At 71.5% G+C, this 115,343-nt stretch carries 92 protein-coding genes, 1 pseudogene and 1 riboswitch (1 of these 94 only partly in view); of the genes and pseudogenes, 47 read left to right on the top strand and 46 right to left on the bottom strand.

All coding sequences use genetic code 11. From position 1 onward, the window contains the following. On the bottom strand, positions 1 to 1,380 hold the 5' portion of the coding sequence (locus tag H180DRAFT_RS11105) for an ATP-binding protein (protein WP_107097621.1). Its footprint begins 54 nt before the window's first position; only the first 1,380 of its 1,434 coding nucleotides appear in the window; its start codon is at positions 1,378 to 1,380; the stop codon falls past the left edge of the window. Positions 1,381 to 1,519: 139 nt separating this feature from the next. Between H180DRAFT_RS11105 and H180DRAFT_RS11100 the strand changes: the two genes are divergently transcribed. Further along, entirely contained in the window at positions 1,520 to 3,130 is a 1,611-nt protein-coding gene (locus H180DRAFT_RS11100; RefSeq protein ID WP_074466736.1) for a PspC domain-containing protein, read from the top strand. Next, on the top strand, positions 3,127 to 3,585 hold the full coding sequence (locus H180DRAFT_RS29790; RefSeq protein WP_074466735.1) for a hypothetical protein: 459 nt from the start codon (positions 3,127 to 3,129) through the stop codon (positions 3,583 to 3,585). Before H180DRAFT_RS11100 ends, H180DRAFT_RS29790 begins: the two co-directional genes overlap by 4 nt. A gap of 79 nt (positions 3,586 to 3,664) precedes the next feature. Here H180DRAFT_RS29790 and H180DRAFT_RS11090 read toward each other — a convergent pair whose 3' ends face one another. Next, positions 3,665 to 4,201, bottom strand: coding sequence for a DoxX family protein (locus H180DRAFT_RS11090; RefSeq protein WP_055485848.1), 537 nt, complete (start codon positions 4,199 to 4,201; stop codon positions 3,665 to 3,667). 312 nt (positions 4,202 to 4,513) lie between these two features. After that, positions 4,514 to 5,854 (bottom strand): hypothetical protein, encoded by a 1,341-nt coding sequence (locus H180DRAFT_RS11085; protein ID WP_074466734.1) that lies wholly within the window; start codon positions 5,852 to 5,854, stop codon positions 4,514 to 4,516. Positions 5,855 to 6,097: 243 nt separating this feature from the next. Here H180DRAFT_RS11085 and H180DRAFT_RS11080 point away from each other — a divergent pair, with 243 nt between their 5' ends. Beyond that, the gene (locus H180DRAFT_RS11080) at positions 6,098 to 7,297 is read left to right on the top strand and encodes a cytochrome P450 family protein (RefSeq protein WP_055485847.1); all 1,200 of its coding nucleotides are present in this window, start codon (positions 6,098 to 6,100) and stop codon (positions 7,295 to 7,297) included. 75 nt (positions 7,298 to 7,372) lie between these two features. Then, positions 7,373 to 7,726 (top strand): hypothetical protein, encoded by a 354-nt coding sequence (locus H180DRAFT_RS11075; RefSeq protein WP_055485846.1) that lies wholly within the window; start codon positions 7,373 to 7,375, stop codon positions 7,724 to 7,726. Between the two features lie 140 nt (positions 7,727 to 7,866). Here the strand turns inward: H180DRAFT_RS11075 and H180DRAFT_RS11070 are convergent, their stop codons facing one another. Then, the gene (locus H180DRAFT_RS11070) at positions 7,867 to 8,964 is read right to left on the bottom strand and encodes a C40 family peptidase (protein WP_055485845.1); all 1,098 of its coding nucleotides are present in this window, start codon (positions 8,962 to 8,964) and stop codon (positions 7,867 to 7,869) included. Positions 8,965 to 8,971: 7 nt separating this feature from the next. Next, positions 8,972 to 9,183, bottom strand: a riboswitch (cyclic di-AMP (ydaO/yuaA leader). Between the two features lie 166 nt (positions 9,184 to 9,349). Between H180DRAFT_RS11070 and pcrA the strand changes: the two genes are divergently transcribed. Continuing rightward, positions 9,350 to 11,929 carry a DNA helicase PcrA gene (pcrA, locus tag H180DRAFT_RS11065; protein WP_055485844.1) on the top strand — a complete coding sequence of 860 codons (2,580 nt, stop codon included), beginning with the start codon at positions 9,350 to 9,352 and terminating at the stop codon, positions 11,927 to 11,929. Positions 11,930 to 12,198: 269 nt separating this feature from the next. On the opposite strand, the gene H180DRAFT_RS11060 is transcribed toward pcrA, so the two are convergent. Further along, positions 12,199 to 13,881: a M23 family metallopeptidase gene (locus tag H180DRAFT_RS11060; protein ID WP_254665974.1), complete on the bottom strand. Its 1,683-nt coding sequence runs from the start codon at positions 13,879 to 13,881 to the stop codon at positions 12,199 to 12,201. Positions 13,882 to 14,910: 1,029 nt separating this feature from the next. On the opposite strand from H180DRAFT_RS11060, the gene H180DRAFT_RS11055 reads away from it, so the two are divergent. Further along, on the top strand, positions 14,911 to 15,321 hold the full coding sequence (locus tag H180DRAFT_RS11055) for a coenzyme B12-dependent isobutyryl CoA mutase small subunit (protein WP_055485842.1): 411 nt from the start codon (positions 14,911 to 14,913) through the stop codon (positions 15,319 to 15,321). Positions 15,322 to 15,553: 232 nt separating this feature from the next. Here H180DRAFT_RS11055 and H180DRAFT_RS11050 read toward each other — a convergent pair whose 3' ends face one another. Both H180DRAFT_RS11050 and H180DRAFT_RS11045 read right to left on the bottom strand, forming a co-directional pair. Continuing rightward, on the bottom strand, positions 15,554 to 17,332 hold the full coding sequence (locus H180DRAFT_RS11050; protein WP_254665973.1) for a DUF5691 domain-containing protein: 1,779 nt from the start codon (positions 17,330 to 17,332) through the stop codon (positions 15,554 to 15,556). Positions 17,333 to 17,406: 74 nt separating this feature from the next. Next, on the bottom strand, positions 17,407 to 18,972 hold the full coding sequence (locus tag H180DRAFT_RS11045) for an SWIM zinc finger family protein (protein WP_055485976.1): 1,566 nt from the start codon (positions 18,970 to 18,972) through the stop codon (positions 17,407 to 17,409). A 149-nt stretch (positions 18,973 to 19,121) separates the two neighbouring features. Here H180DRAFT_RS11045 and H180DRAFT_RS11040 point away from each other — a divergent pair, with 149 nt between their 5' ends. The 8 genes from H180DRAFT_RS11040 to sucD all read left to right on the top strand — a co-directional run bounded on the left by H180DRAFT_RS11040 (position 19,122) and on the right by sucD (position 29,756). Continuing rightward, a complete protein-coding gene (locus H180DRAFT_RS11040) occupies positions 19,122 to 20,234 on the top strand; it encodes an ATP-binding protein (protein WP_055485841.1) in 1,113 nt (370 codons plus the stop codon). Further along, on the top strand, positions 20,231 to 22,822 hold the full coding sequence (locus H180DRAFT_RS11035; RefSeq protein WP_055485840.1) for a DUF5682 family protein: 2,592 nt from the start codon (positions 20,231 to 20,233) through the stop codon (positions 22,820 to 22,822). The genes H180DRAFT_RS11040 and H180DRAFT_RS11035 overlap by 4 nt, the downstream gene beginning before the upstream one ends. Further along, entirely contained in the window at positions 22,819 to 24,156 is a 1,338-nt protein-coding gene (locus tag H180DRAFT_RS11030; protein WP_079100014.1) for a VWA domain-containing protein, read from the top strand. The genes H180DRAFT_RS11035 and H180DRAFT_RS11030 overlap by 4 nt, the downstream gene beginning before the upstream one ends. 331 nt (positions 24,157 to 24,487) lie before the next feature. Beyond that, complete coding sequence (locus tag H180DRAFT_RS11025; protein WP_139151378.1) at positions 24,488 to 25,378, top strand: hypothetical protein; 891 nt, start codon at positions 24,488 to 24,490, stop codon at positions 25,376 to 25,378. 175 nt (positions 25,379 to 25,553) lie between these two features. Next, positions 25,554 to 26,657, top strand: coding sequence for a hypothetical protein (locus tag H180DRAFT_RS29500; protein WP_055485838.1), 1,104 nt, complete (start codon positions 25,554 to 25,556; stop codon positions 26,655 to 26,657). A gap of 116 nt (positions 26,658 to 26,773) precedes the next feature. After that, positions 26,774 to 27,256 (top strand): hypothetical protein, encoded by a 483-nt coding sequence (locus tag H180DRAFT_RS11015; protein ID WP_139151377.1) that lies wholly within the window; start codon positions 26,774 to 26,776, stop codon positions 27,254 to 27,256. A 404-nt stretch (positions 27,257 to 27,660) separates the two neighbouring features. Next, the gene (sucC, locus tag H180DRAFT_RS11010) at positions 27,661 to 28,833 is read left to right on the top strand and encodes an ADP-forming succinate--CoA ligase subunit beta (RefSeq protein ID WP_055485836.1); all 1,173 of its coding nucleotides are present in this window, start codon (positions 27,661 to 27,663) and stop codon (positions 28,831 to 28,833) included. Positions 28,834 to 28,871: 38 nt separating this feature from the next. After that, the gene (gene sucD / locus H180DRAFT_RS11005; protein WP_055485835.1) at positions 28,872 to 29,756 is read left to right on the top strand and encodes a succinate--CoA ligase subunit alpha; all 885 of its coding nucleotides are present in this window, start codon (positions 28,872 to 28,874) and stop codon (positions 29,754 to 29,756) included. A 149-nt stretch (positions 29,757 to 29,905) separates the two neighbouring features. Here the strand turns inward: sucD and H180DRAFT_RS11000 are convergent, their stop codons facing one another. After that, the gene (locus H180DRAFT_RS11000) at positions 29,906 to 31,189 is read right to left on the bottom strand and encodes a sigma factor-like helix-turn-helix DNA-binding protein (RefSeq protein WP_055485834.1); all 1,284 of its coding nucleotides are present in this window, start codon (positions 31,187 to 31,189) and stop codon (positions 29,906 to 29,908) included. A 146-nt stretch (positions 31,190 to 31,335) separates the two neighbouring features. Here H180DRAFT_RS11000 and H180DRAFT_RS10995 point away from each other — a divergent pair, with 146 nt between their 5' ends. Further along, positions 31,336 to 32,832: a cell division protein PerM gene (locus H180DRAFT_RS10995; RefSeq protein ID WP_139151376.1), complete on the top strand. Its 1,497-nt coding sequence runs from the start codon at positions 31,336 to 31,338 to the stop codon at positions 32,830 to 32,832. Positions 32,833 to 33,110: 278 nt separating this feature from the next. On the opposite strand, the gene H180DRAFT_RS10990 is transcribed toward H180DRAFT_RS10995, so the two are convergent. After that, positions 33,111 to 34,055: a hypothetical protein gene (locus H180DRAFT_RS10990; protein ID WP_055485832.1), complete on the bottom strand. Its 945-nt coding sequence runs from the start codon at positions 34,053 to 34,055 to the stop codon at positions 33,111 to 33,113. A gap of 407 nt (positions 34,056 to 34,462) precedes the next feature. On the opposite strand from H180DRAFT_RS10990, the gene purN reads away from it, so the two are divergent. Together purN and purH are read left to right on the top strand one after the other, a co-directional pair. Continuing rightward, positions 34,463 to 35,164, top strand: a complete 702-nt coding sequence (gene purN / locus H180DRAFT_RS10985) for a phosphoribosylglycinamide formyltransferase (RefSeq protein ID WP_055485974.1) — start codon at positions 34,463 to 34,465, stop codon at positions 35,162 to 35,164. A gap of 4 nt (positions 35,165 to 35,168) precedes the next feature. After that, a complete protein-coding gene (gene purH, locus H180DRAFT_RS10980) occupies positions 35,169 to 36,809 on the top strand; it encodes a bifunctional phosphoribosylaminoimidazolecarboxamide formyltransferase/IMP cyclohydrolase (protein WP_055485973.1) in 1,641 nt (546 codons plus the stop codon). Positions 36,810 to 37,029: 220 nt separating this feature from the next. Here the strand turns inward: purH and H180DRAFT_RS30385 are convergent, their stop codons facing one another. From H180DRAFT_RS30385 to H180DRAFT_RS10965, 3 genes are all read right to left on the bottom strand, one after another. Further along, complete coding sequence (locus tag H180DRAFT_RS30385) at positions 37,030 to 37,638, bottom strand: hypothetical protein (protein WP_055485831.1); 609 nt, start codon at positions 37,636 to 37,638, stop codon at positions 37,030 to 37,032. 205 nt (positions 37,639 to 37,843) lie between these two features. Further along, positions 37,844 to 38,635: a hypothetical protein gene (locus H180DRAFT_RS30380; RefSeq protein WP_254665972.1), complete on the bottom strand. Its 792-nt coding sequence runs from the start codon at positions 38,633 to 38,635 to the stop codon at positions 37,844 to 37,846. 168 nt (positions 38,636 to 38,803) lie between these two features. After that, a complete protein-coding gene (locus H180DRAFT_RS10965; RefSeq protein WP_055485829.1) occupies positions 38,804 to 39,628 on the bottom strand; it encodes an RDD family protein in 825 nt (274 codons plus the stop codon). Positions 39,629 to 39,967: 339 nt separating this feature from the next. On the opposite strand from H180DRAFT_RS10965, the gene H180DRAFT_RS10960 reads away from it, so the two are divergent. Together H180DRAFT_RS10960 and H180DRAFT_RS10955 are read left to right on the top strand one after the other, a co-directional pair. Next, complete coding sequence (locus H180DRAFT_RS10960) at positions 39,968 to 40,825, top strand: bifunctional methylenetetrahydrofolate dehydrogenase/methenyltetrahydrofolate cyclohydrolase (RefSeq protein WP_055485828.1); 858 nt, start codon at positions 39,968 to 39,970, stop codon at positions 40,823 to 40,825. A gap of 5 nt (positions 40,826 to 40,830) precedes the next feature. Then, positions 40,831 to 41,238, top strand: a complete 408-nt coding sequence (locus H180DRAFT_RS10955) for a DUF3017 domain-containing protein (RefSeq protein WP_055485827.1) — start codon at positions 40,831 to 40,833, stop codon at positions 41,236 to 41,238. A 50-nt stretch (positions 41,239 to 41,288) separates the two neighbouring features. Here H180DRAFT_RS10955 and H180DRAFT_RS10950 read toward each other — a convergent pair whose 3' ends face one another. Both H180DRAFT_RS10950 and H180DRAFT_RS10945 read right to left on the bottom strand, forming a co-directional pair. Further along, positions 41,289 to 41,735 (bottom strand): hypothetical protein, encoded by a 447-nt coding sequence (locus H180DRAFT_RS10950; RefSeq protein ID WP_055485826.1) that lies wholly within the window; start codon positions 41,733 to 41,735, stop codon positions 41,289 to 41,291. Continuing rightward, positions 41,732 to 42,346, bottom strand: coding sequence for a DUF1772 domain-containing protein (locus H180DRAFT_RS10945; RefSeq protein ID WP_199822481.1), 615 nt, complete (start codon positions 42,344 to 42,346; stop codon positions 41,732 to 41,734). Before H180DRAFT_RS10945 ends, H180DRAFT_RS10950 begins: the two co-directional genes overlap by 4 nt. A 195-nt stretch (positions 42,347 to 42,541) precedes the next feature. Here H180DRAFT_RS10945 and H180DRAFT_RS10940 point away from each other — a divergent pair, with 195 nt between their 5' ends. From H180DRAFT_RS10940 to H180DRAFT_RS10885, 12 genes are all read left to right on the top strand, one after another. Continuing rightward, complete coding sequence (locus H180DRAFT_RS10940) at positions 42,542 to 43,723, top strand: sensor histidine kinase (RefSeq protein ID WP_055485825.1); 1,182 nt, start codon at positions 42,542 to 42,544, stop codon at positions 43,721 to 43,723. Continuing rightward, complete coding sequence (locus H180DRAFT_RS10935) at positions 43,720 to 44,382, top strand: response regulator (RefSeq protein ID WP_055485824.1); 663 nt, start codon at positions 43,720 to 43,722, stop codon at positions 44,380 to 44,382. The genes H180DRAFT_RS10940 and H180DRAFT_RS10935 overlap by 4 nt, the downstream gene beginning before the upstream one ends. Before the next feature lie 418 nt (positions 44,383 to 44,800). Further along, the gene (locus H180DRAFT_RS10930) at positions 44,801 to 46,360 is read left to right on the top strand and encodes a DUF2690 domain-containing protein (protein ID WP_254665971.1); all 1,560 of its coding nucleotides are present in this window, start codon (positions 44,801 to 44,803) and stop codon (positions 46,358 to 46,360) included. 539 nt (positions 46,361 to 46,899) lie between these two features. Then, on the top strand, positions 46,900 to 47,889 hold the full coding sequence (locus H180DRAFT_RS10925; protein ID WP_055485822.1) for a malate dehydrogenase: 990 nt from the start codon (positions 46,900 to 46,902) through the stop codon (positions 47,887 to 47,889). A 545-nt stretch (positions 47,890 to 48,434) separates the two neighbouring features. Then, on the top strand, positions 48,435 to 50,237 hold the full coding sequence (locus tag H180DRAFT_RS10920) for a hypothetical protein (protein ID WP_139151375.1): 1,803 nt from the start codon (positions 48,435 to 48,437) through the stop codon (positions 50,235 to 50,237). Then, positions 50,237 to 50,674 (top strand): hypothetical protein, encoded by a 438-nt coding sequence (locus tag H180DRAFT_RS10915; protein WP_055485820.1) that lies wholly within the window; start codon positions 50,237 to 50,239, stop codon positions 50,672 to 50,674. The genes H180DRAFT_RS10920 and H180DRAFT_RS10915 overlap by 1 nt, the downstream gene beginning before the upstream one ends. A gap of 22 nt (positions 50,675 to 50,696) precedes the next feature. Continuing rightward, positions 50,697 to 51,506, top strand: a complete 810-nt coding sequence (locus H180DRAFT_RS29070; RefSeq protein WP_055485819.1) for a hypothetical protein — start codon at positions 50,697 to 50,699, stop codon at positions 51,504 to 51,506. Positions 51,507 to 51,911: 405 nt separating this feature from the next. Beyond that, on the top strand, positions 51,912 to 53,414 hold the full coding sequence (locus tag H180DRAFT_RS10905; RefSeq protein ID WP_055485818.1) for an aldehyde dehydrogenase family protein: 1,503 nt from the start codon (positions 51,912 to 51,914) through the stop codon (positions 53,412 to 53,414). 73 nt (positions 53,415 to 53,487) lie between these two features. Further along, a complete protein-coding gene (locus tag H180DRAFT_RS10900) occupies positions 53,488 to 55,059 on the top strand; it encodes a GMC family oxidoreductase (RefSeq protein WP_055485817.1) in 1,572 nt (523 codons plus the stop codon). Beyond that, positions 55,059 to 56,180 (top strand): quaternary amine ABC transporter ATP-binding protein, encoded by a 1,122-nt coding sequence (locus tag H180DRAFT_RS10895; protein WP_055485816.1) that lies wholly within the window; start codon positions 55,059 to 55,061, stop codon positions 56,178 to 56,180. Before H180DRAFT_RS10900 ends, H180DRAFT_RS10895 begins: the two co-directional genes overlap by 1 nt. Positions 56,181 to 56,250: 70 nt before the next feature. Then, positions 56,251 to 58,296, top strand: coding sequence for an ABC transporter permease (locus H180DRAFT_RS10890; RefSeq protein WP_055485815.1), 2,046 nt, complete (start codon positions 56,251 to 56,253; stop codon positions 58,294 to 58,296). A gap of 72 nt (positions 58,297 to 58,368) precedes the next feature. Continuing rightward, on the top strand, positions 58,369 to 59,331 hold the full coding sequence (locus H180DRAFT_RS10885) for an ABC transporter substrate-binding protein (protein ID WP_055485814.1): 963 nt from the start codon (positions 58,369 to 58,371) through the stop codon (positions 59,329 to 59,331). A gap of 175 nt (positions 59,332 to 59,506) precedes the next feature. Here the strand turns inward: H180DRAFT_RS10885 and H180DRAFT_RS10880 are convergent, their stop codons facing one another. From H180DRAFT_RS10880 to H180DRAFT_RS10805, 16 genes are all read right to left on the bottom strand, one after another. Further along, entirely contained in the window at positions 59,507 to 60,214 is a 708-nt protein-coding gene (locus H180DRAFT_RS10880) for an isocitrate lyase/PEP mutase family protein (RefSeq protein WP_055485972.1), read from the bottom strand. 68 nt (positions 60,215 to 60,282) lie between these two features. Then, entirely contained in the window at positions 60,283 to 60,801 is a 519-nt protein-coding gene (locus H180DRAFT_RS10875) for a carboxymuconolactone decarboxylase family protein (RefSeq protein WP_055485813.1), read from the bottom strand. A gap of 151 nt (positions 60,802 to 60,952) precedes the next feature. After that, the gene (locus tag H180DRAFT_RS10870) at positions 60,953 to 62,383 is read right to left on the bottom strand and encodes a metallophosphoesterase (RefSeq protein WP_055485812.1); all 1,431 of its coding nucleotides are present in this window, start codon (positions 62,381 to 62,383) and stop codon (positions 60,953 to 60,955) included. A gap of 14 nt (positions 62,384 to 62,397) precedes the next feature. Next, positions 62,398 to 62,694, bottom strand: a complete 297-nt coding sequence (locus H180DRAFT_RS10865) for an SCO4848 family membrane protein (RefSeq protein ID WP_055485811.1) — start codon at positions 62,692 to 62,694, stop codon at positions 62,398 to 62,400. Between the two features lie 256 nt (positions 62,695 to 62,950). Then, a complete protein-coding gene (locus H180DRAFT_RS10860) occupies positions 62,951 to 63,694 on the bottom strand; it encodes a hypothetical protein (protein ID WP_055485810.1) in 744 nt (247 codons plus the stop codon). A gap of 24 nt (positions 63,695 to 63,718) precedes the next feature. Next, positions 63,719 to 64,261 carry a hypothetical protein gene (locus tag H180DRAFT_RS10855; protein WP_254665970.1) on the bottom strand — a complete coding sequence of 181 codons (543 nt, stop codon included), beginning with the start codon at positions 64,259 to 64,261 and terminating at the stop codon, positions 63,719 to 63,721. Next, positions 64,258 to 65,553, bottom strand: coding sequence for an MCE family protein (locus tag H180DRAFT_RS10850; protein ID WP_055485808.1), 1,296 nt, complete (start codon positions 65,551 to 65,553; stop codon positions 64,258 to 64,260). The genes H180DRAFT_RS10855 and H180DRAFT_RS10850 overlap by 4 nt, the downstream gene beginning before the upstream one ends. Continuing rightward, positions 65,550 to 66,788 carry an MCE family protein gene (locus H180DRAFT_RS10845; RefSeq protein WP_254665969.1) on the bottom strand — a complete coding sequence of 413 codons (1,239 nt, stop codon included), beginning with the start codon at positions 66,786 to 66,788 and terminating at the stop codon, positions 65,550 to 65,552. Before H180DRAFT_RS10845 ends, H180DRAFT_RS10850 begins: the two co-directional genes overlap by 4 nt. 92 nt (positions 66,789 to 66,880) lie before the next feature. Next, complete coding sequence (locus H180DRAFT_RS10840; RefSeq protein ID WP_079100007.1) at positions 66,881 to 68,044, bottom strand: MCE family protein; 1,164 nt, start codon at positions 68,042 to 68,044, stop codon at positions 66,881 to 66,883. Then, a complete protein-coding gene (locus H180DRAFT_RS10835; RefSeq protein ID WP_055485806.1) occupies positions 68,041 to 69,039 on the bottom strand; it encodes an MCE family protein in 999 nt (332 codons plus the stop codon). The genes H180DRAFT_RS10840 and H180DRAFT_RS10835 overlap by 4 nt, the downstream gene beginning before the upstream one ends. Further along, positions 69,036 to 70,064 (bottom strand): MCE family protein, encoded by a 1,029-nt coding sequence (locus tag H180DRAFT_RS10830; protein WP_055485805.1) that lies wholly within the window; start codon positions 70,062 to 70,064, stop codon positions 69,036 to 69,038. Before H180DRAFT_RS10830 ends, H180DRAFT_RS10835 begins: the two co-directional genes overlap by 4 nt. Then, the gene (locus tag H180DRAFT_RS10825) at positions 70,061 to 71,365 is read right to left on the bottom strand and encodes an MCE family protein (RefSeq protein ID WP_055485804.1); all 1,305 of its coding nucleotides are present in this window, start codon (positions 71,363 to 71,365) and stop codon (positions 70,061 to 70,063) included. The genes H180DRAFT_RS10830 and H180DRAFT_RS10825 overlap by 4 nt, the downstream gene beginning before the upstream one ends. 18 nt (positions 71,366 to 71,383) lie before the next feature. Continuing rightward, positions 71,384 to 72,214, bottom strand: a complete 831-nt coding sequence (locus tag H180DRAFT_RS10820; RefSeq protein ID WP_055485803.1) for an MlaE family ABC transporter permease — start codon at positions 72,212 to 72,214, stop codon at positions 71,384 to 71,386. 3 nt (positions 72,215 to 72,217) lie between these two features. Further along, complete coding sequence (locus H180DRAFT_RS10815; protein WP_055485802.1) at positions 72,218 to 72,988, bottom strand: MlaE family ABC transporter permease; 771 nt, start codon at positions 72,986 to 72,988, stop codon at positions 72,218 to 72,220. Then, positions 72,985 to 74,169, bottom strand: a complete 1,185-nt coding sequence (locus H180DRAFT_RS10810) for an ABC transporter ATP-binding protein (RefSeq protein ID WP_079100006.1) — start codon at positions 74,167 to 74,169, stop codon at positions 72,985 to 72,987. Before H180DRAFT_RS10810 ends, H180DRAFT_RS10815 begins: the two co-directional genes overlap by 4 nt. A 171-nt stretch (positions 74,170 to 74,340) precedes the next feature. Next, a complete protein-coding gene (locus H180DRAFT_RS10805) occupies positions 74,341 to 75,486 on the bottom strand; it encodes an RNA polymerase sigma factor (protein ID WP_254665968.1) in 1,146 nt (381 codons plus the stop codon). A 426-nt stretch (positions 75,487 to 75,912) separates the two neighbouring features. Here H180DRAFT_RS10805 and H180DRAFT_RS10800 point away from each other — a divergent pair, with 426 nt between their 5' ends. Beyond that, positions 75,913 to 77,424, top strand: coding sequence for a D-alanyl-D-alanine carboxypeptidase family protein (locus H180DRAFT_RS10800; RefSeq protein WP_254665967.1), 1,512 nt, complete (start codon positions 75,913 to 75,915; stop codon positions 77,422 to 77,424). Between the two features lie 121 nt (positions 77,425 to 77,545). Here the strand turns inward: H180DRAFT_RS10800 and H180DRAFT_RS10795 are convergent. The 3 genes and pseudogenes from H180DRAFT_RS10795 to trpS all read right to left on the bottom strand — a co-directional run. Continuing rightward, a pseudogene (locus H180DRAFT_RS10795) lies at positions 77,546 to 78,373 on the bottom strand (YihY/virulence factor BrkB family protein); the annotation flags it as partial. 129 nt (positions 78,374 to 78,502) lie between these two features. Then, positions 78,503 to 79,123, bottom strand: a complete 621-nt coding sequence (locus H180DRAFT_RS10790; protein WP_055485801.1) for a 2'-5' RNA ligase family protein — start codon at positions 79,121 to 79,123, stop codon at positions 78,503 to 78,505. Positions 79,124 to 79,238: 115 nt separating this feature from the next. Then, on the bottom strand, positions 79,239 to 80,252 hold the full coding sequence (gene trpS / locus H180DRAFT_RS10785) for a tryptophan--tRNA ligase (RefSeq protein ID WP_055485800.1): 1,014 nt from the start codon (positions 80,250 to 80,252) through the stop codon (positions 79,239 to 79,241). A 331-nt stretch (positions 80,253 to 80,583) separates the two neighbouring features. On the opposite strand from trpS, the gene rocD reads away from it, so the two are divergent. Further along, positions 80,584 to 81,786 carry an ornithine--oxo-acid transaminase gene (gene rocD, locus H180DRAFT_RS10780; protein ID WP_055485799.1) on the top strand — a complete coding sequence of 401 codons (1,203 nt, stop codon included), beginning with the start codon at positions 80,584 to 80,586 and terminating at the stop codon, positions 81,784 to 81,786. 162 nt (positions 81,787 to 81,948) lie between these two features. Here the strand turns inward: rocD and H180DRAFT_RS30375 are convergent, their stop codons facing one another. Together H180DRAFT_RS30375 and H180DRAFT_RS10775 are read right to left on the bottom strand one after the other, a co-directional pair. Further along, complete coding sequence (locus H180DRAFT_RS30375; RefSeq protein WP_254665966.1) at positions 81,949 to 82,179, bottom strand: alpha/beta hydrolase family protein; 231 nt, start codon at positions 82,177 to 82,179, stop codon at positions 81,949 to 81,951. Continuing rightward, the gene (locus tag H180DRAFT_RS10775) at positions 82,077 to 83,243 is read right to left on the bottom strand and encodes an acyl-CoA thioesterase/BAAT N-terminal domain-containing protein (protein WP_254665965.1); all 1,167 of its coding nucleotides are present in this window, start codon (positions 83,241 to 83,243) and stop codon (positions 82,077 to 82,079) included. Before H180DRAFT_RS10775 ends, H180DRAFT_RS30375 begins: the two co-directional genes overlap by 103 nt. A 92-nt stretch (positions 83,244 to 83,335) precedes the next feature. Between H180DRAFT_RS10775 and H180DRAFT_RS10770 the strand changes: the two genes are divergently transcribed. Then, positions 83,336 to 84,253, top strand: coding sequence for a transglutaminase-like domain-containing protein (locus tag H180DRAFT_RS10770; protein WP_055485798.1), 918 nt, complete (start codon positions 83,336 to 83,338; stop codon positions 84,251 to 84,253). Positions 84,254 to 84,335: 82 nt separating this feature from the next. Here H180DRAFT_RS10770 and H180DRAFT_RS10765 read toward each other — a convergent pair whose 3' ends face one another. The 6 genes from H180DRAFT_RS10765 to H180DRAFT_RS10740 all read right to left on the bottom strand — a co-directional run bounded on the left by H180DRAFT_RS10765 (position 84,336) and on the right by H180DRAFT_RS10740 (position 90,007). Further along, complete coding sequence (locus H180DRAFT_RS10765; RefSeq protein WP_055485797.1) at positions 84,336 to 85,325, bottom strand: trypsin-like serine peptidase; 990 nt, start codon at positions 85,323 to 85,325, stop codon at positions 84,336 to 84,338. Positions 85,326 to 85,553: 228 nt separating this feature from the next. Then, complete coding sequence (locus H180DRAFT_RS10760) at positions 85,554 to 86,345, bottom strand: succinate dehydrogenase iron-sulfur subunit (RefSeq protein WP_055485796.1); 792 nt, start codon at positions 86,343 to 86,345, stop codon at positions 85,554 to 85,556. Then, positions 86,345 to 88,099: a succinate dehydrogenase flavoprotein subunit gene (gene sdhA / locus H180DRAFT_RS10755; protein ID WP_055485795.1), complete on the bottom strand. Its 1,755-nt coding sequence runs from the start codon at positions 88,097 to 88,099 to the stop codon at positions 86,345 to 86,347. Before sdhA ends, H180DRAFT_RS10760 begins: the two co-directional genes overlap by 1 nt. A 26-nt stretch (positions 88,100 to 88,125) precedes the next feature. Further along, a complete protein-coding gene (locus tag H180DRAFT_RS10750; RefSeq protein WP_055485794.1) occupies positions 88,126 to 88,608 on the bottom strand; it encodes a succinate dehydrogenase hydrophobic membrane anchor subunit in 483 nt (160 codons plus the stop codon). A gap of 6 nt (positions 88,609 to 88,614) precedes the next feature. Continuing rightward, the gene (gene sdhC, locus H180DRAFT_RS10745; protein WP_074466731.1) at positions 88,615 to 88,995 is read right to left on the bottom strand and encodes a succinate dehydrogenase, cytochrome b556 subunit; all 381 of its coding nucleotides are present in this window, start codon (positions 88,993 to 88,995) and stop codon (positions 88,615 to 88,617) included. A gap of 322 nt (positions 88,996 to 89,317) precedes the next feature. Continuing rightward, complete coding sequence (locus tag H180DRAFT_RS10740) at positions 89,318 to 90,007, bottom strand: 2-oxo-4-hydroxy-4-carboxy-5-ureidoimidazoline decarboxylase (RefSeq protein WP_302622439.1); 690 nt, start codon at positions 90,005 to 90,007, stop codon at positions 89,318 to 89,320. Positions 90,008 to 90,335: 328 nt separating this feature from the next. On the opposite strand from H180DRAFT_RS10740, the gene H180DRAFT_RS10735 reads away from it, so the two are divergent. The 3 genes from H180DRAFT_RS10735 to H180DRAFT_RS10725 all read left to right on the top strand — a co-directional run bounded on the left by H180DRAFT_RS10735 (position 90,336) and on the right by H180DRAFT_RS10725 (position 94,287). Next, on the top strand, positions 90,336 to 91,940 hold the full coding sequence (locus tag H180DRAFT_RS10735; protein ID WP_055485792.1) for a beta-N-acetylhexosaminidase: 1,605 nt from the start codon (positions 90,336 to 90,338) through the stop codon (positions 91,938 to 91,940). Between the two features lie 329 nt (positions 91,941 to 92,269). After that, positions 92,270 to 92,923: an RNA polymerase sigma factor gene (locus tag H180DRAFT_RS10730; protein ID WP_055485791.1), complete on the top strand. Its 654-nt coding sequence runs from the start codon at positions 92,270 to 92,272 to the stop codon at positions 92,921 to 92,923. Then, a complete protein-coding gene (locus tag H180DRAFT_RS10725) occupies positions 92,923 to 94,287 on the top strand; it encodes a hypothetical protein (RefSeq protein ID WP_055485790.1) in 1,365 nt (454 codons plus the stop codon). Before H180DRAFT_RS10730 ends, H180DRAFT_RS10725 begins: the two co-directional genes overlap by 1 nt. A 511-nt stretch (positions 94,288 to 94,798) precedes the next feature. On the opposite strand, the gene H180DRAFT_RS10720 is transcribed toward H180DRAFT_RS10725, so the two are convergent. Beyond that, complete coding sequence (locus H180DRAFT_RS10720) at positions 94,799 to 95,641, bottom strand: L,D-transpeptidase family protein (protein WP_074466748.1); 843 nt, start codon at positions 95,639 to 95,641, stop codon at positions 94,799 to 94,801. Positions 95,642 to 95,998: 357 nt separating this feature from the next. Between H180DRAFT_RS10720 and H180DRAFT_RS10715 the strand changes: the two genes are divergently transcribed. Beyond that, on the top strand, positions 95,999 to 97,597 hold the full coding sequence (locus H180DRAFT_RS10715; RefSeq protein ID WP_055485789.1) for an acyl-CoA mutase large subunit family protein: 1,599 nt from the start codon (positions 95,999 to 96,001) through the stop codon (positions 97,595 to 97,597). Positions 97,598 to 98,351: 754 nt separating this feature from the next. Here the strand turns inward: H180DRAFT_RS10715 and H180DRAFT_RS10710 are convergent. Further along, positions 98,352 to 98,846: an HAD family hydrolase gene (locus tag H180DRAFT_RS10710; protein ID WP_254665964.1), complete on the bottom strand. Its 495-nt coding sequence runs from the start codon at positions 98,844 to 98,846 to the stop codon at positions 98,352 to 98,354. 301 nt (positions 98,847 to 99,147) lie between these two features. Between H180DRAFT_RS10710 and H180DRAFT_RS10705 the strand changes: the two genes are divergently transcribed. Both H180DRAFT_RS10705 and H180DRAFT_RS10700 read left to right on the top strand, forming a co-directional pair. Next, positions 99,148 to 100,587 carry an amidase gene (locus H180DRAFT_RS10705; RefSeq protein WP_055485968.1) on the top strand — a complete coding sequence of 480 codons (1,440 nt, stop codon included), beginning with the start codon at positions 99,148 to 99,150 and terminating at the stop codon, positions 100,585 to 100,587. A gap of 218 nt (positions 100,588 to 100,805) precedes the next feature. Further along, positions 100,806 to 102,827 carry an elongation factor G gene (locus tag H180DRAFT_RS10700; RefSeq protein ID WP_055485788.1) on the top strand — a complete coding sequence of 674 codons (2,022 nt, stop codon included), beginning with the start codon at positions 100,806 to 100,808 and terminating at the stop codon, positions 102,825 to 102,827. Positions 102,828 to 102,877: 50 nt separating this feature from the next. Here H180DRAFT_RS10700 and H180DRAFT_RS10695 read toward each other — a convergent pair whose 3' ends face one another. Continuing rightward, positions 102,878 to 103,594: a FadR/GntR family transcriptional regulator gene (locus tag H180DRAFT_RS10695; protein WP_055485787.1), complete on the bottom strand. Its 717-nt coding sequence runs from the start codon at positions 103,592 to 103,594 to the stop codon at positions 102,878 to 102,880. Between the two features lie 369 nt (positions 103,595 to 103,963). Between H180DRAFT_RS10695 and H180DRAFT_RS10690 the strand changes: the two genes are divergently transcribed. Both H180DRAFT_RS10690 and H180DRAFT_RS10685 read left to right on the top strand, forming a co-directional pair. Beyond that, on the top strand, positions 103,964 to 104,476 hold the full coding sequence (locus H180DRAFT_RS10690) for a gluconokinase (RefSeq protein ID WP_055485967.1): 513 nt from the start codon (positions 103,964 to 103,966) through the stop codon (positions 104,474 to 104,476). A gap of 155 nt (positions 104,477 to 104,631) precedes the next feature. Continuing rightward, a complete protein-coding gene (locus H180DRAFT_RS10685; protein ID WP_055485786.1) occupies positions 104,632 to 106,035 on the top strand; it encodes a GntP family permease in 1,404 nt (467 codons plus the stop codon). A 101-nt stretch (positions 106,036 to 106,136) separates the two neighbouring features. Here the strand turns inward: H180DRAFT_RS10685 and H180DRAFT_RS10680 are convergent, their stop codons facing one another. Further along, on the bottom strand, positions 106,137 to 107,537 hold the full coding sequence (locus tag H180DRAFT_RS10680) for a polysialyltransferase family glycosyltransferase (RefSeq protein WP_055485966.1): 1,401 nt from the start codon (positions 107,535 to 107,537) through the stop codon (positions 106,137 to 106,139). 32 nt (positions 107,538 to 107,569) lie between these two features. Then, a complete protein-coding gene (locus H180DRAFT_RS10675; protein ID WP_055485965.1) occupies positions 107,570 to 108,556 on the bottom strand; it encodes a glycosyltransferase family 2 protein in 987 nt (328 codons plus the stop codon). 255 nt (positions 108,557 to 108,811) lie between these two features. On the opposite strand from H180DRAFT_RS10675, the gene H180DRAFT_RS10670 reads away from it, so the two are divergent. From H180DRAFT_RS10670 to H180DRAFT_RS10650, 5 genes are all read left to right on the top strand, one after another. Then, complete coding sequence (locus tag H180DRAFT_RS10670; protein ID WP_055485785.1) at positions 108,812 to 110,176, top strand: DUF6716 putative glycosyltransferase; 1,365 nt, start codon at positions 108,812 to 108,814, stop codon at positions 110,174 to 110,176. Between the two features lie 79 nt (positions 110,177 to 110,255). Then, on the top strand, positions 110,256 to 111,563 hold the full coding sequence (locus tag H180DRAFT_RS10665; RefSeq protein WP_055485784.1) for an acylneuraminate cytidylyltransferase: 1,308 nt from the start codon (positions 110,256 to 110,258) through the stop codon (positions 111,561 to 111,563). A gap of 37 nt (positions 111,564 to 111,600) precedes the next feature. Next, the gene (locus H180DRAFT_RS10660; protein ID WP_055485783.1) at positions 111,601 to 112,557 is read left to right on the top strand and encodes an N-acetylneuraminate synthase family protein; all 957 of its coding nucleotides are present in this window, start codon (positions 111,601 to 111,603) and stop codon (positions 112,555 to 112,557) included. 12 nt (positions 112,558 to 112,569) lie between these two features. Then, a complete protein-coding gene (locus H180DRAFT_RS10655; protein ID WP_074466730.1) occupies positions 112,570 to 113,904 on the top strand; it encodes a hypothetical protein in 1,335 nt (444 codons plus the stop codon). A 116-nt stretch (positions 113,905 to 114,020) separates the two neighbouring features. Next, a complete protein-coding gene (locus H180DRAFT_RS10650) occupies positions 114,021 to 115,304 on the top strand; it encodes an amidohydrolase (protein ID WP_055485782.1) in 1,284 nt (427 codons plus the stop codon). Positions 115,305 to 115,343 lie beyond the last annotated feature (39 nt).

The raw sequence follows: 115,343 nt of genomic DNA, 5'->3' as shown, positions 1-115,343 counted from the left end.
CGCCGACCGCAGCCGGGCCGTGCCTCCGTGGCGGCGCATGCGGCCGATGATGGACTCGCGCACGCCCATCCTGTCCTCCGGTACCGCGTCCTGGTCGAAGCCGGGGCCACGGTCGCGCACGGAGATGAACACCGTGCGCCCCTCCACCTCCGTGAACACCTGGACCGCCCCTCTGTCGCCACCGTACTTGGCGGCGTTCACCATCGCCTCCCGCGCTGCCTGGATCTGTGCGTCGAGCCCTTCGTCGAGGGGGCAGTCGCCGACGCAGACGACCTCGATCGGCACTCCGTGACGGTCCTCGACCTCGGCCGCCGTCTCCTTGACGGATTCGGAGAGGGTCTGCGCCTTCTCGTCCTCCTTGCCCCTGCCGTGCGGCTTGTACAGCCAGTTGCGCAGCTCGCGCTCCTGGGCCCGGGCGAGGCGGGCCACTTCGCGGGAGTCGTCGGCGCTGCGCTGGATCAGGGTGAGGGTGTGCAGCACCGAGTCGTGGACGTGCGCGGCGACTTCGGCCCGCTCCTGCGCGCGGATGCGCATCAGCCGCTCCTCGGAGAGGTCCTGCATCATCCGCACCAGATACGGGCCCGCGAGCAGCGCGACACCGACGAGGACGGCGAGGGCGGCCTGCAGGACCGGGCCGAGATGGCTGGCCGACCCCTGCACGACGACGATTCCGCTCACCCCCACCGCCACCAGCACCACTCCGGCAGCACTGCGCGCGAGGGGGACCAGACCGCGGCGGCGGCTGACCTCGGCCCAGTGCGCGCGGCGTGCGTCGTCGGCCTGGCGCCAGACCAGGACCACGCCGAGGCCTATCAGCAGCACCGGCCACACATAGGTGTTGATCCGTCCGAACTGCAGGTTGTCGGCGATGACGGCCGCGCCGACGAGAAGCGCCAGAACGGCGAAGATCTGGCCCTTGTCGGGCTTGCGCACCCGCAGCCGCGACCAGCCCCCGTCGCTCTCCCGGCCCCCGGCCTCGGGGCCCGCGGCGGACTCCGCGCCGGCGGCGGGCGGGCCGGCCGGTCTGCGGCCGGTGCCCACTCCGCCCGTGCCGAGCGGTACGACGAACCAGAAGGCCGCGTAGAGCAGCACGCCCAGCCCCTGGGTGACGCTGAGGGCGATGAAGACGATGCGGACCCAGGACACCGGCAGCCCCAAGTGTCCTGCCAGGCCCCGGGCGACGCCGCCGAGCATGCGGCCCTCGGCGCTGCGGTAGAGCTTGCGCAGCGGGGGCGGCGAGGCGTCGTCGGCGGTCGGCGGCCCTCCCCCTGGCTGCGCCGGGGGTACCCCCGTGGCCGCGCGGGCGGCGCCGGGGCCGGAAGCGGTCGACGAGGCGGGGGTCATGCACCGATCGTCACACGCGTGTGCGGTGCGGGGCATCAGGGTCGTCCCTGATCCTCCACCCGTACGTGCACCCTCACGCGGGCACGGGGAGGCGGGGTGTGCGGCGCCGGAATCAGGGTCGTGTGGGGGACGGGCCCGGATGTACCCGGTGGGAGGGAGGGGACACCATGGGCGCATGACGGAGGACGACGAGCACGTGCCGCCGCGGCATCAGCCGGCGGACGGGCCGGTGCCCCGCGACGCGGGCGGTGACGGCGACGCGGGCGGCGACGGCGCCCGGCGCGATGAACGTGGCGGGGCCCGCGGTGACCGCGCAGAGGTGCGCGGCGGCCACGGCGCTGCTCCCGGCGGCTTCGGTGCAGGCCCCACGGGTGGCGCCGCCGGCGGGGGGCCGGGCGACGGCCACGACGGCACCGGTCCCGGGGACGCGAGGCTCACGCGGAGCCGCCGTCCCAAGGTCGCCGCCGGTGTGTGCTCGGGCCTCGGCCGCTACTTCGACCTGGACCCGGTCATCTTCCGTGTGCCGCTCGTCGTCCTCTCCGTCATCGGGGGGCTCGGCCTCGTCTTCTACGGCGTCGCATGGCTGCTGATCCCGGAGGAGGGCGAGCAGCAGAACGAGGCACGGTGGCTGCTGTCCGGCCGCGTCGAGGGAACGACGCTCTCGGCGATCCTCGTGGCCCTCGTCGGCTGCGGGCTCTTCCTGGCGTCGCTGGGCAACCGCAGCGCACCCTTCTCCGTGCTCCTCGCGGCGGCGGTCGCCGGTGCCGCGTTCTGGTCGCGCCACCGGCGGGAGGCCGAGGCGGCGGAGGCCGTCGGCGCCCCTGTCGATCCGGCGACGGCGCACGCGGTCGCCGACGCGCCGCCGGAGGCGCAGGCTCCGCCCGTGCCGGGGACGCCGTCGTGGTGGCGTGAGCCGCTGACGAAGGACGGCCCCGGCACGTCTTATGACACCGGGTATCTGTGGGGGCCCGACGAGGCGGAGACGCACCCGGGGCACGGGCACCCTCCGCGCCGGGGTCCCTGGATGCCTCCCGGGGCGGGCGTCCGTCCGGGCCGCGGCCGGGACGGCGGATTCGGCGGGCTGCTCGCGACGCTGGCGGCGGTCGCGGCGGTCGCCGGGACCGCCGCCGCCTGGGACCCTCGGTCGCTCGGCACGGGTCTCACGGTCGGGCTGGCCTGCGCTCTCGCGGTGTACGGAATCGGCCTCGCGGTCAGCGCGTTCGCGGGCCGGGTCGGCTTCGGGACGGTGTTCCTGACGGTCGTCACGGCCGTGATGCTGGCCGGCGTCTCCCTGATCCCGAAGAGCATCGGCACGGACTGGCGCGAAGTCACCTGGGCACCGGCCTCCGCCACGGACGTCGCGGGTGTCTACGAACTCGACGGCGGCGCCGCTGAACTCGACCTGGGCGGCGTACGGTTCACCGGTGACCGCGAGACCGTGCGCACGCGGGTACGGATCGGTGCCGGATCGATGAAGGTGGTCGTGCCGAGCGGAACCAGCGTCGAACTCGACGCGAAGGTCGGCGCGGGCGAGATCCGGCTGCCCTCGCGGACCGAGCGCAAGGGGGAGCACTTCGTGGTGGAGAGCATCGGCGGCCTCCACCGGCACGAGCGGCTGACCCTGGCGCCTTCCGGCCGCGGCGAGGCGAAGGGCACGCTGAGGCTGTCGGCGGACGTGACGGTCGGACAGCTGGAGATCGTGCGTCTGCTCCCCTCCGGTGAACGGACCGACGACCTGCCTGCCGGCAGCGTGCCCGGGGACGAGCTGAGCGAGGCCCGCCGATGAACCGGCACCGTTTCGAACCTGCCCGGCTGCTGCTGGGTCTGCTGCTGATCGGCGCCGCGTCGGTCTACGTTCTGGACGCGCTGGGTGAGTGGCGGGTGCCGGTGTGGGCGCTGCTGCTGCTGGTGCCCGTGGCGCTGGTGGCGGCGGCGCTGACGGCGGCGGCGGCCTACGCCGTGCGGCGGCTGCTGCGGAGGCGGAGGGCCCGGGCGCCGGACGTGCCCGGGCGGATGCCGGTGGACGAACTGCTCGGCGGATACGAGCGGCCGGGGACCGGCGGTGCGCGGGGAGACGAGGGGCGCCCTGACGAGGGGATGCCTGACGAGGAGCTCCCGGCCGAGGGGCTCCCTGACGAAGGGCTGCGTGGCGGAGGGCGAGGCGTCCGGGGACAGGGTGAGGACCGGCGGTACGGGGACGAGCGGCCCGGCCGCGGCGGCGGGGGAGGCGGAGCGGAATGAACGGCGGGGGCGGGGCTCCCGGGGCTGCGCCCCGGGAGCCCCGCCCCCGCCTCGTCCACACCGTCCGGGTGCCCGTGCGTCAGCCGAAGATGTGCCTGCCCTTGCGTCGCCGCCGGCGGGAGAAGGCCATGTCGAGCGACCACACGGAAGCCCCCGCGAAGATCAGCGGTACCCAGGCCATCATGTACGGCAGGTCGTTGCCGTAGTAGTACGGGTCGCTTCCCCAGCTGACCGTCAGCCACAGGCTGAGCGATATGAGCATGCCGCCGAAGGCGGCCAGGCGCGTCAGCAGGCCCACCAACGCGCCCAGCCCGACGGCGATTTCACCCGCGGCGATGGCGATGCCGAAGGCCTTGGGGTCGTTCTGCGCGAGGTTGACCAGGGCGGGGATCGCCGCGACGTTCTCCACGGAGTCCAGGACCTGGACCAGCGAGTCGCCGCCCTTGCCGGAGAGGAACTCCTTGTTGAGGACGAGCTTGTCCAGTCCCGCGTAGATGAAGGTGGCTCCGAGGAAGAGGCGGAGCGGGAGCAGCGCGTACTTGGACGCTCTTGCCCGCAGGCTGCCAGGGGAGCCGCTGACAGGCGCATCAGTCCTGGTTTGATCAGCCAGAGACATGACAGTCCACCTTCCGTAGTCGCCGCCTGTGCCGCATGGGTGTTCGGCTCGGGCTGAAGTCGGGTCGCTACGGTACGCGGCTGTGGCCCGCGTTACACCCTCTCTGGACGATCTCAGTGAGCATCCGTCGCCGGGCACTTGGCGGATGGGGGTTGCATTCGCGGCAGAACGGGCCAACCGGATGCGGCGGCGCGCCGAAGACCCGCCGGCCATAGCCGTTCCCGCCCCGGTCGCGTCACCGGTCGTCGCCGGTTCCGCGCTTCCGGATGCCCCTCGCGGGCGCCGCACCCTCCCGGTGCCGCCCCGCTCCGGTCAGTCGGCGACGTCGATGGGGTAGCGGTTGGTCTCCACGCCCGCGGCGGTGACGACCTGGATCTCGACCCGGCCCGGCTCGACCTCGACGGGCACCGGCACGGTGAGCGTCGCGTCCGCCGGGTTGGAGAAACCGTTGCCGGAGGGGATCAGCGGGACCGGCACGTGCACCGCACCGACACGGACCACCATCCGCGACAGCCGGTCCGGCTCCCCGGCGCCCGGCGGCACGAAGCCCGCGCCGCGGATCTCGATGTCGTCGCCCGTGCGGATGGGCGCGTGCAGGTCGCCGACCTCGCGGGCCCGCACGACGGACAGCACCACAGGACGGCCGCCCTCGGCGTACTTGCCCGTGAGGTACGTCGCCGCCGAGACCACGACCAGCAGAGCCAGACTCCAGGGCAGGTCGGGCAGTTGGTCGGGCTGCCGCGCGAGGCGGACGGCGGCGAACACCACGGCGACGCCGCTGATCAGGACGTACTGCACGTCGCAGAAGGACCCCCGGCCGGCGTCGTCGGTGAGGAGGTCGGCGGCTCGGGGCCGGTCGGCGCGCACCTTCTGGAGCCGCTGGTGCTGCACGCGAACCGAAACGGTCCTGCGCACGAAGACCGCGACGGCGCAGCTCAGGGCGAGAACGGTCAACAGCCCCGCTCCCCGGGAGAGTTCGAGCCCCTCGATGAGGACGCTCCGCTCCGCCCGGCCGGAGCGGCCCGCAAGTTCGAGAGCGAGGACGAGGATGTCGTACACGGCGAGGAGCACCCATGCCGCCGCCACGGCGCGGGAGGTGGAGAGCCTGTTGTCCTCGCCGATGAGCGGGGCCAGCGCCCCGCCGCGCTCCCTGTGCAGGTAAGCGGCGAGCGAGACGACCCCGGCGGCGATCACCGCGGCGACGAGGGACGCGGTGCGGTCGGCCGTCCAGCCCACGGCGAGAGCGGAGAGCAACTGCCCGAGCAGCAGCACGCCGACGGCCGCCCACGTGCCGATGACGGTGTGCCGCCACATCGACTGCAGCCGCACCGCGCCTTCGTCGCGGGCGCGCTCGGCGACCCTTCGGGCGGCCCGGGTCAACTCGTCGGAGACCCACTGGCGGGAGGCTCCGGGGGAGTGCGCGAGAGCGGCGGGAAGGCCCTTCCCGGCGGCGAGTTCGTCGCGGCGACGGCGGAAGTCCTCGCGTGCGTGCCGGTGACCCTCGCGGACGCCGTGCGGGCAGTCGCCGCAGGTGCAGGAGGTGGAGTGAGCCCCCGAAGGCGTCTGTGCGGGAGCGGTCTTCTGAAGCGGGACGGCCTCTTCGCGTGCGCCGCTGCCGCCGCCCGTGCCGTCTCGTGCCGTGTCCACGGCCACTGCGCAACCCCGCCTCTCAAACACCGTTCGTGAAAGGCGCATTGTGCCCTACGGACGGGGGGCTTCCGTCGGCAGGGCGCGCTTCGTCACCCGGCTGTGTGAGCCGGCGAGCCGGAGGGTGGACGGCCGGCGTCCTCGCTCGGCTCGCACGAAGCAACCTGTGGATAACTGTCCGAAATTCCCGCTCTCGGTGGGCGGTTGTGGCGGTTAGCGTGCCTTTCGACTCGTCGACAGGGGGACACATTGGCGGCCGACGGCATCGTCGAACTGACCCGGCTCAGCCCGGACTTCGTACGCAATCCCTACCCCGTCTACGCGGCACTCCGCGCGGAGGCACCCGTGCACCACGTACGCGTGCCCGACGGGAGAGAACTGTGGCTCGTGGTCGGACACGAAATGTGCCGCACGGCCTTCACCGACCCCCGGCTCAGCCGGGACTGGCAGAACCACGGGGGCATAGGGCAGATCCTCAACCCCGGCCTGCCGGCGATCGGCCACATGCTGACGACGGACCCGCCGGACCACACCCGGCTGCGGCGCCTGGTGGCGGGGTCGTTCACGCCGCGCCGGATCGCCGCGCTCGGACCCCGCGTCCAGCAGATCACCGACGAGCTGCTCGACGCGATGCTGGGGAAGGAGGAGCGGCGTGCGGACCTGATCGCCTCCTTTGCCTTCCCGCTGCCGATGACGGTCATCTGCGAACTGCTCGGCGTACCCGAACTCGACCGTCAGACCTTCCGTGGCTGGTCCAACGCGATAGTCGGGCCCACCAGCGCGGAGGAGGAGGCCCGCGCGTACCGGGAGATGCCCGCCTATCTCACCGGGCTGATCGAGGCGAAGCGCGAGAACCCCGTCGACGACCTGCTCAGCGCAATGATCCAGGAGGTCGACGACGGCGGCGATCGGCTGACCGGCGACGAACTCATCGGCATGTGCGTGCTGTTGCTCGTCGCAGGCCACGAGACCACCGTCAATCTCATCGGCAACGGCATGCGTGCCCTCTTCGCGCACCCGGACCAACTCGCCCGGCTCCGTGCGGACTTCGGGCTGCTGGAGGGCGCCGTCGAGGAGATGCTCCGCTACGACGGCCCCGTCGAGACGTGCACGCAGCGACTCGCCCTGGAAGACGTCGAGATGGGCGGAGTGACCATTCCCGCGGGCTCGACGGTCGTGATCGCCATGGCCGACGCGGACCGCGACCCGGACCGCTTCGAGGACCCGGACCGCTTCGACATCCTCCGCGACGCCCGCGGCCACATCGCCTTCGGCCACGGCCTGCACTACTGCCTGGGGGCTCCGCTGGCCCGCCTGGAGGGCCGCATCGCGATCCGTACCCTGCTGGAGCGCTGCCCGGACATCGAGCCGGACGCGGAGGAGTCCTCTCTGCCGTGGCTGACGGGGATGCTGATGCGCGGGGTGAAGGAGCTGCCCGTGCGCTGGTGAGGCGGCACCGGGCTCCCGCAGGCGGGAAGGCCCCGCGCCCGTCTGCCGGCGGCCCCGTCGCTAGGCTCCCTGGCCATGGACGTACTCATACATGTCTTCGTCGGCCTCCACATCATCGGCATCGCGGCCCTGCTGGGCGGCTTCTTCTTCCAGATGAAGGCGATGCGTGCGGACGAGGCCCGCTTCGTGCCCGGCATGCTGCACGGCGCGTTCACGATGCTGCTGACCGGGATGGTCCTGGTGGGTCTCAACCAGGCGGGCGGCGACCCCGTGAACAATGTCAAGATCGGCGTCAAGCTCGCCCTGCTCGTGGTGATCCTCGGCCTGGTCTATGTGAAGAGGGACGAGGAGAAGGTCCCCTCGTCCCTCTTCGGCACGGTCGGCGCGCTGACGGTGGCGAACATCTTCATCGCCGTCCTGTGGACGTGACGGACGCGGTGAAGGGCCTGGGATCGCCGTCATCGGCGGAGGGTTGAGCCGCCGCACCTACCCGCCCTGCCCCGGTCACACCGGGGGGCCGACCGGGCCGCGGCAGCGCGACCCGGTCGCCCGGGCGGGGTGGCCCGCCGTCAGCCGGGGCGCACCGCCGAGTGGAAGGGCATGTTGCCGGTCGACTCGTACCGCACGTTCGTGCCCGGCTTCGGCGCGTGGATCATCTGCCCGTCGCCGACGTAGATGCCGACGTGGCTGATGTCGTCGTAGAAGAAGATCAGATCGCCCGCCTTCATCTCCGACTTGGCGACCTTCGTGCCGACCTTGACCTGGTCCCACGTCGTGCGGGGCAGGGAGATCCCGGCCGCCTTCCAGGCTCCCTGGGTGAGGCCGGAGCAGTCGAAGGAGCTGGGGCCCGTCGCGCCCCACACGTACGGCTTGCCCAACTGCGCCTTGGCGTAGGCGAGAACCTTCCCGGCCTGCGTGGCCTGCGAGCCGTCCGACTGTGAGCCGCCGCCCTGCTCCGCCTCGCGGCGGGCCTCCTCGGCACGCTCGGCGGCCCTGCGCGCGGCCTCCTGCTTCTGCCTCTCGATCTTCGCCAGGCGTGCCTTCTCCTCGGCCGTCAGCTTCGACAGCAGCTTCCGCGCCTCGGAGAGCTTGTCCTGCACTTCCTGCTTGTTCTTCTTCAGAGCCTTCTGGGACGCGGTGAGCGAGCCCAGTTCCTCGGTGGCCGCCTCCCGCTTGTCCTTCGCCGCCTGCTGCTGCTTCTCGAAGTCGGCGACGGCCTCCTTCTGACGGCCGCTCATCCGGTCCAGTACGTGTGTCTGCTGGAAGAACTGCTGCGGGTCCTCGGTGAGCAGGAGGGTCGCGGTCTGCGACATGCCGCCCGAACGGTACTGGGCCGTCGCGTAGTTGCCGAGTGTGCGGCGGGCGTCGTTGAGCTTCGCCGTGCTCTCGGCCGCCTCGTCGAGGGATCTGTCCGCCTTCTTGCGCTGGGCCTCAGTCTTCTCCTTGGCCGCGTTGTACCTCTGGGTCGAGACCTCGGCCTTCTGGTACAGCTCGTCGACCTTCTTCTTGACCTCCGAGACCGACGGCTTGCCGTCGTCCGGCGCGGCCTGCGCGCTCTGGGAGAGAAGGGAGACGGAGGCGAGTGCGGCGGTGGTGACGCCGAGGACTCCTCGCTTCGTCGGGGCGGACTTCAGTATCCGGCTGCGCGGTTTGCGATGGGACGCCAAGACCGGCAACTCCTTCCGTGAACCGCCTACCGGGTTAGCTGACGGGTTCGGGCTCTCGGAAGGCTGCCCTACGGGTCGTGCGCGGCGCTTGCGCGGTGCGACTTCCCGATTCACCCCGGGTGCGCACGCCTGAGCGCGCATGCGCGGTGGGTCCCCGGCTCCGTGGGCAGTGCTCGTGGATGCCCCTCGGATGTCCGTCGGATTCGGCGGAGGCGGCCCGTGCCGACGCTTTCGCCGGCGATTGGTGCGGACCGCCTGGCACGGCACCGTAGCGAGATGTGGGGCGTATGTGAAGGCCGTCAGGTGATACGTCCGATATCTGTTCGTTATCCCGCGCGGGAGGCGGCGGTGCGGTGTCGGCGCGGCAATCTAGACTTCTACGACGATGAGCAGCCTCTTCGACGACAGCTTTCTGGCAGACCTCGCACCCGTGCGCGCGCAGGACGGTGCCTCACCCGGGCAGGGCGGACAGGCCGGGACCGACGGCCTCTCGGACGGTGCGGGAGACGGCTCCGGGTCAGATCCGGGCGGCCCTCGCGGAGATGGCGCCGGAGGCCCGTCCTCGTACCACAGGGGCGGTTCGCCGAGGACCGTCGTCGACCCCGAGGCGCTGCTGACGGAGATGAACGAGGCGCAGCGTGCGGCTGTCGTGCACTCCGGGTCGCCGTTGCTGATCGTCGCGGGCGCCGGCTCGGGCAAGACGCGTGTGCTCACGCACCGCATCGCCCATCTCCTGTCCGCACGGCATGTTCACCCCGGGCAGATCCTCGCCATCACCTTCACCAACAAGGCCGCCGGCGAGATGAGGGAGCGCGTCGAGGAACTGATCGGCCCCCGCGCCCAGTCGATGTGGGTGTCCACCTTCCACAGCGCCTGCGTGCGCATCCTGCGCCGCGAGAGCAAGAAGCTCGGCTTCACGTCGTCCTTCTCCATCTACGACGCGGCCGACTCCAAGCGGCTGATGGCGCTGGTGTGCCGGGACCTCGACCTGGACCCGAAGCGGTATCCGCCGAAGGCGTTCAGCGCGAAGATCTCCAACCTCAAGAACGAGCTGATCGACGACGAGGACTTCGCCGCGCAGGCCTCGGACCACTACGAGAAGACCCTCGCCGAGGCGTACACGATGTACCAGGCGCGGCTGCGCGAGGCCAACGCGCTGGACTTCGACGACATCATCATGACGACCGTCCACCTGCTCCAGGCGTTTCCCGACGTCGCCGAGCACTACCGGCGCCGCTTCCGTCACGTCCTCGTCGACGAGTACCAGGACACCAACCACGCCCAGTACATGCTGGTGCGGGAGCTCGTCGGCACCGGCGAGGCCGCCGAGCAGCAACCGCGGGCCGCCCGGGACGAGGGCGAGAGCGGGGCCGAGGGCGGCGAGGAGGACAGGCCGGCGCCGCCGATGGCCGAGCTGTGCGTGGTGGGGGACGCCGACCAGTCCATCTACGCCTTCCGTGGCGCCACGATCCGCAACATCCTCCAGTTCGAGGAGGACTATCCGGACGCCACGACGATCCTCCTGGAGCAGAACTACCGTTCCACGCAGACGATCCTCAGCGCCGCCAACGCCGTCATCGAACGGAACGAGAACCGCCGTCCGAAGAACCTGTGGACGGAGTCCGGCGCCGGTGCCCGTATCACCGGCTACGTCTCCGACACCGAACACGACGAGGCCCAGTTCGTCGCCGACGAGATCGACCGGCTCACCGACGCGGGAGAGGCCAGGGCCGGCGACGTGGCGGTCTTCTACCGCACGAACGCACAGTCGCGTGTCTTCGAAGAGGTCTTCATCCGCGTCGGGCTGCCGTACAAGGTCGTCGGGGGCGTCCGCTTCTACGAGCGCCGCGAGGTGCGCGACGTGCTCGCCTACCTGCGGGTGCTGGCCAACCCGGAGGACACGGTGCCGCTGCGCCGCATCCTCAACGTGCCCAAGCGCGGCATCGGCGACCGCGCCGAGGCCATGATCGAAGCGCTGGCCCTCCGGGAGAAGATCACTTTCCCGCAGGCGCTCGCCCGGGTCGACGAGGCGTACGGGATGGCCGCCCGCTCGGCCAATGCCGTGCGCCGCTTCAACGTACTGATGGAGGAGCTGCGCACCGTCGTGGAGTCCGGGGCGGGGCCCGCGACCGTGCTGGAGGCGGTGCTGGAGCAGACCGGCTATCTCGCCGAGCTCCAGTCCTCCACCGACCCGCAGGACGAGACGCGCATCGAGAACCTTCAGGAACTGGCCGCCGTGGCCCTGGAGTTCGAGCAGGAGCGCGGCGAGGAGGAGCCGGGCACGCTCGCCGACTTCCTGGAGCAGGTCGCCCTCGTCGCGGACTCCGACCAGATCCCCGACGAGGAAGCGGGGGAGGAGAGCGGCGTCATCACGCTGATGACGCTGCACACGGCCAAGGGACTGGAGTTCCCCGTGGTCTTCCTCACGGGCATGGAGGACGGAGTCTTCCCGCACATGCGGGCCCTCGGTCAGACGAAGGAGCTCGAGGAGGAGCGGCGGCTGGCGTACGTGGGCATCACGCGTGCGCGCAAGCGGCTCTATCTGACGCGGTCGGTACTGCGAAGCGTGTGGGGACAGCCCTCGTACAACCCGCCGTCGCGCTTCCTGGAGGAGATCCCGGACCACTACGTGGACTGGAAGCGCACGGGAGCCGCGGCCGGGGGCGGTGCGAGCGGCGGTGGCGGCATCGGCTCGGGGCTGGGCGCGGGGGCGTCCCCGGCCGCCCGTGCGGGCATCGCCGGTACGGAGCGGCGCGGCGGGCCCAGCGGGTTCGCGACGCGGCGTACCTCCGACCGTCCCGTTGTCGCGCTGTCGGTCGGCGACAGGGTCACGCACGACACATTCGGACTCGGCAGGGTCGTCGCGGTGAAGGGCAGCGGCGACAAAGCGGAAGCGACGGTCGACTTCGGCGGCGAGAAACCGAAGCGGCTGCTGCTGCGTTACGCGCCGGTGCAGAAGCTGTAGGCGGCAAGGCGGCAAGGCGGCAAGGCGGCAAGGCGGCAAGGCGGCAAGGCGGCAAGGCGGCAAGGCGGCCCGCGGGGGCGGGGGCGGGGGCGGGGGCGCGCACATGGACGGGCGCGCCCGTCCAGCAGCCGTGCCGCGCGGGCGCGATGGCTCGCGCCGGGTGCGACAGGAGAGGCCGGGAGCCGCACGGGGGCTGCCGGCGGCAGGCGTCAGGGGCCGGGAGACCCGCGCCGGGCCCACCGGAGCTTCAGTCCCACCGCGGCTCGGCCCTACTGGGGGTTCAAGCCCTTGCCACGCAGCCAGGGGAGCGGGTCGATCGCGTCGCCGCCGCCCGGGTGGACCTCGAAGTGCAGGTGCGGGCCTGTGGAGTTGCCCGATGTGCCCGAGTAGCCGATGGTGTCCCCGGCCTTGACCTGGCCGCTGCGGATCTTGGTGCTGCTGAGGTGGCAGTACCAGGTCTCGGTGCCGTCGGGAGCCGTCACCACGGCCATGTTGCCGAAGGACACGTCGTACTTGGTGGTGACCGTGCCGTCGGTCGCCGCCATCACAGGGGTGCCCTCGCTGACCGGGAAGTCGATCCCGGTGTGCACGGACATCCAGTTGAGCCCGGCCTGCCCGTAGGTGGCGCTCAGGCCGTGTTCCTTGACGGGAAGCGCGAACTTCGGACGCAGCGCCTCCTTGCGGGCGGCCTCCCTCGCCTTCCGCTTGCGCTCCGCTTCCTGGCGGGCCTGGAGGTCCCTGCGCTCCTGGGCACGGCTGGCCCGGTCGGCGAAGTCGTCGGCGTCGGCCGAGAGTCCGGCGAGCTGGGTGTCGAGCTTCTTGTTGACCGGTTTGACGGGAACGTCGGCGGAGGCCTGTGTCGTCGTGTCGTCCTGCTGGGCGTTGCCCGCCACGGAAGCCGCGGCGGCACCGGCCACACCCATCACCGCGACGGACGGGACGGCGACGGTGAGGAGTGCGGATCGTCTGGGCCTGGGGGAGCGCCGGCGGCCCGGCAGGTTCGCGACCCTCAGGTCCTGCTCCGGGCGGACGTGCGGAGCTGCGGCGTCCTCCCGGCTCTCCGCGGCGTGGCCGTGCAGGTCGTCGTGCTGCCCGCCGGGCTCACCGACGTGGGCGAGGGCGTCCGTGTCGTAGGCGGAATCCGTGCCGTAGGCGTCGTATCCGTCGTAGGCGTCGTAATTCTGGTAGGCGCCGTCGAAGGCGGGGAACGCCGTGGTGGCGTCGGCCTCGGCGCCGTGCGTGAACGCCGCGTCCTCGTACGAGGGTTGCTGCTGGTCCTGGGTGCCGTAGCTCCCGGTGGCACCCGGCTCGTACGCCTCGTAGGACTCCTGGGCGTCGAAGGAGTCGTACGCCTCGAAGGAGCCGGTGGCTGCACCCTCGGGGCTCCCGGCGGGCGTCTGGTCGTAACCGTAGGCGTCCCAGCCGCTGTTGTTGTCGGCGGAACTCCACTCGCCGCCGGGCTCCCACTGGCCTTCCCACTGCGAGGCGTCCCACTGGCCGCTGCTCCAGCCGGAGTCGAAGTCGGCCTGGCCGGTGCCGGGTTGGGCGTGGACCTCGGCGGTGTGCTGGAACCCCGCGTTCGTCCAGGCCTCGTTCGGGTCGTAGCCCCCGGTGTCGTAGCTCCCCGTGTTGTACGTGCCGGTGTCGTAGCTCCCGGTGTCGTACGCGCCGTGGCCGGAGTACGCGTCGTAGGTGCCCGGCATCCATGCGCCGTCATTGCCCGTGCCGGGGCCGGCCATTGAACCGTAGAGAGGGTCGTCGTCGGAGGAGAACCCGTGGTTGCCGAAGCTGCCGGAGGGGTAGTCCTCGTACGAGGACGGCTGGCCGTGGCCCTGCTGCGCGTAGGAGCCGAAAGCAGCCTGCTCGTACTGTCCGGCGCCGGAGGCCGCGTACGAGAAGCCGTGAGAGGTGTCTGCCGGGAACGAGTTTCCCGACGGGTGACTGTCGTTCACCACCAACTTCTCTTTCGCCTCGACAGCAGGGGCGGAGCAGTGCGGTGACTGTACCCGGCGGTACGTGAGGACGACAATCTTCAACAGGTTTTGCAGCCCGGAGAAACGGGCATTCGGTGGCCTTTCGGCGTTCTACGCACGGGTATTTGGCCTTGCGTTCGATGAATGTTCGACCAACTTGGCCGCCGGCGGGATGCCGGAACACCTCCCGGGCCGAGGCTCCGGCTGCACGCTTCAGCCTCCCAACTCCGGTGCGAAGCAAGGGAAAACGACGGTATCTCCGCACAGGCGGAGGCGGTGGGACGCAACAGGCCCGCAGGTGGGTGGCGTTGGAGCGGAAGGACCTCGCGTGCGCCCCGCTCCGGGGAGTCCGAAGCCTCCTGCGCGCGGCGGTGGTCTCCGTGAACAGCCCTGCACAGCCGCCTAGTTCGGGCCGGTGTCACCCGGCCGGTGGGGGCGGCGAGCCGCGACTGCCGAGCGGGCGGAGGGGGTCAGGTTTGCCGCTGCGTCGGTGCGCGTGCCGAGGCCGGTGACCGGTGTTCGTGAAGGCCGCCGCATGGAGTGGGGAGACATGGTGGAGAAGTGCCCGGGAGGTGGTGAGGAAGGGGCATACCGGTGCAGGTGTGTCCCGGCCGCCGGCGCACGGCTCGTGTCCCGGCCGCCGGCGCACGGCTCGTGTGGCAGGGGATGTGCGGGCCGGCGGGCGCGAGGATGTCCGGGTGCTCGGTGCTCGGTGCTCGGGGATTGGGTGCTCCTGCGTCGGGGCGTCAGGGCAGGAGGGCGCCAGGGCTTCCCTGTGCACGGTGCGGAAGTGAGGGGTGGGCGCCGGCGTTGCCGGCCGTCGTGTGATTTCCCCCTCGCTTGCCGGCCGGAAGTGCCGGGGCGCGGCATGCTGGGGATAACGTTCGTTCACTCGGGGAGTCGCGGACGCCTCCGCGAACGACGAAGCGCCGTCGTTGAACCAACCCCCGAGGTGGTGGCACCTCCCACGCCGTCGGGCGCAGGGGGACCGTCGAGATGGAGGCAGTGATGAGTGTGCCGGGTCCGATCCGCGTGGTGGTCGCCAAGCCGGGGCTCGACGGCCATGACCGCGGAGCGAAGGTCATCGCCCGGGCGCTGCGCGACGCGGGCATGGAGGTCATCTACACCGGGCTGCACCAGACGCCGGAACAGATCGTGGACACCGCGATCCAGGAGGACGCGGAGGCGATCGGTCTGTCGATCCTGTCCGGGGCACACAACACCCTCTTCGCGAAGGTGCTGGAGCTGCTGCGTGAGCGGGACGCGGAGGACATCAAGGTCTTCGGCGGCGGCATCATCCCCGAGGACGACATCCCTCCGTTGAAGGAGAGCGGTGTCGCGGAGATCTTCACCCCCGGAGCGACGACCAACGAGGTCGTCGAATGGATCCGCGCGAACGTCGGAAGCCTCGCCGCTTGACCGCTTGACCGCTTGACCGCTTGACCGCTTGACCGCTTGACCGTTGAGCCGCGTGCCGTGACCCGTGCCCCGCGAGCCGCGAGCCGTGCCCCGCGAGCCGCGTGCCGCGGGGGTCGGGGCCGGCGGTCGGCCGCCGGCCTGTGGCCGCCCAGCTGCTGACCACCGGCCGCCGGCCTTCCCGTCCGGTCACCGCCGCCCGTCGGTCTCCGCGAGGGGCGATCACCAAGAGAAATCACCCGTGCTCCAGTTCGTGACGCTTCCCCTCGCCCTGTTCCGCGTCGTCGGTCTCCTTTTCGCCGACTCCCGCCAGCTCGGCGTGCATGCTCGCGCGCAGACGCAGCGTGGCAACGAGCCGCTGGAAGGCCTCCGCCCAATAGGCGCCCGCGCCCGGTGATCCGCCTTCCGGCTCGTCCGGCACCGCGGCCAGGGGCTCCAGTCGTCTCGCGTCCGCGGGCGAGAGGCAGCGTTCGGCGAGCCCCAGGACGCCGCTGAAACTCCAGGGATAGCTGCCGGCGTCCCGCGCGATCTCCAGGGCGTCCACCACCGCCCGTCCCAGTGGCTCTGCCCACGGCACGGCACACACCCCGAGTACGCGGAACGCCTCCGACAGCCCGTGCGCCTCGATGAATCCCGCCGCCCACACGGCGCGCTCCGTGGCGGGAAGCACCGCGAGGAGCTTCGCCGGGTCTCCCGCACCCTCGGCGGGCGAAGACGTCGGCGACCCGATCAGCGCCCGGGACCACTCGGCGTCGCGCTGGCGCACCGCGGCGCGGCACCAGGCCGCGTGCAGATCCTGCTTCCACTCGTCGGCCACCGGCAGAGCGACGATCTCCCGCGCGCCGCGCCCGCCGAACTGCGCGGTCCACGCGGACAGCGGTGCCGCCTCCACCAACTGCCCCAGCCACCAGGACCGTTCGCCCCGGCCCGAAGGGGGCTTGGGCACAACGCCGTCACGCTGCATGTCCGCGTCGCACTCGTGCGGAGCCTCGACGGCTATCCGCGGTTCCGTGGCGAGAGGGTCCTGCGTGACGTACGTACGGGCCCGCACCGCCATGCGGGCCGCGAGCGCGGAACCGGGCAGGGTGCCGAGCAGTTCGGCCGCGGTGGCGCGCACCGTGCGGGAGCGGTCGCTGAGGGCCTGCTCGAGAAAGGACTCGTCGGAGGGGCAGAGCCCTTCGCGGAGCGAATCGAGGAACATCAGCCGGTCCTCGGCGCGCTCGGTCCGCCAGGTGGCGGCGAGCAGGGCGAGCCCCGCCTCGGGATCGCTGCGGCGGAGCGAGGCCAGCACAGCGACCCGTTCCGCGAACAGCCCCTCCTCCCACAGCTGCCGGGCCGCGTCCTTGTCCGGCCTCCCACGGGCCGACGCGGACTGCGCCGTGGCGCCGGGGGAGGCGCGGTGCTGCGGCACGCTGTTGCGCAGCGCGAACTTCCACTCCGGATTGAGGCGTGCCAGCCACAGCGCCCGCGGGCCGGCGAACGCCAGCGTCTCCGCCCGGAGATCGGTGCGGGCCCGGGCGGCGTCCAGCAAGGCGGGCAGCTGGGCGTCAGGGGCGCGGTACCCGTGCTCGTTGGCGGCGGACAGCCACTGCGGAAGCAGTTCCGTCAGATCGGGCGAGGAGCCCCGCCGTCCGCCTCCGGGCCCGGCCGGCCCCGGACGGCCGGCGAGCAGCATCGTCAGACGGTCGGCGGCCGCGGCCGGCAGCGCCGGCCGCGAGTCCTCGGGAGCCGGCTCGGGGCGGGCGCGGGCCGGCGCGGGGAGCAGCCCCGCACGGTGCCGGACCGTCGCCACCGCGGCCGCGTCGAGCAGTGCAGCCGGACTCCCGCCCGGCGGTGTGCGTCGCTCGCTGCCGAGCAGCGCCGCCGTGACGAGCTCGCCCCAGGCCTCGTCCGGCCCTGATGGCTCTCCCGACCCTTCCGGTTCTCCCGGCCCTTCGGGCCCTCCCGGCTCTCCCGGCTCTCCCGGCGCGGTTCGGTCGTCCGGAGCGCCGTTCGTCAGCGGTACGGGGTTCATCGCCGCCTCCCTCTGCGCGGGCGCGGACGGTGCGGCGCTGTGGCGGGCCCACGGGGCAGCCCTCACGGCTGCGTTCACAGCTGCACCGCCTCTCCCTCGCTCCAGGCCGTGTACGGGGCGAAACCCCTGTGGCCGCATTCGCCGAAGACGGTGAGGGGGCGCCCGCCCGAGACCGCCGTGAGCCTCCACAGGGTCCCGGGCGAGGTGCCGGGAGCCATCGGGAGCGCGAACCGGCCGTCGGCATCCGCGAGTTGGCGGACGCCGCCGCTCCGCCCGTCGGCCCCGCCCCAGTCGTCGAACGTCGGGACCACGCTGCTCAGCACCGCCGGCCAGGCGTCCAGCCACGGGTCGTCGCACAAAGCCTCTCCGTACGAGGCCAGCGCATCGGTCACCGTGCCCCCTTCCGGCACGGCACCGGCTTCCGGCGCCGCGTGTCTCTCGCCCAGCGCGGCACGCAGCGGGCGGGCACCCGGGTAGTAGGCCAGCTCGGCGTCCATCACCGAGCCGACGGGCAGGGCCTGTCCGGGCGCACGGTCCCCCGGCGTGTACGACAGCAGCAGCGCGGGACGCCCCGATTCCAGGCCGCGCAGCCATATACGCCTCGCCGTCAGCCGTCCCTCCTCCGTGTCCCGCTGAGCCAGCACCAGCCACCGGTCCCTGACCTTGCCGCCGGACGTCCCGCCGGAGCCGGGAGCGGCGTCGTCCGCCAGTACATCGGCGGAGCCGACGGTGAGGCCGACCCTCGTGCGTACCGTCGCGGCGAGAGCCTCCGGAACGTCGTCCAGAGCCAGGACGGCCCGGTTCAGCAGATGGAGGAGGGCACACTCCGACAGCAGCCGGGACGGCCAGCCTCCGTATGCCCCCTCGGTCTCCGGCGACGTGTGACCGGAGACGGGGAGGGCGCCCAACTCCCGTATCCGGGCGGCCAGTCCGGGAGCCTGGGCGTCGACCATGCGGGACGCCGTCTCCTCCCACTGCGCGTAGCCGCCCTGCTCCGCACCGGCCAGGCCGCCCCGCAGCATGTCGGCGAGGCGTTCCTCGAGTTCCGTGGCGCCCGCTGCGACGCGGCGCAATCGGCGCTCGGAGCGGCGCCGGGCGGCCTCCGGGTCGGCCCGGCGGCCGCCGGCGCTCCCCGCGCCGCCGCTCCCCGGGCCACCGGCGGCGGGCCCCGAGGCGGCTCGCCCCGCCTCATCCACCGCGGCTCTGCGAGTGGCCCTTTCACGTCGGCCGCCGAGCCACTCGCCGGCCCACTCCGGCGGCTCCTCCGAGGTCTGGATCAGGTCACCGGCCCAGAGCAGCAGCAGCCCGAGCGCGTGTTTGCACGGGAACTTGCGGCTGGGGCAACTGCAGCTGTATGCGGGCCCGTTAAGCGTTCCGGCGGCCCCGCCGGTACCGCCCCCGCCCGTACCGCCCGTACCGTCACGAGCGCCGTCGCCGCCGTCGCCCTCGCCGAGGTCCACCACCGTCCGGTACGGCCTGCTCCCGCTGCCCTTGCACAGGCCCCATACGGCACCGGCTCCCGAACCCGCCTCCGCCCACGGGCCCGGCGAGGAGAGCTTGCTCCCAGCCCTGCGTGACGCGTCGTCGGGAGCGAGCGCCAGCACCTCTTCCGCGCTCCGGCGGACCCCCTGTCCAGTCATGGTCCCGACCGTACGGCCGGCCACTGACAATCCGTCGCCGCGGCGGTTCCGGCCGGAAGTTCCCGCAGGTCGGGACGGGTTGGGGAGGTGACTGTCAGTGGCGGGGTGCACGCTGAAGGCACATCGACCGCCGTGTGTGGAGGGGACTCGTGACCGATTCCTGTGCCGTGGACGCCGCGCAGCAGCAGACGCTGCGGCCGCACGCCGAGGACGCCTTCGCCGACGAGCTGAAGGCGCTCGCCGCAGCGGACGACAGGCCGCGTCCCGAGCGCTGGCGCCTCTCCCCGTGGGCGGTCTCCACATACCTCCTCGGCGGTGAACTGCCCGGGGGGACGGTGATCACGCCGAAGTACGTGGGCCCCCGCCGCCTCGTCGAGGTCGCCGTCAGCACGCTGGCGACGGACCGGGCCCTGCTTCTCCTCGGTGTGCCCGGCACCGCCAAGACGTGGGTCTCGGAACATCTCTCGGCCGCCGTCAGCGGTGACTCGACGCTGCTTGTGCAGGGCACGGCGGGCACCGCCGAGGAGGCCGTGCGCTACGGGTGGAACTACGCCCGGCTGCTCGCCCACGGACCGAGCCGTGACGCCCTGGTCCCCAGCCCGGTGATGCGGGCGATGGCCGAGGGCAGGACGGCGCGGGTGGAGGAGCTGACCCGGATCCCGGCCGATGTGCAGGACAGTCTGATCACCGTGCTCTCGGAGAAGACCCTGCCGATTCCGGAGCTGGGCGAGGAGGTCCAGGCGGTGCGCGGCTTCAACCTCATCGCTACGGCGAACGACCGCGACCGGGGGGTGAACGAACTCTCCAGCGCCCTGCGCAGGCGGTTCAACACAGTGGTCCTTCCGCTGCCCGGTACGGCGGAGGAGGAGGCCGACATCGTCGCGCGCCGCGTCGACCAGCTCGGCCGTTCCCTCGACCTTCCTGCCGCGGCCGACGGCACGGCGGAGATACGGCGTGTGGTGACCGTCTTCCGGGAGCTGCGCGACGGCATGACGGCCGACGGGCGCACGAAGATCAAGTCCCCGTCCGGGACCTTGTCCACCGCGGAGGCCATCTCCGTCGTCACCGGCGGCATGGCGCTCGCGGCCCACTTCGGCGACGGGGTGCTCAGGGCGGGCGACGTGGCCGCCGGTGTGCTGGGCGCCGTGGTGCGCGACCCGGCCTCGGACCGTGTCGTGTGGCAGGAGTACCTGGAGGCGGTCGTACGGGAGCGCGACGGCTGGAAGGACTTCTACCGCGCCTGCCGGGAGGTCTCCCCGTGACCGCAGCGTCCGCCGGCCCCGGCGGGTCCGCGCCAGGACCGGGTGGCGTGCCGCTGCTGCTGGGCATACGGCACCACGGGCCGGGTTCGGCACGAGCGGTGCGGGCCGCACTGGAGGCACGGCGGCCCCGGGTGCTGCTCGTGGAGGGGCCGCCGGAGGCGGACGGTCTCGTCGCGCTCGCCGGGCACGAGGCGATGCGTCCGCCGGTGGCGCTCCTCGCCCACGCCCTGGACGAGCCGGGCCGGGCGGCGTTCTGGCCGCTTGCCGCGTTCTCCCCGGAATGGGTCGCGATCAGCTGGGCGCTGGGGCACGGGGTGCCGGTGCGCTTCATCGACCTTCCCGCCACGCACGCGCTCGCCCTCACCGACGACGTGGCCGGGCCGGGACGGGACGACGTCGGGGAGGCCGGCCCGGGGGACCCGGGGCCGGGGAACGCCGGGCCCGGGTCCGGGATGGGCAACGGCGAAGCGGTGCGCGTCGATCCGCTGGCGGCTCTCGCCGGGGCCGCGGGCTACGACGACGCCGAGCGGTGGTGGGAGGACGTGATCGAGCACCGCGGGGCCCGGCCCGGGGCCGACCCGTACGCGCCGTTCGCGGTGCTCGGTGAGGCCATGGCCGCCCTGCGCGAGCAGCGAGGTGCCGAAGCGGTCCACGCGTCGGCGGAACCGGGGGCCGGCCAGCGTCGCGACCAGGTGCGTGAGGCCCATATGCGGCTGCGACTGCGCGACGCGGTCCGGGAGTTCGGGCCGGGCGACGTCGCCGTCGTCTGCGGAGCGTGGCACGTTCCGGCCCTGGCGGCGAAGGTGAAGGCCGCCGACGACAGGCAGGCACTCAGGGGCCTGCCGAAGGTGAAGTCGGAGATCACCTGGGTGCCCTGGACGCACCGGCGGCTCGCACGCGACAGCGGCTACGGCGCCGGCATCACCTCTCCCGGCTGGTACGAGCACCTCTTCGCCTCGCCCGACCGGGTCGTCGAGCGGTGGATGACCAAGGTGGCCCGGCTGCTGCGCGCCGAGGACCGGGTCGTCTCCTCGGCACACGTCATCGAGGCCGTCAGGCTGGCCGATTCGCTCGCCGCCGTGCGCGGCAGGCCGCTTCCGGGGCTCACCGAGACCCTCGACGCGGTGCGGGCCGTGATGTGCGAGGGCTCCGACGTGCCGCTCGCCCTCGTACGGGACAGGCTCGTCGTCGGAGAGGTACTGGGGGAGGTGCCGGAGGGTGCGCCCGCCGTGCCGCTCCAGCGGGACCTGACCAGGCAGCAGCGCACGCTGCGCCTCAAACCGGAAGCGTCCGCACGGGAGTTGGACCTCGACCTGCGCAAGGAGACGGACTCGGCGCGGAGCAGGCTTCTGCACCGGCTGCGCCTGCTGGACATCGACTGGGCCGTGCCCGTGCGCTCCCGTACCGGCAGCACCGGCACATTCCGCGAGAGCTGGCGGCTTTGCTGGGAGCCGGAGTTGTCGGTGCGCACGGCGGAAGCGGGAGTGTGGGGCACGACCGTGGAGAGCGCGGCGAGCGCCAGGACCGTCTCCCTCGCCACCGAGGCCACTGCCCTGGCCGACGTCACCGCCCTTGCCGAGAGCTGTCTGCCTGCGGATCTGCCGGATGCGCTGAGGGTCGTCATGCGGGCGCTCGCCGACCGGGCCGCGCTGGACGCCGATGTCGGCAGGCTCGCGGAGGCTCTGCCCGCGCTGGTGCGTTCCCTCAGGTACGGCAATGTGCGGCGCACCGACTCGGCGGCGCTGACGGAGGTCACCCTCGGGCTGGCGGAGCGTGTGTGCGTAGGGATTCCGCCCGCCTGCGCGGGCCTGGACGCGGACGGCGCTGCCCGGATGCGCGACCACATCGACGCCGTCCACCGGTCCGTGGCGCTTCTGGTGCAGGCGTGCGCCGAGCCTTCCGGCGTGACCGACGTGACGTGCACGGCGCGGGGTTCGCGGGACGCCGAAGACGCCGGGGAGGCCGGGACAGATACCGCGGGTGCCGCAGGTGCCGCGGGGGGCGTGCAGTCGCGCTGGCGCGCTGCCCTGCGCAAGCTCGCCTCGCGGGACCGGATACCGGGTCTCATCCGCGGCCGGTGCGTCCGGCTGCTCCTGGACGACGCCCAGCTGACGCAGGCGGAAGCCGCCCGGCTGATGGGTCTGGCACTCTCACCGGGCACCGGTCCGCCGGAAGCAGCGGCATGGATCGAAGGGTTCCTGTCCGGCGGCGGGATGCTGCTCGTCCACGACGAGCGGCTGCTCGCCCTCGTCGACGGCTGGTTGTCGTCCGTGCCCGGCGAAGCGTTCACCGACGTGCTGCCGCTGCTGCGCAGGACGTTCGCCGGGTTCGAGCCCGGTGTGCGGCGCACCGTGGGCGAACTCGTGCGGCGTGGCGCCCTGCCGGAGACGGCGGACGCCGGTGGAGTGCCCAACGGACGTGGAAGTGGGGGCAGTTCACTGCCGCCGCCGCGCCCGGTACGGCCCGGCTTCGGGCCCGGTCTGGACGAGGCCCGCGCGGCCGCGGTCCTGCCGACACTCCGCCTGCTGCTCGAACCGGTGGGCGAGCGTGCCGGGCACACGACCGAGCAGGAGGAGGCGCCCCTATGACCGGCACGTCAGGCACACACGGCCCGTCCGGCACGAACGTCCCGCCGGCCCCGTCCAGTACGGCCACCGCGTCCGGTCCGGCCACCACGTCGCCTGTTCCGTCGGGCCCACCGGGCCGGGACGCCCACGGCCGGCCCGCGGACGCCGGCGGCCTCACGCCCGCCGCCGAACGGCTGCGGCGCTGGCGCCTGGTGCTCGGCGGCTCCGGCGGCTCCGAGGGGACCGACGGCACCGGCTGCGAGTTGAGCGGTGCGGACGCGGCCATGGACCGTACGCTCCAGGCGCTCTACGGCAGCGGACCGCAGGGCGGCCCCGGCGCAGGCTCCGGTCAGGGCAGACGTGGCGAACGCGCGGGCGGCCTCGGCGCCTCCGCCCCTCAAGTGGCCCGGTGGCTCGGGGACATCAGGACGTACTTCCCCGGTTCCGTCGTCCAGGTCATGCAGCGGGACGCCATCGAGAGGCTCGATCTCGCGGCGCTGATGCTGGAGCCGGAGATGCTGGAGGCGGTGGAGCCGGATGTGCACCTGGTCGGCACGCTTCTGTCGCTGAAGTCGGCCATGCCGGAGACCAGCAGGGAGACGGCACGCGCCGTGGTGCGCAAGGTCGTCGCCGAGCTGGAGAAGAAGCTCGCCGCGCGCACGCGGTCGGCCCTCACCGGCGCGCTCGACCGCTCCGCGAAGGTGCACCGCCCACGCCACAGGGACATCGACTGGGACCGCACCATCCGCGCCAACCTCAAGAACTACCTGCCCGAGCACCGGACGGTCGTCCCGGAACGGCTCATCGGTCACGGCCGGGCCTCGCGGGGCGTGAGGAAGGACGTCGTCCTCTGCATCGACCAGTCTGGCTCCATGGCCGCGTCCATCGTCCACGCGTCGGTATTCGGAGCGGTACTCGCCTCGATGCGGTCGCTGAAGACCCGGCTCGTCGCCTTCGACACCGGCGTCGTCGACCTGACGGAGGAACTCGACGATCCGGTGGACGTGCTCTTCGGCACACAGCTCGGCGGGGGCACCGACATCAACAGGGCGCTGGCGTACTGCCAGTCGCACATCACGCGTCCGTCCGAGACGGTCGTGGTCCTCATCAGCGACCTCTACGAGGGCGGCATCCGTGACGAGATGCTCAAGCGGGTGTCGCAGATGAAGGCGGCCGGCGTGCAGTTCGTCGCCCTGCTCGCGCTGTCGGACGAGGGTGCACCCGCCTACGACCGCTCCCACGCGAGCGCCCTCGCCGCGCTCGGGGCTCCCGCGTTCGCCTGCACGCCCGACCATTTCCCGGAGGTGATGGCGGCGGCCATCGAGAAGCGGCCCCTCCCCGTACCGGACGAATGACATCGGGAGAACGACATCGGGGGAATGACGTCGGGCTGACGTCGGGCGAATGACATCGGACGGTTCGCATCGGGCGGACGGAGGTTCGAGCGACACCGGGCGGACGGAGGTGCGAGCCCGGCGCGGAAGGCGCGGCGAGGGCCTCGGCGGAGTGCTCAGGGGCCACCAAGTGAACAAGTTGTGACGGCAGTTGCGCGGGGGACCGGCGTCCGTGCAAGGATCTCCGTTGTCCGGAACGCAGCGTTCCCGGCGGGCAGTTGTGGCCCCCCTGAGCAGCGCGCGTCCGCATCCCCCCGCCTGGAAGGTCCCTGCCTTGTCAGCATCCTTAGCTGTGCCTGCCGTTGTGCGCCTGCCGCACTCGGCCGCCGCGCGGCGGGCCCTGCTGACGTTCCTCTTCCTCGGAGGGTTCCTCGCTCTCGCCGTCGTCTTCGGCGGCAGTGCGCAGGCCGCTTCCGCGCCCGGCCACGAGGTGCGGGAGGCGGGCCGGGCACCGTCCGGACTGGTGACGTCCCCGAAGCCGTCGGCATCGGAGCGGAGCTCCTCGAACGAGGCGGGCGGCAACGGCAAGGAGCAGGCCGGCGACGCCCTCACCCGGGCCGAACTCGCCGAGAAGCACAGGCACGAGTTGCGGAACGCCGCCGAGCGCGCGGCCTCGCACGTCGTGGGCCCCGTCTCGGAAGGCGCCGGCCGAACCGGAGAGGTCACCCGCCCGGTCGGCGAAGCCGTCGACAGCGTGTCCGGCCCCTCGGGCCTGGCCGGGCTGCCCGGGCGTCTCGGCCTCGGACTCGGCGACGCCGTCGTCGGCGAGGGGCCGGACGCGACCGGCGGCCGAGCCGGTGACCTCGGCACGGACGGCACCTCCGACGCCTCAGCCGACGACGCGGGCGAGGGCACCGACGGGCCGCGTGCGCACGGCAGTCGGGCCATGACGTCCTCGGCCTCCCACTACGTGGCCGCCGGTGCGACGTCCGACGCCGGCACCATCCAGGACGACGGAGACCCCGCTGATCGTCTCCCGTTCCACCCCACACCCGCGGTGCCCGCGCCCAGCGCGTCGCACTGCACCGGTGACGGCCACAGCCAGCGCGGCGGCCCGCACCAGCACGACGCGGTCGTGCCCGGCACCGGGCACTTCGGGCCGCTTCACTCCGGCGCCGTGCGCGCCGTGGACGGTACGCCGACGCGTGACAGTGCCGGCGACGTCCTCGAATTCCCCGGCTAGGGCAGACCTTCCACCCGTCTGAGCAGCGCGCGACGCGCGCTCGCGACCTGCCACGCGGGGGTGGACAGGTCTGCCCGCCCGAATCCCCGGAGCAGCGGTCCGGATTCCTGACCGGAAATCCGCCGGCCGTCGTCCCGGGGCTCAAGAACCCCTGAATTCGAAGGACTTCCGTCTCATGCGCAAGAACATCCGACGTTCACTGATGGTCGCTGCCGCCGCCTCCGGCATTTGGGCGCTGAGCACGGCCGGCGCGTCCGCGGCCGAACTGCCCGTCCCGTCCGACGCCGGCAGCGCTGTGGCCGGGACGACCGAGAAGGCGGCGAAGGCCGAGAAGGCGGAGAAGGCCGGTGAAGGCGGCAGGGGCGCCGTGGCCGACACGGTCCGGCGTGCGACGGACACCGTGAAGGAGACGACCGGAACGGTCGAGGACGTCAGCCGCGAGATCCGCGAGAACCTGCCGAGCAAGGGCATCCCGGAGAACGGCCTGCCCACCAACACGCTGCCGATCGGCGACCTGCCCACCGGCGCCGCCGACGGCGTGACCGGGAAGCTGCGCGGCACGGACGCCGCCGTTCCGGCCGTCCCGGCTGATCCGGCCGTTCCGGGTGTGCACGACGTCTCCGGCCACCTGCCGCCCCGCACGCTGCCCGCCCTCGCCGTGCCCGGCGTGCCCGCCCTCCCCGCAGCGCCGGGGGTTCCCGCCGTTCCCGCTGTTCCGGCGGGCCCGTCCGTCCCCGCCACCGGTGAGCCGGCCGGCGGTCTCCCCGCGGCCCCTGTGCGTCCCGAGCAGCTGACCGCGGTGCTCAAGAGCCGCCCCACCGAGGAGACCGTGACCACGGCCCGCAACACCGTCGCCACCGTCCACCCGGTCATCGACAACGTGAGCGGCCTCGTGCCCCCGGCCCGTCTTGTCCAGCTCCACGCCCGCGCCACCGCCTACCAGTTGGCCACCGACGCGGCCAGGACGGTCGACTGCGCCCTGTCCACGACCGCTCCCTTCGTGGAGAGCACCTACTACCGCACCGAGGCGCTCGGTCACGGCACGGCCGGTGACCTCGGCGCGTTCGCTCACGGCGTGGCCTCCGACTCGGCGGTGTACGCACACGAACTGGTCGGCACCGGTGTGCACGGGAACGTGGACAGGCTGGTCGCCCACACCGCCACGAACGTGGCGGTCCTCATCACCGCTCCGACCAAGCGCGACCTGACCGACCCGGCCAACGTCCCCGCAGACGTCCCGGTCGGTCCCGTCGCTTCCCAGGTGCCGGCCGGCCTCTGAGCCGCCGGTAAGGGGGGTGCGGGGTGGCCGGCAAAGGGGGTCGGGCCACCCTGCATCTCCACCCGTCGCTCATCGCTTCACCACCACCGGAACCTGCGATCGAGGTAACCATGCACATGAGAAGCAGTGTTGGCCGTGGATTCGCCGTTGCGGCAGTCGCTGCAGGGCTGTTGGCAGCCGGTGCCGGCAGTGCGTCGGCGCACGAAGCACCGGCCGTCCGTGCCGTCGCGGGCGGCACCGGCGCGGTCACCGGCACAACGCACAGCGCACAGCACACTCTTCAGAAGACCGGACGCATCGCGAAGCACGAAAGGGAGACGGGGGACGCGACGCGGAGCTCAGGGAAGGCGATCAGGGATGCCACGCAGAAGGCCGGTGAGGCCATGTCCGAAAAGCCGTCGGCTCCCTCGGATAAGGACCTGGGCCCTGTGCCCCGCATCCCGGCTCAGGCAGCCCCATCGTCCGCGCCGGGGCTGCCGGAAGGCCTCGTGATCGAGGTGCCCGGACTGATCCCGGGAGTCCCGGGCATCGGCATCATCCCTTCCTCGGTCCCCGCTCTCCCCGCTCTCCCCGTCACGTCGGCGATCCCGGCGCTCTGACACCGGTTCGCAACCGGTCAGCCTGAACCAAGTTCCCCTGCACAGCGGGTAGTTCACCGTGCAGGGGGTTCCACGCCGCCCTTCCGGGCGGTTCGCGCGGGACCGATGCCGGAGCCCCGCGCGAACCGCCCGGGACAGGTGCGGGAACGCGGGAGAACCCACTGTTCCCGCCGCCCGCGGCGTGCGGAAGAGGCGGCCCGGAGCGTAGATTCCGTCCGCACAACATGTGCGTGCCGCTGTGACCGTTGTCACCGCACAGGTGTGAGCTGGAATTTATGCACCGCTCAACGGCGGGGCTAACCTGCAAGGCGGACATGCCGCGCCTCGTCGTGACGCCGCGGCCACGCGGCACGCCCATGATCACGCTGACAACCGCGAACCACTGATTAAGGGGACGTACGCGCGTGGACCTGTTCGAGTACCAGGCGAGGGACCTCTTCGCCAAGCATGACGTACCGGTGCTGGCCGGCGAAGTCATCGATACGCCCGAGGCGGCGCGCGAGGCGACCGAGCGACTCGGCGGTCGCGCGGTCGTCAAGGCGCAGGTGAAGACCGGAGGACGAGGCAAGGCCGGCGGTGTGAAGCTCGCGGCCGACCCCGCGGACGCCGTGGAGAAGGCCGGGGCCATCCTGGGCATGGACATCAAGGGCCACACGGTCCAGAGGGTCATGCTGGCCGAGACCGCCGACATCGCGGAGGAGTACTACGTCTCCTTCCTGCTGGACCGCACCAACCGGACCTTCCTCGCCATGGCCTCCGTCGAGGGCGGCGTCGAGATCGAGGAGGTCGCCGCGACGAAGCCCGAGGCGCTCGCGAAGATCCCCGTCGACGCCATCAAGGGTGTGACCGACGCCAAGGCCCGCGAGATCGCCGAGGCCGCGAAGTTCCCGGCCGAGCTGATCGACCAGGTCGCCGAGGTCCTCAAGAAGCTGTGGGACGTCTTCGTACGTGAGGACGCGCTGCTCGTCGAGGTCAACCCGCTCGTCAAGACCGGCGACGGCAAGGTCATCGCGCTGGACGGCAAGGTCTCGCTCGACGCCAACGCCGAGTTCCGTCAGCCGGATCACGCGGCGCTGGAGGACAAGGCCGCGGCCGACCCGCTGGAGGCCGCCGCCAAGGCGAAGGACCTCAACTACGTGAAGCTCGACGGGCAGGTCGGGATCATCGGCAACGGCGCGGGTCTGGTCATGTCGACCCTCGACGTCGTCGCCTACGCGGGCGAGGCGCACAACAACGTCAAGCCGGCCAACTTCCTGGACATCGGCGGCGGCGCCTCCGCCGAGGTCATGGCGAACGGCCTGGAGATCATCCTCGGGGACCCGGACGTGAAGTCGGTCTTCGTCAACGTCTTCGGCGGGATCACCGCCTGCGACGCCGTCGCGAACGGCATCGTCCAGGCCCTCGAACTGCTCAAGAACAAGGGTGAGGACGTCGACAAGCCGCTGGTCGTGCGGCTCGACGGCAACAACGCCGAGCTGGGCCGCAAGATCCTCACGGATGCGGACCACCCGCTCGTGCAGCAGGTGGACACCATGGACGGTGCGGCCGACCGCGCTGCCGAGCTGGCCGCAAAGTAAGCGGACGAGACCGAGATCTGCGAGGACATCGACACACCATGGCTATCTTCCTCAACAAGGAGAGCAAGGTCATCGTCCAGGGGATGACCGGCTCCGAGGGCCAGAAGCACACGAAGCGGATGCTGGCCTCCGGCACCAACATCGTCGGCGGCGTCAACCCCCGCAAGGCGGGCACCGACGTCGACTTCGACGGCACACAGGTACCGGTCTTCGGTGGCGTGAAGGAGGCCATCGAGGCCACCGGCGCCGACGTGACCGTCATCTTCGTGCCGCCGAAGTTCGCCAAGGACGCGGTCGTCGAGGCCGTCGACGCCGGGATCGGCCTGGCCGTCGTCATCACCGAGGGCATCGCGGTGCACGACACGGCCTACTTCTGGGACTACGCCTCCCAGAAGGGCAACAAGACCCGCATCGTCGGCCCCAACTGCCCCGGCCTGATCACGCCCGGCCAGTCCAACGCCGGCATCATCCCGTCGGACATCACCAAGCCGGGACGCATCGGTCTGGTCTCCAAGTCCGGCACGCTGACGTACCAGATGATGTACGAGCTGCGCGACATCGGCTTCTCGACCTGCGTCGGCATCGGCGGCGACCCCGTCATCGGCACCACGCACATCGACGCCCTCAAGGCGTTCGAGGCCGACCCCGACACCGACCTGATCGTGATGATCGGCGAGATCGGCGGCGACGCCGAGGAGCGTGCGGCGGACTTCATCAAGGCGAACGTCACCAAGCCGGTCGTCGGCTACGTCGCGGGCTTCACCGCCCCCGAGGGCAAGACGATGGGCCACGCGGGCGCCATCGTCTCCGGTTCGTCGGGCACCGCCCAGGCGAAGAAGGAGGCGCTGGAGGCCGCGGGCGTGCAGGTCGGCAAGACGCCGTCCGAGACGGCGAAGCTGGCACGCGGCCTGCTGGTCGGCTGAGCTCCCCGCACCGGCCCCGCCGGACAAGGGTGTGACACAGGCGAACACCGCTCACGCCCGGAGCTCTCGCACTCGTACGACGAACGGGCCCGCTCCCTCGCCACAGGCGCAGGGAGCGGGCCCGTCGCTCTTCACGGCCCCCCCGGCGCTCACGGCCTCCTGTGCGGTGCGTGCAGCGCCGCGCTCCGGACCATCGGCTGGAGGCGCTCGGGCTGCCGCTCCGGACCGAGCGTCGCCGTCGAAGGCTTGGGAACAGGCAGCGAAGGCGGGTTCCGCTCGTCGTCGGACGTGACGAGTGCGAAACCCACGGCCGCCACGGAGGCCGCGAGCCCCAGCGAGGCTGCCGTCCCGCACCGGCCGCGGACCTCACCGCTCCTGCGGACGTGCCGTGCCTGCGGCAGTGAGACGGGCTGCGGCGCCGCAAGCCGACCCACGAACAGCGCCGTCACACGCGGCAGCTCGCCCTCCGACGCGTCACGCAGCACCGGTACACGTTCGGCGAGCGCCGCACGTGCGTGGCGCAGCCGCCCCGACGTCGCCGCCGTGCCTGCCTCCACCTCCGCTGCGGTGTCCCCGAGGCTCAGGCCCAGCCCGTCGTGCAGCAGCAGCACCGCGCGGTAGGAGGGCGGAAGGCGCAGCAGCGCGTCCAGCAACGCCCGGTCACCCGGCGGGACATGACGCATCGCCCGCACGCGGTGTACGAGGTGGACGAGACGGAACCGTCGCCAGGGCGCAAGCGCGAAGCGGTGAGCGGCGGCGCGCACCCAGCCCGCCGGATCGGGATCGACCGCGACCTGCGGCCAGCGGCGCCAGGCGAGCCGGAACGCGTGTGCGACGGAGCGGCGGGCCGGGCCGCTCGCGCCGCACAGCAGGAACGCCTGACGGGCGAGGGCGGGGGCGCTGCCCCCGTAGAGCAGGTCGAAGGCGTCGGCAGCGGCGACGGGGGAGGGGCGGGGGTCTCGGTCTCCGCCTGGCCCTGCCTGGGTTCCGGTCTGGGTTCCGGCTTGGGCCTCGCCCTCGGTTTCGGTCTGGGCCTCGCCCTCGGTCTCGTTTCCGGTTCCGTTCCGGGGTTCGTCCTCGGTTGGGGTCTGGGGCCCGACCCAGGCCTCGTCCGGGTCCTCGGTCCGGGCTTCGTCCTGGGCCTTCGGCCGGGGTTCGGTCTCGGCCTCGTCCGGGGCTTCGATCCGGGCCTCACACTCGCTTTCGGTCTCGATTCCGTCCTCGGGTTCGTCCTCGATCCCGTTCTCGATCCCGTCCCCGGTTTCGTCGGGAGCTTCGACGGGGGCCGCGTCCTCCGCCCCTTCCTCGGCCCCTTCCTCGATTCCGCCCTGGATTGAGGGGGCCTCCTCGTGAGGCGGGAGTACCGCGTCGTCCCCGGCCGGGGAAGCGGCATCCGCTGTGGCGACGGCCGGTTCGTGCTGCTGTCCGCTCATGAGCTCCCCAGATCCTCCGGCCCGGGAGACGGCCCCGGCCACGTATGAGTGCTTTGTCGTACAAGGTGTATGCGCACATATTGGGCGACACAGCGACAACCAGCGTGTTACCCGGACAGAACGTGTGTTGTTGACAGCATGTCGACGTGAGCCAAGTGACGCATCGCAGCCCGACGTTGTCCCCGTACGGCCGGAGCACGTCACGACTGCCGTCGAAGGCCTCGTGGTTCTTCGAAGGGATGCTCGCCGCGGGGTTGGGGCTCGCAGCACTCACCGTCCTCGTGCTGCTTCTGTGGATCGTCTCGCCGTACCCGGAGAGCGGCGCGGGTGCCGCCCTGCATCTCGCCGCCGACCTGTGGCTGCTCGGGCACGGGAGCGCACTCGTCCGCACCGAGACGCTCTCCGGAATTCCGGCGCCGGTCGCGCTGACTCCGCTGCTGTTGGTGATCCCGCCCGTGTGCCTGCTGCACCGGGCGTGTACGCAGGCGCTCGCCGCGGGCGGGGACGAGAGCGCCGGCGATGCACGGACCGGGGCGGACGCCGAGGACGTGCCGGGTCCGCTGGCGCCCCTCGGCTGCGTGGCCGGCGGATATCTGGTGACGGGCGCCGTCACCGTGCTGTTCGCGTCCGCCGGGCCCGTGCGCGCCGACGTGCTGAGCGCTTCGGTACGGCTGCCGCTGTTCGTCCTGTGCGTTGCGGCGGCGGCGATGTGGCCGGGCTGGGGACGCACGCCTCCGGCGGCGCCCAACGAGCTTGACAGGGCCGCCGGTTCACCTTCCGGCGGGAGGACGCAGTGGCCCGCGGTGCCGACGGCGCGGGAGCCGGACTTCCCGGCGCCCGTGCTCGCCGAGGCACGAGCCCTCTCGCGGCGGTTGCGCCCGGCTCGCACCGCTCTGACGGCCATGGCGGTGCTGTGCGGCGGAGGTCTCGTCGTCACGCTCGGCGCGCTCCTGTGGCACGTGGACGAGGTGCAGTCCGCCTTCCCGCGTCTCGCGGGAGACTCCTGGACGGGGCAGTTCGCGGTGCTTCTGCTCGTGATCGCGCTGCTGCCCAACGCCGCGGTGTGGGCGGCCGCTTACGGGCTCGGCCCCGGCTTCGCCCTCGGTACGGGGGCCGTGGTCGGCCCGTTCACGCAGACTGGTGCCGCGTCCCTGCTGCCGTTCCCGCTGCTGGAGGCGTTGCCCGCCGCGGGCGGCGGCCCCGGACTCCTCGGGGGCATCGCGGCTGTGGCGGTACCGCTGGCCGCCGGTGCGACCGTCGGCTGGTACGTGGCGCGCGCCGCCGCACCTGTCACGGGGCGGTGCGAGGCTGCGGTGAGCCGGCGGGCCACGCTGGCCGTCGTCGCCCTTGTGGGGTGCGAATGCGCTGTGGGTGTCGCAGTCCTCGCGGCGTTCTCGGGCGGGGCTCTCGGCACAGAGGCCATGGCGGTCCTGGGGCCGAGCTGGCCGCTGACGGGCGTCGCCGCGTTCCTGTGGGCGGTGCTGGTCGGGGCGCCGGTGGCGCTCGCGATGCGGGCGTGGCGTCTCCGGGGAAGCGGAGGCGACGACGGCCCGGACGCGGCCGCCGCGCGTCAGGCCCGCTGGAGCGAGCTGAAGGCGGTGTCGGGGGGCCTGATGCCGGACTTCGAACCGCGCCGGGACTGACCGGACGCCCGGCCGCGAGGGCCCGCCCGACGCCCCACGGTGGACGAGCGCGTGCCCGCCGGACCGCGAACCCCCGAGCCGGCGGGCCGGCGCATCCGGAGGGGCCCGCGCGTCCCGGGGCCCGCGGGCCCCTCGACGATCCTGTGGGCCCCTCGACAATCCTGCGGGACTTCGACAACCCCGCGGGACCTCGGCAGACCTGCCGCACCGGCCCGGTCCGGGCGGTGCCGCGCCCGCCGAGGGCCGGGCCCGGTGGCGGGCCCGCCCGCGGCCCGGCCTCAGTTCAGCTGCAGACCGCCGGCCGACGACGAACGCTCCTGGAGCAGCGGCCGCAGTTCCTTCGGCAGCAGGTCCTTGCAGTCCTCGCGGGAGGACTGCGTCAGCGCGTCCTGCGTGCATGTGAAGTAGTCGCTGTAGACCTGCTGGAAGGTGAACGTCGCCGCGACGACCGCAAGGGCGAGCGACGAGGCGACCAGGCCGCTGACCGCCGCCGTCCTACGGGACTTGGCCGCCTGCGCCGGAGTGACCGCGACAGGGACCTGCGGCACCGGCTTCGGTGCCTCGCCGTCGGCCGTACGGTCGGTGCCCGCCACGTCCTCCGCGGTCGCCCCGCCGGGGTGACCGCGCTTGCCCGAAGCGCCCGGCGTGCCCGAAGTCCCGGACTTCGACGAGGACTTGCCGACGCGCAGCGCGCTCCCGCCCCAGTAGAGGGACAGCGCCCCGAGCAGCAGTGCCACCTCCGGGAGGCTGAAGAGGGCGAAGAACAGCGCCCAGACGCCGGTGTGGAGGGAGTAGCGCGCGTGCCGCTGCTTCGGGTCCGTCGGGTCCCAGCGCATGCCTCGGGCGAGCCCGCCGCCCGCGCCGCCCGTGCCGTCGCCGTTGCCGCCTTCCTGGCCGCCGCCCGCACCGGGGCCGCCGAAGCCGCCGCTCTGCCGGCCCGGCTGCTTGCTGCTCCAGTGGCTGCCCCATGCGGAGCGGTCCCGGCCCGAATCGGAGCCGGAGCCGGACCCGTCGTTCCCGTTCCCGGAGTCCCCCGAGCCGTTCTCGGAGTCCGGGCCGCCGCGGCCCTGTCCCGAGTCCGTCCCCGTGCCGCTCTGGGAGCCCGCCGACCGGCGCGGCTGCCAGGGCTGGTCGGCCTGCCCCTCCGGTGGTGCCGCGAAGGGGTTGTCCGCGCGCGAAGCGTCGTCCGAGGGGGCCGCACGGCGGCGGCGTCGGTCGGCCATGTGGAGTGCGTCTTCCCCTTGTGCTGTCGTCGTCTCGTCCTGCGTGCGGCCTGCCGCCGCGTCCCGCGCCGGCCGTGCCTCCTGCCGGCCCTGCCTCCTGCCTGGCTGTGCCCGGCCGGTCGTCGTGCTGTCCGGCAGGGCCCGGCGTGCGGCCCTTCGCGGCCGTGCGCCCCGCAGGTGCCGGATGCGCCCGTTCCGTGCGGGCCCGTACCTCCCGACGCTACCTGGCACATCGGCCCCCGTCCCGCGGGGGCCGTGTGAGGGGCCGGTATCGTTGCCGACGGTCGGACGCTTCGTAGAGTTCCCCGGAACTCGCCGCTCCATGAGTTCGTACGACCACACAAACCGCTTCTCCCCTTGTCCGGCGTCCTCCGCGCCGGGGGAATCCCGTGAGAGAGAGCTTCGCCGTGGCTGCGCACCAGAGCCCGAGCCGCCCCGACACCGGCAGCGGACAGGGCCTCGGCTCCCGCTCCCGTACGCACCCCGCCCGTCTCGTCGTTCTCGTCTCCGGCTCCGGCACGAACCTCCAGGCGCTGCTGGACGCCGTCGAGGCCGAGGGCCCGGAGTCGTACGGCGCCCGGATCGTGGCCGTCGGGGCCGACCGCCACGGGACCGAGGGGGCCGAGCGTGCCGAGCGCGCGGGCATCCCCACGTTCGTGTGCCGGGTGAGGGACCACGCGACGCGTGACGAGTGGGACGAGGCGCTGACGGCGGCGACCGCCGAGTACGAGCCGGACCTCGTCGTCTCCGCGGGTTTCATGAAGCTTGTGGGCAAGGAGTTCCTCGCCCGCTTCGGAGGCCGGGTGGTCAACACCCATCCGGCGCTCCTTCCCAGTTTTCCCGGCACCCACGGTGTCCGTGACGCTCTCGCGTACGGGGCCAAGGTGACCGGGTGCACCGTCCACTTCGTCGACGACGGTGTCGACACGGGGCCGATCATCGCGCAGGGCGTGGTGGAGGTCCTGGACGAGGACGACGCCGACGGGGGTGCCGCTCTGCACGAGCGGATCAAGGAGGTCGAGCGACGCCTGCTGGTCGACGTCGTGGGCCGCCTCTCCCGCGGCGGATACCGCATCGAGGGACGAAAGGTACGGCTGCAGGATGGGTGAGGGCATGAGTCAGGGCCGCGGTCAGGACACCGGGCAGCGGCTCCCGGTCCGCAGGGCGCTGGTGAGCGTCTACGACAAGACGGGCCTGGAGGAGCTGGCGCGAGGCCTGCACGCGGCGGGCGTGCAGCTCGTCTCGACGGGATCGACCGCGAAGCGGATGGCCGCGGCGGGCGTCCCGGTGACGCCGGTCGAGGAACTGACCGGCTTCCCCGAATGCCTCGACGGACGGGTCAAGACGCTGCACCCCCGGGTGCACGCGGGCATCCTCGCCGACCGCCGTCTCGGTGCCCACCGGGAGCAGCTGGACGAGCTGGGCATCGAACCCTTCGACCTCGTCGTCGTCAACCTCTACCCGTTCCGGGAGACCGTCGCCTCCGGTGCGAGCCCGGACGAGTGCGTGGAGCAGATCGACATCGGCGGTCCCTCCATGGTGCGTGCGGCCGCGAAGAACCATCCCTCGGTCGCCGTCGTCGTCAACCCGGAGCGCTACGGCGAGGTGCTGGAGGCGGTGGGCAGCACCACCGGGGCCGAAGGCTCAGGGGGCGGGTTCTCCCTGGCCGAGCGCAAGCGTCTCGCGGGCGAGGCCTTCCAGCACACGGCGGCCTACGACGTGGCCGTGGCGAACTGGTTCGCCGACGGCTACGCGCCGGACGACGCGGTCACGGAGGCCGGGGCCGGCGCCGGGGCGGAGAACCCGCTTCCCGCGTTCGCCGGTGCGGCCTTCACCCGGCGCAGCGTGCTGCGCTACGGCGAGAACCCGCACCAGCCGGCCGCCGTCCTCACCGACGGCAGCGGCACGGGTCTCCCCGCCGCCGAGCAACTGCACGGCAAGGAGATGTCGTACAACAACTACGTCGACACGGAGGCCGCTCGCCGAGCCGCGTACGAGCACGGGGACCGGCCCTGCGTGGCGATCATCAAGCACGCCAACCCCTGCGGTATCGCGGTCGGTTCGGACGTCGCCGAGGCCCACCGCAAGGCGCACGCCTGTGACTCCCTCTCCGCCTTCGGTGGCGTCATCGCCGTCAACAGGCCGGTCTCGCTCGCCATGGCCGAGCAGGTGGCCGAGATCTTCACCGAGGTCGTCGTGGCGCCCGGTTACGAGGAGGGCGCCGTCGAGGTGCTCTCCCGCAAGAAGAACATCCGGGTGCTGCGCTGCGCCGAGGAGCCCTCCGCGTCCGTCGAGTTGAGGCCCATCGAGGGTGGTGCGCTGCTCCAGGTCAAGGACGGTCTCCAGGCCGCGGGCGACGACCCCGCCAACTGGACGCTCGCGACCGGCGAAGCGCTCTCACCGGCGGAGCTGGAGGAGCTTTCCTTCGCCTGGCGCGCCTGCCGTGCCGTGAAGTCCAACGCGATCCTGCTCGCCAAGGACGGCGCCACGGTCGGTGTCGGAATGGGCCAGGTCAACCGCGTGGACGCCGCGAAGCTCGCCGTGCAGCGTGCGGGTGAGGAGCGCGCACGGGGCTCGTACGCAGCCTCCGACGCGTTCTTCCCCTTCCCGGACGGGCTCGAGGTGCTGGCCCGCGCGGGCGTCAAGGCCGTGGCGCAGCCCGGTGGTTCGGTACGCGACGAGGCCGTGACGGAGGCCGCGGAGGCGGCCGGCGTCACGATGTACCTGACCGGCACACGGCACTTCTTCCACTGACGTCACCCCGTCACCCCGTCGTCCCGTGGTACGTCGTCCCGTGGTACGTCGTCCCGTGGTACGTCGCCCGGTCCGACGTCGGCCGGTCCTCCACCGGCACGGGGCGGCGACGGACCGTCCGGCCCCCGGCGGGGACTCCACTCGCGGCGCCCCTGCCGGCCTGCTCCGCGGCAGGTCGCCGGGGCGTCACGGGTCGCCGGTCGGCAGGACCGCCCGCCGGTCAGTACTGCTGTCTGCTGAACCAGGGGCCCGACTGGGCCAGCAGCACGATGCACGTGATCCCGAGGCCGAGCCAGATGATCCCGAAGGGAAGGAACACCAGGCCGAAGAGGGTGAGGAAGGACGACCAGACGATCCCGCCGACCCGCACTCCGTTGCTGCCCTTGGGAAGCGAAATGCCCATCACGATGCCGATGATGGCGTGCGCGAGGAAGACGCCGAACAGCGCGTAGCCGACGCCGATCCCGATCCGGGCGTCCGCCATGTTCGGAAGCTCGTTCACGCTGCTCGTCGCGAAGGCGAGCATGATGAGAACACCTGTCGAGAAGAGGGCCTGGAGCCCGCCGACGATGAACATCATGATGCGGACGGCGTTCACCTTGCCCTGGAGCGCGCCCGCCGCCGCCCCGGGCCCGCCCGGCGGCGGCGCCTGCGGGTAGCCGTAGCCGGGCTGGGCGCCCTGGGGCTGCTGCGGATAGCCGTAACCCTGCTGCGGCTGCTGCGGGTAGCCGTAGCTCTGCTGGGGCTGCTGCGGCTGCTGGCCGTACGGGTTGTTGGCGTACGGATTGTTCCCGTACGGGTTGTTGGGCGGCTCGGACGGGTAACTCATCGCGGTTTTCCTTCAGTTCGGTGCATTCCGCACGTGCGGTTCCGTGGTGCACGGAGGTCGCGTCGATTGTCTCGTGGTGCGGTGGCCGCGGGGACACCGCACACCCCGCGATGTGCCACCGGTCCGCGCTTCTCTTCCCGGGCGCGGTGACACGGATTCGGGAGCGCCGGCCGGGAGCAGTGGCCTCGGAGCGGGAGCAGCGGTCTCAGGAGTACGTGCGCCTGAACCACTCGGAACCTTCCTCCTTCACCATGAAGATGATGATGAGGATGCCGACGGCGAGCGGGACGACGCCGACGACGATGATGACGGTGAGCAGCCCGAGGACCGCGAGGAGCGAGCCGTAGACGATGGCGCCCACGCGGACCCCGTTGCCGCCGTCGTCGAACCGGGAGGCCAGGAAGATCGCCGTGGCGGACAGCATCAGCGAGAAGACGCCGCCCGCGACCAGGAGTCCGGGGTCGATGGCAGCCGGCCCCCCGCCGGTGGATTCCCCGCCCCCCTGCGACGCGTTGTAGAAGGTGCCGATCGCGCCGAGCACACCGAGCACGCCGAAGACGTACATGATCACGCGGACGGCGTTCACGGAACCCGGCATCGTCCGCGGGGCGTTGGGGTAGTTGAAGCCGGGCTGGCGCGGGAAGCCGCTCTGTGCCGGCTGCGGGAAGTCGATCGGAGACGGCTGCGGGAAGTCGGTCGGGGACGGCTGGGGCGGCGCTTGCGGGAGGCCGTAGACCGGCTGCTGCGGCGGCTCCTGGGGGTAGCCGTAGCCGGGTTGTTGCCGGGGCGGTGCCTGGCGGCGGCCGTAGACCGGCTGCTGCGGCGGCGGTCCCTGGGGATAGCCGTAGCCGGGTGGCGGGGGAGGCGCCTGAGGAGAACCGTAGCCGGGCTGGGGCGCCGGGGGACCGCCGTACCGCTGCTGACGAGGCCGCCGGGGCTGCTGCTGCGGCTGCCGGGCGTACGGGTATCCGGGCGGTGGCTCTGGTGGATAGCTCATCGCTTCCCCTCACTTCGGCGTTCCGGTGCCGCGGGCCAGACATCACGAAGGGCCGCGTCGACTGTCACCCGGCGCGGCCTTCGTGATGGTGCTGCAGAGCAATGCCGCGCAGAGCTGCACCGGACACTCACTGTGGGGCATCGCAGCGCGGTTGCGAAGCCCCTGAGGTCACTTCTTGACGACCACTGTCCCAGCCCCGCGGTCGTGCCAGCCCTGAAGTTTGCCGCTGTTGTCGAAGAACGGCGAGAGGTAGACCAGGAGCGTGCCGATGCCGCACACGACGGAGCCCGCCACCGGGATGATGTAGCGGATGAACCCGCTGCCGGCGCCCGGCAGTTGACCGTCCGCCTCCTTCAGGACCCGCAGGCCCATGGCCATCTTGCCGAACGTCGCGCCCTTGAAGGCGATCATCAGCCATTCGTAGAACAGCATGAGGGAGGCGAACACCAGCATCACCATGACCATGGTGCCGATGACGCCTGATGCCTGCGCCTGCGCCTCCTGGATGCACTCGCTGTAACCCGGGTCGGTGTACGTCCCGCAGTCCTCGGCCTGGGAGGCGATCCCGAGGGCGCTGCCCACGCCGAGGAACATGATGACGGTGTAGACCGTGCCCACGATCAGGCCGTCGATGAGCCTGGCGAGGAAGCGCTGCCCCATCGTGGCCAGTTGCAGGGAACCGAGGTGGCCGATGTTTATGTAGCCGTTGTTGGCCTGCACGGTTCCGGGCTGCTGCGGGTAGCCGTACCCGGGCTGTCCGGGGATGCCGCCGGGCTGTGCCTGCTGGCCGTACTGAGGCTGCTGCGGGTAGCCGTAGCCGGGCTGGCCGCCCTGCGGCTGCTGCGGATACCCGTAGCCCTGCTGCTGCTGTGGCTGCTGCTGCGGGTAGCCGTAGCCCTGTTGCTGCGGCGGCTGCGGCGGCTGCTGCGGCTGCTGCGGCTGCTTTGCGTACGGGTTGTTCGGGTCCTGGCCGGCGGGTGGTGGGTAGCTCACGAGTGCGTTCCTCCGAGCAGTCGAAAGGGGACGGAATGGGTCGAAATGCTCGGGGGAACGACCGTTCCGCCCCCGCAGACGCCATGCGTGGACTGCGTGAGCTGTGCGGCATGCACCTTGTGCCTCCCCCGATGCGGCGCCGAGCCGACGGCCCTGTGGGCGGGCGCGGCGCCAGCGCTTCATGTTGGTAGCCGAATGGTCCTGCTGTCCAGCTAGATCTCGGAATGTGGCGAATCCGAAATGCGACGCGGACACCCCTGTTGCGCGGTGCCCGGGCGGGGGTGTCTGCGGAGCGGTACGGATTTCGGCAGCGGCCCCCGCATCCGTGAGAATGGACCCATGACGGCCCAGATTCTCGATGGCAAGGCCACGGCGGCAGCGATCAAGTCCGGACTGAAGGAGCGCGTCGACGCCCTTCGGGCACGAGGTGTGACACCCGGCCTCGGCACCCTGCTCGTCGGCGACGACGTCGGCAGCCAGAAGTACGTCGCGGGCAAGCACCGCGACAGCGAACAGATCGGCGTCCGCTCGATCCGGCGTGAACTGCCCGCCACCGCCACGCAGGACGAGATCGAGGCGGTCGTCCGGGAGCTGAACGAGGACCCGGCCTGCACCGGTTACATCGTCCAGCTGCCGCTGCCCAAGGGCATCGACACCAACCGCGTACTCGGGATGATGGACCCCGACAAGGACGCCGACGGACTCCACCCCACCAGCCTCGGCCGTCTCGTGCTCAACGAGCCCGGTCCGCTGCCCTGCACCCCGCGGGGCATCATCGAGCTGCTGCGCGAGCACGACGTCGAACTCGACGGAGCGCACGTGGTCGTCGTCGGGCGTGGCATCACGGTCGGCCGTTCCATTCCGCTGCTGCTGACGCGGCGCAGCGAGAACGCCACGGTGACGCAGTGCCACACCGGCACGCGCGACCTGCCGGCGCTGCTGAGGCAGGCCGATGTGATCGTGGCGGCGGCAGGCGTGCCGCACCTGATCAAACCCGAGGACGTACGGCCGGGCGCGGCGGTCCTGGACGTGGGCGTGAGCCGCGACGAGAACGGCAAGATCGTCGGGGACGTGCACCCGGGCGTCACCGAGGTCGCGGGATGGATCTCGCCGAACCCCGGCGGCGTGGGTCCGATGACCCGCGCGCAGCTCCTCGTCAACGTCGTCGAGGCCGCAGAGCGCGCCGCGGGGGAGTGACGGAGATGAAGGTGGGAGGTTCCTCGCGCCGCTTCCCGGCGGTTACGCGTGACACGGCCCGGCCGGAGGGCGGGCAGCGCGCGATGGGTGCCGGCCATGCGGCGCCGTACCGGCAGTGGCCGCTGCTCGCGGTCTGCTGCGGAGTGCTGACCGGGCTGCTGGTGACGGTCGGGGAGTTCCGCGCGGGGACGCTGATCATCGGTCTGTCGCTGATCGCCGGCGCGGTGATGCGGTGGCTGCTGCCGTCCGTGGGGATGCTCGCCGTGCGGTCCCCCTACACCGACGTCGTCACGTACGGCGTGCTCGGCCTGTCGATCACCCTGCTGGCGATGATGGCGCAGCCCAAGCCGTGGCTGGACGTCCCGGTGCTGGAGGAGATCCTCCACTTCCTGGTCGGAAGGGACGGCGGGTGACGGCGCCGAGGCTGCCGTAGAGGTCCCCGCGGGGCGGAAGTCCCCGCCCTTCAGCGGGGACCACCCACAGACTCACGGTCCGGCACCAGCCGGCACAGCAGCGCGGCCACGGCACCGGTGACCGCGCCCACGGCCGTGCCGGTGACGATGCCGGAGACGGCCGCGGCCGTGCGCAGGATTCCCTCCTGCGCCGCGGGGGCGAGGCCGGCGAGATTGCCGCCGAGCGCCGGAGCCGTTGCCCCGAAGCTCTCCTCCCACAGCAGTTGGTGGCCGGCCGTCAGGAACACCGCGTAGAACGCGCCGACGACCACCGTCGTCAGGAACGGGCGCGGCGGGCGCCGCCACAGTACGGCGGCGATCCAGCACAGCGGCGGCACGAACACGAACAGCCCGTTGACGAAGGTGCCTTCCTCGATGACGCCGAGATCGTGCAGCACCACGCGGGGCGCGGCCAGGGCCGGCCAGGAGAAGCCGAGTTCGCGGGTCGCCCGGCTCATCGCACGGCCTCCGCCGCACCGGTCTCCGCCGTACCGGACTCTGCCGTACTTCCCTCCGCCGCACCGTCCGCCCCCGCGCGGGCCGATCCCGCGCCGGCCGCAACTCCGCCGGCCGGACGCCCGGTCCCGCGGACGAACCGCACGAACGCGGTGAACGCCAGCACGGAGGTCACCGCACCACCGGCGAGCCGCACCCGGTGCCCGGCGACGAACTCCCCGGCGACCTGGCGCAGATACTCCGCGGAGTGGGTGCCTGCCGGGTCGACGAACATGATCTCGTTGCGCGGCCAGAAGAACACCGCGGAGAAGAGGAATTCGCAGGCGAGGAAGGTGCAGGCCGCCGCCGCGACCCACCAGCGCAGCCGCCGGTCCCCCCAGGTGAGCACGGTGGCGGCGACGCTGCTGAGCGCCACCGCGGCGCCGAGCGGGGGGAAGTAGTCGCTCGGGCCCCCGCGCACCATGAACTCGCGGGCCCTGTCCAGCGATTCCGGCGGGTCACCGAAGATGTTCGGATACAGCATCACGGTCTCGGCGGCGACACCGCCGAAGGAGAGGATCGCTCCCCACACGAGTGCGGTCAGCACGATCCAGGTCAGTCTTGTACGGGACACCTCGCAGGCCTCCTGTCGTTCGTCGCGCCGCGCGGGACGCGCTCCGTCAGTTCGGCTTCGACGCTAGGTTCGCGGGAGTGCGGGGTCTGCCGCGTGGCAGCGCGAACCGGGGTCGCTTCTCGACGTACGGGAAGCCCCGGAGAAGACGCCCTGCGGCGACAGCGGCCCGGGCCGGGGCCGGTCTACGCTGGCCGGGTGCCGGCAATCCGACCCACGCGAACGGACGCGATCCTCGCCGCCGCCACCTTCTGCCTGGTCGCGGCGGCCGCCGCGACCAGCCACGCCGCACCCGCACGGGCGGCGCTCGCCTACGGCTTCGCGCTCGGGCTCGGCGTGCTGATCCTCTGCTGCCGGCGGTGGCCCGTTCCCGTGCTGCTCGTCACCGCGGCCGGCATCCTCGGCTACTACGTGGCGGACCTGCCGCCGGTGGGCCTGGCCGCTCCGATCGCGGCAGTGCTGTACGTGTCCGCGGAGCGGGGCCGTGTGGGGCCGGCTGCCGTCGTCGGCGGGAGCCTGCTCGCGGTCTCGATCCCCGCGCGGCTGATCGAGGGCGACGACCCCTCGGTCGTCGTGGGCCTCGAACTCGGCTCCGAGGCGGTGCTGATGGTCGCGGTCGTCGCGCTGGGCGACACCGTCCGCAACAGGCGGTCGCTCCGGGCGGAAATGGCCCGGCAGGCCACCGCGGCCGTCGAGGACCGGCACCGGGAGGCAGCCCGCCAGGTCGAGGCCGAACGGCTCCGCATCGCCCGGGAGGTGCACGACACCCTCGGGCACACGATGTCGGTGATCACGCTCCAGTCCGCGGTGGGCGAGGAGGCGCTCGCCGACGACCGGCCCGAGTCCGCCAAGGCCGCGCTGGCCGCGATCCACTCGGCGGGCGGCAGTGCGATGGCCGAGCTGCGGGCCACGCTGGGAACCCTGCGCAGCGACTCCGGAACGCGTGAACCGGCCCCCGGCTTCGACCGGCTGCCCGAGCTCGTGGACGGCGTCCGGGCCGGCGGCCTGCCGGTCGACCTGCTGGTCACCGGTGAGAGCGGCGGACTGCCGGCGGTGGTGGGCACGACCGCCTACCGGGTCGTGCAGGAGGCGCTGACCAACGTCCTTCGGCACGCGCGGGCCACCCGGGTCACGGTCACCGTCCGGATCACGCCCGCGCGGCTGTCCCTGGAGGTCGTCGACGACGGCCGGGGGATCTCCCGCGACGCCCGTGCACGCGACGAAGGGCAGGGCCTGCGGGGCATGTCCGAGCGGGTCGCTCTGCTCGGCGGCACCGTCGAGTCCGGCAACGCCGGGCCGGGCGGCGCCGGGTCCGGCGGCGCCGGGTCCGGTGGTTTCCGGGTCCACGCCTGCCTGCCGCTGCCCCGGGGTGAGGCATGAACCCGGTCAGGGTCGTCCTGGTCGACGACCAGCACCTCGTGCGCGCCGGGCTCGGCGCCCTGCTCGAACGCGCCCCGGACATCACCGTCGTCGGCGAGGCCGGTGACGGATCGGCCGGGCTGGACGTCGTGCGTGCGGAGCGGCCCGACATCGTCCTGATGGACGTGCGCATGCCCGGCACCGACGGGCTCGAGGCGACGCGGCGGATCCTGGCCGATCCCCGACTGCGCGACGTCCGCGTGGTCATGCTGACGACCTTCGACGACGACGAGTACCTCTTCGAGGCCATCCGCGCCGGCGCCGCCGGCTTCCTCCTCAAGGACACCGCACCGGACGCCCTGCGTGAGGCCGTCCGCATCGTCGCGGGCGGGGACGCGCTGCTGTCCCCCGCCGTCACCAGGCGGGTGCTCGCCGCGGCGGCCCGGTCCCCGGTGGCGGATCCGGCCCGGCTCGCCGGGCTCACCGAACGCGAACGGGACGTCCTCGCACAGGTCGGCGCGGGACGGTCCAACGCGGAGATCGGTGCCGTCCTGCACCTCAGCCCGGACACCGCGCGCACCTACGTCAGCAGGCTGCTGACCAAGCTCGACGCCCGCGACCGTTCCCAACTCGTGGTCCTCGCCTACGAGAGCGGACTCGTACGTCCGGGGGACAGCTGACGGCGGACCCCTCTGCGCGCCCGTGCCGAGGCCGCTTGCCTGCCGCATCCATGGAGCGGGAATACCGAACGGCCGTGTGCCCCCGGGTGTTGCGGCGGTGTTGCGGCCCCGTCAGGGCCCGTCGCCGGACGGCCTCACTGTCCCTGCCGCCTCTTGCGGTGGCGTGACACCGCTTCCGGAGCCGCCGCCCCCCTGCGTCCGCCGCCCCGCCGCGGCGCATGAAGTGATGCGGAAGCCGACGACGATGCGGTGGCACTCACGGGGCCGGGTGGCAGACTGGGGGAACACGTGAAGGAACTCGGTATGTTCGGGGGACGAGGGGGAGGAAATGCCTCGGTGGAGGCCGCTACCGGAGGAACTGGACCCACAGATCCGGGAGTTCACCAGCCAGCTGCGACGGCTCGTGGACAGAAGCGGAATGAGCGTCGCGACCATCGCCGACCGCACCGGCTACAGCAAGTCCTCCTGGGAGAGGTACTTGGGCGGACGGCTGCTGCCTCCCCGCGGTGCCACGCACGCGCTCGGCGATGTCACGGGCACCGACATCCGTCACCTCGAGACGATGTGGGAACTGGCCGAACGGGCCTGGAGCCGCGACGAGATGCGTCACGACGTGACCATGGAGGCGATCCGCGTCGCGCAGGCCCGCGAGGCCCTCGGCGAGTTCTGGGACGACGAGCCCGCCAAGGGCCGCAAGTGGGGCCGCAACAAGGACAAGGCCCGGGAGAAGGACAAGAACCGGGACAAGAACCGGGGCAAGGAGCGGAACGGGGGGCGGGACGAGGGGAGCGCCGCCCCCGGAACCGCGCCCAAGGAAGAGGAGTGGAAGGAGAAGACGGGGGAGAACTCCGTTGTCCCCGCCGAGAGTTCGCATCAGAGGTCCTGGGACTTCTTCGCTCCGCCGTCCGCCTCCGCGATCCCGGGAGCCCGTGAAGGTTCCACGGCCGCTCCCGACGCTCCTGGCGTGAACCGGCCGCCCATGGACGACGAGACGGCCGTGCTGCGCCCCCGTCCGCTTCCCGGCCGGGGCGGCCGGCGCCAGGGGCACGGCGAAAGCCACGGCGGGGGGAGCCACGCAGGCCGGGGTGCGGGGACGGCCGGGGTGCCCTCGCAGCGGGTCGACGTGGCGTCATGGGGCACCCCCGGTGAGCGCCCCGGCTCCGGCGCGCCCGGCGGCGACTCCGGCAAGGCCGGGCCCTGGCGTGCGGAACCGCCCGGAGCGGACCAGGGCCCGCCCGCGTACCCGGGCCGCGGGGCCTACGGAGCGCCGGACGACGGGGACGGGGCAGACCTCCCGGGCGGCCCCGAGGGGCCCGGAGGCGGCACCCGTTCCTCGCGCGGGCGCCGCGTGGCCGCGCTTCTCGGGGGTGCGGTGGGCGTGTTCGCGGTTCTCGGTGCCGGTGTGCTGGTTTTCGGCCTGCCCGGAGAGTCGGGCGAGCCGTCCGCGTCGCCGTCGCCGTCGGCGACGAACTCGCCCCGGACCCTGCCCGCCGGCGTGAAGTGCCAGGGCGAGAGTTGCACGGGCAAGGATCCGGAGAAGATGGGCTGCGGCGGCCAGAACGTCAAGAGCAGCAACTCCGCGTTCGTCGGTCCGAGCATGGTCGAGGTGCGTTACAGCAAGGTCTGCAAGGCCGCGTGGGGCCGTATAACCGGTGCGGCGCAGGGCGACAACCTCAAGATCAGCGCGGGTGGCGAAGCCGCGAGCGACAAAGTCGGCACGACGAACGACGCCTACACGGAAATGGTCGCCGTGACCTCCGCGACCGAGGCACGTGCCTGCGCCACTCTCGTCGCGGGCACGACGGGCTGTACGAAGGTGGACGCGTCCGGAGCGTCCGGCGCCGACGAGACGGCCGGAACGGCGAGTTCGGCCGACCCCGCCGGCACGGCGGACTCCGCGACGACAGGTGACGTGGGCGCGTCGGAAGGCACGGGCGACGCCGAAGGCCCGGCCGGGACCGGCGACGCCGTGCGCTGAAGCCCGGGCGAACCCGGTCAGGCGGGTGGCGACGCCGGCCCACAACTTCCGGGCCGGCGCTCGCGGTTCGACGTGCGATGCTTTCCACCAGCCGTATTCTCATTCCGCATCTCTCGTCCTTCATCTCTCCGAAAGCGCTCAACAGGTGGCATTCCGCCACCTGTTGAAGCTGTCCGAAACTCGTTGGCGCTCGGATGAATGCGCATGCATGGCTCGTCCGATCCCGGGAAAGCGCCCTTTCAGCACCCCCCCACGGGCTGGCCGTACCGGCAGCCGTCCGCGTCGTCCCTCCTTCCGCGGGCGGCTGCCGGTACGTATGAGACGTCGGATAGCCTGGCGCGGGGTCTCTTGATGTAGAGAGACATCCTGAGAGACTTCCGAACACGGCAGGGCGTGTTCCCTCTGGCTTCTTCCCCTGGCTGCTTCCCTCGCCTTCTCCGGACGCTTCGCCGGGAGGGGCCCGGGGAGGACCCGGGGAGTTGCCCCTTGGGAAGGACCCCGCCTCGAAACTGCCACCGCCAGGCATTACGGAGACCGCCATGACCCGCACCCCCGTCAACGTCACCGTCACCGGAGCGGCCGGCCAGATCGGCTACGCGCTGCTCTTCCGTATCGCTTCCGGCCAGTTGCTGGGCGCCGACGTGCCCGTCAAGCTGCGGCTGCTGGAGATCACACCGGCTCTGAAGGCTGCCGAGGGCACCGCCATGGAGCTCGACGACTGCGCCTTCCCCCTGCTGCACGGAATCGACATCACCGACGACCCCGAGGTGGCCTTCGACGGCACCAACGTGGGTCTCCTCGTCGGGGCGCGTCCGCGCACGAAGGGCATGGAGCGCGGTGACCTGCTCGAGGCCAACGGGGGCATTTTCAAGCCGCAGGGCAAGGCCATCAACGACCACGCGGCGGACGACGTGAAGGTCCTCGTCGTCGGCAACCCCGCGAACACCAACGCCCTGATCGCTCAGGCCGCGGCGCCGGACGTGCCCGCCGAGCGCTTCACCGCGATGACGCGCCTCGACCACAACCGCGCGCTCACGCAGCTCGCCAAGAAGACCGGTTCCCAGGTCTCCGACATCAAGAAGCTGACGATCTGGGGCAACCACTCCGCCACGCAGTACCCGGACATCTTCAACGCCGAGGTCGCCGGCAAGAACGCCGCCGAGACGGTGAACGACGAGAAGTGGCTGGCCGAGGAGTTCATCCCGACCGTCGCCAAGCGCGGCGCCGCCATCATCGAGGCCCGCGGCGCCTCTTCTGCGGCGTCCGCCGCCAACGCGGCGATCGACCACGTCCACACCTGGGTCAACGGGACGCCGGCCGGCGACTGGACGTCGATGGGCATCCCCTCGGACGGTTCGTACGGTGTCCCCGAGGGGCTGATCTCGTCCTTCCCCGTGACCTGCTCGGGCGGCTCGTACGAGATCGTCCAGGGCCTGGAGATCAACGACTTCTCGCGGCCCCGGATCGACGCGTCCGTGCAGGAACTGGCGGAGGAGCGCGAGGCGGTGCGCGGTCTCGGTCTGCTCTGAGACGTCTTCGGCCGCGATGTCCGCGCCCTGCGGCCGGAAAGGCCGGCGGGAAAGCCGAAGAAGCAAGGCACTTCCCGGCTGAGCGCGTGAGCGCGAGGACCCAACGGGCCCGTGCGGCAAGGGAGATCACCTCCCGGTGCCGCACGGGCCCGTCCCGTTCCCGTCCCGTTTCCCGTCCCGTTCCCGCCCCGCTCCGTTTCCTTCCGCCGTTGCTGCCGCGGCGGTTGCTGCCGCCGCCGTCTTTCCGGTTCACGTCGCCTCTCGGTTCACGCTGCCTCTCGGCTCACGCCGCGCGCCGGCGCGGGCGGCCGGACGGCCGGTGCTCCCGCGGCACGGCAATGTGCCGGCCGGGCCGCGCCGCCCGGCCTCACTTCCAACACGCCGTCTTCCGAGGGCAGTTGCCGCTCATGTGGACTCGGCGGGGTGGCCCCCGGCGTTCCCGAAGCGTTATCCACAGGGATTTCGACGCCGTGGTCGAGGCTGCGCTCCTCGGGTATGTTCAGGACCAATCCCTGGAACAGACCTTGGGGAAATCGGGGCTACTCATGAGTTACTCATTGCGCACGCATGCTCACAGTGAGGCGACGCGTCTGCTGTGCGCCGGTGCGCGGCTGAACGCCGGATTCCGTCAGCGGGTCATCGACGAGCTGGTCGGACATGCCGAGCGTCCCGTTCCGCCGTCGCTGGGTGTGGACGTGCGTCCTGTGCTCGCCCACGCGCTGCAGGCGCGGCGGCAGGAGGTGCAGACCGCGCTCGCCCTGCTGGCCGTCTGGATCGGCTTCTTCCTCGTATCCGTGCTGGTGACGTGGGATGCGCTGGACGACCGGTTCGGCGGGAACTTCGACGTTTCCCTCGACGAACTCCTGTCCATGGCCCTGTTCCTGGGTGACGACCAGCTTTCGTCGGTGCCGGAGCGGCCCACCAGCTGGGTGCTCTTCTACGCGGGCGTGGTCCTCGCCCTGTGGGCGGGCCGTGCGATCGCGGGCCGGGAGACGCTGCTGTACGCGGGGGCCGGGGCGCCGCGCAAGTCCTTCCGGTCCGCGGTGCGCCGCCGGCTGGGCACGGTAGTCACCTACGCCGCGCGGGCGCTGGCCGTGGGCTACTGGCTCACCGCCCTCGGCGCGGTCACCGACAACCCTTACCCGGTCATCTTTCCGCTTCTGATGGTCGTCGTGGTCTGGCTGCACCGGATCAGGGTCACGTCCGTTCTGCGGGAGCAACTCAGCCGCGAGACGTTCGCAACGGCACATCAGCCCATGCTTCCCCACTCCGAGCGGTACCGGCGCATCGGTGACGCGATCGACCGCGAACAGCACGCACCGGCGACGCTGTACGACGCGAACCGGCCGTTCGTCGGTGCCGGTGTTCCGCACAAACCGTGGTCCTTCGCGCTGGAGCTGCGGCGCAAGAAGGAGACGCCCTCCACCGAACCGGCCAACGCCGTCCCGCCCCAGGCCCATCACAAGGCGCAGGCACACCCCACCGAACCCGGGCCGGACGGACAGACACAGGCGCACGCGCGGGAACCCCTGCCGCTGCCGCCGGCGAACCACCTCTCCAGCCGTCACGTCATCGACATGATCACCCCCCGGCTCGTGGCGCTGCGCGAGGCGACCGCGCGCACCAGCAGGGACAGCCTCCGGGCCCTGGAGATCGAGGAGTTCGTCTATCTGCCGTCCGGGGTGCGCCGTGACAGCGGCGTCTACCGGGAGGAGAACGTCCAGGAGCATCTCGCCGACGCGGCCGACGACGGTGGTGAGGCGCGACGGCACTTCCTGCGCGTCCGGGTCGGCTCCTGGCACGAGCAGGTGGTCGTCTCGCTGCTCGTGCGCGTCCACACACAGGGCGGGATGCTGGTGCTGGAGGTCGTCCCGCACGTACTGGGGCCGGTCGCCGAGGAGTTCAGGGAGGTCGACGCCATCGTCGAGCGCCGCGCCGGCGGCGCGCTGCGTGAGGGGCTGCTCGCTTTCCTCACGGCACCGGTGGCCACCGCGGCGGCGGGGATCGCCGCGGTCCGCACGCTGCTGTCGGTCTGCCGGGTCTGGCTCAGCTCCCCGGAGTACGCGGCGCCGGACGCTCCCTTGATCTCCGTACGGGAGCTGGCGAGCACGAACGAGCTGTCGCTGTTCCAGGAGATGGACGTCAGCCGGTACATCAAGACAGTTCAGGACAGGATCGCCGGCGGCGTGCGGGACGCGCTGGAACAGCGCGGCTTCCGCACCGACCGGTTCGAGCAGCAGATCGTGAACGTACGTGACGGCGGCGTCTACATCGAGGAGATGAGCGGCGGCGCCGTGGCCACGGGCGAGCACGGCAGGGCGCAGCACATGGAAGGGAGCCCGGCGTGATGCCGTCCGGCGACGAACAAGAGCGGGATGACTCGCAGGAACCGGCGTCCGAGCCGGTTCAGGAGCCCACGGCCGGGGGCGGTGGCGGCGCCGTGCACATCGGGAACATGTCGGGGGGAGCCGTCGCCACCGGCGCGCACGGCCGGGCGACGTCGTACGGCCGGGCCGCACCGCCGCAGACGGACGAGGCGACGCTGGCGCTCCTGGAGGCGGTGCGTGCGCTGCGTGCGGACATGCGGGTCCTTGCGGCCACCGACGAGACCACCGCGGTCGACGGCGAACTGGGCGAGATCGAGGGCGAGATCACCCGTACGGGCCGTGCCGGCCCCGGCCGCCTCACCCGGCTCCGGGAGCGGCTGGAGACGGGCGCGAGCGCCGTCGGCATGCTCGCGTCCGCGGCCGCCGTCGTGCAGGCCGCCGCGCAGGTGCTGGGGTGAGCGACGTGAGAGGTGAGACCCGGTGATCCGTTTCGACGCCGACCAGCAGCGCTGGGTGGACCACGAGGCCGAGATCCTGAAGGCGCGGCAGCACACCGAGTCCGCGCGTCAGCAACGGACCGCGGCCAAGGGCGCGTTGGCGGTGCTCGCGGTGTGCGCGCTGGCCTTCGGCGGGTGGGCGCTGGGCTGGAAGGACGAGCCGGCTCCGCCCGACGACCGCTCGCAGGTGGTCGTCCCCGACCCGGACACCACGTCCCGGCCGGGCACGAGTCCGCCGGCGGCGACGGGGGAGGGGTCCGCCGACCCCACCGGCGCGGCCGAGTCGAGCCCGCCGAGCGGGTTCGAGATCGCTGACGACCCTGAGGGGTTCAGCCTCGCCGTCCCGAAGGGCTGGGAGCGGCGTGCCGAGGGCCGGGAAGGCTCCCAGGCCGTCTTCTACGAGGGGCCGGGCCGCTCCAGTCAGCTTCAGGTGTTCTGGGTGGAGGACGCGGATCCGTATGAGTCGCTGGAGCTGGCGGAGGCGAACGCGGAGAAGAACAAGAGCTACGAGCGCGAGTCCCTCGACCGCGTCGACGGCGGCGACGGTCCGGCGGCCCGTCTCGAGTACACCTACGACTCCGATGAGCACGGCGGTACGCGCCGCGTCGTCGACCACCGCTTCGAGGCCCAGGACGGCGAGCTGTACGCGGTCATCGCGTACGGGCCGGACAAGGACGGCGCCTCGGAGGACCAGAAGGAGATGCTCGACACGGCGCTGGCGTTCTTCTGCCCGTCCGGCGTGGACTGCGGCGAGGGCGGGGAGTCCGGGGCCGGCGAGACCGCAGCCCAGTGACGCGGACCGGGCGGCGGCGGCCTTCGTTCACCCTTCGCTGCAGCGCCGTTCCGCCCCCGCAACCGCATGCCCGGCCACACAGGAAACCGGTACCGGCGAGGCCTTGATCGCCGCGGCGGGAACCGTCAATACCGCCTTCCACGGCATGCAAAAGAATCAGCCAGGCCTGCGATCAGAATCGTTATAAAACGCTCTCAGAGGGCGCCAACCGGGACCTTTGTCCGTCACGCGCACACTTCGGCTCGTGAGGAACCCCACTTATCTGCCGCGGACGGACATGCAAACGCCAAGACGGGGCAGGGTTCGCTCTTGCCATGTGACCAGCGCATGGCTTGTTTCACCGCGGTCACGATGTGATTGTTTCGTGACACGATGCGTCATTCAGCTCGGAAGGCAGTACAGAAGGTGTCCGAAATAGAAAGCATTCATATCGACGGCGGCTGGCGTTCCGCGCAGGCCGGCGGAACTCGGGAAATCCTCGACCCCGCTGACGCCACCACGCTCGCCGTCGTGGCGGAGGGCGGCGCTCAGGACACCGACGCCGCCGTCGCCGCCGCCCGCCGCGCCTTCGACGAGGGCGACTGGCCGAGGACACCGGTCGCGGAGCGGGCCGCCCTGCTCCGCCGCGTCGCGGATCTCCTCCAGCGCGACCGTGAGGAGATAGGCCTCACCGAGTCGCGGGATGCGGGCAAGACGTGGGAAGAAGGCCGGGTGGACGTCGACGACGTCACTGCGGCCTTCCGCTATTTCGCCGACCTCGTCACCGGCGAGTCGGCCGGCCGCGTCGTCGACGCGGGCGACCCGGACGTGCACAGCGTCGTCGTGCACGAGCCCGTCGGGGTCTGCGCCATGATCACGCCCTGGAACTACCCGCTGCTCCAGGCCAGTTGGAAGATCGCCCCGGCGCTGGCCGCCGGCAACACCTTCGTGATCAAGCCCAGCGAGATCACCCCCATGACCACCATCCACCTGGTGAGGCTGCTCGCCGAGGCCGGCCTCCCGGCGGGCGTCGCGAACCTGGTCACCGGGCCCGGCGACCCCGTCGGCGCCCGCCTGTCCGAGCACCCCGACGTGGACCTCGTCTCCTTCACCGGCGGTCTCGTCTCCGGGACGAAGGTCGCCCAGGCCGCCGCCCCCGGAGTGAAGAAGGTGGCGCTGGAGCTCGGCGGCAAGAACCCCAACGTTGTCTTCGCCGACGCCTGTGCCACCGACGAGGGTTTCGACACCGCCGTCGATCAGGCCCTCAACGCCGCCTTCATCCACAGCGGCCAGGTCTGCTCCGCCGGTGCCCGCCTCATCATCGAGGAGTCCGTGCGGGAGCGCTTCGTCACCGAGCTCGCCGCCCGCGCCCGGCGCATCCGCCTCGGCCGCGGCACCGAGAAGGGCGTCGAATGCGGGCCGCTGGTCTCGGCGCAGCAGCTGGCCAAGACCGAGGCGTACGTGGCGTCCGCGCTGGACGAGGGTGCCGTGCTGCGCAGCGGCGGCGAGCGGCCCGAACCGTCCGACGTGCGCCCTGCCGACGGCTACTTCTACTCACCGACGATCCTCGACAACTGTCACCGGCGCATGAAGGTGATCCGGGAGGAGACCTTCGGGCCCATCCTCACCGTCGAGACCTTCCGGACCGAGGACGAAGCGGTGGCGCTCGCCAACGACACCGAGTACGGGCTCGCCGGCGGCGTCTTCTCCGCGGACACCGCGCGTGCCCGCCGCGTCGCGGCCCGTCTGCGCCACGGCACCGTGTGGATCAATGACTTCCATCCCTATCTGCCGCAGGCCGAGTGGGGTGGATTCGGCAAGTCGGGCGTGGGCCGTGAGCTGGGTCCGCACGGACTCGCCGAGTACCGCGAGACCAAGCACGTGTACGAGAACCTGCGTCCCCGACCGGTCCGCTGGTTCTCCGGCTGACGGAGCAGCCGCACCGATGCCCGCCCCGTCCTCTCCGTCCTGACGCGTGAACCCCGAGGAGCACAACACGGAAATGTCCAGAGAAGACATATCCACCTACGACTACGTCATAGTCGGCGGCGGTACCGCCGGGTCGGTGATCGCCTCACGGCTCACCGAGGACCCGGACGTCACCGTCGCCCTCATCGAAGGCGGCCCGTCCGACATCGACCGGCCCGAGGTGCTCACACTGCGCCGCTGGCTCGGTCTGCTCGGCGGCGAGCTCGACTACGACTACCCCACCACCGAACAACCCCGAGGGAACTCACACATCCGGCACAGCCGGGCGAAGGTGCTCGGCGGCTGCTCGTCGCACAACACCCTGATCTCCTTCAAGCCGCTGCCGTCCGACTGGGACGAGTGGGAGGCCGGCGGTGCCAGGGGCTGGGGTGCCGCCGCCATGGACCCCTACTTCGCCAAGCTGCGCAACAACGTCGTGCCGGTCGGGGAGCAGGACCGCAACGACATCGCCCGCGACTTCATCGCCGCGGCCAAGGACGCCCTGGACGTCCCGGAGATCGACGGTTTCAACAGGCAGCCGTTCCACGAGGGCGTCGGCTTCTTCGACCTCGCCTACCACCCGGAGACCAACAAGCGCTCCTCGGCGTCCGTCGCCTACCTCCACCCCCACATCGAGGCCGGTGACCGCCCGAACCTCGACATCCTCCTGGAGACCTGGGCGTACCGGCTCCGGCTGGAGGGCAACAGGGCGACCGGCGTGCACGTCCGAGGCAAGGACGGCTCGGAACGGCTGATCTCCGCGGCGGGCGAAGTGCTGGTCTGCGCAGGGGCCGTGGACACCCCGAGGCTGCTGATGCACTCGGGCATCGGTCCGAAAGCGGACCTGGAGGCACTCGGTCTTCCCGTCACGCACGACCTTCCGGGCGTCGGGGAGAACCTGCTCGACCACCCCGAGTCGGTGATCGTCTGGGAGACGGACGGGCCCATCCCCGACAACTCCGCGATGGACTCCGACGCCGGGCTCTTCCTGCGCCGGGACCCGGAGTCGGCCGGACCCGACCTGATGTTCCACTTCTACCAGATCCCCTTCACCGACAATCCCGAGCGGCTGGGCTACGAACGGCCCCCGCACGGCGTGTCGTTGACGCCGAACATCCCCAAGCCGCGCAGCCGCGGGCGCCTTTACCTCACCTCTGCCGACCCCGCCGTCAAGCCGGCCCTGGACTTCCGGTACTTCACGGACGAGGACGACTACGACGGCCGCACACTCGTCGACGGCATCAAGGCAGCCCGGCAGGTCGCGGACACCGAGCCGTTCGCGGGATGGCTCACGCGGGAGGTGTGCCCCGGCCCCGACGTCACCTCCGACGCGGACATCAGCGAATACGCCCGCAGGGTGGCGCACACCGTCTACCACCCCGCCGGCACCTGCCGCATGGGCGCCCACGACGACGCCCTCGCCGTCGTCGACCCCCAGCTGAAGATCCGCGGCCTGGAGGGCATCCGCGTCGCGGACGCCTCCGTCTTCCCCACCATGCCCGCGGTCAACCCGATGATCGGTGTGCTGATGGTCGGGGAGAAGGCCGCTGACCTCATCCGATCCGATCGACCCGCTACGACCAAGGCACCGGGAGGTGTTGCGTGATGTCCGAGACCCATGAGACCCATGAGGCCGCCCCGGCCAGCCCGGTGTTCTCCGTCCGCAATCTGTGGAAGGTGTTCGGACCCAAGGCACATCGGGTGCCCGGCGACAAGGAGCTCGCCGGGCTCTCCGCCGCCGAACTGACCAAGCGCACCGGCTGCACCGCCGCCGTCCGCGACGTCTCGTTCGACGTACGCAAGGGCGAGGTCTTCGTCGTCATGGGCCTCTCCGGTTCCGGCAAGTCGACGCTCGTACGCTGTCTCACCCGCCTCATCGAGCCGACGTCGGGCGTGCTGGAGATGGACGGCGAGGACGTGCGCGCCATGGACAAGCACCGCCTGCGCGAACTGCGCCGCCACCGCACCGCCATGGTCTTCCAGAACTTCGGCCTGCTGCCGCACCGCACGGTGACCGACAACGTCGCCTACGGCCTGGAGATCCAGGGAATGTCCAAGCAGCAGCGCCGCGCCAAGGGCCTGGAGATGGTCGAGAAGGTCGGCCTCACGGGCCTCGGCGACCGCCGCCCCGTACAGCTCTCCGGTGGTCAGCAGCAGCGCGTCGGGCTGGCCCGCGCCCTCGCCGTCGACCCCGAAGTGCTGCTGTTCGACGAGCCGTTCAGCGCTCTCGACCCGCTGATCCGCCGGGACATGCAGGAGGAGGTCATCCGGCTGCACCGCGAGGAGGGCCGGACGATGGTCTTCATCACGCACGACCTGTCCGAGGCGCTGCGCCTGGGCGACCGGATTCTGCTGATGCGCGACGGCGAGATCGTGCAGCTCGGCACCCCCGAGGAGATCGTCGCCAACCCCGCGGACGACTACGTCCGCGACTTCGTCCGCGACGTCCCCCGCGAACAGGTCATATCCGTGCGCCGTGCCATGCGTCCCGCCGAGAAGGCCGAGGCCGACCGCGGCGCGGACGTCTCGCCGGACACGCTGGTCTCCGATGCGATCGAGGCCGTCGCCCGCAGCGGCGAGAACCTCCGCGTCGTGGACGGCGGACGGACCATAGGCGTCATCGACCACGCCTGCCTGCTCAACGTCGTCGCGGGTCTCGACGGCGGCGACACCGACCAGAACGGCAAGGGCGACCCGGGCAGGGACAAGGAGGTGGCCGCCGTATGAGCACCCGCTTCGCAGCGCCCGCCGCACGGCAGGGACGCCCCGCGGACGAGAGCGGGACGGTGAGGCCGGCGTGAGCACTCCCACCATTCCGGAGCAGGGCGAACAGCGGGCAACCGGCATCCCCTCGCAGGAGCAGCCGGAAAAGCGGCCGGAGCAGCAGCAGACCCCGGGCGCCCTCAAGGCACTCGCCGGCAACCCGAAGCTGCTCGTGCTGCTTCTCGCGGTGCTGGTCGTCGTCATCAGCGCGGCGGTCGGCGGCTCGGGCATCTGGCCCGCGAGCTGGACCGTCGACATCAAGTCGCCCCTGGACGACCTCGACAACTGGCTCGTGGACAACCGCGAGACGAGCCCGATCTTCCTCTACTTCCTGCTGCACATCAGCAACGGCGCCGAGAGCTCCGTGGACGCCATCGTCAGCCTGTTCGACGCGATGGGCTGGGTGGGCGTCACCGTCGTCGGCACGCTCGTCGGCTGGGCGGCTGGAGGCTCCGACCTCTCCCGCCGCGCGCTGCGCACGGGCGTCACCACGCTCGGCGTCTTCGTCGCCTGCGGCGTGCTGAACATGTGGCAGGCCACGATGGAGACGCTGGCCCTGATGACGGTCGCCGTCTTCGCCGCCGCCCTGCTCGGATTCCTACTGGGGCTCGGAGCCGGACTCTCGGACCGCATCGAGAGGATGCTGCGCCCGGTCTTCGACACGATGCAGGTCATGCCGGCGTTCGCGTATCTCCTGCCGCTGCTGCTGATGTTCGGTGTCGGTGTTCCCTCCGCGCTCATCGCGACCGTCATCTACGCGGCTCCGCCGATGGCCCGCCTCACCTCGCTCGGGCTGCGCAGCGCCGACCCCGCGGCGCTGGAGGCCTCCGCGTCCCTGGGGTCGAGCTCCTGGCAGCGGCTGTGGACGGCGCGGCTGCCGCTGGCACGGAAGCAGATGATGCTCGGCCTCAACCAGGCGATCATGATGTGCCTGTCGATGGTCGTCCTCGCCTCCCTCATCGGTTCGGAGGGTCTGGGCGACGAGATCTACCAGGCACTCGGCAGCCTCGACGTCGGGACGGCGCTCACCGCGGGCATCGCCGTCGTGCTGATCGCCGTGCTGCTGGACCGCACGACCGCCGCTGCGGGCGAGCGGCTGGACGCCACCGTGACCGTCGGCGCGACAAAGCTCATGAGGCGCGTGCGAACGGCCGTGTGGGGACTGGTCGTCCTCCTGATCGGCGTGTTCTCCGCCATCGGCGCCTCCCTGGGCGAGCGCGAGTGGCCGGACGCGTGGACGGTTGATGTGACCCGTCCTCTGCAGGGGGCCGTGGACTGGCTCACCGGCGCGATCGGGCACGGCGTCCCGCTGCTGGGCGGAACGGAGGTGTGGGCCAAGGGCTTCACGGTCTATGTGCTCAACCCGCTGCGCACGGGCCTGGAGACCACCCCGTGGTGGGCGCTGGTGCTTCTGGTCGCGGCCATCGGCTGGATCGTCGGCACCTGGCGGGCCTCGCTGACCGGCGCCATCTGCCTCGGTCTGGTCGGCGTGATGGGCCTGTGGGACAAGTCGATGGACACCTTCTCCCAGGTCATCGCGGGTCTTGTGGTGACCATGCTCCTCGGGATCGTGCTCGGTGTCCTCACGGCGCGGGTACAGCGCGTCGAACGGATGTTGCGTCCCGTGCTCGACACGATGCAGACGATGCCGCAGTTCGTGTATCTGATCCCGGTGATCGCGCTCGTCGGCCTCAGCCGCAGCGCCGGAATCATCGCGGCCGTCATCTACGCGTGCCCGGCCGTCATCCGCATCACCGCCCAGGGTCTTCGCTACGTCGACCCCGCGGCGATGGAGGCGTCCCGCTCGCTCGGTGCGACGAGCAGGCAGCAGCTCTTCGGCGTCCAGCTGCCGCTGGCCCGCAAGTCGCTGCTGGTCGGCGTCAACCAGGGTGTCGTGCTGGTGCTTTCGATGGTCGTCATCGCCGGCCTCATCGGCGGCGGCGCCCTCGGCTACGACGTCGTGCAGGGGCTGTCCAAGGGCAACCTCGCCCAGGGTCTGCCCGCGGGTATCGCCATCGTCTGCCTCGGCATCATGCTCGACCGGATCTCCCAGCCTGCGGGGGAGCGGCGCAGTGAGTGACGGGCATCCCCAGAAACGCACCCCCCACCCGACGGAACCCTCTACCCCGAGAAGAGAAATCAGGTCACGCACATGAAGAACAAGCAGATACGCAACACGGTCGTCGCCGGAATCAGCATCCTCGGCGCGCTGACCCTCACCGCCGGCTGCGGCAAGGCAGATACGAGCGGTGGGGGAGGCAAGGACGACAAGGTCGTCCTCGCCGAACCGTCATGGGTCGGTGCGCAGGCGAACGCCGCGGTCGTGAAGAAGCTCTTGGAGGACGAACTCGACGTCAAGGTCGAGGCCAAGCAGATGGATGAGCCCGTCGCCTTCGACGCTCTCGACAGCGGCAAGGCCTCCGCGATCCTCGAGGACTGGCACGGCGTACCGAAGAAGGAAAAGAAGTACGTCGAGGAGAAGAAGACCGTCGTCTCCGGCGGCGACCTCGGCGTCGTCGGGCACATCGGCTGGTTCGTGCCGAAGTACTACGCGGACAAGCACCCCGACATCAAGGAATGGAAGAACCTCAACAAGTACGCCGAGGACTTCCGCACGTCCGAGAGCGGCGACAAGGGTCACTTCATCGGTGCCGCCCCGTCGTACTCCCAGCACGACAAGGAACTGATCAAGAACCTCAAGCTCGACTTCAAGCACATCCCCAGCGGTGCCGAAGCGGCGCAGCTGAAGGAGATCCAGCGGCTCTACGACGCCAAGAAGCCGTTCCTCACCTACTGGTGGGAGCCGCAGTGGATGAACAACAAGATCGACATGGTCGAGGTCGAACTTCCCAAGCACACGCCGGGCTGTGAGGAGCCGGCGGCGAAGGCCAAGTGCGGCTACGAGACCAACCAGCTCGAGAAGTTCCTCAACGCGGACTTCGCCAAGAGCAACAGCCCCGCCGCGCAGTTCATCAAGAACTTCAAGTGGACGACCAAGGACCAGAACGAGGTCGCGGGTGACATCGCCGGCAAGAAGATGAAGCCGGAGGACGCGGCCGAGAAGTGGATCAAGGCCAACAAGGCCACCTGGCAGAAGTGGATTCCGAAGAAGTGACGTTGCCGCGTCACCGCTGAGGGACACACTCCGGCGACGGGCCGGGACACCGCTCACGGTGTCCCGGCCCGCTCGCGTTCCTGCCGGCTGACTGCTGCCCGCCGTCCGGCAGCCGCCGGGCAGCGGGACTGTCACCGCACGGCGGACATCCGGCGGCGTCCGCTCCGGCCAGTCGTCACGCCTCGCGCAGACTCCCGGCCAGTTCCCGCACCGCCGCTCTCGCCAGGTGCGCGAGCCCGCCTCCGAAGGTGATGCGGGAGGCGCCCGCCGCGCCGAGTTCGCGCGGCGACGGGCCGCCGCCCACCGGGGCCCACGCATTGAGCGGAACCTTCAACTCCGCTGCCAGCACGCCGAGGTCGCCGAGCGGCGCCTTGATCGGGTACACGCACTCGGCGCCCGCCTCCACATACAGCCGACCGCGCTCAACGGCTTCGGCCAACGGGTCGGCGGAACCCCGCAGATAGGTGTCGATGCGGGCGTTGACCAGCAGCCGCCCGCCCGCGGCCCGGTGCACCTGGGCAAGGAAGTCGGCCTGCCGCTGCGGCTCGACCAGTTGCCCGCCCTCCGAGTCCTCCAGGTTGCAGCCGACGGCGCCGCTCTCCAGCAGCCGTTCGACGATCCGCTCCGGCGGCAGCCCGTAGCCTCTCTCGATGTCCGCGGTGATCGGCACGTCCACCGCTCGTACGATCCTGGTGATCGCGGCGAACATCTCGTCGGCCGGGGTGTCGCCGTCCGCGTGGCCCAGCGACGCCGAAACCCCTTGACTGGGCGTGGCGAGCGCCTCGAATCCCGCCTCCGCGAAGATGCGTGCGCTCGCCGCGTCCCACGGGCCGGGCAGCACGAGGGGGTCGCCCGGTGAGCGGCCGTGGTGCAGCGACCGCAGCCGCGCGACGCCGGTGTCCCCCGTCTTCCCCTCCGCGGGCCCCTGTGCGTTCCGGCCCGTGTCGGCACTCACTGTTCGCTCCGCTCCGCCGCGAGCCCGGCGGGGACCGCGCGGGTCGCCACCTGGAAGCGGTTCCAGGCGTTGATGGCCACGATCTGGGCGATGAGACGGGCGAGTTCGGCCTCGTCGAAGTGCCGTGCGGCCCGCTCGTACACCTCGTCGGGCACGGAACCGCCCGCCAGGTCGGTCATCGCCTCGGTCAGCGCGAGCGCCGCCCGCTCCCGCTCCGAGTAGACGCCCTGTTCGCCGGCCTCCTCCCACGCCGGGAGCAGATCCAGGCGCAGCTGTCTCTCGCCGGCCTCGCGGGCGTGCGTGAGATGCATGTCCAGACAGAAGGCGCACTTGTTCAGCTGGGAGGCGCGGATCTTGACCAGGGCGGCCACGACCGGGTCCAGACCGTCGGACGCGGCCGACTGGAAGGCGGACATGGTCCGGTAGATGTCGGGGGCGACCCGGAAGAGCTCCATCCTGGAGCGGGGGGCCGAAGTCCGCGCACCGTCCGTGTGCGCATGTGCCGTCGTCGTCATGCCGCCGACTCTACGGGCGGGCACCGACACCCATCTCCGGGATTTTCACGGCCCGGAAGCCACTCGGTGCCGCGTGAGCGGCGGGGGGTGCCGGACGGGACGGGAACCCGGCACCGCCGGACCGGACCGGGCCGGCGCCGGCCCGGTCCGCTCATGCCGACTTCGAGGCCAGCCGGACGAGAGTGACGTCGGGATCGGCGCCCACCCGCACCGGCGGGCCCCAGGCGCCGGCGCCGCGCGTGACGTACAGCTGTGTGTCGCCGTACCGCTCCAGTCCCGCCACCGTCGGGTTGGCGAGCGCCACCGCCAGGTGGAAGGGGAACATCTGCCCGCCGTGGGTGTGCCCCGACAGCTGGAGGTCCACGCCGTACTCGACCGATTCGTGGATCTGCACGGGCTGGTGCGCAAGCAGCACCGAGGCGCGTGCGGTGTCGCGGTCGCCGAGCGCCTTCTCGAAGTCCGGCCCCTCGCCGCTGTCTTCGCCGCGTACGTCGTTGACCCCCGCCAGATCGAAGCCGGGCAGCTCCACCCGCGCGTTCTCCAGCGGGTGCACGCCCAGCTCGCGCAGGTGGTCCACCCACGCCCGGGCGTCGCCGAAGTACTCGTGATTCCCGGTGACGAAGAACGTGCCCTGCCGCGAGCGCAGTTGACGCAACGGTGCGGCGGCGGGCCCGAGGTTCTCCACGGTCCCGTCGACGAGGTCGCCGACGATCGCGACCAGATCGGGCTGTGCGCTGTTGATCGTGCGGACGATGCGCTCGGCGTGGGAGCGCCCCAGAACCGTACCGAGATGGATGTCGCTGACGACGGCGATGCGGTAACCGTGCGCGGAGCGCGGCAACTTGGCGAGCGGCACGGTGACGCGCTTGAGCGTGGGCCCGTCGAGCAGGTTCCAGGCGCCCGCGCCGAAGGTTCCGGCCGCGGCGAGCGTCGCACCCGCGGCGACCGTACGGGCCACGAACAGTCTCCGTGAGGTCGTCCGCGGGCCCCCGGCACTCCCGCCCGCGGCACTCCCGGAGCCGTCGGTGGTTCCGGAGCCGTCGGTGGTTCCGGGACCACCTGCCCTGCCGGGATCTCCGGGCTGCGGGGGCGTGCCGGCCCCCGCCGTCCCCTTCGCGTCAGCCGCTTCCGCGTCCGCCGCGCCGGTGACCATCACCGCCGCCGTACTGTCCGGACTGCCGTCCCGCGCACCCCGGTCCTCCCCGGGGGACGCCTGCGGCGTCGCTCCACGCTCCGTGCCGGAAGCACCCGCGGCCGCCGCGCGGCGCTCCAGCACACTGCGGAGCAGCGGCCGCACGGCCTCCCCGACGGCGAGGGCCATCAGCAGATACAGCAGCAGCGCCAGCCACAGGTAGCCGGGCCACGCCAGCAACCGCTGCAGTGCGAAGGGCGCTTCGCTGCGCCCCACGAAGACGTTGGTGACCACCAGTACCGGCAGCAGGAACGCGAGGAACGTTCCCGTACGACGCCACACGCTTCCGGGGCGCGCCACGTCGCGCACGAGCCGGCGCCACAGGTACCAGTGGGCGAGCCCGATCAGAGCGATCACCGTCGCTGCGATGAGCAGGAAGACCACGGTCACAGTCCGTCATCCCCTCATTCGCCGGGTCTTGCCCGCAGGGCGCGCAGCCCGCGCAGACCGAGGACGCCGATCGCCGTGCCCAGCAGGAAGGACACGATCGCCAGCAGCAGATGAACCCAGAAGTACCCCGTCGGTTCGCCGGCGCCGTCGAAGGCCAGCCCGCTGCTGTCCTTCCAGAGGTTCTTCACGAAGGTGACCCAGACGATCCAGGACCACACCCCGAAGGCCAGCAGGAACCAGGACACGCGGCGGCTGAGTACGAGGGGACGCGTGGAGGGCGGCGAGGAGCGTGTGTCCGCGGACTGACTCATGGGGTCAAGTATGTCTGCCGGTCCGGACAAGCAGTCCGGGAGGGGCCGCCTTCCCCTGCGCACCGCCCGCCCGCCCCGGGGAAAGAGGGGAGCCCGAGGAACGACTGCCGCCGGCCCCGCATGCCGGAGGCGGTGCGGTGCGGTGCGGTGGTGTGCGGTGGTGCGGTTCCGCCGGAGGAGGCGGGGCCCGGGCCCTCCGGTCTGGGGGTGTCCGGCCGGACACCGCCCAAGCCCGGGGCCCGTCAGACTCGCTCGCTCAGAGTGCGTCCACCGCGCTCACCTTCCAGGTCCCCGCCGTGGGCACCATCGTCAACCGGACCCGGTTGAGGTCCACTCGGGGGCTCTTGGCCTGGGTGTTCTTGGTCACCTGGTTCATGAAGAGCAGGACGACGACCCGGTCCGGTGAGGCCGAGACCACCGAGGCGGCCGGGGTGCCGCCCGAGCCGGGTTCGGCGACCGTGGCGGTGACCTCGCCCTTGTACTTCTTCGCGGTGGGGCCCACCACCTTCTCGGTCGTCTTCGCGTACTCCTTGCGGAAGCCGCCTGTGAGATGGGTGCGGGCCTTCGCGAAGTCCCGGTCCAGATGCCGGTAGCGGTAGCTGAGGATGTCCGGGGCGGCCTTGCGGGCGGCGGCCAGGGCCTGCGTCCGTGCTTCCCGCGCACCCTCGCCGGAATGCTGCAGCAGGCCGAGCACCGCCGCCGAGACGAGGCCCACGACCACGAGCGCGGCGAGCAGGGCCACGCGCGTGCCGCGCCCGCGCCGCGCCCGCCCCTCCGCGCGCTCCGGGGCCTTCCGCGCCTGCCGCACCTTCGGTGAGGGCTTCGTGAGCGGCACCTGCACGCGCGGCGCGTTCGCCCCGGCGTCGACGGCGGGCGGCTCGTCGCTCTCCTCGGTCCGCGCACGTTCGGCGCGCTTGGCCGCCGCGCGGGCGGCGGCCGCGACAGCGCGGTTGCGGCTCGCGCCGGACCCGTTGGGGGTACGGACGGATGACTTCGCCATTGGTCCTCCTCTCCTTTCTGCCCGTCAGGACACGAACTCGACGTCCGAGGTGAGCCAGCGTCCGCCCTCTTGCACGAGGTCGAGCTGCAAGCGGTAGTTGCGCGTCTCCCCCTTGGGCGTGGAGACGTTCTTCACCGTGCTGTCGGCGACGACCAGCACCCGCGCCGACTTCTCGTCGGCCCGGACGACTCCCGCCTCCAGGACCTGCCCCTTGGAGACCGACCTGTTCTGGGTGACGAGTTCCGTCAGCTCTTCCGTCTGCGCGGAGAACTGCTTCTTGAACCGGCCGGTTGCGCCCTGCAGGACGTTCCTGCTGTCCGCCTTGTAGGTCTTGTAGTGCAGCGATGTGAAGTTCACCGCTGTCTGCCGTGCGGCGGACAGGACGTCCTGCCGGCGCTGTTCCTCCTGGTGCTGCCCGTAGAGCTGGTAGCCGAAGTAGCCGGACAGCGTGAGCAGCGCGGCCGCCGCGGCCACGAGCGCTGCGGTGACCGCCCGCCCGGTGCCGTCCAGGCGCCTGTCCAGACGGGCGGCCATGCGGCCGGCCGCGAAGGTCATGCCATGGGTCATGCCATGGGTCCAACGAGCAGCCATTGCCAGGAGTCCTTTCCGAACATGCTCTGTCCCCCGCCCGAGGTGCCGATCCGAACGGTCCGTCCGTCCGGTCCGCGGACCGCTCCGGTCTCCGGGTCGTAGGGGCTGACCTGCGCCGCGGTCCGGTCTGCCGTACCTCCGCCGGTGCCGCCCGCCCCGGAGGGCCGGGGCGAGTTCTGCGCACCCCGGACGTTGGTGCCGCTGCCGCGCGGCGCCGTGCAGCGGGCGTCGGTGTTCGCGGGCCGCTCGCTGGTGTCCGAGGGGTCACGTCGCTCCGTGCCCTCGTAGCCCTGCCGGCACGCCGGCGGGTCGTCGGCGTTGACGACCAGTCCGAAGTGCGTGGTGCCGTCGCCGGGAACGACGGTCTTGCTCCCCGCGACGGTGAGCGGGAACGCGACGAGCAACTGCTCCATCCCCGGCAGCCGGGCCGAGGTGATCTGGCCGCCGCTGATGAGATTGCCGAACAGCAGTGGCAGCGCCGACTCGTTGGCCCTGATCAGGGAATCGATCTGCGGTGCGGCCGTCCGGCCGTTCTTCAGCAGTTTCCGGAAGTCCCCGTCCCCGGACTTGACTTCGCCGCTCAGGAGCGCCAGGTCGCGGGAGAAGGATTTGATGGCCGACCCCTTGTCCACCTGCGTCTTGAGTACCGTCTCGGAGTTCTCGATCAGCGAGACCGTCTGCGGCAGTGACGCTGTCGCGGCCTTGATCAGCTTGTCGCCGGAGTCGATCGTCCGCCCCAGGTGCGGTCCCGTTCCGGCGAAGGCCTTGCCCAGCTCGTCGACCGTGACGCGCAGGTCCTTCTTGCCGACGGAGTTGGTGAGACGGTCCAGGCTGCGGATCATTTCCGTCGTGGGGAGCGGCACCCGCGTGTCCCGGCGGGCGATGGTGCTGCCGTCCTTCAGATAGGGACCGGCTGCGGTGCGGGGCTGGAGGTCGACATGCTGCTCGCCGACCGCGGAGCGGCTGGCCACCACGGCGAGGGAGTCGGACGGGATGCGCGGGCCGTCATCGAGTCGCATCTCGACCGCGACACCGTCCGGTCCGGACAGCTTCAGTGCTCCCACGCGGCCCACGGGCACCCCGCGGTAGGTGACCTCTGCGCCCTTGAAGATCCCGCCCGAGTCGGCGAACCGGGCCCGCACGGTGTAGCCCCGGTCCATGAGGCGGTCGGCCAGTCCGGCGTACTCGGCTCCGACGTAGGAGACGCCGGCGACGGTGATGGTGGCGAACGCGACGAGCTGGGCCGTGACGGTACGGGTGAGCTTCACGGGTACATCCCCCCTGTCATGAGCCGGACGAGGGACGCGGAGACCCCGTTCCCGTAGCGGGGCTGCCCGTCGCCGTCCCGGTAGGAGATGGCGTCGCCGGTGCACAGCGGCGGGCACAGGCCGCCGCCACCGCCGCCGCTCCCGCCGCCGTCTCCGCCGCTCCCGCCTCCGGGCAGGTCCGGCGCGTCGGGCACATCGGGCACGTCCGGCACGTCGGGTGTACCCGGGAGGTCCGGGGTGTCCGGCAGCTTCGGGCTTCCGGGGCGGCGCTTGCCCGGCTTCTTCTTGTCGGTGAGATTGCCGTAGACGCTGTCGAAGTCGAGGTCGGCCGTCATCTTCATGTTGACGTAGTCGCCCTTGACCGCGTCCGCCGCGTTGCGCGGGAAGGGGTAAGTGGTCAGCAGCTCCAAGGAGTTGGGCAGGTCGCTGCCGGCCTTGTTCAACTGCCGGAGAATCGGCGCCAGATGCCGCAGGTTCGCGACCGTGTCGTCGCGGGACGCCTTGACGACCCGGCTACCGGTCTTCCCCAGCTTCGACATGGAGGTCAGCATCTTCGTGAGCTTGCGCCGCTCGTCGGCCAGTACCTTCAGGGCCGGCGGAAGGGTGTCCACCGCGGTGCCGACCGTCCTGCGCTCCCGCTTCATCCGCGCGGAGAGCCTGTCGATCCCCTTCAGGGCACGCACGATCTCGTCGCGCTGCTTGTCGAGGCCGCCGACGAACTTGTCGAGCTGCTTGAGGAGGGACCTGACGCGGTCCTCCCGGCCGCCGAGGGCGTGGTTCAGCTCCGTGGTGATGATCTTCAACTGGGCCACTCCGCCGCCGTTCAGCAGTGCCGAGAGGGCGGAGAGCACCTCTTCGATCTCGGCGCCGGAGCCACTTCGGGACAGCGGGATCACCGCTCCGTCCCGGAGCCTGCCGTGCGGCTGTTTCACGCCTGCGGGCCCGGCCAGCGCCACGTACTTCTCGCCGAGGATGCTCGTCTGGCGCACCGAGGCGACGGCGTTGCCCGGCAGCCTCACGTGGCCGGCCACCCGCAGCCGGGCCCGTGCGTGCCAGCCCTCCAGCTCGATCTTCTCCACGGCGCCGACCGTGACGTTGTTGACCTTCACGGTGGACTGCGGCACGAGATCGAGCACGTCCCGGAACTCGACGGTGACGCGGTAGGCGTCGTCGTCGGTACCGGCGCCGCCGGGCAGCGGCACGTCGTAGAGCCCGCTGAACGTGCAACCCGACATCAGCGATCCGGTGAGACCCCAGACGGCGGCCCTCCTGACGGCTCTGTGCGCTGCGCTCCGCGGCGCACCGTGCCCTGTGCTGTTCACGGCGTTCATGCGCGGCCCTCCAGGATTCCGCCGAGGGACCGGTCCATACGGGGCTTGTCCACCTTCGGGGCACCGGCCGCCGGCAGCTCGGGAAGCGAGTCGAACAGGTCCTTGAGATCCCCGCAGTCGGTCTTCGGGTCGGCCGTCTTCAGCAGGGAGCACAGCACGGCGTCCGGATCCTGGGCCTGTTCGGCGTTGTTCCGGGTGTCGAGCGTGCCCGAGGACGGGTTGTACGCCTCCTTCAGGTTGGACAGTGCGGTGGGGGAGGCGTCCATCAGCTCCTCAAGGGCGCTGCGCTGCTTGACCAGTACCCGGGTCACCTTGCTCAGGCCCCGTACGTTGGAGGTGAGCGACTTCTTGTTCTCCTTGATGAAGTCGGCCACGTCCCGCAGCGCGATCGCGAGGTACCGCACGGCAGCGACCAGGTCCTTCCGCTCCCCGGCGAGCGTCTTCGACGCCTTGGCCAGGCTGTCGTTGAAGGACCGTACGCTGTCGTCGTCCGCTGCGAGGGCGGCCGTGAAGACCTGAAGGTTCCGGATCGAGCCGAACATGTCGTCCCGCCCGTCGGAGAGTGTCGTCAGGGCCTTCGACAGGTCGTGGACCGTGCGGTTGACCTGCTTGCCCTGCCCGTCCAGGTTGTCGGCGCCGACGCCCAGGAGCCGGGAGAGCGAGCCGTCCTTGCCGGCTCCCCTGGGGCCCAGCGCCTCGGACGTCATGTGGAGGCTTTTGTAGACGCGGTCCAGCTCCACCGGCTCGGCGGTGCGGTTGCGGGGGATGACCGCGCCGTCGGGCATCTCCGGGCCCTTGCGGTAGACGGGCAGGAGCTGCACGTAACGGTCGCTGACGACCGAGGAGTTGATGATCGCCGCCTCGGCGTCGGCGGGGATCCTGCGGTCGGCCGGAAACTCCAGGCGCACGCGCACGCGCTCGCCCTGCGGGGTCACGTCTTTGACCTCGCCCACCTTGACGCCCAGTATCCGCACGTCGGACCCGGGGTAGATGCCGACGGTGCGGCTGAAGTAGGCGGTGACGTTCTTGGGTTCGCTCCGGGGCCAGGCCACGATCACCGCCGCGGCCACCACCGCCAGCGCCACGACGAGCGCGAGGGCGGAGCGCGGGTTGGCGCGCACGCGGCGCAGTGAGCCGAGCGCGGCAGGCAGCGGCTTCATCGTGATCCTCCCGGCTTCACGTCGGGGCCGCCGCGGGGTTTCCCGGGCACCGCGACCAGGTTGTGCACGTACGAGTCGAACCAGGGCCCGTTCCCGAGGGTGTTGGCGAAGACGCGTGAGTAGGGGCCGAGCAGTGCGGCGCTGCGGTCGAGGCTCTTCTGATTGCGTTCGAGCATCCGCACCACGGTGTTCAGGCGGGAGAGCGCGGGGCCGATCTGCTCGCGGTTGTCCTTCACCAGGCCGGAGAGCTGGACGCTCATCCGCACCGCGTTCTTCAGCAGCGAGTGGATGACCTTCCGCCGGGCGTTGATCTCCTTGAACAACTTGTCGCCGTCCTCGACGAGTTCGGTGAAGTCCCCCGACCGCTTGGCCAGGACGCCGCTGACGCCCTTGGCGTGCCGGAGCAGTTCACGCAGCTTCTCGTCGCGGGAGGAGACCGTCCGCGACAGCTTCGACAGGCCCTTGACGGAGGCCCGGACCTCCTCCGGGGAGTCCTTGAAGGTGGCGGAGAGCGTGTCCATGGACTTCGCCAGCCGCTTCTTGTCGACCTTCTCCGTCGTGGTCGTCAGATCGCTGAACGCCTCCACCACGTCGTAGGCGGGGGTGGTGCGGGAACGCGGGATCGTGCTGCCCTCCGGCAACTGCCCCCGGCCGTCCGGTTCGAGCGCGAGGTACTTCGCGCCGAGGATCGTCTTGACGCGGATGGCGGCACCGGTGCGCGTGCCCAGCGCGGGGTCGCCCCTGAGACGGAAGGACACCCGGACGTGGTCGTCGTCGAGCGCCACCTCGTCGACCTTGCCGACCTTCACCCCCGCGATGCGGACCTCGTCGCCCGCCTTGAGGCCGCCCGCCTCGGAGAAGGAGGCGCTGTAGTGGTCGCCGTTTCCGATCAGGGGCAGGTCGTCGATGTTGAACGCGGCCGCGGTGAGCAGCGCGAGGGTGGTGAGGCCCGCGATTCCGGTCTTCACCGGACTGCGGTCACGGAAGGGGGTCATCCGCCGCACCTCCCCTGGGCGACGTGGTACTCGGGAGTGACCACCTTGGCGGTGCCCGGCAGCACGACCTTGCCGTCGAAGTCGCACATGTAGAAGTTGAACCAGGAGCCGTACGTGGCGGTGCCGGTCAGCTTGTTGAGCTTGCCGGGCAGCCGCCGGATCACGCCCTCGACGGTCTTCTCGTGCCCGTTCAGCGTCCTGGACAGCTTCGACAGCTCCCCGATGTCCGTCTTCAGCGCGGGCCTGCCGTCCTCCAGCAGACCGGCGGTGGCACCGGTCAGGTCGTTGATGCCGGCCAGGGAGTCGCCGATCGGCTTGCGGTCGGCGGAGAGCCCGGAGATGAGCCGCCGCAGCTGTGTGAGCAGGGAGGAGAAGCGGGCGCTGCGCTTGTCCAGCGTGGCCAGCACGGTGTTGAGGTTCGTGATGACGGAGCCGATCAGCTTGTCGCGCTGGGCGAGCGTCGTCGTCAGCGAGGCGGTGTGTGCGAGCAGGCTGCCCACGGTGCCGCCCTCGCCCTGCAGCGTCTTGATGATTTCCGTTGCGAGCTGGTTGACGTCGCGCGGACTCAGCGCCGCGAAGAGCGGTTTGAAGCCGTTCAGGAGCACGTTGAGGTCGAGCGCGGGCTGCGTCCGGGAGAGCGGAATGTGCCCGCCGTCCGGCAGCCGCGATCCGTTCCCCGCGCCTTCGGTGAGGGCGATGTACCGCTGGCCGACCAGGCTCCGGTAGCGGACGGTGGCACCGGTGCTGCGCAGCAGCGGACGCGTGCCGGTGACGGTGAACTCGACCTCTGCCAGCTTGCGGCGCGTGACCCGGATGTCCTCGACCTCGCCCACCCGCACCCCGGCCACGCGGATGTCGTCGCCCTCCTCCAGGCTCGTGACGTCGCTGAAGGTGGCCGTGTAGGTCTTCTCGGGCTCGAAGTTGAAGTTGACGATGGTCGCCGCGAGCAGCGCCGTCGCCGCCACCGTCACCACGGCGAAGACGCCGAACTTGGTCAGGGGCCCGGTGATCGTGCGTGCGCTCATGCGACGTTCACCTTCGTTCCCCGCGCCATCGGGCCGAAGAGGAGCGTGGCCACCGGCGGCACCTCGTCGGCGGACTCACCCATGACCGGTGCCACGAGCGGGCCGATGACCCGCTGTTCGGCGGCGGTCCCCGACACGGGGCCGGGGCCGCCCGCGGAGGCGGCACTCGACCGATCGCCCGAAGTCCCGTCCGCGAACGGGTAGTCGGGCGCCGGCACCGGCGGGTTCGGAAGCTCCGCGCAGAAGGGACCGGCATTCGCCTCGTTGCGGGGCTCCTCGCCGGGCTCGTAGCCGGGGCGCGGCCGTACGAACTCGAGCGTGATCCGCATCTTGCCGCCCCTGAACGCCGCGTCGGAGCGCCTGCTCTGGTCCACCAGGCCGTTCAGAAGACACGGGTACTCGGGGGAGTACTCGTCCAGGAGGGCCAGCGTGGGACGGGAGACCCGCCCCAGGGTGATGAGACGGTCCCCGTTCGTGCCGAGGAAGCCCTCGAGGGTGTCGGACGCGGTGGTGGTGCCGGTCAGGAACGCCCGCAGGGTCTGTTTCTTCTCCACCACCGTCCGGCTGGTGGTGATGGTGTTGCGCAGTACCCGCAGCAGGTCGGGCGCGGCGTCGGCGTAGATCTCGGTCGTGTCGGCGAGGCGGGAGATGTTCCGCTGAAGCGCCGGCATGTGCGGGTTGAGCTTGCGCAAGTAGGCCTCCAGCCTGGTGAAGTTGGAGCCGAGCTTCTCTCCCCGCCCCTCCAGCGCCGTGGCGAAGGCGGAGAGCGTGGCGTTGAGGTCACCGGGACGCACGGCCCGCAGGAGCGGAAGGAGGTCGTCCATCAGTTTCTGGAGCTCCATGCCGGCCCTGGTGCGGTCCTGGGTGATGACGTCGCCGTCCTCGATGTGCCGCTGCGAGGAGCCGGCCGTGGTGACCAGGTCGACGTACTTCTCTCCGAAGAGCGTCTTGGGCAGCAGCCGGGCGTGCACGTCCGAGGGGATGTGCCTGGTCTGAGCGGGCTGCAGGGCGATGTCCAGCGTCGCCTTCTTCCCGTCGGCCCGTACGTCGCGGACCTCGCCGACGATCAGGCCGCGCAGTTTGACGTCCGCGCGCCGCTGCAGTTGGTTGCCGAGGGTGTCGGCCTCCAGCGTGATCCGGACGACCGGCGTGAACACCTGCTGGTAGACGGCGACGGTCAGCGACAGCAGCAGGGCGATGACAGTGAGGAAGACGACCCCGTACAGCCGCAGCCGGGCGGCGGTCGAGAGCGGTCCGCGTATCGTGGCGGCAGGCAGTTGTCCGCGTATCGCGGCGGGCATCGGCACCTTCATCGACGGCTACCCCGCAATCCGTACGGTCGTGCTGGCGCCCCAGATCGCCAGGCTGAGGAAGAAGTCGATGACGTTGATGGCGACGATGGAGGTGCGCACTCCCCGGCCGACGGCCACACCGACTCCGGCCGGACCGCCCTTGGCGTGGTAGCCGTAGTAGCAGTGGACCAGGATGATCACGACGGCGAAGACGATCACTTTCCCGAAGGACCAGAGCACGTCGACCGGCGACAGGTACTGCTGGAAGTAGTGGTCGTAAGTGCCCGCGGACTGCCCGAAGTAGAGGGTGGTGATGGTCCGGGAGGCGAAGTAGGAGGAAAGCAGCCCGAGCACGTACAGCGGGATCACCGCCAGGAACCCGGCGATCATCCGCGTCGTCGCCAGGAACGGCAGAGACGGGACGGCCATCACTTCCAGGGCGTCGACTTCCTCGTTGATCCGCATCGCACCGAGCTGCGCGGTGAAGCCGGCGCCCACCGTCGCGGACAGCGCCAGGCCGGAGACGAGTGGAGCGATCTCGCGGGTGTTGAAGTAGGCGGAGAGGAAGGCCACGAAGTTGGAGGTGCCGAGCTGGTTGAGCGCGGTGTACCCCTGCAGGCCCACCTCGGTACCGGTGAAGAACGTCAGGAACGCGATCACGCCGACCGTTCCGCCGACGACCGCCAGCGCCCCGCGGCCGAAGCTCACCTCGGCCAGCAGCCGCAGCACCTCCTTGCGGTAGCGGCGCACGGTCCGGTGGCTCCAGGCAAGCGAACGCCCGTAGAAGACCAGTTGGGTGCCCAGCTCCTCGAGGGAGCGCAGTGGCCGGGCGAGAAGAGTCCTGTCCGACAGCGCCATGCCCTACCCCCTCTGCGGAACGATCTGGAAGTAGACGGCGGTCATCACGAAGTTCGTGACGAACAGCAGCATGAAAGTGATCACCACCGACTGATTCACGGCGTCACCGACGCCCTTGGGCCCGCCCTTGGCGTTGAGCCCCTTGTACGAGGCGACGACGGCGGCGATCGCTCCGAACACCAGCGCCTTGATCTCGCCCGCCCACAGGTCGGGGAGCTGCGCGAGCGTGGTGAAGGAGGCGAGGTACGCGCCCGGAGTGCCGTCCTGGAGGATGACGTTGAAGAAGTAGCCCCCGGCCACACCGACCACCGAGACGAGCCCGTTGAGCAGGGCTGCGACCACCATCGCCGCCAGCATCCGCGGAACGACGAGCCGGTGCACCGGATCGATGCCCAGCACCTCCAGGGCGTCGATCTCGTCCCGGATCTTCCGGGACCCGAAGTCCGCGCAGATGGCGGTGCCTCCGGCTCCGGCGATCAGCAGGGCGGTGACGATCGGGGACGCCTCCCGCAGCACTGCCAGCACGGACGCGGCGCCCGCGAACGACTCGGCGCCCAACTGCCGCGTCAGGCTTCCGATCTGCAGCGCGATCACGGCGCCGAAGGGGATCGAGACGAGCGCTGTCGGCAGGATCGTGACGCTGGCGATGAACCAGGCCTGCTGGATGAACTCCCGCAGCTGGAAGGGGCGTCGGGGCAGGGCGCGCAGAGTGTCCAGGGCAAGGGCGAACAGGTCGCCCGAGTGCCTGGCCGCTGTGGTGGGGGAGATCTTCATGTGGCCCCGTCCGCCTTCCGTCCCGCGTCCCGGGCGGCCTTCCGGGCGGCTCTCCAGCGCGAGAACAGGCGGGGTCCGCGGTCCTGCTCCCCTTCCGGCTCCCCGGCGGGCTCCGTCGCGGTCTGCCGTGCCGGTTCCAAGGCGGCCTGCGCCCGCGGCCCCGCGCCGGTCCCACGAGCAGTGCCGGGCACACGGTCCTCTTCGCTCTTGCGGCGCTTGCCGGCCCCGGGGCCCACCCAGGCCGCACGGGCTCTCTCGAGTTCCGCGATCGTCTCCCACCGCCGCGGCCGTTCGATGCCCGCACTGGGCAGCAGCCGGGGTACGGAGGCCGCGGCGAGCGCGGCTCCCCTGTCGGGGGGCGGGCCGCCCCCGTTCCCGGCTTTCAGCTCGGCCAGTTCCTGCTCGACCTGTGCGGCGTCCTTCTCCTCCGCCATCCCGATCGGGCCCTGCATCCGGCCGCCCAGGAACTGGCCGACCACGGGTTCGTCGCTGTGCAGCAGCAGTGCACGGGGGCCGAACATCACCAGCTCGCGCCGGAAGAGCAGGCCGATGTTGTCCGGCACCTGACGGGCGGAGGCGATGTCGTGGGTGACGATCAGGAACGTGGCGTCGATCTGCGCGTTGAGGTCCACGATCAGCTGGTTGAGGTAGGCGACGCGCACCGGGTCGAGGCCCGAGTCGGGCTCGTCGAAGAGGATGATCTCCGGATCGAGCACCAACGCCCGTGCCAGCCCGGCCCGTTTGCGCATGCCGCCGGATATCTCACCCGGAAGCTTGTCCTCGTCACCGATCAGACCGACGAGGTCCATCTTCTCGGACACGATCTTCTTGATCTCGCTCTCCGGCTTGCGGGTGTGCTCCCGCAGCGGGAATGCGATGTTGTCGTAGAGGTTCATCGAGCCGAAGAGCGCACCGTCCTGGAAGAGGACGCCGAAGAGTTTTCGCACCTCGTACAGGTCGTTCCGGCTCAGCTGCGTGATGTCCTGGCCCGCGACGTGGATCGAACCCCGGTCGGGCCGGAGCAGCCCCACGAGAGTCTTGAGGAAGACGGACTTGCCCGTGCCCGACGGGCCGAGCATGACCGATATCTCCCCGGCGGGCAGCGTCAGCGAGACGTCCTGCCAGATGACCTGCGTGCCGAAAGACTTGGTCAGCCCTGACACACTGATCTCGACGCCCATCCAGCCCACCTTTCAGCCCGTAGACCAACCGTCCTGCCACGTGTTCTACGGCGGGGGGTACGTCGTCCGTCGCGGGCGGCGGAAAAAATTTCCGGACAGTGCGGGGGATATCCGGGCCGGCCGGTGTGCACCGGGGCGTGCGGGCCCCGGTCAGGGCGTGAGCAGGGGCGGCTACGGGAGGTCGTCGGGCGATGTCCCGAGGAGGGGCTCGGACGTGGCGGAGGGCCCGATGGGAGTGCGCACCGAGGACTTGTCCGGCGCCGCCGGCCTCGGTACGTCCGCACCCGGCGACGGAACCGCGGAGGAGGGACGGGGCACCGGCGGTCCGGCGGGGGCCGTCAGCTCCGGTGCGTCCGTGTGCTGCGCCACCGTCGACGGGATGGATGCGACCCGCCCCGGCAGCCGGGCGTGCGGGATGCCGGGCCGGACCGAGACGTCCGTGACGTGCGAGGCGGGCAACGTGTCCGTGCGCAGCACGCCGACGGGCCCGGGGAGCGCGAACACCGCCACCGGCAGTCCCGTGTCCGCCGCCGTCCGCCCGGCACCCGCTCCGCTCCCGCGGCTTCCGGCCGGCTTCATGGCGGCGGCGGACGCTCCCGGCCCGCCGGGCCCTGCCGCGGGCCCCCCGGGGCGGGTGGTCGCGGGCCGTGGCCCGTCGGCCCCGGGCCCGGCACCACCGGGCAGGAGGAGTCCGAGAACCGCCAGCGTCGCAGCGGTGGACGCGACGCCTGTGGCCACCGCGCCGCCGCCGGTACGGGCCCAGCCCGTAACCCAGTGCCAGGTCCCGAAAGCGAGCGCGCCGGCGAGCAGCCGGCGCAGCGTCCGCCGGCCGCGGGCGAGCAGTGACTCGACCGTGCGGTAGCTCAGTCCCATCTCCTCGGCCACCTGCGCGACGTCCAGGTTCGCGGACTTCAGCCACAGTGCGTGTGCCTGCCGCGGGGGAAGCTCGCTGCTGCGCTGCGCCAGCCAGTCCGCCTCCAGGCGGTCGCAGACGACTTCCTCCACCGAGGAGTGGGAGGACGCGGCGGGGGAGAGGCCCTGCACGTCCGTCTCGCGGCTCATCTGCCGGTGCCGGTCCACGCACAGCCGGATGGTGACCGTCGTGAGCCACGCGCCCACCCGGCTCTCGTCGAGGTCCGGCTTCTCCCATGCCCGCACCATCGCCTCGTGCACGGCGTCCTCGGCGTCCTCGACGCCCAGGGAGCGGCGGCGGGCCACCTTGAGCAGCTGCTCACGATGGCTCCAGATGCACTGCCAGCGTCTGTCGGAACCGTCGACCGAGCCTTTGCACGACCCGGTTTCCCTCTCCATCGTCATCTGAGTCCCTGCGCCATCGGGTCGGGTACGTGTGCGGGAGGTGGGGCGCACGACCATACCCCTCAGTAGCTTTTGTGGGGAGGGGTGTGAGCTGCTGTCTTTGCCGGGTGCGTACGGCGATGGCCCCGCGCGAGGGCGGCCCGGGCGGGGCGCCCGCCCCTGCACGAGGCCGCTCGCGGAAGCCGGATCCTCCTCCGGCGAGAAGCCGGAGGCCGGTGCGCGCGCGACGAAGCCGGCGCCCTGTCCGGCCGGTGTTCGGGGCCGCATCCGACAGGGCCAGAGGTTCGGCCCGAAGCTGAACCGACGTCAGGACCACGGCGGCGTATGTCTGTCGGCCTAACCGCGTAGCCCATGAGGGGCCACCTGACGGGCCCTACGGAGGACTGCGGCATCCACAAGTGTTCGAGGGGCATGTAATTTCGCCCTGTGCCGACTTCCTCACCCAGCGCCGTTCGCCTGTCCGCGACTGCCGCAGCCGCCTTGTCCCTCGCACTTCTCCTCCCCGCATCGCTCGCCGGCACCGCTCATGCGGCCGCCCCCGGCGCCCCGCCCGCTCGTGCCGTGGCGGACGAGGACGAGGACCCGCAGCCGCCGGCCCGCATGTCGGAGGTCGGCGGGAAACTGCTCGGCTCACCCGGCACGCAGATGAAGCCCAAGTCCGGGCAGAAGCCGCCGGAACTCCCCGAGGACATCACCGCGCGGTCCTGGATCGTCTCCGACGCGGAGTCGGGGAAGGTGCTCGCCGCCAGCAACGCGCACTGGAAGCTGCCGCCGGCCAGCACGCTGAAGATGCTGTTCGCCGACACCGTGCTGCCGAAGTTCCCGAAGACGAAGACGCACAAGGTCAAGGCGTCCGACCTGGAGGGGCTGGGAGAGGGCAGCAGCCTCGTCGGCGTGAAGGAGGACCAGACGTACTCCGTGCGCGATCTGTGGCGCGGTGTCTTCCTGCGTTCCGGCAACGACGCGGTCCACGTCCTCGCCGCGATGAACGGCGGCAAGGACAAGACCGTCCGCGAGATGAACGAGCAGGCCGAGAAGCTGCGCGCCGGGGACACCAACGTCGTCAGCCCCGACGGCTACGACAAGAAGGGCCAGGTCTCCTCGGCGTACGACCTGACGCTCATCGCGCGCAACGGAATGCAGAAGGCCGACTTCCGCGAGTACGCCTCCACGGCCCGCGCCCAGTTCCCCGGCGAGGAGAAGAAGGGGAAGAAGCGGGAGACGTACGAGATCCAGAACACCAACCGGCTGCTGACCGGTGACATCGGCCTCGACCCGTACCCCGGCATCGCCGGTGTGAAGAACGGCTCGACCTCGGAAGCCGGGGCGACCTTCACCGGCGTCGCACAGCGCGGCGACAGGGTCCTGCTGGTGACGTGCATGCACCCGGACGGGCGGCAGGGCGGGCTGGAGGTCTACAAGGAGACCGCCAGGCTCTTCGACTGGGGCTTCAAGGCCGCGGACAAGGTCGAGCCGGTCGGCCAACTCGTCGCGCCGGCAGGCATCGGCTCCTCCGGGAAGTCCGGTGACCGCGAGGACCGCGGCAAGGCCGCCGACAGGGCCACCGGTGGCAGCGGCGAGGGCGGCGAGGGCTCGGGCGGTGCCGGTTTCGCCCTGGCCGTCACCGCCGGCTGTCTGGTGCTCGTGGCGGCGGTGGCCTATGCGGTGCACCGCCGCTGGCCCATCCCGGAGCTGGCGAAGCTGCGGACTCTTCCGTTCGTCCACGGAACCCCTCCGGGCCCGGCGGGCGGTTCGGCCTCCGTCTCGCTCAAGGACTCCGCTTCCGGCTCCGCCACCGGTGCGGACTCAGTAGCCGGCTCCGGAGGGACGGACTCTCCGAAGTCTCCGGACTCTCCCGGTCAGGACGGCCCTTCGGACTCTCCCGGTCAGGACGGCCCTCCGGGCTCGGATCCGGTGGGGGCCCGGAAGCCCGACTGACGCCGCGCCGCGTCTCCACCTCGCGTACGGGAGCGGCGCGTTCGGACTCCACGGGTTCGGGCGCGCCGCTCCCGAGTGCGTCGATGTCCTCGATCGGTTTGCGGGTGCGCTCCGTCGCCGTCCATGCCGCGCAGAAGAGCATCAGCTTCGCCATGAAACTGATCCACAGCAGCAGTGCGATCGGCGTACCGAAGGCACCGTAGATGCTCTTCGTCGCGACGCCCCGCAGATAGCCGCCCAGCAGCAGCTTCAGCAGCTCGAAACCGACGGCGCCCATCCCGCAGGCCAGGACGGTCGCACGGCGGGGCGGACGGACGCCGGGCAGCACCGTCAGCACGTACCACAGCAGTGCGAAGTCAGCCGCGAGAGCCGCCGCGTAACCGGCCGCGCTCAGCAGGACGGCGCCGGCCCCGTGCTCGCGGAGCCCCACCAGACCGGCGGCCCAGCCGACTGCGGAGACGGCGAACGCGGACCCGGCGAGCGAGACGAGCCCGACGAGCCCGAGCCCGGCCAGCGCCCCCAGGTCCTTCAGCTTCAGCACGACCGGGTTGCCCGGGTCCTCCTCCAGGTCCCACAGGGCGCGCAGGCTCTCCCGGAGGGTGCCGACCCAGTTGATGCCGGTGAGTACGAGCGCCGCACCCGCGACGAGACCGATGGTGCCCGCGTTGTCGGCCAGGGACTGCAGATTCAACTGATCGGAGATCCCCGGCACTTGACGGTCGATCGTGCGCTGCACGGTCCGCATCCGCTCGGGAGTCAGCAGCGACGCCCCGACGGCCGCGAAGACCGCGAACATGGGGAAGAGGGAGATGAAGCTGGTGAACGTGACGGACGCGGCGTGCCTGTCCCACTTGTGCTCGTCCAGGTGCTGGTAGACCCGCCATACGCGGGTCCGGAAGAACCACGCCGCCACGGGACCGATCACTGGCAGCTTCTTCAGCCATTCCATGATCGGCGACTACCCGCTCAGCGGTCTCTCATCCGGCTGCCCCGGCTGCCCCCCGCATGGTTCGGCGGGCCTGCCGGGCCTGCCGGGCCTGCCGGGCCCGCCGAACCAGGCGGGGCCGCGGCTCCGCGCTCAGCGCGACGGGGCGAAGTCCGCGCCGTCCCCGCAGACGGGGAAGGGCTGCGGGACCTGCCGCGGAACGCCGGAGACGGACAGCGCCGGCTCCTCGCCCGAACCGAAGGTGAACTTCCGCTGGAGCCGCCACACGAGGTCGGACCCCTGCTCGTACAGGGCGAAGCCCGTGGCCGTCCACGACGCCTCGAAGCCGGCCAGCTCCTCGAAGGCCCGGTCCATCGACTCCTCGGAGATGCCGTGCGCGACGGTCACGTGCGGGTGGTACGGGAAGGCGAGTTCACGCGCCACGGGGCCGTCCGCGGCGCGCACCCGCTCCTGGAGCCAGGAGCACGCCGACGCCCCCTCGACGAGCCGCACGAAGACCACGGGGGAGAGCGGACGGAAGGTGTCGGTGCCCGACAGGCGCAGCGTGAACGGGCGCCCGGCCGAGGCCACCCGCGCCAGGTGCGCCTCGATCGCCGGCCGGTCGGCCGGGTCGGCCTCCGTCGGCGGGAGCAGGGTGATGTGGGTGGGGATGCCGTGAGCCGCCGGGTCACCGAAGCTCGCACGCCGCTGCTGGAGCAGACTGCCGTGCGGCTCGGGGACGGCGATCGATACACCGAGCGTGACGGTCCCCACCTCGTGCTCCTCCCTGCTCGATGGCCGGTCCCCGGCCTGCTGTCCGGTCCTGCGTGCTGTGAGCTGCATCTTCCTGGCTGGTGGTCGTGAGCTGCTGCCGGCTGGTTCCGTGGTCTCAGTGCTTGCCGGGCAGCAGTCCCACCTTGTCGTAGGCCTGAGCGAGCGTCTCGACCGCGACGGCCCGTGCCTTCTCCGCGCCCTTGGCCAGAAGCGAGTCCAGCGTCTCCGGGTCGTCCAGGTACTCCTGCGTACGGGTGCGGAAGGGGGCGGCCCACTCGCTGACGATCTCCGCGAGGTCGGTCTTCAGCGCACCGTAACCCTTGCCTTCGTACTTCTGCTCCACATCCGCGACCGCGGAGTCCGTCAGCGTGCCGTAGATGGTGAGCAGGTTGCTGATGCCCGGCTTGTTCTCGGGGTCGAAGCGGATCTCGGTGCCCGTGTCCGTCACCGCGCTCTTGATCTTCTTCGCGGACGCCTTCGGGTCGTCCAGAAGGTCGATGATCCCCTTCGGCGACGACGCGGACTTGCTCATCTTGATCGCCGGGTCCTGGAGATCGAAGATCTTCGCCGTCTCGCGCAGGATGTGCGGCTCGGGAACGGTGAAGGTCCTGCCGTAGCGGCTGTTGAACCGCTCCGCGAGGTTGCGCGTGAGTTCGACGTGCTGGCGCTGGTCCTCGCCGACGGGAACACGGTTGGCCTGGTAGAGCAGAATGTCGGCGACCTGGAGGATCGGATACGTGAACAGGCCCACGGACGTCCGGTCGGCCCCCTGGCGCGAGGACTTGTCCTTGAACTGCGTCATCCGGGAGGCCTCGCCGAAACCCGTCAGGCACTCCATCAGCCAGCTCAGCTGGGTGTGTTCGGGCACGTGGCTCTGCACGAACAGGGTGCAGCGCTCCGGGTCGAGACCGGTCGCCAGCAGCTGCGCCGCGGCGAGGCGGGTGTTGCCCCGCAGCTGCGCCGGATCCTGCGGAAGTGTCAGAGCGTGCAGGTCGACGACCATGTAGAAGGCGTCGTGGGTCTCCTGCATCGCGACCCACTGACGAACGGCACCGAGGTAGTTGCCGATGTGGAACGAGCCCGAGGTGGGCTGGATGCCGGAGAGTACACGCGGACGGTCATTGGCCATGCGCCCATTGTCTCAGGTCCGTCCGGCCGGGCGTGCACAGTTGTGCAGTGAGCTGAGGCACCGTGTCGCGTGCGCGTGCCGCCTCAGCGCGGTTCCCGCGTCCGCGTGCGCCGGGTCCGCGCCCCGTCCGCGGCCGGGCCGGTGCTGCTGCCGTCCGCTTCCGTCCGCCCCGCCCGTCCCGGATCGTCCCGCGAGAACCCCGCACCGGCAGCAAAGCTTCTTCGCAGGAGGCCGGGTGGACGATAGAAATAGGCAGCCCTCCGCACCGCCACGGGAAGAACGGCTCAGCGGGAGGCGCCGCGGGACCACACGAGACGAACGGAGACCCCGGATGTCCACGTCGGAAAGGCTGATCGCCGCCTCCGAAGCGCGCAGCGCCCACAACTACCACCCCCTGCCCGTCGTCATCGCCTCCGCCGAGGGCGCATGGGTGACGGACGCCGACGGGCGGCGCTACCTCGACATGCTCGCCGGTTACTCGGCGCTCAACTTCGGGCACCGCAACCAGCGGCTCATCGACGCCGCCAAGGCTCAGCTGGACCGGGTGACGCTCACCTCCCGCGCCTTCCACCACGACCGCTTCGGGGAGTTCTGCGAGCAGCTCGCCGAGCTGTGCGGCATGGAGATGGTCCTGCCCATGAACACCGGCGCGGAGGCCGTGGAGACCGCCGTGAAGACGGCCCGCAAGTGGGGTTACCGGGTCAAGGGCGTGCCCGACGGGCGCGCGAAGATCGTCGTCGCGGACAACAACTTCCACGGGCGTACGACGACGATCGTCTCCTTCTCCACCGACCCCGAGGCACGCGCCGACTTCGGTCCGTACACGCCGGGATTCGAGATCGTCCCCTACGGAGACCTCGCCGCCCTGGAGGCCGCGGTCGACGAGGAGACCGTCGCGGTGCTCCTGGAGCCGATCCAGGGCGAGGCGGGCGTGCTGGTGCCGCCGGCCGGCTACCTGCCGGGCGTGCGTGAACTCACGCACAGCCGCAACGTGCTCATGATCGCGGACGAGATCCAGTCCGGGCTGGGCCGCACCGGCGCGACCTTCGCCCTCGAACACGAGGGCGTGCAGCCCGACATGTACGTGCTGGGCAAGGCGCTCGGCGGCGGTGTCGTGCCGGTCTCGGCGGTCGTCTCCTCGCGGGACGTGCTGGGTGTCTACAGGCCGGGCGAGCACGGGTCGACCTTCGGCGGGAACCCGCTCGCGTGCGCGGTCGCGCTGGAAGTGATCGCCATGCTGCGCACTGGCGAGTTCCAGCAGCGTGCGAAGGAGCTGGGCGAGCACCTCCACCACGAACTGGGCGTGCTGACCGGCGGCGCGGTGCGCGAGGTGCGCGGCCGCGGTCTGTGGGCGGGCGTGGACATCGATCCCGCGCACGGCAGCGGCCGGGAGCTGTCGGAGAAGCTGATGGAACGCGGAGTCCTGGTCAAGGACACGCACGGCTCGACGATCCGTATCGCGCCGCCGCTCGTGGTGACGAAGGAGGACCTCGACTGGGGTCTGGAGCAGCTCGTCGACGCCCTCGGCGGCTGATCCGGGGGCTTCGGCCGGCGGCGGGCCCGCCGCCGCACGGACGGGCGGGAGCGGGCGAGGGACACTCGCACGCTCCCGCCCGTACTGCTTCTCGCCGTCTCTCCCCCTGTGCCGCCTTCTCCGCCCCCGCGTCTGCGGCCTCCGGCCGCCTCCGGTGCAGCCCTACTTCTCCAGCAGCTTCAGCACCCGTGCCCAGCTGTCCTCGCGGGCCTCCTGGTCGGAGCCGGATGTGCTGACGACCTCCCCGTCGGCGCCGCCCTCCTGGCCGGGCTGCCCGAAGGGGAACCAGTTCACGTGGTGGCCCGCCTTCGGGTACGTGACCTGCCGGTGGCTCGCACCGGACGCGTTGCGCTGCGAGGCGATGACGCGGGCGGCCCCCGCCGCGCCCCACATCTTGTCGTTCCCGCCGGCGATCGCGAGCACCGTCCCGCGTACGTTGTCCAGCCGGATCGGCCCCCCGCCGGGATCGGCCGGCCGCGCTCGGCCCAGGCGGCGCGGCCCGAAGGCCCCGCCAGATAGGGACCGTTGACCTTGGCGGAGGGCGCGTAGGCGATGACGTCGCGGAACGCGCGCGGGTGGCGCTGCCCGAGGAGCTGCGCGATCTCGCTGCCGCGCGAATTGCCCATCACCGCAAGGCGGTCGGGGTCGGCGCCCGGCTCACGGGCCAGTACGCGGGCGGCCCTGAGGAAGTAGGACGTGTCGATCATGTCGATGGCGTCAGGGCGCCCGGAGCCCTTGCCGCAGCGGAAGTAGCACAGCGACATGGCCGGATGGCCGCGCGCGGCCAGCAACGCGGCCGCGTACTCGCCGGAGTTGCCGCCTTCCGAGCCGCCGAAGACCAGGACCGGGGCGCGGCGGTGTTCGCCCTTCGGCGGCGTGTACATCTCGCCGTCGACGCGGTCCCTCGCGACCGTGAGCTTGCGGTGGCGCACCTTTGACGTCAGCCACTGGCGGGTGACCGTACGGTCCGCGATGTGCTTCCCGTTCCTGCTGACGGTCAGGCGCACTTCGTACGAGCGCTTCTCGGCCGGTGAGGGCGGGTGGTAGGAGAAGGCGTCGCCGCTGCCGATCTTCCTCACGCCACTGCCCGACGTGGGCAGCATCGCGCCGAACAGCCCCATGCTGTCCGCCTCGGCGTACGGGCGTCTGCCCAGCGGTGCCTGTTTCTCCAGGTCGATGCGGCCGCGGGCGTCGGCGCTGAAGTCGCCGCGCGCGCTCCACCGTTGACCCCGCTGGTCCACGGCTTGCGTGGCGACAGTCACACGGTCCCGCGCCCCGAGCCCGCCGATGCGCACCTTCACGTCCTGGTCGGCGAGCGCCACGGGGCGGTCGACGTGGATCGCCGCGCGGTCGTCGTCCGGCCTGGCCGCGTCGTCGGTGCCGCCGCCGGAGCAGGCCGCCGTCGCCAGCATCAGCAGCGCGGCGAAGCCCGCTCTTGCCTTCGGTGTGCGTCCCACGCGGGGCACCCTACGCACCCCCGCGCCGATCCTCGGAACCCGGTATTCCTCCCGGCTGGAAATCCGGGACGATATCCGCAACGATTTCGCGCATGCTGCCCGCAGAGCGTGACTTCTATTTGACTCAGAGCGCCCACAGTGATCCGGGTACGGGGGACAGACTCGCGGGACTGCCCAGTAGTCCCGACGAACTGGCCCTTCTCGTCAGGCACTTGCTCATCCACCGCGAGGAGGCCGGCCGTTTCGGGTGTGCCCTGCCGGAATCCCGCTACCGCACCGAAGCCGAAACCCGCTACATAGCCGACATCCTGGACATGGTGCTGGAGCTCGACGACGCTCCGCTCATCGCACCCCGCCGTCCCCTGGACCGCTTCGCCGGCACCTGCCGCGACTTCGCGCTGCTGCACTGCGCACTGCTGCGCCACTCCGGAACCCCGGCCCGCATCCGCTGCGGCTACGCCACCTACTTCGCCGAGGGCTTCCACGACGACCACTGGGTCACCGAATACGTCCACCCCGAGCGCGGCTGGACGCTCAGCGATCCGCAGATGGTGCCGGACGTGCGCATCGAGTCCCCGTACGAGCTGGACTTCGACCCGCTCGACGTGCCCCGCGACCGCTTCCTCGTCGCCGGAGAGAGCTGGCGCCGCTGCCGCAGCGGTGAGGCCGACCCGAAGACCTTCGGCGTCAGCGTGCTGGGCCTGATGGGCATGTGGATGGTGCGCGCCAACGTCGTACGCGACCTGGCGGCGCTCAACAGGGCCGAAGTGCTGCCCTGGGATGCGTGGGGAGCGGGCGACGCCGGGCGCGAAGGCCAGGACGAGGCCGGGGAGGAGACGCTGGCCGTGCTCGACGAGGCGGCCCGCGTCACCGTGGCCGCGGATTTCGACGAGGTGCGCGCGCTGTACCGGAACAGCCCGCTCCTGCGGATGCCGGAGACGGTGACCTCCTACCAGTCCTACGACGGCCAGTGCGAGGTCCGTCTGCGCAGCGACCCGGAGGCACGGTAGCCGCGGCGGGGCCGGAGGTCGTGAGGACCTCCGCCCCGCCGCAGCGACGGTGGCGACGACTGTGCGCGATGTCTCCCCGGGTTCAGCCGGCCTGAGCGGTCTCGTACAGCGTCTTCGCGTCCTCCCCGAAGTACGGACCGAACATCGTGTTCGGCAGGAAGGTGTAGCCGAAGCTGTTGACCGAGGCCTGCAGGCCCGTGCCCGACGCCTCGTCGAACTCCGTGAACCACGGGCCGCCGCTGGAGCCGCCCGTCATGTTGCACGACAGGCCGTGATCCTCGGTGAGCAGGAAGTCCTGGAAGGACGTGCCGCTGCAGTAGATGAGCTTCTCGCCGTCGTACGGGTCGGCGGCGGGGAAGCCGAAGGCGTACATGGTGGTGTTGTAGGGGGCGTTGAACGAAAGCCCCTGACCGCCGACGACGTCCGTGAGCTTCTTGCCGTCCAGCGGGTTCACCACCGCCGCACCGATGTCGAAGTTCATGTCCTCGCTCGACTCCCACTGCGGGGTGGTCAGCGTCTTGGACGCGGTCCACTTGCCGTGCGGGGCCTCGCCGTCGTGGTAGCCGGGCACGAACACCCAGTCGGTGTGCCAGGCGCCCTGGTACTTCACGCAGTGCCCCGCCGTGATGACCGTACTGCCGTTGTCGCTGGTGACCGCGTCACCGGAGCAGGAGGCGTCACGGTCGCCCATCTTGAAGAAGACACGGCCCGTGGTCTTGACCACGTCGCCGCCGCCGGACCAGGGGCCGCCCGGCTCGGGCAGCGCCTTGGTGATGGGGTCCGTGTCGAGCGGGGGTATCTTCAGCTCCTCGCCGCGGGGCACGGCCTTGCCTGCCCGCTCGACGGCGCGGGCACCGACGTCGAGGAGATCCTCGACCGGCGTGGCCTCACGCATCCGCTCGGCGGTCCACGCCCCGGCGGCGCGTTCCTGTGCGGCCTCGGACACCGCCGAAGTGGGCGTGCTGCCGCCGGAGTCGGCGGTCGCGGGGGTGGTCTGGAGCGCGAGGCCGAGGAGGGCGCCTGCGGCCACCAGGGCGCCGGCGGTGCGGCGCGTACGTCGTGTGCGTCTCACGCGTACTCCTTCTGCTGGGATGGGGCAGATGAGTGGTGCGGACAGACGTGCGTTTGCAGGGATACGAGATCCCGGTGATGCGGTGGTGCGTCGATAGCGTGCCCCGAAATCGGCCCCGGTGAACGGAAGTCGGGGCACGGGCACGACAAAGCGCCCGGGGCCGTGCCCCGGGCGCCGTCGTGTTCCTGTGCGAGCGGGCGCGCGGCGGGCGCCTCCTCGCGTCGTGGGTCAGAAGCGGCGCGTGATCAGCGCCCGCTTGACTTCCTGGATCGCCTTCGTCACCTCGATACCGCGAGGGCAGGCTTCCGTGCAGTTGAACGTCGTACGGCAACGCCACACGCCGTCCTTGTCGTTGAGGATCTCCAGCCGCTGCTCGCCGGCCTCGTCGCGGCTGTCGAAGATGAACCGGTGGGCGTTGACGATGGCCGCCGGGCCGAAGTACTGCCCGTCGTTCCAGAAGACCGGGCACGAACTGGTGCACGCCGCGCACAGGATGCACTTCGTGGTGTCGTCGAAGCGCTCCCGGTCCTCGGCGGACTGCAGCCGCTCACGCGTCGGCTCGTTGCCGCTCGTGACGAGGAACGGCATGACGTCCCGGTACGCCTGGAAGAACGGGTCCATGTCGACGACGAGGTCCTTGAGGACCGTCAGGCCCTTTATCGCCTCGACGACGATCGGCTTGGCGCCCTTGCCGTCCTTGATCTCCGCTATGTCCTTGATCAGCGTCTTGCAGGCCAGCCGGTTGCGCCCGTTGATGCGCATCGCGTCCGAGCCGCAGATGCCGTGCGCGCAGGAACGCCGGAAGGTGAGCGTCCCGTCCAGCTCCCACTTGATCCTGTGGAGCGCGTCCAGGACGCGGTCCTTGGGGTCGATGTCGAGGGTGAAGTCCTCCCAGCGGGCGTCCGCCGAGACCTCCGGGTTGAAGCGGCGGACCCGGAAGGTGACCGTGACCAGGTGCGAGGCCCCGGCCTGCGAATCCGCCGCGGACTCGCCCGACTTGTCCAGAACTGCGGTGCTCATCAGTACTTACGCTCCATCGGCTGGTAGCGGGTCTGCACGACCGGCTTGTAGTCGAGCCGGATCGACTCTGTGCCGTCGTCGCCCACTTCGCGGTACGCCATGGTGTGCCGCATGAAGTTGACGTCGTCGCGGTTGGGGAAGTCCTCGCGGTAGTGACCGCCGCGGGACTCCTTGCGGGCCAGCGCGGAGACGGCCGTCACCTCGGCCAGGTCCAGCAGGTTGCCCAGCTCTACGGCCTCGAGCAGATCGGTGTTGAAGCGCTTGCCCTTGTCCTGGACGCTGATGTTCCGGTAGCGCTTGCGCAGTTCGCCGATCTCCTCGACGGCCTCCTTCAGCGTCTGCTCGCTGCGGAAGACCATGACGTTCTTGTCCATGCACTCCTGGAGCGCCTTGCGGATCTCCACGACGCGCTCGTTGCCCGTCGCGTCACGCAGGTTCTCCACCTCGCCCTCGACGAACGCGGCCGGGTTCTCCGGCAGTTCGGTGAAGTCGGCGGTGGCGGCGTACGCCGCGGCGGCGATGCCTGCGCGCCGCCCGAAGACGTTGATGTCCAGCAGCGAGTTGGTGCCGAGCCGGTTCGCGCCGTGCACGGAGACGCAGGCGACCTCGCCGGCCGCGTACAGCCCGGGCACCGGCGTGTTGTTGTCGGCCAGCACCTGGCCCTGCACGTTGGTCGGCATGCCGCCCATCGCGTAGTGCGCGGTCGGCTGGATCGGCACCGGGTCGGTGTACGGCTCGATACCCAGGTAGGTACGGGCGAACTCGGTGATGTCCGGCAGCTTCGCGTCCAGCTGCTCGGGCGGCAGGTGCGTCAGGTCGAGGAAGACGTGGTCCTTGTCCGCGCCGCAGCCGCGCCCCTCACGGATCTCCGTGTAGATCGCGCGGGAGACGACGTCACGCGAGGCGAGGTCCTTCATCACCGGGGCGTACTTCTCCATGAAGCGCTCGCCGTCCCGGTTGCGCAGGATGCCGCCCTCGCCGCGGGCGCCCTCGGTGAGCAGGATGCCCATCTTCCAGATGCCCGTCGGGTGGAACTGGAAGAACTCCATGTCCTCCAGCGGCAGTCCGCGCCGGAAGGCCGCGGCCTGGCCGTCCCCGGTGAGGGTGTGCGCGTTCGAAGTGACCTTGAAGAACTTGCCGTTGCCGCCGGAGGCGAAGACGACGGCCTTGGCCTGGAAGACGTGGATCTCGCCGGTGGCCAGCTCGTAGGCGACGACGCCGGCGGTCTTGCGCACCCCGTCGACCTCGTTCAGGAGCAGGTCCAGGACGTAGAACTCGTTGAAGAACTCCACGCCCTCCTTCACGCAGTTCTGGTACAGCGTCTGAAGGATCATGTGGCCCGTGCGGTCCGCCGCGTAGCAGGAGCGGCGCACCGGCGCCTCACCGTGGTTGCGGCTGTGACCGCCGAAGCGGCGCTGGTCGATGGTGCCGTTCGGGGTGCGGTTGAACGGCAGGCCCATCTTCTCCAGGTCGAGGACGGAGTCGATGGCCTCCTTCGCCAGGATCTCGGCGGCGTCCTGGTCGACCAGGTAGTCGCCGCCCTTGATCGTGTCGAAGGTGTGCCACTCCCAGTTGTCCTCCTCGACGTTGGCGAGGGCCGCGGCCATGCCGCCCTGGGCGGCGCCGGTGTGGGAGCGGGTCGGGTAGAGCTTCGTCAGTACGGCGGTGCGGCTGCGCTTGGTCGCCTCGATGGCGGCGCGCATGCCGGCGCCGCCGGCCCCGACGATCACGGTGTCGTACTTATGGATCTTCATTGGGTCACCTCAGCCCCGTACGTGCGTCAGCGGATGTTCGGGTCGAAGGTGAAGATCACCAGCGTGCCCAGCAGGACGGTGAAGACGGTCGCCGTGTACAGCAGCATCTTCAGCCACAGGCGGGTGCCGTCCCGCTCCGCGTAGTCGTTGATGACGGTCCGCAGGCCGTTCGCGCCGTGCAGCATCGCGAGCCACAGCATCATCAGGTCCCAGACCTGCCAGAACGGCGAGGCCCAGCGCCCGGCGACGAACGCGAAGCTGATCTTGGTCACGCCGCCGTCGAGCACGAGCTGGATCAGCAGGTGGCCGATGACCAGGACGACGAGGACGATGCCGGACAGCCGCATGAACAGCCATCCGTACAGCTCGAAGTTGGTGCGGGTCGCCTTCGGGGTCTGCGAGGTGCGGACGCGCGGTGGCGTGATCACCGGGGCGGGGTTGTCGACGCTGTAGCGGGAGCCGCCGTCGCCGGCGCTCTCGGAGGTCGTGTTCGCGGTGTCGGTCGACATGGTTCATCAGCTCCCGAACAGCGAGTGCAGAGTGTGCTGCAGGACGGGGTAGAAGGCGCCGATCATCAGCACGCCCCAGATGCCGGTCACGGTCCAGAGCATCTGTTTCTGGTACCGCGGGCCCTTCGACCAGAAGTCCACGGCGACGACCCGCAGACCGTTCAGCGCGTGGAAGAGGACCGCGGCCACGAGGCCGTACTCCATGAGATTGACGAGCGGCGTCTTGTAGATCGCCACGGTCTTGTCGTACGTCTCGGGCGATACGCGGACGAGCGAGGTGTCCAGCACGTGCACGAACAGGAAGAAGAAGATGAGGACGCCGGTGACTCGGTGAGCCACCCAGGACCACATTCCTTCCCGGCCGCGGTACAGCGTTCCAGCCGGCACGGAAAAAAACTCCTCCGGGAGCGAAGTCAGAGCCGGCCGCCATCTTCGACTGGGAATGCAGCGGTGTCGGTCGGGCTCGGCCGGGTACGGTCCACCGGCCTGAGCCATCGTAACGACGCATTGTCGGTACTTCGGCCCCGGGAGGGCCGGATGTGATCAATCAGGCAGAGACAGCCGGCGCGGAGGAGGAGCAGGCGGGGGCTCCGGACCGTCGCGCTGTGACCTGGGGCTCACCGGCGGGATGCCGGACCGGATGCCGGAAGAGGTGCGCCGCGAGGCCTGCGTCACACGGGCTCCGCGGGCTCGGCACGGCCGGGCAGGCCTACGGAAGACCTCCGACCATGCGCCGGAGCCTGGCCCGGGCGAGACGCCGCAGCTCCTCCGCCACCACCGGACGTTCCTCCTCCGGATCGTTTCCGAGGCGGGTGCGGATGGCAGCGAGGGCCTGGCCGAGCTGTTCGTCCGGGCCCCATTCGTCGAGGCACATGAGGAAGGCGTGGCCGAAGCGTTTCTCGTACGCGGCATGCGCCGCCCGCAACGCGGTGTGCGCCGCGAGGACCCCGGGCCGATCGTGCCCCCGCGGACCGCCGCCGGATGCGGGCCGCGCCGGGCCGTCGGCGGGCGGGGGGAGCTGGGGCGACTCCGAGGACAGCGCCTCGGCCACGTCCGCCGGCGTCATGTCGTAGCTCGCCTCGTCCAGGGCGGCCAGCAGGGAGCCCGCCTCCGGGTACGGACGGAAGGCGGCGATGCGGGCTGCCCAGCGGCTGCTGCCGCAGCAGCGCAGCAGCACGGCGGCGGCCGTCTCGTCGGGGGCGGCGTTGAAGCGCGACAGCGGCATCGGCAGCGGCGCCGGCACCGGGCCGGACCACGCCGGCACCGGGGCGGCTCCGGCGGGCGGGTCGTCTTCCTGTCCCGGGCCGGCTCCGGCGGGCGGGGCGCCCTCCGGCCCTCGGCCGGGGTCACCCCCGCTCAGCGGGCCGGGGGCGCTCCCGGGTGCGCCGAGGGTGTGCACTGCCGGGGCCTTCTCGTCGCTTCGCGGGCTGGGGGGCGGCATGGGCTCCTCGGAGGGCCGACTGGCGTGTGGGTACCGGTCCGGCGTACGGGTCAGCGCCGGTGACCGCGGACCGGTGGGGGAGCGCGGCCATGAACGGCCGGGCTCACCCTGCGGCTCGCCCAACTCCTGCTGTGTGACGTCCGATACAGCTGTGCGGGTGTGCCTCGGCCACCGTAACGACGCAGAGCCGAACGATTCGACGACTATGGGAATTTCACCCGCACGGGAACGATCCTGGTCGGATACCTGGCGAGTGCGAGACGAAAAGGGGCAATAACGTATCCGTATGCGACCTAAGCGGCCAAAGACCCTGACGGCTTCCGGGGCCCTGCTCACGGCCGGCGCGGTGGGCCTTCTCGCCCTCGGCGGCTGCGCGGGCGATTCCGGCGGCGGGAGCGAGAGCGGGACGGCGACCGGAGGCAGCGGCAGCGCGCACGCGGTGCCAGAGCCGACAGGTCCGGCCCGAACGGGCCCCGCGCCCGCCTCCGTTCCCTCGGTGAGGAAGTGGAAGCCGGTGCGAGGGCCGGCGTGGAAGCCGTCGAAGTTCACCAGGGTCGTCGCCGACCCCGAGGGGCCGCTGGCCGACGAGGCCAGACTGCTCGCCCGGGAGCTCGACGTCCCCTTCTCCAAGGGCCCGGCCCGCACGGGGGACGTCCGGCTGAGCCTGGACCGGGACCTCGGCACCGGCCGCGAGGGCTACGTGATGGACAGCCGCGAGGGCCAGGTGAAGATCACCGGCGCCGGCCAGGCGGGCGCCTTCTACGGCACCCGGACACTGCTTCAGTCCGTGCGTGCCCGTGGAGAAATCGCGGACGGCGTGGTCCGCGACGAGCCGGACCGGCCGCAGCGGGGTCTCATGCTCGACATCGCGCGCAAGCACTTCAGCGCCCGCTGGATCGAGGACCGCATCCGTGAGATGGGTGATCTCAAGCTGAACCAGCTCCAGTTGCACATCTCCGACGACCAGGCGTTCCGGGTCGAGAGCAGCACGCACCCCGAAGTGGTCTCCGATCCGCATCTGACCAAGGCCCAGGTGCGCCGCATCATCCGGCTCGCCGAGTCCCGGCACATCGAGATCATCCCGGAGATCGATTCGCCCGGGCACCTCGGCGCCGTCCTCAAGGCCCACCCCGAGCTCCAGCTGAAGAACGCGGCCGGGCGGCCGACCGAGGGCGCCGTGGACATCTCCGATCCGCGCGCGGCGAAGATCGTGGACGACCTGCTGCGCGAGTACGCCGACCTCTTCCCCGGCAAGTACTCGCACCTCGGCGGGGACGAGTACCTGGCCCTGGCGCAGAGCGACCCCGAGGCCTCGTATCCGGGCCTGGCGGCCAAGGCCCGTGAGGAGTTCGGCCGCGATGCCCGTGTGCAGGACCTCGCGACCGACTGGCTCAACGACCGGGCCGAGGTCGTACGGAAGAAGGGCAAGACGGCGCAGGCGTGGAACGACGGCATCCACGCGGGCGGCGTGGTCCGCGCCAACCGCGACCGGCAGGTCACTTACTGGACGGGCAGGGAGGCCGGCGAGCGCAGCCCCGAGTCGTATCTCAGGGAGGGCTGGAAGCTGATCAACCTCAACGACGAGTTCCTCTATTACGTGCTCGGCGAGCCCAACAACTTCACATACCCGACAGGGCGCCGCATCTACGACAAATGGACTCCGGCGGTGCTCCGTGGCACGAAGCCGGTTCCGAAATCCCTCTCGGGCCCCGAGCACATCCCCGGCGGCCGCTTCGCCGTCTGGTGCGACCGCTCGCAGGCACAGACCCCCGAACAGGTCGCCGCGGGAATCAGGGCGCCCCTCCGCGCGACGGCGCAGAAGCTGTGGGACCCCCGGAAACCGGCCATGAGCTGGGAAGACTTCAAGCGGCTCGGAGAACGCACGAGCTGAGGACACCCGGCGGGCCTGCCGGAAAATGCGAGAGCGACCGGGGTCGCCACCCCCCACAGGAGAGACCCCGATCGCCCTCGAGAACGGGCGCACCACGCCAGGGGCAGGCCCGTACTCCCTTCAGCGTCCGCACTCCTCATTCTGTTACCTGGTCAACTTCGCCGGTCGACTTGCGTGGACTAAGACGCACACTTGGCCTTAGCGTGCTCTGGCATCGATGCTGGTCTGTGTGTGAGGTATACGCAGATATCAGCGAGACGACGACAGGCGCCCGACCAGGGGCATGACCAGATCCGTTGGGACATCGCGGAGTGGGGCGAGAGACGGCCGTGCAGGGGGACGACGCGGAGTTGACAGCCGCGGTGCTTGCGGCACAGGGCGGGGACGAAGTCGCTTTCCGCATTGTGTACCGCACTGTGCACCCGCGGCTGCTCGGCTATGTCCGCACCCTTGTCAGTGACGCCGATGCCGAGGACGTCACCTCGGAGGCCTGGCTGCAGATAGCCCGGGACATCGGCCGGTTCAGCGGCGACGCGGACCGCTTCCGCGGCTGGGCGGCGCGAATAGCCCGGAACCGGGCGCTCGACCACCTGCGTTCGAGAGGCCGCCGCCCCGTCATCGGCGGCGACGAGAGCGACTTGGCCGTGCTGCCTGCCGGAGCCGACACCGCCGACGAGGCGCTCGAAGCTCTCGGCACTGGCCGCACGATGGCTTTGATCTCGCGTCTTCCGCAGGACCAGGCCGAGGCCGTGGTGCTGCGCGTCGTGGTCGGTCTCGACGCCCAGAGCGCCGCCCAGGTGCTGGGCAAGCGTGCCGGCGCCGTACGGACGGCCGCGCATCGGGGTCTGCGCAAGCTCGCACAATTGCTGGAGGAATCCGCCGAAGATCTCCCGGACGCAGGAGAACCGCCACCCGGTCCGAATGCGTCTCCCACGACGCGCGGTGTGACGCATAAGGCGACACGAACGCTGAGGGAAACGTGATGGCGGACGACGACCGGTACAGGTGGCTGGACGACGAAGCGGCGGAGCGCTTGCTCCGCGGTCAGGTTCCCAATGCGCGCAACAGTCGGCGCGACGGACGTCACCGGGCTGGTCACAACAACGTTGAAGGGGCTCCCACCAGCGGCTCGGGCCGCTCCTCCGCGCCCGCACCCTCATGGGCACGCGGCGGTTCCGTACCGCAGCAGCGCACCGCTGAGGACCGCCTCGATTCCTTCCTCGACGCGCTCGTCGACGAGCAGACGGCGACGCTCCACGCGCTCGGCGCGGCCCGCGCCGGAAGGGCGCCGGGTGAGGCGAGTGCCGAACTCCCCGGCGAGGCCGCCGCGGTGGCGGCCTTCCGCGCGGCGCAGCCGGTCATGAGCGCCGGGCACAGCGGCACCATCGACATCACGGCGGGCCCGACGGAGGCCGAAACGGTCATCGGCAGGCGCGCCGCGCGCGAGAACGCGGGCCGGGCGCGCGACCGCCGGCCCGGAGCGGCCCGGCGCGGAACCCTCATGGGACGTCCGCTGCGGGCGGGCTTCGCCATGGCCGTCGCCGGATGTGCGCTCGGCGGGGCTGCGGTGGCGGCCGGAGCGGGAGTGCTGCCCACGCCGTTCGGCGGGGGCGGGTCACCCGCGGCGAGTGTCTCCCCGCTGGCCAGTCCCGGCGACGAACGCAAGGAGTCGGCCGGCGCCGGCGGCAGCCCCGATGACAGCGACGGGCCAAGACGCGGCACCCGCGAGGGTGGCCCGTCCGACTCGCCCACCGGCGAGGACCTCGCGGGCAAGGAGCGCGGACGGGACGGGAAGTCGAAGGGCCGCCCCACGGGCGACGAGGACTGGTGGAGCGGCAACGGCAAGGGACTTTCCGGGGCCGACAAGAAGGCGATGGCGCGTGCGCTGTGCAAGGCGTACGAGGACGGCAAGCTCTCCGCCCACGACAGGGTCCGCCTCGAATTGGTGGCCGGCGGCCCCGAAGGCGTGAAGAAGTGGTGCGAAAAGTATGACTCCGGGCGTGACGGCCAGGGCTCCCGCGGCGCGGACGGCTCGGGCGGCGCAGGCGGGCCGGACGGACCCGGGGGTTCGACGTCGGGTGATGACGGCGGTCCCGGCGACGACGCCGACGAAGACGATGGTGGATCCACCGGCGGGGAGACGGCTGACGGTGGCTCCACGGGCGGCAGCAGGCCGGACGACGGCGGCGGCGGCTCCGAGGACCTCGAGGGCCAGTCCGGCGACTCGGAGGGCGGCGACTCGGAGGGCGGCGACTCGGAGGGCGGCGATTCGGAGGGCTTCTCCTCGCCGGACGCCGAACCCTCACCCAGTGCGGAGGAGACCGCACCGGCCGGCGCGCAGCAGTAGGCAGGTCGCGAACTCGTCGTCTCCGCAGTCCTGTTCGGCCCTGTGCGGGCACAGCCCCCGGATTCCGCCGGGGGCTTTTTCATGCCCCGGCGGTGCCGTCGGCCGCTCCGGTGGCGGGCTCGGCCCGCCCGACAGCCGCCCGTTCAACCGGAGTTGTGCGCCCGTATGCGGGCGGTTCAGCCGGAGCAGGAGAGATGTGACGCAGGTCACGCAGTTTGGTTGAATCCTGGTGTGACACTTTCGGCGGGGACGGCGCAGTAACAAGTGAGCCGACTGGTCATCGGCTGCGCGACAAGTCCAAGGTTCCCCCCGTACCTTCGGGCTCGCGCATATGGCGCGGGCGGGACACGTTCCCCCGGTCCCGCCCGCGCCCCATCTCACTCCCGGCGAGAACGGCCGGCGCAGCCGCCTCAGGAGCGGCGACCCCTCATCTCACCTCAGCCTCCGGCTACTTGAGGCCACTCCTCACACCTCGTCCGCCCGCGCTTCCCGCGGTAGGCGGGCGGACGGCTCACTTGTAGACGACGACCTTGTCGCCCTTCCGCACCTGGGCGAAGAGCGCCGCGATCTTCTTCTTGTCCCGTACGTTGACGCATCCGTGCGACGCGCCGGCGTATCCGCGGGCCGCGAAGTCCGAGGAGTAGTGGATGGCTTGGCCGCCGCTGAAGAACAGCGCGTACGGCATCGGGGTGTCGTAGATCGTCGAGACGTGATCACGGCTCTTGAACCCGACGCTGAACTTCCCCTCCCGCGTGGGCGTGTAGGCCGAGCCGAAGCGCACGTCCATCGCCGAAAGCATCCGCCCGTTCACGTACCAGGCCAGCGTGCGGCTCTTCTTGCTGACGCACAGCGCACGCCCCGTGAGGCAGCGCGGGTCAGGGTCGTCGAGCGGACGAGCCGTCGGCGGGTACAACTCGTCACGGGACGGCGCGGACGTGCGGGCACGCAGCGCGCTCCACACGCTCGATGTGACCGCCCCACCGGCACTCATGCCCTGCCGGCGCTGGAAGGCGCGGACCGAAGCGGTGGTGACCGGCCCGTAGTAGCCCGTCGGATTCCGGTCGAAGAGCTGCAACTTGCGCAGCCGCGCCTGGAGTTCACGCACCTGCGCGCCGCCCGAACCCGTCGTGAAGAGCACCGGGTCGGCGGGGACGGCCCGCTTGGCGGGCTTCGGCGGCTGCGCCGGCCTGTCGGGGTTCTTCTCCTGTGTGCTGTTGCTCACGGAGGAACGCGCCGGCTTCTCCGTCGGCGCGGGCGCGACCGAAGTCTTCGTCACATGGATCGGCCCGTTCCCCGTCGTCTGCGCCTTGCAACCGGCTGCCGCGCCCCCGGTGACGACGAGCGCCGCCGTCACCGCCCACACGCTGCCGCGCCTTGCCTGTACCGGCCTTCCCGGCCGTCTGGCCCCCACCATGCGAACCCCCGCAACCTGAGCGGACAACACGGAATTTCCCGACACCGATCGCCCATTCTCTTCCCTCGCGGTCCGGGTGTGAACCTCGGTGCGCGGCGGCATCCTGTGAGGGCGGGACGGCACGCTGTGAGGAACGTCCCAGCGTGCGGCCCTGCAACGGACGGACGCGGATCGCTACAGTCCGTGGCAATCGAAGAGCGACAACCCGAGCGGCAGCAGGCTCACCCGAGCGGCGCCGAACCGGGCTGCGGCCGGAGAAACACCGGCGCGAACCCAGACCGTACGGAGGCAGAGTCCATGGCACGCCAGTCGGGCAACCAGCGGTTCAACGAGAGCGGTCTGCCCATCGAGCCTGTCTACGGCCCGGACGCGCTGAGTGACTGGGATTCCACCGAGAAGCTGGGCGAACCCGGCGCCTACCCGTACACGCGCGGCGTCTACCCGACGATGTACACCGGGCGGCCCTGGACGATGCGGCAGTACGCGGGCTTCGGGACGGCCACCGAGTCCAATGCGCGCTACAAGCAGCTCATCGAGAACGGCACGATGGGCCTGTCCGTCGCCTTCGACCTGCCCACCCAGATGGGCCACGACTCCGACGCCCAGCTCGCACACGGCGAAGTCGGCAAGGTCGGCGTCGCCATCGACTCCATCGACGACATGAGGGTGCTCTTCGGCGGGATTCCGCTCGAGGAAGTCTCCACCTCGATGACGATCAACGCACCCGCTGCGCTGCTGCTGTTGCTCTACCAGCTCGTCGCCGAGGAGCAGGGCGCCGACCCCGCGAAACTCACGGGCACCATCCAGAACGACGTGCTCAAGGAGTACATCGCGCGCGGCACGTACATCTTCCCGCCCAAGCCGTCGCTGCGGCTGATCGCGGACATCTTCAAGTACTGCCGCGCCGAGATCCCCAAGTGGAACACCATCTCCATCTCCGGTTACCACATGGCCGAGGCCGGCGCGACGCCCGCGCAGGAGATCGCCTTCACCCTGGCGGACGGCATCGAATACGTCCGCACGGCCGTCGCCAGCGGGATGAGCGTCGACGACTTCGCGCCGCGGCTGTCCTTCTTCTTCGTGGCGCGCACGACGCTGCTCGAAGAAGTCGCCAAGTTCCGTGCGGCGCGGCGCATCTGGGCGCGGGTGATGCGGGAGGAATTCGGTGCCGAGAACCCCAAGTCGCTGATGCTGCGCTTCCACACGCAGACGGCCGGGGTGCAGCTCACCGCGCAGCAACCCGAGGTCAACCTGGCCCGCGTGACGGTGCAGGCACTCGGCGCGGTCCTCGGCGGTACGCAGTCGCTGCACACCAACTCCTACGACGAGGCCATCGCCCTGCCCACGGACAAGTCGGCGCGCCTGGCGCTGCGCACCCAGCAGGTCCTCGCCTACGAGACGGACGTGACGGCGACGGTCGACCCCTTCGCAGGCTCGTACGTCGTGGAGTCGATGACGGACGACGTGGAGGCGGCAGCCCTCGCCCTCATGGAACAGGTCGAGGACAGGGGCGGCGCCGTCAACGCGATCGAACAGGGCTTCCAGAAGGAAGAGATCGAGCGCAGCGCGTACGCGATCGCGCGGGAGACCGACAGCGGCGAGCGGGTCGTCGTCGGCGTGAACCGCTTCCAGCGCGACGAGGAGGACCCGTACGAGCCGCTGCGCGTCGACCCGGCGATCGAGCAGCAGCAGTGCGAACGGCTGGCGCGGCTGCGGGCGGAGCGCGACCAGGCGGCCGTGGACGGGGCGCTGGCGGAGCTGCGCAAGGCGGCGGAGGGCACGGACAACGTCCTCTACCCGATGAAGGAGGCGCTGCGGGCGCGGGCCACCGTGGGCGAGGTGTGCAACACGCTGCGGGAGATCTGGGGCGCGTACGTGCCGACGGACTCGTTCTGACGGGTCCGGCTGTCGCCGGGGGTGGCTGTTGTGCGGGTGCGGGTTGCGGCGGGTGGTGGGTGCGCCTGGGGTGGGTGCTGGGTGCCGGGGGCGTGCCGCTCCGGGGGGCAAGTCCGGGCGGCATGATTTCCCTCCCTGGACCGTCAAGGGCTTTCGTGCTGCCTCTCATATGCCGGTCCGCAAATCACGTTTAAGCCCGTCCATGCCCCCCTGCGCGTCCCACCCCCTCCCGCACGTCCGCGGCTCTCCCCCGGGGCCGCTATAACCCCCTCATCCACACCGGGCAGTGGGCCCGTGGCCGTCGTCCTCGACGGGTACGGGCGATCGCGCCGCACGTCGGGCGAACTCCGAGCCCGCCCCTCACCGTCCCGAGCCTCGATGAACCCGTCCACCCGGCAGGGGAGTTGAGCCATCGGACGAGCTTGCGCGTGTGACCCGGATGGCCACCGGCGGGGCAGCTGAAAGCCACCCGGACTCCCGGAGGGGAGAAGGGGGACGAGAGCGGCAGACGCGAGACGGGCAGGAGGGGGCGGGACGTGCAGGCGGGGGTAACGGGGCTTAAACGTGATTTGCGGACCGGCATATGAAGGCCAGCACGAAGGCCCGTCCGGTTCAGGGAGGGAAATCATGCCGCCCCGGGACACCCGCCGGAACGGCACGCCCCCGCACCCACCACGAACCCAAGGCGCACCCGCGAACCCACCCCAGGCGCACCCACGCACCAGCCGCAACCCGCACCCCGAGCCGTTCAGGCTCAAAGAAGACGCAGCACCGCCCCCAGCCCCCGCTCCGAGCCGGGTGACGCGCCCGCGGGAAGGACGTAGGCGCGCAGGCCCGCCGCGGAAGCGCCCCCGTCCTTGGCCGGGTGGTCGCCGACCATCAGCGTTTCTCCGGGTGCCGTGTCCAACTCCCCGCAGGCGATTTGGAAGAGCCGCGGGTCGGGCTTCTCGGTGTCGTGTTCGTACGAGTGCACCCAGGAGGTGAAATGGTCCGCGAGGCCGTGGCGGGCGAAGGTGGCGCGCAGGTCCCAGCCCACGTCGCTGACGACACCCAGTGGGATGCCGCTTTGGGTCAGCCTCGCGAGCACCGCCGCGGCGTCGGCGTACGGACGCCAGTGCTCCGGGTCCTGCATCTGTTCGTACAGCACGTCGGCGTACGGGGCGAGGGCGGGCGCCGAGGCGTACCACGTGGTGAAGGCGTGCCGGTGGGCCTGTGACGAGACGTCGCGGCCGCGCTGGGCCTCGATCACGCCGGGGTCCCGGAGGCCGGCCCAGGGCGGTGAGGATTTCGTCCATCTCCGGCTCTGCGACGGGTTCCGGCAGTGCCGCACGTATGCGGTCCGCGTATGCGGCGATCTGGAAGAGCGTCCCGGAGAAGTCGAAGAGGACCGCTCGGACGGGTGGCAGTGGGGTGGAAGGGCGGGCGCGGATGGGGCCTTCGGGGCCGCAGACGACTGGCATGTGACTTTCCTAGCCCATTCGCGGCGTTGCCGAGCGGGCAACGGGGGAGCAGGATGAGGGTCGTATTACCGACGAGTATGGGGAGTGCTGGTGACGGCAGAAGTCGGTACGCAGGCCGCGCCGCGGGAGTCGGGCGGGCTGGCCGAGCAGGCCGCCGCGCTGGCGGCCGGTGACGTGACGGCACGTGAGCTGACCGAGCGTGCCCTGACCCGCATCGCGGCCTCGCAGCCGACGCTCAACGCGTTCCGCCGCGTACGCGGGGAGGCTGCGCTCGTCGAAGCGGACGCGGCCGACCGGCGGTTGGCGAGGGGTGAGCGTCTGCCGCTGCTGGGTGTGCCCGTCGCCGTGAAGGACGACGTGGATGTGACCGGTGAGCCGACGGCCTTCGGCTGCCCCGGCGAGTTCCCCCGCAAGGAGGCGGACAGCGAGGCCGTGCGCCGGCTTCGTGCGGCGGGCGCCGTCATCGTGGGCAAGACCAACTCTCCCGAACTGGGCCAGTGGCCCTTCACGGAGGGGCAGGCCTTCGGTGAGACACGCAACCCGTGGAGTCCGGAGCACACGCCGGGCGGATCCTCGGGCGGCTCGGCCGCCGCGGTCGCGGCGGGCCTGGTTCCGGCGGCGTTGGGTTCGGACGGGGCGGGTTCGATCCGCATTCCCGCGGCCTGGAGTCATCTCGTCGGCATCAAGCCGCAGCGCGGCAGGATCTCGACGATGCCCGAGCGGGAGGCGTTCAAGGGGATCACGGTCTTCGGGCCGCTTGCCCGCACGGTGCGGGACGCGGCGCTGCTGCTGGACGTGGCTTCCGGAAGTGCGGACGGGGATCTGCACCGGCCCTCGCCGGTCGAGGTTCTGCCCGCGGTCGGACGGGATCCGGGGCGGCTGCGTATCGCGCTTTCGTTGCGCCCTCCGTGGACGGCGACGCGGAAGTCACTCGATCCGGCGGTACGCGCTGCTGTCACCGACCTCGCGGAGCGGCTCTCGGCGCTCGGTCACGACGTCGAGGAGGCCGATCCGGACTACGGGCCGATCGGGCTGGCGTTCGTGCCCCGTGCCACGGCGGGCATCCGTGAATGGACGGGCCGCGTCCCCGAATTCGCCCTGCTCGATCCCCGTACGCGCGGCGCCGCGCGCACGGGGAGGCTGCTGGGGGGCTCGGTGCTGCGTGCGGCGCGCGCGGCGGAGGCTCCGCTGGGCCGGCGCGTGGGCCGGATCTTCCGCCGCCATGACGTTGTGCTGACCCCCACGACGGCGACGCCCCCGATGCGCATCGGCGACCTGGTGGGCCTCTCCGGTCTGCGGACCGACCGCACGATGATCGCCCACTGCCCGTACGCGTGGCCGTGGAACCTGCTGGGCTGGCCCGGCATCAACGTCCCAGCCGGGTTCACCGCTTCGGGGCTGCCGCTGGGTGCCCAGCTGCTCGGGCCCGACAGCAGCGAACCGCTGCTCGTCCAGCTGGCCGCACAGCTGGAGGCGGACCGGCGGTGGTTCGAGCGGTGGCCGCCCGAGGCGGCCGCCGTGCAGGCCTGAGCCGGCCACCGGGTCCATCGGCCTGACGAGCGCAGCCGGCCGGGCCGAAAACCTGTTGCTCTGCGTGGCCTCGCTCTGCTGTGCTCCCAAGCCGACGGCACAGGTCGAGCCGTCGAACCATCGAGACGTCGAACCGGCGAACAGGGAGAAGCAGATGCGGCGAGCGTTCATGTCCAACCAGAAGGGAACATTCATTCACCTAAAGGACATGACGCTCTGTGAAAGCACTCAACCTTGGAATCCTGGCGCATGTCGACGCCGGTAAGACGAGCCTGACCGAGCGGCTGCTGCACGCCGCCGGTGTGATCGACGAGCTCGGAAGCGTCGACAAGGGCAGCACCCTGACCGACTCCCTGACCCTGGAGAGGCAGCGGGGCATCACCATCAAGTCCGCCGTCGTCTCCTTCGCCGTCGGGGACCTCACCGTCAATCTGATCGACACCCCTGGCCACCCCGACTTCATCGCCGAGGTGGAACGGGTTCTCAACGTGCTCGACGGCGCGGTCCTGGTCGTCTCGGCCGTCGAGGGCGTCCAGGCGCAGACGCGCGTGCTGATGCGCACCCTGAAGCGGCTGGGCATCCCCACGCTCCTCTTCGTCAACAAGATCGACCGCGCCGGGGCGCAGTACGGGCACGTCCTGCGAAGGATCCACGAGAAGCTGACGCCGGCGGCCGTCGCGATGGGACGCGTGGACCGACTCGGTACCCGCGACGCGGAGTTCACGAGCCACGGACCGTCCGACGAAGACTGCACGGCGCGGCTCGCCGAAGTGCTCGCCGAACACGACGACGAGCTCATGGCCGCGTACGTCGAGGACGAGAGGGCTCTCTCCCACGAGCGGCTGCGCGAGGAACTCGCGGCCCAGTCGAGGCGGGGGCTCGCGCACCCCGTCTTCTTCGGCTCGGCCATCACCGGCGCCGGCGTGGAAGCGCTGACCGCGGGCCTCAAGGAGCTGCTGCCCGCCGCGGACGGAGACCCCGGCGCCCCCGCACACGGCACCGTCTTCAAGGTGGAACGGACCGCGGGCGGGCAGAAGACGGCCTACGTGCGCATGTTCTCCGGGACGGTGCGGGTGCGCGACCGGCTGCTGCACGGGGACGACGGCGAGGGCAAGGTCACCGGGATCGAGGTGTTCGAGCACGGGTCGGACGCCCCCGGCGCGTGCGTCGAGGCGGGGCGGATCGGCAAGCTGCGCGGTCTCGCCGGGGTCCGGATCGGCGACGCCGTCGGCTCGGCCCGCAGGGTGACACGGGAGCAGCACCACTTCGCGCCGCCGACACTGGAGACCGTCGTCGTGCCGTGCCGCCCGGAGGAGTCGGGCGCACTCCACACGGCGCTCACCCAACTCGCCGAGCAGGACCCGTCCCCTGCCTTCGGCGGGGAGACCCCATTCGGACTGCGGCAGGACGAACTCCGGGGCGAGCTCAACCTGTCGCTCTACGGCGAGGTGCAGAAAGAGGTCGTCCAGGCCACCCTCGCCGACGAGTTCGGGCTGGACGTCGCTTTCCGCGAGTCCACGACCATCTGCGTCGAACGTCTCGACGGGCCCGGCGCGGCCGCGGAGATCATGCACAAGGAGCCCAACCCGTTCCTGGCCACCGTCGGTCTGCGCGTCGAACCGGCACCGCCGGGCAGCGGCGTGCGGTACGGGCTGGAGGTCGAACTCGGCTCCATGCCCTACGCGTTCATGAGGGCCGTCGAGGACACCGTGCGCGAGACCCTGCGCGAGGGGATCCACGGCTGGGAGATTCCCGACTGCACGGTCACCATGACGCACTCCGGCTACGCACCCAGGCAGAGCCACGCGCACGCGATCTTCGACAAGAGCATGTCGAGCACCGGCGCCGACTTCCGCCAGCTGACGCCTCTCGTCCTGATGGAGGCGCTGAGGCGTGCCGGGACGACCGTGCACGAGCCGATGCACCGGTTCCGGCTGGAGATCCCGGCGGAGACGTTCGGTGCCGTGCTGCCCGTGCTCTCACGCCTGCGCGGGGTGCCGCAGGCACCGGTGACGAAGGGCGACGCGTATGTGCTGGAGGGCGAGATCCCGGCGGCGCGCGTGCACGAACTGGAACAGCAACTGCCCACGCTGACAAGCGGGGAGGGAGTGCTGGAGTGCGCATTCGCCTGCTACCGGCCGGTGGTGGGGGAGGCCCCGTCGCGGCCGCGCACCGACCACGACCCGCTCAACAGGAAGGAGTACCTGCTGCGCGTGGTGCGCAGGGTGGCGGGAGCCTGACCCGGGCCCGTTTCCGCTGACTGTTCCCCGGCGCGGGGCGGGGCGGCGGTTCACGGAGCGAGGACGTCGAGTTCGGCCAGGGCGTCCTCGGTGATGGTGCGCATCAGGCGCTCCGCGGCCGCGCCGTCCCGCTCCCGCACGGCCTCGGCGACCTGGACGTGCATGGTGACGGCCTCCTGGCGGGGGTCGCTGAACATCACCTCGTGCTCGGTGCGTCCGGTCAGGACGGCGGCCACGACATCGCCGAGCCGGGCGAACATCTCGTTCCGCGAGGCCCGCAGTATCACGCCGTGGAAGGCGACGTCGTGCACGAGGTAGTTCGCCAGCTGCTGCCCGCGGGAGGTGCGCACCATCCCGAGAGCGTGCTCGGTCAGCTCGGCGCACTCGTCCGGGGTTGCCAGCTCCGCCGCGAGCCGTGCCGCCACGGGTTCGACGGCCGAACGCAGCCTGGTCAGCGAACGCAGCTGCCGTGGCCGGTCCGCACCCGCCAGGCGCCAGGTGATGACCTGCGGGTCGAAGACGTTCCACTGCTCGGTGGGCAGCACGGTCACGCCGACCCTGCGGCGCGACTCGACGAGATGCATGGACTCCAGCACCCGCACCGCCTCTCGTACGACCGTGCGTGAGACCTCGTACCGCTCGGCCAGCTCGTCCGTGAGCAGCACGGTGCCCGGCGGGTAGTCGCCCGCGGTGATCGCCGGCCCGAGCCTGCCGAGCAGCCGCGCGTGCAGGCCCCGGCCCCGGCTGTCCGCAGCCTGGCTGGTCATGAGTCTCCCGAGTTCTCTTTTCCCGCGGGCTTCGCCCGGACAGGCGCCGCACCGGCCGGCACCCCGCACCGCAGGTGCCACGCACCGGCCCCGCCGGGGACTTCAGAGTACGTGGTGGCCGTCACGGCAATTAAGTATGACTAATCAACGTCGACCTATTGAATAAGTGTGACGTAATGAGGTTGAGTGTGCGGCGCCCACACGGAAGAGGACTGCGAGGTGCATATGGGGTCTCCGCGCCGAGTGCCGTTGGGGTCTCCCCGCCGAAGGCAGGGGAAGGGCCCGACAGGCGACGGCCGTGACCAGCGACGCGAACGCGGCGACGCCCTCCCGGCCGAGCAGCCCGCCGCGGGCGGCGTCGTGATCGTCATGGGGGTCGCCGGAACCGGCAAGACCACCGTGGGGGCGATGCTCGCGGAGGCGCTGGCAGTGCCCTACGCCGAGGCCGACTCCTTCCACCCGCCGGCGAACGTCGCCAAGATGACCGCAGGCGAACCCCTCGACGACGCCGACCGGGAGCCCTGGCTCGACGCCATCGGCCGGTGGGCCGCCGAGCGGACGGAATCCGGAGGGGTCGTCAGCTGCTCCGCGCTCAAGCGCGCCTACCGCGACCGGCTGCGTGCGGCCTCCCCCGGGGTCTTCTTCGTCCACCTCACGGGAGACCGTTCGCTCATCGCCCGGCGCATGGAGCAGCGCCGCGACCACTTCATGCCGCTCACGCTGCTGGACTCGCAGTTCGCGACGCTGCAGCCGCTCCAGGCGGACGAGGCGGGGGCCGCTGTCCCCGTGCGCGACGGCCCCGACGCCGTCACCGGTCACGCCCTCGCGGCCGTCCGCGAGTGGTGCGCGGTGCCGGAAGGGCCCTCAGCGGTCCGTCCGTAGGCGCCGGCTGCACGCCGCGCGTCCGGGCGCAGGCCCCCACGCCCGAAGTCGCCCAACCACGCCCGCCAGAGCCGGGCGCCGCCCGCGGTTCCCGGCAGTGACCGAACCCGACCCCCTGCCCCCATGACCCCGTTCCCTCACGACAAGGAAGAGCCGTGCGCCATCTCAGTGCCGAGATACTCGCCGCCGGACCGGAGCCGGTGGATCCCATCAGCTCCGCCGGCAACCTTCAGCTGGGGCTTGCAGCCCTTGCGGGCATAGCCGTCATCGTCCTGCTCATCACGCGTTTCAAGGTCCACGGGTTCCTCGCGCTCACCCTCGGCACCCTCGCCCTCGGTGCCGTGGCGGCCGCACCGCTGGACAAGACCATCGAGAGCTTCTCCACCGGGCTCGGCGACACGGTCGCCGGGGTCGGAGTCCTCATCGCGCTGGGCGCGATGCTCGGCAAGCTGCTCGCCGACTCCGGCGGCGCCGACGAGATCGTCGACACGATCCTCGCCAGGACGGGCGAGCGTGCGATGCCGTGGGCCATGGCCCTGATCGCCGGCATCATCGGCCTTCCGCTCTTCTTCGAGGTCGGGCTCGTCCTGATGATCCCGGTGCTGCTGCTCGTGGCACGGCGCGGCAATCTCTCCCTCATCCGCATCGGAATCCCGGCGCTCGCGGGGCTCTCCGTGATGCACGGCCTGGTGCCCCCGCACCCCGGGCCGCTCGCCGCCATCGACTCGGTGCACGCGAACCTCGGCGTCACCCTCGCCTTCGGCGTGCTCGTGGGCATCCCGACGCTGGTCGTCTCCGGACCCCTCTTCGCGCGCTTCGCGGCCCGGTGGGTCGACGTGCAGCCGCCCGAGGGGATCGTGCCGGAGCGTCCGTCGGAGGATCTGGAGCGGCGCCCGAAGTTCGCCGTCACCGTCGCAACGGTGCTGCTGCCCGTCGTGCTGATGCTGGCGAAGGCGCTGACGGACATCGTCGTCGGCGACCCGGAGAACACCGTGCAGCGGGTCATGGACGTGGCCGGCTCGCCGCTGGTCGCACTGCTCTCGGCGGTGATCGTCGCGATGTTCACGCTGGGCAGGGCCGCCGGCTTCACCAAGGGGCGGATCACCTCGACCGTCGAGACCTCCCTCCTGCCGATCGCCGGGATCCTGCTGATCGTCGCCGCCGGAGGCGGTTTCAAGCAGACGCTGGTCGACGTGGGCATCGGCCAGATGGTCATGGACTTCTCGAAGAGCTGGTCCGTGCCGGCACTTCTGCTGGGCTGGCTGATCGCCGTCTGCATCCGGCTGGCGACCGGCTCGGCGACGGTGGCGACCATCTCGGCCGCCGGACTCGTCGCCCCGCTGGCCGCGGACATGAACACCGCGCAGTCGGCGCTGCTCGTACTGGCCGTCGGTGCCGGCTCCCTCTTCTTCAGCCACGTCAACGACGCCGGTTTCTGGATGGTGAAGGAGTACTTCGGCATGAGCGTCGGCCAGACGCTCAAGACGTGGTCGGTGATGGAGACCCTGATCTCCGTCGTCGCCCTGATCTTCCTGCTGCTGCTCTGGCTCGTGGTCTGACCCCGTTCGCGGCAGCGGAAGGGCCGGTGGGTCCGCGTGCACGTACGCGGACCCACCGGCCCGTCAGCCGTCAGCCGTCCTTCGCCGGTCGCCGGCCGGCGTCAGCCGAGCGCCGCGCGCTTGAGCGCCCGCACCCGCCGGGCCGCCCGGCGCACCGTCGGCCTGCGCCGCAGGAACGCGAACTGCCGCGTCCAGCCGCCCGGAAGAACGAGGGCCGTGAGGCGGCGCCGCTTGAAGTAGCGCAGAGTACGGGAGTCGAGGTTCGCGGAGAGATACCGCTCGGCCTCGCCGCGCATCTCCGGCAGGATCTCCGGCTGCATGCAGAAGCCCACCGCCCGCAGCAGGCCCGTCAGCCGGCGCTGTGTCTCCGCCGCTTCCGGGATGCGCCACGCACCCGGCCCGGCGTCCGGATCCGCCCCTTCGCCCGACGTCTCACCGTCGACGTCCGGCAGCAGCGCGTCGACGAGGGTGACGGGCACCCTGTTGCTGTTCTGGTACGGCGTCAGCCGCTCCAGCAGCAGGCCCGTTCCCGTACGGGCGACGCGCAGCCCGTAGAAGGAGGCGGCCGTCAGCAGGGCCGTCGAGAAGCAGCCCACGACGAGCTCCGGCCGCATCTGCTCGTAGAGCACTTCCGCGAGCACCGGAGTGTTCAGCACCCGCAGTTCGACGCCGAGTTCACCCGCCTCCTTCTCAAGCGCGCGTGAGAAGCGTGCCGGGGCGACGGGGTGCGGCTTGAACACCACGCTGCTGTGGCCGAGCCGGGCGGCGCCGCGCAGCATCCGCACATGAAGCTGCTCCTCCTCCTCGTGGGTGAGGATCTCCAGCGCCGACATGTACTGCCCCAGCAGCAGTGCGCCGCCCTTGGGCAGGGACGTCACGCTCGGCGGAACGTCCTGCGCCAGCTCCGCCAGTACGGAGGTGAAGGCGCCGGTGGGCACGACCTCGCTCCGCACGCCGAACTCCGTGAGCAGCAGTGGCTCCAGGCCCGGCAGCAGGTCGAGGTGGAGCAGACGCCCCACACGCGAGCCGACCAGCGGATCGAGCTTGTTGCGGGTGGGCCCGTAGCTCATCAGGCCGTCCGCGTACACCTCCAGGGGAGCGTCGGGGAACAACCGGGCGACGGCGAGGGCCGGTTCGACCTGGATGGACTCCACGACCAGCTCCACCTCGTCGTCGCCCAGCCCCCACAGCAGGCGCAGATACCGCTCCAGCACGGGCACGTCGTCCGCGCGCGGCGACCATCCCCCCGGATGGAACGGGGCGATGGCATCGTTCCACGACAGCACGCGGTCGAAGCGGGTCCGCAAGCGCTCGAACCCCGGCATGGTGTCCAGCGCGGGAGTGGTCTCCGGGTTGGCGGCGTTGTTGCTGACCAGCAGCAGCCGGCGGCCGGTTCGAGGCGTCCCGTCCGGCGCGCCGGAGGTGAACTTCCCGGCGTCGATGGCGGCGGCCAGCGTCGCGGCGCCGTAGAGGGTCGAGGCGAAGAAGATCTGCGTACGCATGCGGTCGGTCCGTCCTGAGAGGTCTGTGTCGCTCACGCCGCCTCTCCCGGCGCCTGGCGGAAGAGGGCGGGACGGCGGCGCAGCCTGCGCAGCCGGGAGGCCCGCTCGACGTCCATGGAGTTCAGTGCGTCGGCAAGCGGGCCGGCGGGGAGCCGCCGGAGTGCGGCGGCGCTGCGGGCACGCAGTTCGCGCTCCACCCGCGGCTGGAACCGTCCGCTGGTCAGATGGTGGGAGATGATCGCGCAGTAGGTGCGCACGGCCTTCGGCAGCAGCTTGTCCGCGTCGCGGTCGCGTGCCGTCTCCTCGACGACCTGGTCGAAGGCGCGGATGAAGTCCAGTTGGCGCACGTCGCCGATCTGCGTGAGGGACGAGGCGACGCCGCGCCTGTAGTAGACGCCCGTCATCCCGAGCGCGGCGAACGACTTCGCCTCGCGGTGCAGCCGCCAGATCCACGGGCGGTCCTCGGCGGTGCGCAGCCCGTGCGTGAAGTGCAGCAGCCCGTCGTCCAGCAGCCGCCGGTGGTAGATGCCGGCCCAGGCGTAGGCGTAGTCGACGGACGTGGTGCGCCCGGCCGGCAGGATCGCCTCCCGCGGGTCCATGACCACGCCGCGGCGGCCGTGCGGGACGCGAGCGATCGTACGGGCACGTGCCGTGCAGCTGACGTGGTCGGTGCGCACGAAGTCGCAGCCCAGGTCCTCGATGGCGGCCAGCAGCCGGGGGTAGTGGCCCGGCGCGAGCCAGTCGTCGCCGTCGAGGAAGGTGAGATATCTGCCGCGGGAGGCGTCCAGGCCCGTGTTGCGGGCGGTCGCGAGACCGCCGTTGCGTTCGTGCCGCACGAGAACGGCCCCGCTCAGTTCCCGCTCGGCTTCCGCGAGAATCTCCGGGGTGTCATCCGTCGAACAGTCGTCGACGAGAATGAATTCGATGTCCTCGCGCGCATTCGCGCGTAGGCTTCTGATTGCTTCCGGGGCGTAGGACTGCACGTTGTAGAACGGCACGATGACGGAGAGATTGACCACCCGGCCGACCATAGAGCCGCCCGCGGCCCTGTTTGTGGCGTACCCGGCAAGCGCCGGTGAACGGCGCATGGCGGGACGGTGAATCCGTTTCCCCGCGGGTCAGTTGGCCGGTCGGCGGTGCGCTGTTAACCAGCTGTTGTATTTCCGTTGGGCCGGGCTCCGGAATTGCTTTCTAGCGTCGAAGACGTGCCAGCAAACATTCCTCCCGCGGCTGCCGACCATTCCGCGGATTCCGCCGCCCCGCTCCGTACGGCGGTGCTCGCGGATTCCGACACCCGCTGGAAATGGGGAGCCCTCACCGCCCGCCGCATCGCGCCCGGCGCCCGCGTCGACGGGCTGCTGCTGCGCGGGCGTGCCACCCCGACGCCGCGGCAGCTCGCCGAGGTCGGCGTCGAGGTGGACTCGCTGCGGGAGACGACCGGCGCGGCCTTCGTGGGGGAGGCCGCCGACCGCGGCACGTACGACGTCGTCGTCCTCGCCTGCGTCGGCGGGGCGGTGCAGGCGATGCTGCACGGCATGGCGCACGCGGCGCGGCGCGCGTCCGCGGAGCGCGCCGAAGCCGCTTCCGGCGGCGGCGCGGCTGCGAGCGGCGAGACCCCCGCAGAGGTGCGGCGCCCGGTGACCGTGACGGGATATGTCGGCGTCGTCTACGAGAAGCTGGCCGACGGGCTGCTGCTGCGGCACGGCGCCGACGTCGTCCTCGCCAACTCCCGCCATGACGCCGGGCGTTTCCGCGACGTCTACGAGGGCGCCGGCGCCGACGCGTCCGCCGTCACCGAGGGCGCACTGCCGTTCCTCGGCGGTGCGCCCTACCAAGGCCCGGACTCCGGGCGGCCGTTCACCGTCGTCTTCGCCGCGCAGCCGTCCGTGCCCGCCGGACGCGACGACCGTGCCTACTTGCTGCGCCGCGCCGCCGCGCACGCCCGCAGCCATCCCGGGCGCGAGGTGCTCGTCAAGCTCCGCAGCCGCCCGGGCGAACACACCACGCACATCGAGGAGCTGCCCTACCAGCGGCTCGCCGAGCGGCTGAGCGGCGGCCTGCCGTCCAACTGCCGCCTCGTCTACGGGCACATGAGCGAGGTCCTGGACCGCACGGACCTGCTGGTGACCGTCAGCTCGACCGCCGCGCTGGAATCGCTGCACCGGGGGATCCCCACCGCCGTCCTCACAGACCTCGGCGTGCGGGAAGCGCTCGGCAACCACCACTTCCTCGGCTCCGGCTGCCTCGCCTCGTGGGACGAACTCGACGCCGGGCACCTGCCGGAGGCCGACTCCCGATGGACGGCGCGGCAGGGCGTGCTGGCGGGAGGCGCGTACGAGCGCGCATTCGACGCCGCGCGGGAGCGGGTGGCGCGGCTCGCGGGCCGCGACCGGCTGCCCGCCGTCACCCCGTACTACACGCCCGTGACCGCACCCGGATACCTGCCGGGCGTCCTCGCCCGCTACGGCTTCGGCGCCGACGGGTCGGTGCTGCCAGGTGCGGCGAAGGCCGCCGCAGCCGAGGCCTCGACCGGGGTGCGCGCTGCCGTACGGGGCGCTGTGCGGGACGTGGCACGCGGGGCGTACCGGCACGGCGTGCAGCGCGTGGCGCCCGTGATCCGCCGCATGGGGGAGCTGTGACGGGCCGTGGCGGCGCGCTCCCGTCCGCGCCGCGCCCGCCCGCGCCCCACCCCCCCATCCACCGCCGAGGAGTGCTGACATGAGCGAGTTGTCCCCAACAGGGCCCGGAACGAACGCCGCGACGGCGCGCTCCCGACGCGTCCTCGCGGTGATCCCCGCCCGCGGCGGGTCGAAGGGCGTGCCGGCCAAGAACCTCGCCACCGTGGGCGGCGAACCCCTCGTCGCCCGGGCCGTACGGGCCTGCCTCGCCGCCGGCCTGGTGACGGACGTGGCCGTCTCGACCGACGACGCCGAGATCGCGGCCGCCGCACGCGCGGCCGGCGCGCAGGTTGTGGAGCGCCCGGGCGAGATAGCGGGGGACACCGCGACCAGCGAGGCCGCCGTCCTGCACGCCGTCGACGTCTGCGAATCACGCTCGGGCGTCCCCGTCGACGCGGTGCTGCTCGTGCAGTGCACCAGCCCGTTCATCACCCGCGACGACATCGACGCGGTGGCCGCGGCGGTCGTCGAGGGCGGCGCGGACAGCGCCCTGACCGTCGCTCCGTTCCACGGCTTCATCTGGCGTGACGGCCCGGACGGCCCCGCTGCCACGGACGGCGCCGCTGCCGTGGACGCCGCCGCCCACGGGGATTCCGCGGCCGCCGGCGGCACCTCGGACACCGGCGGCTTCGGCGTCAACCACGACAAGGCGTTCCGGCCGCGCCGCCAGGACCGGCCGCAGGACCTGCTGGAGACCGGCGCCGCGTACGCCATGGACGCCGCCGGCTTCCGCAAGAGCGGACACCGCTTCTTCGGACGCACCGAACCGGTCCGTACGGACCCCGCCCGCGTCCTGGAGATCGACGACCCGCACGACCTCGCCCGCGCCCGCGCGCTCGCGCCGCTGCTCGACGCCGCGCGACCCCGCGTGCTGCCGGGCCGCGAGGACGTGGACGCGGTCGTACTGGATTTCGACGGCACCCAGACCGACGACAGGGTGCTGATCGACTCCGAGGGACGGGAACTGGTCGCCGTGCACCGCGGCGACGGACTCGGCATCGCCGCGCTCCGCCGCGACGGGCTCGACCTGCTGATCCTGTCCACGGAGGAGAACCCGGTCGTCGCCGCACGGGCCCGCAAGCTGCGGATCCCCGTACTGCACGGCATCGACCGCAAGGACCTCGCGCTCAAGCAGTGGTGCGAGGAGAGGGGCATCGGCCCCGAGCGCGTGCTCTACGTCGGCAACGACGTCAACGACCTTCCCTGCTTCAACCTCGTGGGCTGGCCCGTGGCAGTCGCGGGAGCGCACGAGGTCGTACGCGAGGCGGCACGCGCGATCACCTCGACGCCCGGGGGCGAGGGCGCGATCCGCGAGATCGCCTCCTGGCTCCTCGGGCCGTCCCTGTAACTCACCTCAGCAAGAAGAGAGATGGAGAACCGTCCTCATGAGCACCAACCGTCTGCGCAGCCTCGGTGAGAAGACCGTCGGCCCCGGACAGCCCGTGTACATCACCGGCGAGATCGGCATCAACCACAACGGCGAACTCGAGAACGCCTTCGCGCTCATCGACGCGGCCGCCGAGGCCGGCTGCGACGCCGTGAAGTTCCAGAAGCGAACCCCCGAGGTGTGCACCCCGCGCGACCAGTGGGACGTCGAACGCGACACCCCCTGGGGCCGCATGACCTACATCGACTACCGGCACCGCGTCGAATTCGACGAGGACGGCTACCGCGCCATCGACGAGCACTGCAAGAAGCGCGGCATCGACTGGTTCGCCTCGCCGTGGGACGTCGAATCCGTCGCCTTCCTCGAGAAGTTCGGCGTGCCCTGCTACAAGGTGGCCTCCGCGTCGCTCACGGACGACGAGCTGCTGCGCGCGATGCGCGCCACCGGCCGCACCGTGATCCTCTCCACGGGAATGTCCACGCCGAAGCAGATCCGGCACGCGGTGGAGGTGCTCGGCAGCGCCAACATCGTCCTCTGCCACGCCACTTCGACGTACCCCGCACAGGCGGCCGAGCTGAACCTGCGGATGATCCACACCCTGGAGCGCGAGTTCCCGAACGTGCCCATCGGCTACAGCGGCCACGAGACCGGTCTGCAGACCAGCCTCGCCGCGGTCGCCCTCGGTGCCTGCTTCGTGGAGCGGCACATCACCCTCGACCGTGCCATGTGGGGCTCCGACCAGGCCGCGTCCGTCGAGCCGGGCGGCCTCCAGCGGCTCGTGCGCGACATCCGCACCATCGAGGACTCGCTGGGCGACGGCGTGAAGAAGGTCTACGACAGCGAGCTGAAGCCGATGGAGAAGCTCCGTCGCGTCAAGGGCGTCGTCGCGGAGGCGGAGTCGGCCGCTGCAGGCACAGGAGCCGACGGGGCCGACCGCGAGCCGGCCGCCGTCTGACGGAGCCGCCCAGTGAGCCGAAGCGGACGGGACGCGACACGGGGCAGACGAAGCGCGGGCGGCACCCTCGCCTTCGTCGAGAGCCCCGTACAGCTCCTCAACGTCCTGGAGTGGGCGCACTCCGCGGCGGTGATCTCCGCCGCGCCCGGTCCCGTCGAGGCCGGACCGGCGGAGGCCGGCGTGCGGGTGCCCGACGTCACAGTGGTCGTCCTCTCACCCCACGACCCCATGACGCGCGGCCAGTTGCGCCGCGTCGCGGAGCTCGCACGGGACGAGGGCGTCGCCGTGCGCTGGGAGGAGGCGCGCGGCGGGCCCGTCGCGCCGGTCAAGACCATCGGTTCGCTGGCGCGTGAACTGCGGCGTGCGCGACGGGTCGTCATCGGCGACCCCTTCTCGCGCTACGTGCAGCTCCTGCTCACGCTCACCTCCGCGCGCGACGTCGTCGTGGTCGACGACGGCACCGCCACCATGGAGTTCGTCTCCCAACTCGCCGACGGGGAACGCCTGGTGCGATGGCACCGCAAGGGTTCCGCACCGGCCGGGCCGCAGGCGGCCGCGCAGGCGGTCCTCTTCGCGCCCTTCGCGCGACGGGCCCGCTCGCGGCTCACCCCCGGGGCCGCAGCGCCGCAGGCCCCGCCCCGGGCAGGGGAACCCGAAGGCCGTGACCGCGGCTCCGTCCGCCGGGTCGAGATCTTCAGCTCGATGCCGGTGGACGCCTCCGACGCCCGGCTCCGGGAGCTCGGCGTCACCGTCGCCGCCAACGACTTCGCCTGGACCCGCTCACGCTTCGGCCCGCCACGGCTGACCCGCGGCACCGACCTCGTCGGCACCTCACTGGTGGAGACCGGAGTGGTGGACCTGGAGCGCTACCTCGAAGGAGTCACGGCGCTGGCCCGGGAACACGGGGCCACTCGCTATTTCGCCCACCGCCGCGAGAGCAGCGAGAAGCTCCACCGGGTGCAGTCGGCCACGGGCCTCGAGATCGTCCGGCCCGATCTGCCGCTGGAGCTCGTCGCCCGCCGCGGCCCCATCGGCCGGACCGTTGTGAGCTTCCCCTCCACCGTCGTGCACACCCTGCCGCTGGCTCTGGCCGGCACGCCCGTCTCGGTGGCGGTCTGCGAGGTGGACCGCACGTGGTTCACGGCGGGCGCATCCCCCCGCGCCGAAGGCTTCCTCTCCGGCGTCACGGACAGTGCGCGCCGGGTGCGCAGACTCGGGGACACCGGAATTCAGGGGGAGGGGGCGGGCCGTACGATGGCCGGGCCCGCACCGGCCGAGGCGGCACCGGCGCCGCAGCAGCCCTCGCCCACGTCGATCTCCAGAGAGGCGGGCCAGGCGAGCGCGTAGGTATACCCATCACCATCGGGACATAATCGCCATCCCGAAAAATTTTTGTCCCCTGAGGGGCTGAACTTTCCGACATCGGAAGCATGTGGTGGCCTGAAAACGCCTACCCTGCGGATATGAACAGAGTCCTGTCCCCTGAGCCGGAGGTGGACCCAACCGGCGAAGCAGCAGTCGAAGCAGCCTTGCTGGGCGTGGTGCCCGAACTGCCCGGCAGACTTTCCGACGAGCTTCGCGACGAACTGGTCGCGTTCCGGCGCGACCTGCACATGCACCCGGAACTGGGCAACCAGGAATTCCGCACCACCGCCGCGATCAAGGCCCGCCTCGAACAAGCCGGGCTGCGGCCCCGCATCCTGCCGATGGGCACCGGCCTCGTCTGCGACATCCACCCCGGGCTCGCCGAGCGCTGGGACGGCGTCCGCCCCATGCTGGCACTGCGCGCCGACATCGACGCGCTGCCCATCCCCGACACCAAGTCGGTCCCCTACCGGTCGACCGTCCCCGACCGTGCGCACGCCTGCGGCCACGACGTGCACACCACGGTCGTGCTCGGAGCGGGATGCGTCCTCGCGGACCTCGCCCGCGCCGGCCACCTGACGCGTTCCGTGCGGCTCCTGTTCCAGCCCGCCGAGGAAGTTCTGCCGGGCGGCGCCACCGACGCCATCGACGGCGGGGCGCTCGAAGGCGTCGGCCGCATCCTCGCCGTCCACTGCGACCCGCGCGTCGACGCCGGCCGCATCGGGCTGCGCCCAGGGCCCATCACCTCCGCCTGCGACCGCGTCGAAGTGAGCCTCAGCGGCCCCGGCGGCCACACCGCGCGCCCGCACCTGACCACGGACCTGGTCACGGCGGCCGCGAAGCTCGTCACCGAGGTGCCCGCGCTGCTCTCCCGCCGCGTCGACGCCCGCGCCGGGATGGCCCTCACATGGGGGCGGATCGAATCCGGCCACGCCTGCAACGTCGTCCCGCAGCGGGCGGAGCTCTCCGGCACACTGCGCTGCCTGGACATCGTCGCCTGGCGGGACGCGCCCGACCTCGTGCACGCCGCCATCGACGAGACGGCCACACTGCACCGCGCCAAGTCGGAGATCACGTACGTGCGCGGAGTGCCGCCCGTCGTCAACGAGGCAGGCACGACTGAGCTGTTGCGCACCGCGATGACGGCGCGGCGCGGCACGCCCACGGTCGAGGACACCGAACAGAGCCTGGGCGGCGAGGACTTCTCCTGGTACCTGGAGCACGTCCCCGGCGCGATGGCCCGCCTCGGCGTCCGCCCCCCGGGGGACCGCCACCCGCGGGACCTCCACCAGGGCCACTTCGACGTGGACGAGTCGGCCATCAAGGTCGGCGTCGAACTCTTCACGGCCGCGGCCCTCCTGGACCCCCCGGCGCCTGCGTAACGGTTGGGGCGGCTCCGGCGGGTTCGGCTGTCGCCGGGG

Origin of the sequence: Streptomyces sp. WMMB 322 (assembly GCF_900090145.1) — a bacterium.
In the GTDB taxonomy this organism is placed as follows: domain Bacteria; phylum Actinomycetota; class Actinomycetes; order Streptomycetales; family Streptomycetaceae; genus Streptomyces.
The sequence above is the reverse complement of the archived record's forward strand: the minus strand, read 5'-3'. Positions and strand labels throughout refer to the sequence as shown.

What these genes read in the sequence shown, in the direction of transcription:
- H180DRAFT_RS10855 (WP_254665970.1), bottom strand. Translation starts at nt 64,261, where the DNA reads ATGACCCATGGCATGACCTTCGCGGCCGGCCGCATGGCCGCCCGTCTG.
- H180DRAFT_RS11045 (WP_055485976.1), bottom strand. Translation starts at nt 18,972, where the DNA reads ATGACTGGACAGGGGGTCCGCCGGAGCGCGGAAGAGGTGCTGGCGCTC.
- H180DRAFT_RS10690 (WP_055485967.1), top strand. Translation starts at nt 103,964, where the DNA reads ATGGGGGTCGCCGGAACCGGCAAGACCACCGTGGGGGCGATGCTCGCG.
- H180DRAFT_RS11000 (WP_055485834.1), bottom strand. Translation starts at nt 31,189, where the DNA reads ATGAGCGGACAGCAGCACGAACCGGCCGTCGCCACAGCGGATGCCGCT.
- H180DRAFT_RS10830 (WP_055485805.1), bottom strand. Translation starts at nt 70,064, where the DNA reads ATGAGCGCACGCACGATCACCGGGCCCCTGACCAAGTTCGGCGTCTTC.
- H180DRAFT_RS10750 (WP_055485794.1), bottom strand. Translation starts at nt 88,608, where the DNA reads ATGTCGACCGACACCGCGAACACGACCTCCGAGAGCGCCGGCGACGGC.
- H180DRAFT_RS11055 (WP_055485842.1), top strand. Translation starts at nt 14,911, where the DNA reads ATGAGTGTGCCGGGTCCGATCCGCGTGGTGGTCGCCAAGCCGGGGCTC.
- H180DRAFT_RS10955 (WP_055485827.1), top strand. Translation starts at nt 40,831, where the DNA reads ATGAAGGTGGGAGGTTCCTCGCGCCGCTTCCCGGCGGTTACGCGTGAC.
- H180DRAFT_RS10665 (WP_055485784.1), top strand. Translation starts at nt 110,256, where the DNA reads ATGAGCGAGTTGTCCCCAACAGGGCCCGGAACGAACGCCGCGACGGCG.
- H180DRAFT_RS11030 (WP_079100014.1), top strand. Translation starts at nt 22,819, where the DNA reads ATGACCGGCACGTCAGGCACACACGGCCCGTCCGGCACGAACGTCCCG.
- H180DRAFT_RS10725 (WP_055485790.1), top strand. Translation starts at nt 92,923, where the DNA reads ATGGCGGACGACGACCGGTACAGGTGGCTGGACGACGAAGCGGCGGAG.
- H180DRAFT_RS10900 (WP_055485817.1), top strand. Translation starts at nt 53,488, where the DNA reads ATGTCCAGAGAAGACATATCCACCTACGACTACGTCATAGTCGGCGGC.
- H180DRAFT_RS30375 (WP_254665966.1), bottom strand. Translation starts at nt 82,179, where the DNA reads ATGTGGGGCGCGGCGGGGGCCGCCCGCGTCATCGCCTCGCAGCGCAAC.
- H180DRAFT_RS10815 (WP_055485802.1), bottom strand. Translation starts at nt 72,988, where the DNA reads ATGAAGATCTCCCCCACCACAGCGGCCAGGCACTCGGGCGACCTGTTC.
- H180DRAFT_RS10650 (WP_055485782.1), top strand. Translation starts at nt 114,021, where the DNA reads ATGAACAGAGTCCTGTCCCCTGAGCCGGAGGTGGACCCAACCGGCGAA.
- H180DRAFT_RS11075 (WP_055485846.1), top strand. Translation starts at nt 7,373, where the DNA reads ATGGACGTACTCATACATGTCTTCGTCGGCCTCCACATCATCGGCATC.
- H180DRAFT_RS10805 (WP_254665968.1), bottom strand. Translation starts at nt 75,486, where the DNA reads ATGACGATGGAGAGGGAAACCGGGTCGTGCAAAGGCTCGGTCGACGGT.
- H180DRAFT_RS10760 (WP_055485796.1), bottom strand. Translation starts at nt 86,345, where the DNA reads ATGAGCACCGCAGTTCTGGACAAGTCGGGCGAGTCCGCGGCGGATTCG.
- H180DRAFT_RS10840 (WP_079100007.1), bottom strand. Translation starts at nt 68,044, where the DNA reads ATGAAGCCGCTGCCTGCCGCGCTCGGCTCACTGCGCCGCGTGCGCGCC.
- H180DRAFT_RS10920 (WP_139151375.1), top strand. Translation starts at nt 48,435, where the DNA reads ATGAGTTACTCATTGCGCACGCATGCTCACAGTGAGGCGACGCGTCTG.
- H180DRAFT_RS11050 (WP_254665973.1), bottom strand. Translation starts at nt 17,332, where the DNA reads ATGAACCCCGTACCGCTGACGAACGGCGCTCCGGACGACCGAACCGCG.
- purH (WP_055485973.1), top strand. Translation starts at nt 35,169, where the DNA reads ATGAGTCAGGGCCGCGGTCAGGACACCGGGCAGCGGCTCCCGGTCCGC.
- H180DRAFT_RS11100 (WP_074466736.1), top strand. Translation starts at nt 1,520, where the DNA reads ATGACGGAGGACGACGAGCACGTGCCGCCGCGGCATCAGCCGGCGGAC.
- H180DRAFT_RS10950 (WP_055485826.1), bottom strand. Translation starts at nt 41,735, where the DNA reads ATGAGCCGGGCGACCCGCGAACTCGGCTTCTCCTGGCCGGCCCTGGCC.
- H180DRAFT_RS10865 (WP_055485811.1), bottom strand. Translation starts at nt 62,694, where the DNA reads ATGAGTCAGTCCGCGGACACACGCTCCTCGCCGCCCTCCACGCGTCCC.
- H180DRAFT_RS10915 (WP_055485820.1), top strand. Translation starts at nt 50,237, where the DNA reads ATGCCGTCCGGCGACGAACAAGAGCGGGATGACTCGCAGGAACCGGCG.
- H180DRAFT_RS10930 (WP_254665971.1), top strand. Translation starts at nt 44,801, where the DNA reads ATGAGCGTCGCGACCATCGCCGACCGCACCGGCTACAGCAAGTCCTCC.
- H180DRAFT_RS29790 (WP_074466735.1), top strand. Translation starts at nt 3,127, where the DNA reads ATGAACCGGCACCGTTTCGAACCTGCCCGGCTGCTGCTGGGTCTGCTG.
- H180DRAFT_RS30380 (WP_254665972.1), bottom strand. Translation starts at nt 38,635, where the DNA reads ATGAGCTATCCACCAGAGCCACCGCCCGGATACCCGTACGCCCGGCAG.
- H180DRAFT_RS10810 (WP_079100006.1), bottom strand. Translation starts at nt 74,169, where the DNA reads ATGGGCGTCGAGATCAGTGTGTCAGGGCTGACCAAGTCTTTCGGCACG.
- H180DRAFT_RS10845 (WP_254665969.1), bottom strand. Translation starts at nt 66,788, where the DNA reads ATGTCGGGTTGCACGTTCAGCGGGCTCTACGACGTGCCGCTGCCCGGC.
- pcrA (WP_055485844.1), top strand. Translation starts at nt 9,350, where the DNA reads ATGAGCAGCCTCTTCGACGACAGCTTTCTGGCAGACCTCGCACCCGTG.
- trpS (WP_055485800.1), bottom strand. Translation starts at nt 80,252, where the DNA reads ATGGCCAATGACCGTCCGCGTGTACTCTCCGGCATCCAGCCCACCTCG.
- H180DRAFT_RS10680 (WP_055485966.1), bottom strand. Translation starts at nt 107,537, where the DNA reads ATGCGTACGCAGATCTTCTTCGCCTCGACCCTCTACGGCGCCGCGACG.
- H180DRAFT_RS30385 (WP_055485831.1), bottom strand. Translation starts at nt 37,638, where the DNA reads ATGAGTTACCCGTCCGAGCCGCCCAACAACCCGTACGGGAACAATCCG.
- H180DRAFT_RS10860 (WP_055485810.1), bottom strand. Translation starts at nt 63,694, where the DNA reads ATGGCGAAGTCATCCGTCCGTACCCCCAACGGGTCCGGCGCGAGCCGC.
- H180DRAFT_RS10695 (WP_055485787.1), bottom strand. Translation starts at nt 103,594, where the DNA reads ATGACCAGCCAGGCTGCGGACAGCCGGGGCCGGGGCCTGCACGCGCGG.
- H180DRAFT_RS10825 (WP_055485804.1), bottom strand. Translation starts at nt 71,365, where the DNA reads ATGCCCGCCGCGATACGCGGACAACTGCCTGCCGCCACGATACGCGGA.
- H180DRAFT_RS10715 (WP_055485789.1), top strand. Translation starts at nt 95,999, where the DNA reads ATGGCACGCCAGTCGGGCAACCAGCGGTTCAACGAGAGCGGTCTGCCC.
- H180DRAFT_RS29500 (WP_055485838.1), top strand. Translation starts at nt 25,554, where the DNA reads ATGCGCAAGAACATCCGACGTTCACTGATGGTCGCTGCCGCCGCCTCC.
- H180DRAFT_RS11090 (WP_055485848.1), bottom strand. Translation starts at nt 4,201, where the DNA reads ATGTCTCTGGCTGATCAAACCAGGACTGATGCGCCTGTCAGCGGCTCC.
- H180DRAFT_RS11015 (WP_139151377.1), top strand. Translation starts at nt 26,774, where the DNA reads ATGAGAAGCAGTGTTGGCCGTGGATTCGCCGTTGCGGCAGTCGCTGCA.
- rocD (WP_055485799.1), top strand. Translation starts at nt 80,584, where the DNA reads ATGTCCACGTCGGAAAGGCTGATCGCCGCCTCCGAAGCGCGCAGCGCC.
- H180DRAFT_RS10820 (WP_055485803.1), bottom strand. Translation starts at nt 72,214, where the DNA reads ATGGCGCTGTCGGACAGGACTCTTCTCGCCCGGCCACTGCGCTCCCTC.
- H180DRAFT_RS10885 (WP_055485814.1), top strand. Translation starts at nt 58,369, where the DNA reads ATGAAGAACAAGCAGATACGCAACACGGTCGTCGCCGGAATCAGCATC.
- H180DRAFT_RS10660 (WP_055485783.1), top strand. Translation starts at nt 111,601, where the DNA reads ATGAGCACCAACCGTCTGCGCAGCCTCGGTGAGAAGACCGTCGGCCCC.
- H180DRAFT_RS10835 (WP_055485806.1), bottom strand. Translation starts at nt 69,039, where the DNA reads ATGACCCCCTTCCGTGACCGCAGTCCGGTGAAGACCGGAATCGCGGGC.
- H180DRAFT_RS10990 (WP_055485832.1), bottom strand. Translation starts at nt 34,055, where the DNA reads ATGGCCGACCGACGCCGCCGCCGTGCGGCCCCCTCGGACGACGCTTCG.
- H180DRAFT_RS10895 (WP_055485816.1), top strand. Translation starts at nt 55,059, where the DNA reads ATGTCCGAGACCCATGAGACCCATGAGGCCGCCCCGGCCAGCCCGGTG.
- H180DRAFT_RS10875 (WP_055485813.1), bottom strand. Translation starts at nt 60,801, where the DNA reads ATGACGACGACGGCACATGCGCACACGGACGGTGCGCGGACTTCGGCC.
- H180DRAFT_RS10925 (WP_055485822.1), top strand. Translation starts at nt 46,900, where the DNA reads ATGACCCGCACCCCCGTCAACGTCACCGTCACCGGAGCGGCCGGCCAG.
- H180DRAFT_RS10935 (WP_055485824.1), top strand. Translation starts at nt 43,720, where the DNA reads ATGAACCCGGTCAGGGTCGTCCTGGTCGACGACCAGCACCTCGTGCGC.
- H180DRAFT_RS10770 (WP_055485798.1), top strand. Translation starts at nt 83,336, where the DNA reads ATGCTGCCCGCAGAGCGTGACTTCTATTTGACTCAGAGCGCCCACAGT.
- sdhA (WP_055485795.1), bottom strand. Translation starts at nt 88,099, where the DNA reads ATGAAGATCCATAAGTACGACACCGTGATCGTCGGGGCCGGCGGCGCC.
- H180DRAFT_RS10735 (WP_055485792.1), top strand. Translation starts at nt 90,336, where the DNA reads ATGCGACCTAAGCGGCCAAAGACCCTGACGGCTTCCGGGGCCCTGCTC.
- sucD (WP_055485835.1), top strand. Translation starts at nt 28,872, where the DNA reads ATGGCTATCTTCCTCAACAAGGAGAGCAAGGTCATCGTCCAGGGGATG.
- H180DRAFT_RS10960 (WP_055485828.1), top strand. Translation starts at nt 39,968, where the DNA reads ATGACGGCCCAGATTCTCGATGGCAAGGCCACGGCGGCAGCGATCAAG.